At 72.5% G+C, this 115,343-nt stretch carries 91 protein-coding genes, 1 tRNA gene and 3 pseudogenes (1 of these 95 cut by a window edge); 56 read left to right on the top strand and 39 right to left on the bottom strand.

Annotated features, from left to right (window positions below; genetic code table 11):
* Nucleotide 1 precedes the first annotated feature (1 nt).
* The 6 genes from DEJ46_RS07510 to DEJ46_RS07485 form a co-directional block, all read right to left on the bottom strand.
* Nucleotides 2-526, bottom strand: coding sequence for a MaoC family dehydratase (locus tag DEJ46_RS07510; RefSeq protein ID WP_030320137.1), 525 nt, complete (start codon nucleotides 524-526; stop codon nucleotides 2-4).
* A gap of 4 nt (nucleotides 527-530) precedes the next feature.
* On the bottom strand, nucleotides 531-1,496 hold the full coding sequence (locus DEJ46_RS07505) for an HpcH/HpaI aldolase/citrate lyase family protein (protein ID WP_024759161.1): 966 nt from the start codon (nucleotides 1,494-1,496) through the stop codon (nucleotides 531-533).
* On the bottom strand, nucleotides 1,493-3,529 hold the full coding sequence (locus DEJ46_RS07500) for a protein meaA (protein WP_150264768.1): 2,037 nt from the start codon (nucleotides 3,527-3,529) through the stop codon (nucleotides 1,493-1,495). Before DEJ46_RS07500 ends, DEJ46_RS07505 begins: the two co-directional genes overlap by 4 nt.
* Nucleotides 3,530-3,543: 14 nt before the next feature.
* The gene (gene ccrA / locus DEJ46_RS07495; protein WP_150264767.1) at nucleotides 3,544-4,881 is read right to left on the bottom strand and encodes a crotonyl-CoA carboxylase/reductase; all 1,338 of its coding nucleotides are present in this window, start codon (nucleotides 4,879-4,881) and stop codon (nucleotides 3,544-3,546) included.
* Nucleotides 4,882-5,314: 433 nt separating this feature from the next.
* Nucleotides 5,315-6,133, bottom strand: a complete 819-nt coding sequence (locus DEJ46_RS07490) for a TetR family transcriptional regulator (protein ID WP_150264766.1) — start codon at nucleotides 6,131-6,133, stop codon at nucleotides 5,315-5,317.
* A gap of 115 nt (nucleotides 6,134-6,248) precedes the next feature.
* On the bottom strand, nucleotides 6,249-8,030 hold the full coding sequence (locus DEJ46_RS07485; RefSeq protein WP_150264765.1) for a 3-hydroxyacyl-CoA dehydrogenase family protein: 1,782 nt from the start codon (nucleotides 8,028-8,030) through the stop codon (nucleotides 6,249-6,251).
* Between the two features lie 337 nt (nucleotides 8,031-8,367).
* Between DEJ46_RS07485 and DEJ46_RS07480 the strand changes: the two genes are divergently transcribed.
* The gene (locus tag DEJ46_RS07480) at nucleotides 8,368-8,970 is read left to right on the top strand and encodes a HEAT repeat domain-containing protein (protein ID WP_150264764.1); all 603 of its coding nucleotides are present in this window, start codon (nucleotides 8,368-8,370) and stop codon (nucleotides 8,968-8,970) included.
* 78 nt (nucleotides 8,971-9,048) lie between these two features.
* Here the strand turns inward: DEJ46_RS07480 and DEJ46_RS07475 are convergent, their stop codons facing one another.
* On the bottom strand, nucleotides 9,049-9,495 hold the full coding sequence (locus DEJ46_RS07475; protein ID WP_150264763.1) for a RidA family protein: 447 nt from the start codon (nucleotides 9,493-9,495) through the stop codon (nucleotides 9,049-9,051).
* Nucleotides 9,496-9,889: 394 nt separating this feature from the next.
* Here DEJ46_RS07475 and DEJ46_RS07470 point away from each other — a divergent pair, with 394 nt between their 5' ends.
* Nucleotides 9,890-10,414 (top strand): MFS transporter, encoded by a 525-nt coding sequence (locus DEJ46_RS07470; protein ID WP_150264762.1) that lies wholly within the window; start codon nucleotides 9,890-9,892, stop codon nucleotides 10,412-10,414.
* Between the two features lie 54 nt (nucleotides 10,415-10,468).
* Here the strand turns inward: DEJ46_RS07470 and DEJ46_RS07465 are convergent, their stop codons facing one another.
* Both DEJ46_RS07465 and DEJ46_RS07460 read right to left on the bottom strand, forming a co-directional pair.
* Nucleotides 10,469-12,157, bottom strand: coding sequence for an alpha/beta hydrolase (locus DEJ46_RS07465; protein WP_223834554.1), 1,689 nt, complete (start codon nucleotides 12,155-12,157; stop codon nucleotides 10,469-10,471).
* A 103-nt stretch (nucleotides 12,158-12,260) separates the two neighbouring features.
* Nucleotides 12,261-13,295 (bottom strand): Rv2578c family radical SAM protein, encoded by a 1,035-nt coding sequence (locus DEJ46_RS07460; RefSeq protein ID WP_150264761.1) that lies wholly within the window; start codon nucleotides 13,293-13,295, stop codon nucleotides 12,261-12,263.
* Between the two features lie 158 nt (nucleotides 13,296-13,453).
* Between DEJ46_RS07460 and DEJ46_RS07455 the strand changes: the two genes are divergently transcribed.
* Nucleotides 13,454-13,897 carry an SRPBCC family protein gene (locus DEJ46_RS07455; RefSeq protein ID WP_055640569.1) on the top strand — a complete coding sequence of 148 codons (444 nt, stop codon included), beginning with the start codon at nucleotides 13,454-13,456 and terminating at the stop codon, nucleotides 13,895-13,897.
* Between the two features lie 239 nt (nucleotides 13,898-14,136).
* The gene (locus tag DEJ46_RS07450; RefSeq protein ID WP_150264760.1) at nucleotides 14,137-16,629 is read left to right on the top strand and encodes an MFS transporter; all 2,493 of its coding nucleotides are present in this window, start codon (nucleotides 14,137-14,139) and stop codon (nucleotides 16,627-16,629) included.
* A gap of 86 nt (nucleotides 16,630-16,715) precedes the next feature.
* Here the strand turns inward: DEJ46_RS07450 and DEJ46_RS39055 are convergent, their stop codons facing one another.
* Nucleotides 16,716-19,898: a hypothetical protein gene (locus DEJ46_RS39055; protein WP_223834553.1), complete on the bottom strand. Its 3,183-nt coding sequence runs from the start codon at nucleotides 19,896-19,898 to the stop codon at nucleotides 16,716-16,718.
* Nucleotides 19,899-20,461: 563 nt separating this feature from the next.
* Here DEJ46_RS39055 and DEJ46_RS07440 point away from each other — a divergent pair.
* Nucleotides 20,462-28,492, top strand: a complete 8,031-nt coding sequence (locus DEJ46_RS07440; RefSeq protein WP_150264759.1) for a polymorphic toxin-type HINT domain-containing protein — start codon at nucleotides 20,462-20,464, stop codon at nucleotides 28,490-28,492.
* Nucleotides 28,492-28,734, top strand: coding sequence for a hypothetical protein (locus DEJ46_RS07435; RefSeq protein WP_150264758.1), 243 nt, complete (start codon nucleotides 28,492-28,494; stop codon nucleotides 28,732-28,734). Before DEJ46_RS07440 ends, DEJ46_RS07435 begins: the two co-directional genes overlap by 1 nt.
* Nucleotides 28,735-29,288: 554 nt before the next feature.
* Here the strand turns inward: DEJ46_RS07435 and DEJ46_RS07425 are convergent.
* Complete coding sequence (locus DEJ46_RS07425) at nucleotides 29,289-30,467, bottom strand: hypothetical protein (RefSeq protein ID WP_190622488.1); 1,179 nt, start codon at nucleotides 30,465-30,467, stop codon at nucleotides 29,289-29,291.
* A 177-nt stretch (nucleotides 30,468-30,644) separates the two neighbouring features.
* On the opposite strand from DEJ46_RS07425, the gene DEJ46_RS07420 reads away from it, so the two are divergent.
* The 5 genes from DEJ46_RS07420 (at nucleotide 30,645) to DEJ46_RS07400 (ending at nucleotide 37,736) form a co-directional block, all read left to right on the top strand.
* Nucleotides 30,645-32,471 carry a hypothetical protein gene (locus tag DEJ46_RS07420; protein WP_150264755.1) on the top strand — a complete coding sequence of 609 codons (1,827 nt, stop codon included), beginning with the start codon at nucleotides 30,645-30,647 and terminating at the stop codon, nucleotides 32,469-32,471.
* Between the two features lie 107 nt (nucleotides 32,472-32,578).
* A complete protein-coding gene (locus tag DEJ46_RS07415) occupies nucleotides 32,579-33,412 on the top strand; it encodes a M55 family metallopeptidase (protein WP_150264754.1) in 834 nt (277 codons plus the stop codon).
* On the top strand, nucleotides 33,405-34,739 hold the full coding sequence (locus DEJ46_RS07410) for a M20/M25/M40 family metallo-hydrolase (protein ID WP_150264752.1): 1,335 nt from the start codon (nucleotides 33,405-33,407) through the stop codon (nucleotides 34,737-34,739). The genes DEJ46_RS07415 and DEJ46_RS07410 overlap by 8 nt, the downstream gene beginning before the upstream one ends.
* 25 nt (nucleotides 34,740-34,764) lie before the next feature.
* The gene (locus DEJ46_RS07405) at nucleotides 34,765-36,786 is read left to right on the top strand and encodes a prolyl oligopeptidase family serine peptidase (protein WP_150264750.1); all 2,022 of its coding nucleotides are present in this window, start codon (nucleotides 34,765-34,767) and stop codon (nucleotides 36,784-36,786) included.
* The gene (locus DEJ46_RS07400) at nucleotides 36,783-37,736 is read left to right on the top strand and encodes an LD-carboxypeptidase (protein ID WP_150264749.1); all 954 of its coding nucleotides are present in this window, start codon (nucleotides 36,783-36,785) and stop codon (nucleotides 37,734-37,736) included. Before DEJ46_RS07405 ends, DEJ46_RS07400 begins: the two co-directional genes overlap by 4 nt.
* Before the next feature lie 100 nt (nucleotides 37,737-37,836).
* Here DEJ46_RS07400 and DEJ46_RS07395 read toward each other — a convergent pair whose 3' ends face one another.
* Both DEJ46_RS07395 and DEJ46_RS07390 read right to left on the bottom strand, forming a co-directional pair.
* Nucleotides 37,837-38,925 carry an adenosine deaminase gene (locus tag DEJ46_RS07395; RefSeq protein ID WP_150264748.1) on the bottom strand — a complete coding sequence of 363 codons (1,089 nt, stop codon included), beginning with the start codon at nucleotides 38,923-38,925 and terminating at the stop codon, nucleotides 37,837-37,839.
* 188 nt (nucleotides 38,926-39,113) lie between these two features.
* Nucleotides 39,114-39,860 carry a GntR family transcriptional regulator gene (locus DEJ46_RS07390; RefSeq protein WP_150264747.1) on the bottom strand — a complete coding sequence of 249 codons (747 nt, stop codon included), beginning with the start codon at nucleotides 39,858-39,860 and terminating at the stop codon, nucleotides 39,114-39,116.
* A 214-nt stretch (nucleotides 39,861-40,074) separates the two neighbouring features.
* On the opposite strand from DEJ46_RS07390, the gene DEJ46_RS07385 reads away from it, so the two are divergent.
* Nucleotides 40,075-40,329: a LapA family protein gene (locus tag DEJ46_RS07385; RefSeq protein WP_150264746.1), complete on the top strand. Its 255-nt coding sequence runs from the start codon at nucleotides 40,075-40,077 to the stop codon at nucleotides 40,327-40,329.
* Complete coding sequence (locus DEJ46_RS07380) at nucleotides 40,326-40,676, top strand: hypothetical protein (protein ID WP_150264745.1); 351 nt, start codon at nucleotides 40,326-40,328, stop codon at nucleotides 40,674-40,676. The genes DEJ46_RS07385 and DEJ46_RS07380 overlap by 4 nt, the downstream gene beginning before the upstream one ends.
* Here DEJ46_RS07380 and DEJ46_RS07375 read toward each other — a convergent pair.
* Nucleotides 40,612-41,883: an MFS transporter gene (locus tag DEJ46_RS07375; RefSeq protein WP_150264744.1), complete on the bottom strand. Its 1,272-nt coding sequence runs from the start codon at nucleotides 41,881-41,883 to the stop codon at nucleotides 40,612-40,614. The two genes, DEJ46_RS07380 and DEJ46_RS07375, sit on opposite strands and share 65 nt — an antisense overlap.
* Before the next feature lie 34 nt (nucleotides 41,884-41,917).
* On the opposite strand from DEJ46_RS07375, the gene DEJ46_RS07370 reads away from it, so the two are divergent.
* The gene (locus DEJ46_RS07370; RefSeq protein ID WP_150264743.1) at nucleotides 41,918-42,502 is read left to right on the top strand and encodes a CGNR zinc finger domain-containing protein; all 585 of its coding nucleotides are present in this window, start codon (nucleotides 41,918-41,920) and stop codon (nucleotides 42,500-42,502) included.
* A 154-nt stretch (nucleotides 42,503-42,656) separates the two neighbouring features.
* A complete protein-coding gene (locus DEJ46_RS07365) occupies nucleotides 42,657-43,994 on the top strand; it encodes a hypothetical protein (protein WP_150264742.1) in 1,338 nt (445 codons plus the stop codon).
* A gap of 124 nt (nucleotides 43,995-44,118) precedes the next feature.
* Here the strand turns inward: DEJ46_RS07365 and DEJ46_RS07360 are convergent, their stop codons facing one another.
* Nucleotides 44,119-44,670: a GNAT family N-acetyltransferase gene (locus DEJ46_RS07360; RefSeq protein ID WP_150264741.1), complete on the bottom strand. Its 552-nt coding sequence runs from the start codon at nucleotides 44,668-44,670 to the stop codon at nucleotides 44,119-44,121.
* Nucleotides 44,671-44,754: 84 nt separating this feature from the next.
* On the opposite strand from DEJ46_RS07360, the gene DEJ46_RS07355 reads away from it, so the two are divergent.
* Nucleotides 44,755-45,354 (top strand): GNAT family N-acetyltransferase, encoded by a 600-nt coding sequence (locus DEJ46_RS07355; RefSeq protein ID WP_150264740.1) that lies wholly within the window; start codon nucleotides 44,755-44,757, stop codon nucleotides 45,352-45,354.
* A gap of 87 nt (nucleotides 45,355-45,441) precedes the next feature.
* On the opposite strand, the pseudogene DEJ46_RS07350 reads toward DEJ46_RS07355, so the two are convergent.
* The 6 genes and pseudogenes from DEJ46_RS07350 to DEJ46_RS07325 all read right to left on the bottom strand — a co-directional run.
* Nucleotides 45,442-45,759, bottom strand: a pseudogene (locus DEJ46_RS07350) (transposase); the annotation flags it as partial.
* A gap of 289 nt (nucleotides 45,760-46,048) precedes the next feature.
* On the bottom strand, nucleotides 46,049-47,677 hold the full coding sequence (locus tag DEJ46_RS07345; protein WP_150264739.1) for a trypsin-like serine protease: 1,629 nt from the start codon (nucleotides 47,675-47,677) through the stop codon (nucleotides 46,049-46,051).
* A 131-nt stretch (nucleotides 47,678-47,808) separates the two neighbouring features.
* On the bottom strand, nucleotides 47,809-48,309 hold the full coding sequence (locus DEJ46_RS07340; RefSeq protein ID WP_150264738.1) for a hypothetical protein: 501 nt from the start codon (nucleotides 48,307-48,309) through the stop codon (nucleotides 47,809-47,811).
* 132 nt (nucleotides 48,310-48,441) lie between these two features.
* Entirely contained in the window at nucleotides 48,442-48,840 is a 399-nt protein-coding gene (locus DEJ46_RS07335) for a hypothetical protein (protein WP_223834552.1), read from the bottom strand.
* Nucleotides 48,837-52,364: an ALF repeat-containing protein gene (locus DEJ46_RS07330; protein WP_150264737.1), complete on the bottom strand. Its 3,528-nt coding sequence runs from the start codon at nucleotides 52,362-52,364 to the stop codon at nucleotides 48,837-48,839. The genes DEJ46_RS07335 and DEJ46_RS07330 overlap by 4 nt, the downstream gene beginning before the upstream one ends.
* Before the next feature lie 737 nt (nucleotides 52,365-53,101).
* On the bottom strand, nucleotides 53,102-54,097 hold the full coding sequence (locus tag DEJ46_RS07325; RefSeq protein WP_150264736.1) for a helix-turn-helix domain-containing protein: 996 nt from the start codon (nucleotides 54,095-54,097) through the stop codon (nucleotides 53,102-53,104).
* A gap of 81 nt (nucleotides 54,098-54,178) precedes the next feature.
* Here DEJ46_RS07325 and DEJ46_RS07320 point away from each other — a divergent pair, with 81 nt between their 5' ends.
* The 3 genes from DEJ46_RS07320 to DEJ46_RS07315 all read left to right on the top strand — a co-directional run bounded on the left by DEJ46_RS07320 (nucleotide 54,179) and on the right by DEJ46_RS07315 (nucleotide 56,895).
* Nucleotides 54,179-54,475 (top strand): hypothetical protein, encoded by a 297-nt coding sequence (locus DEJ46_RS07320; protein ID WP_150264735.1) that lies wholly within the window; start codon nucleotides 54,179-54,181, stop codon nucleotides 54,473-54,475.
* 212 nt (nucleotides 54,476-54,687) lie between these two features.
* A complete protein-coding gene (locus DEJ46_RS39050) occupies nucleotides 54,688-54,831 on the top strand; it encodes a hypothetical protein (protein ID WP_190622486.1) in 144 nt (47 codons plus the stop codon).
* 78 nt (nucleotides 54,832-54,909) lie between these two features.
* Nucleotides 54,910-56,895, top strand: a complete 1,986-nt coding sequence (locus DEJ46_RS07315) for a DUF5107 domain-containing protein (RefSeq protein ID WP_150264734.1) — start codon at nucleotides 54,910-54,912, stop codon at nucleotides 56,893-56,895.
* A gap of 361 nt (nucleotides 56,896-57,256) precedes the next feature.
* On the opposite strand, the gene DEJ46_RS07305 is transcribed toward DEJ46_RS07315, so the two are convergent.
* Both DEJ46_RS07305 and DEJ46_RS07300 read right to left on the bottom strand, forming a co-directional pair.
* Nucleotides 57,257-58,093: a methyltransferase domain-containing protein gene (locus DEJ46_RS07305; RefSeq protein ID WP_150264732.1), complete on the bottom strand. Its 837-nt coding sequence runs from the start codon at nucleotides 58,091-58,093 to the stop codon at nucleotides 57,257-57,259.
* Between the two features lie 90 nt (nucleotides 58,094-58,183).
* Complete coding sequence (locus tag DEJ46_RS07300) at nucleotides 58,184-58,789, bottom strand: GNAT family N-acetyltransferase (protein WP_150264731.1); 606 nt, start codon at nucleotides 58,787-58,789, stop codon at nucleotides 58,184-58,186.
* Nucleotides 58,790-58,950: 161 nt separating this feature from the next.
* On the opposite strand from DEJ46_RS07300, the gene DEJ46_RS07295 reads away from it, so the two are divergent.
* The 3 genes from DEJ46_RS07295 (at nucleotide 58,951) to DEJ46_RS07285 (ending at nucleotide 62,786) form a co-directional block, all read left to right on the top strand.
* Entirely contained in the window at nucleotides 58,951-60,210 is a 1,260-nt protein-coding gene (locus DEJ46_RS07295) for a sulfite oxidase (protein WP_150264730.1), read from the top strand.
* Nucleotides 60,211-60,358: 148 nt separating this feature from the next.
* Nucleotides 60,359-61,594, top strand: a complete 1,236-nt coding sequence (locus DEJ46_RS07290) for an aminotransferase class I/II-fold pyridoxal phosphate-dependent enzyme (RefSeq protein ID WP_150264729.1) — start codon at nucleotides 60,359-60,361, stop codon at nucleotides 61,592-61,594.
* Nucleotides 61,595-61,679: 85 nt separating this feature from the next.
* On the top strand, nucleotides 61,680-62,786 hold the full coding sequence (locus DEJ46_RS07285) for an MBL fold metallo-hydrolase (RefSeq protein ID WP_150264728.1): 1,107 nt from the start codon (nucleotides 61,680-61,682) through the stop codon (nucleotides 62,784-62,786).
* A 120-nt stretch (nucleotides 62,787-62,906) separates the two neighbouring features.
* On the opposite strand, the pseudogene DEJ46_RS07280 reads toward DEJ46_RS07285, so the two are convergent.
* Together DEJ46_RS07280 and DEJ46_RS07275 are read right to left on the bottom strand one after the other, a co-directional pair.
* Nucleotides 62,907-63,512 (bottom strand): annotated as a pseudogene (locus DEJ46_RS07280) (DedA family protein); the annotation flags it as partial.
* A gap of 29 nt (nucleotides 63,513-63,541) precedes the next feature.
* On the bottom strand, nucleotides 63,542-64,321 hold the full coding sequence (locus tag DEJ46_RS07275) for an MBL fold metallo-hydrolase (protein ID WP_150264726.1): 780 nt from the start codon (nucleotides 64,319-64,321) through the stop codon (nucleotides 63,542-63,544).
* A gap of 149 nt (nucleotides 64,322-64,470) precedes the next feature.
* Between DEJ46_RS07275 and DEJ46_RS07270 the strand changes: the two genes are divergently transcribed.
* From DEJ46_RS07270 to DEJ46_RS07250, 6 genes are all read left to right on the top strand, one after another.
* A complete protein-coding gene (locus DEJ46_RS07270) occupies nucleotides 64,471-64,875 on the top strand; it encodes a recombinase family protein (RefSeq protein ID WP_150264725.1) in 405 nt (134 codons plus the stop codon).
* Nucleotides 64,876-65,086: 211 nt separating this feature from the next.
* Complete coding sequence (locus DEJ46_RS07265; protein ID WP_150274204.1) at nucleotides 65,087-67,207, top strand: phage holin family protein; 2,121 nt, start codon at nucleotides 65,087-65,089, stop codon at nucleotides 67,205-67,207.
* Between the two features lie 65 nt (nucleotides 67,208-67,272).
* Entirely contained in the window at nucleotides 67,273-68,697 is a 1,425-nt protein-coding gene (locus tag DEJ46_RS07260) for an amino acid permease (protein WP_150264724.1), read from the top strand.
* Nucleotides 68,698-68,807: 110 nt separating this feature from the next.
* Nucleotides 68,808-69,197, top strand: a complete 390-nt coding sequence (locus DEJ46_RS07255; RefSeq protein ID WP_223834550.1) for a hypothetical protein — start codon at nucleotides 68,808-68,810, stop codon at nucleotides 69,195-69,197.
* A gap of 56 nt (nucleotides 69,198-69,253) precedes the next feature.
* Nucleotides 69,254-69,406, top strand: a complete 153-nt coding sequence (locus DEJ46_RS39045; RefSeq protein ID WP_190622484.1) for a hypothetical protein — start codon at nucleotides 69,254-69,256, stop codon at nucleotides 69,404-69,406.
* 80 nt (nucleotides 69,407-69,486) lie between these two features.
* Entirely contained in the window at nucleotides 69,487-71,355 is a 1,869-nt protein-coding gene (locus DEJ46_RS07250) for an alpha/beta hydrolase (protein WP_150264722.1), read from the top strand.
* Between the two features lie 40 nt (nucleotides 71,356-71,395).
* Here the strand turns inward: DEJ46_RS07250 and DEJ46_RS07245 are convergent, their stop codons facing one another.
* On the bottom strand, nucleotides 71,396-71,935 hold the full coding sequence (locus DEJ46_RS07245) for an IclR family transcriptional regulator C-terminal domain-containing protein (protein WP_317852171.1): 540 nt from the start codon (nucleotides 71,933-71,935) through the stop codon (nucleotides 71,396-71,398).
* Nucleotides 71,892-72,029, bottom strand: a pseudogene (locus DEJ46_RS40715) (hypothetical protein); the annotation flags it as partial. The gene DEJ46_RS07245 and the pseudogene DEJ46_RS40715, both read right to left, overlap by 44 nt.
* A 289-nt stretch (nucleotides 72,030-72,318) precedes the next feature.
* On the opposite strand from DEJ46_RS40715, the gene DEJ46_RS07240 reads away from it, so the two are divergent.
* Nucleotides 72,319-72,741 (top strand): hypothetical protein, encoded by a 423-nt coding sequence (locus DEJ46_RS07240; RefSeq protein ID WP_150264720.1) that lies wholly within the window; start codon nucleotides 72,319-72,321, stop codon nucleotides 72,739-72,741.
* Here the strand turns inward: DEJ46_RS07240 and DEJ46_RS07235 are convergent.
* On the bottom strand, nucleotides 72,731-73,549 hold the full coding sequence (locus DEJ46_RS07235) for a helix-turn-helix domain-containing protein (RefSeq protein ID WP_150264719.1): 819 nt from the start codon (nucleotides 73,547-73,549) through the stop codon (nucleotides 72,731-72,733). The genes DEJ46_RS07240 and DEJ46_RS07235 overlap by 11 nt on opposite strands.
* 90 nt (nucleotides 73,550-73,639) lie before the next feature.
* Between DEJ46_RS07235 and DEJ46_RS07230 the strand changes: the two genes are divergently transcribed.
* A complete protein-coding gene (locus DEJ46_RS07230) occupies nucleotides 73,640-73,945 on the top strand; it encodes a 4a-hydroxytetrahydrobiopterin dehydratase (RefSeq protein ID WP_150264718.1) in 306 nt (101 codons plus the stop codon).
* Between the two features lie 60 nt (nucleotides 73,946-74,005).
* Nucleotides 74,006-74,740, top strand: coding sequence for a class I SAM-dependent methyltransferase (locus DEJ46_RS07225; protein WP_150274203.1), 735 nt, complete (start codon nucleotides 74,006-74,008; stop codon nucleotides 74,738-74,740).
* Here the strand turns inward: DEJ46_RS07225 and DEJ46_RS07220 are convergent.
* Complete coding sequence (locus DEJ46_RS07220) at nucleotides 74,707-75,219, bottom strand: hypothetical protein (RefSeq protein ID WP_150264717.1); 513 nt, start codon at nucleotides 75,217-75,219, stop codon at nucleotides 74,707-74,709. The two genes, DEJ46_RS07225 and DEJ46_RS07220, sit on opposite strands and share 34 nt — an antisense overlap.
* Nucleotides 75,220-75,258: 39 nt before the next feature.
* Here DEJ46_RS07220 and DEJ46_RS07215 point away from each other — a divergent pair, with 39 nt between their 5' ends.
* Nucleotides 75,259-76,209, top strand: a complete 951-nt coding sequence (locus DEJ46_RS07215; protein ID WP_150264716.1) for a helix-turn-helix transcriptional regulator — start codon at nucleotides 75,259-75,261, stop codon at nucleotides 76,207-76,209.
* A 43-nt stretch (nucleotides 76,210-76,252) separates the two neighbouring features.
* On the opposite strand, the gene DEJ46_RS07210 is transcribed toward DEJ46_RS07215, so the two are convergent.
* Nucleotides 76,253-77,140 carry an NmrA family transcriptional regulator gene (locus DEJ46_RS07210; RefSeq protein ID WP_150264715.1) on the bottom strand — a complete coding sequence of 296 codons (888 nt, stop codon included), beginning with the start codon at nucleotides 77,138-77,140 and terminating at the stop codon, nucleotides 76,253-76,255.
* Between the two features lie 95 nt (nucleotides 77,141-77,235).
* Here DEJ46_RS07210 and DEJ46_RS07205 point away from each other — a divergent pair, with 95 nt between their 5' ends.
* Together DEJ46_RS07205 and DEJ46_RS07200 are read left to right on the top strand one after the other, a co-directional pair.
* Nucleotides 77,236-78,168, top strand: coding sequence for an AraC family transcriptional regulator (locus DEJ46_RS07205; protein WP_150264714.1), 933 nt, complete (start codon nucleotides 77,236-77,238; stop codon nucleotides 78,166-78,168).
* A 92-nt stretch (nucleotides 78,169-78,260) separates the two neighbouring features.
* Nucleotides 78,261-79,262, top strand: coding sequence for a class I SAM-dependent methyltransferase (locus DEJ46_RS07200; protein ID WP_150264713.1), 1,002 nt, complete (start codon nucleotides 78,261-78,263; stop codon nucleotides 79,260-79,262).
* Nucleotides 79,263-79,281: 19 nt separating this feature from the next.
* Here DEJ46_RS07200 and DEJ46_RS07195 read toward each other — a convergent pair whose 3' ends face one another.
* The 7 genes from DEJ46_RS07195 to DEJ46_RS07165 form a co-directional block, all read right to left on the bottom strand.
* Nucleotides 79,282-79,731 (bottom strand): RICIN domain-containing protein, encoded by a 450-nt coding sequence (locus DEJ46_RS07195; RefSeq protein WP_411757727.1) that lies wholly within the window; start codon nucleotides 79,729-79,731, stop codon nucleotides 79,282-79,284.
* 46 nt (nucleotides 79,732-79,777) lie between these two features.
* Nucleotides 79,778-80,572: an aldo/keto reductase gene (locus tag DEJ46_RS07190; protein ID WP_150274201.1), complete on the bottom strand. Its 795-nt coding sequence runs from the start codon at nucleotides 80,570-80,572 to the stop codon at nucleotides 79,778-79,780.
* A gap of 98 nt (nucleotides 80,573-80,670) precedes the next feature.
* Nucleotides 80,671-81,429, bottom strand: coding sequence for an ABC transporter ATP-binding protein (locus DEJ46_RS07185; RefSeq protein WP_150264711.1), 759 nt, complete (start codon nucleotides 81,427-81,429; stop codon nucleotides 80,671-80,673).
* The gene (locus tag DEJ46_RS07180) at nucleotides 81,426-84,302 is read right to left on the bottom strand and encodes an ABC transporter permease subunit (RefSeq protein WP_150264710.1); all 2,877 of its coding nucleotides are present in this window, start codon (nucleotides 84,300-84,302) and stop codon (nucleotides 81,426-81,428) included. Before DEJ46_RS07180 ends, DEJ46_RS07185 begins: the two co-directional genes overlap by 4 nt.
* Nucleotides 84,303-84,314: 12 nt before the next feature.
* Nucleotides 84,315-85,583, bottom strand: coding sequence for an ABC transporter substrate-binding protein (locus DEJ46_RS07175; RefSeq protein WP_150264709.1), 1,269 nt, complete (start codon nucleotides 85,581-85,583; stop codon nucleotides 84,315-84,317).
* Nucleotides 85,584-85,696: 113 nt separating this feature from the next.
* Entirely contained in the window at nucleotides 85,697-87,526 is a 1,830-nt protein-coding gene (locus DEJ46_RS07170) for an AMP-dependent synthetase/ligase (RefSeq protein ID WP_150264708.1), read from the bottom strand.
* 363 nt (nucleotides 87,527-87,889) lie between these two features.
* Complete coding sequence (locus tag DEJ46_RS07165; RefSeq protein ID WP_150264707.1) at nucleotides 87,890-88,783, bottom strand: LysR substrate-binding domain-containing protein; 894 nt, start codon at nucleotides 88,781-88,783, stop codon at nucleotides 87,890-87,892.
* 123 nt (nucleotides 88,784-88,906) lie between these two features.
* On the opposite strand from DEJ46_RS07165, the gene DEJ46_RS07160 reads away from it, so the two are divergent.
* From DEJ46_RS07160 to DEJ46_RS07150, 3 genes are read left to right on the top strand one after another with little or no spacing between them, the layout of a single operon-like run.
* Nucleotides 88,907-90,088 carry a bile acid:sodium symporter family protein gene (locus tag DEJ46_RS07160; RefSeq protein WP_223834549.1) on the top strand — a complete coding sequence of 394 codons (1,182 nt, stop codon included), beginning with the start codon at nucleotides 88,907-88,909 and terminating at the stop codon, nucleotides 90,086-90,088.
* A 25-nt stretch (nucleotides 90,089-90,113) separates the two neighbouring features.
* Entirely contained in the window at nucleotides 90,114-90,635 is a 522-nt protein-coding gene (locus DEJ46_RS07155) for an isochorismatase family protein (protein WP_150264706.1), read from the top strand.
* A complete protein-coding gene (locus DEJ46_RS07150) occupies nucleotides 90,632-91,015 on the top strand; it encodes a (2Fe-2S) ferredoxin domain-containing protein (protein ID WP_150264705.1) in 384 nt (127 codons plus the stop codon). The genes DEJ46_RS07155 and DEJ46_RS07150 overlap by 4 nt, the downstream gene beginning before the upstream one ends.
* 9 nt (nucleotides 91,016-91,024) lie before the next feature.
* Here DEJ46_RS07150 and fdhD read toward each other — a convergent pair whose 3' ends face one another.
* Nucleotides 91,025-91,852, bottom strand: a complete 828-nt coding sequence (gene fdhD, locus DEJ46_RS07145) for a formate dehydrogenase accessory sulfurtransferase FdhD (protein ID WP_150264704.1) — start codon at nucleotides 91,850-91,852, stop codon at nucleotides 91,025-91,027.
* Between the two features lie 235 nt (nucleotides 91,853-92,087).
* Here fdhD and DEJ46_RS07140 point away from each other — a divergent pair, with 235 nt between their 5' ends.
* From DEJ46_RS07140 to DEJ46_RS07050, 19 genes are all read left to right on the top strand, one after another.
* Nucleotides 92,088-93,047 carry a beta-ketoacyl-ACP synthase III gene (locus DEJ46_RS07140; protein WP_150264703.1) on the top strand — a complete coding sequence of 320 codons (960 nt, stop codon included), beginning with the start codon at nucleotides 92,088-92,090 and terminating at the stop codon, nucleotides 93,045-93,047.
* Nucleotides 93,048-93,302: 255 nt separating this feature from the next.
* Nucleotides 93,303-93,863: a hypothetical protein gene (locus tag DEJ46_RS07135; RefSeq protein ID WP_150264702.1), complete on the top strand. Its 561-nt coding sequence runs from the start codon at nucleotides 93,303-93,305 to the stop codon at nucleotides 93,861-93,863.
* 104 nt (nucleotides 93,864-93,967) lie between these two features.
* Complete coding sequence (locus DEJ46_RS07130; protein WP_150264701.1) at nucleotides 93,968-94,627, top strand: class F sortase; 660 nt, start codon at nucleotides 93,968-93,970, stop codon at nucleotides 94,625-94,627.
* A 179-nt stretch (nucleotides 94,628-94,806) separates the two neighbouring features.
* Nucleotides 94,807-95,988 (top strand): ROK family transcriptional regulator, encoded by a 1,182-nt coding sequence (locus DEJ46_RS07125; RefSeq protein ID WP_150264700.1) that lies wholly within the window; start codon nucleotides 94,807-94,809, stop codon nucleotides 95,986-95,988.
* A gap of 330 nt (nucleotides 95,989-96,318) precedes the next feature.
* Nucleotides 96,319-97,803: a sugar ABC transporter ATP-binding protein gene (locus DEJ46_RS07120; RefSeq protein WP_190622481.1), complete on the top strand. Its 1,485-nt coding sequence runs from the start codon at nucleotides 96,319-96,321 to the stop codon at nucleotides 97,801-97,803.
* The gene (locus DEJ46_RS07115) at nucleotides 97,800-98,801 is read left to right on the top strand and encodes an ABC transporter permease (protein ID WP_150264698.1); all 1,002 of its coding nucleotides are present in this window, start codon (nucleotides 97,800-97,802) and stop codon (nucleotides 98,799-98,801) included. Before DEJ46_RS07120 ends, DEJ46_RS07115 begins: the two co-directional genes overlap by 4 nt.
* Before the next feature lie 126 nt (nucleotides 98,802-98,927).
* Nucleotides 98,928-99,971 (top strand): substrate-binding domain-containing protein, encoded by a 1,044-nt coding sequence (locus DEJ46_RS07110; RefSeq protein ID WP_150264697.1) that lies wholly within the window; start codon nucleotides 98,928-98,930, stop codon nucleotides 99,969-99,971.
* A gap of 77 nt (nucleotides 99,972-100,048) precedes the next feature.
* Nucleotides 100,049-101,275 carry a Gfo/Idh/MocA family protein gene (locus DEJ46_RS07105; RefSeq protein WP_150264696.1) on the top strand — a complete coding sequence of 409 codons (1,227 nt, stop codon included), beginning with the start codon at nucleotides 100,049-100,051 and terminating at the stop codon, nucleotides 101,273-101,275.
* 13 nt (nucleotides 101,276-101,288) lie between these two features.
* The gene (locus DEJ46_RS07100) at nucleotides 101,289-102,293 is read left to right on the top strand and encodes a sugar phosphate isomerase/epimerase family protein (protein WP_150264695.1); all 1,005 of its coding nucleotides are present in this window, start codon (nucleotides 101,289-101,291) and stop codon (nucleotides 102,291-102,293) included.
* Between the two features lie 91 nt (nucleotides 102,294-102,384).
* On the top strand, nucleotides 102,385-106,152 hold the full coding sequence (locus tag DEJ46_RS07095; protein ID WP_150264694.1) for a ThuA domain-containing protein: 3,768 nt from the start codon (nucleotides 102,385-102,387) through the stop codon (nucleotides 106,150-106,152).
* Between the two features lie 117 nt (nucleotides 106,153-106,269).
* Nucleotides 106,270-107,487: an inositol-3-phosphate synthase gene (locus DEJ46_RS07090; protein ID WP_223834548.1), complete on the top strand. Its 1,218-nt coding sequence runs from the start codon at nucleotides 106,270-106,272 to the stop codon at nucleotides 107,485-107,487.
* Nucleotides 107,484-108,482, top strand: coding sequence for an SCO3242 family prenyltransferase (locus DEJ46_RS07085; RefSeq protein WP_411757726.1), 999 nt, complete (start codon nucleotides 107,484-107,486; stop codon nucleotides 108,480-108,482). The genes DEJ46_RS07090 and DEJ46_RS07085 overlap by 4 nt, the downstream gene beginning before the upstream one ends.
* Before the next feature lie 7 nt (nucleotides 108,483-108,489).
* Complete coding sequence (locus DEJ46_RS07080; protein WP_150264693.1) at nucleotides 108,490-109,398, top strand: sugar phosphate isomerase/epimerase family protein; 909 nt, start codon at nucleotides 108,490-108,492, stop codon at nucleotides 109,396-109,398.
* Nucleotides 109,392-109,958 carry an EboA domain-containing protein gene (locus tag DEJ46_RS07075; protein ID WP_150264692.1) on the top strand — a complete coding sequence of 189 codons (567 nt, stop codon included), beginning with the start codon at nucleotides 109,392-109,394 and terminating at the stop codon, nucleotides 109,956-109,958. Before DEJ46_RS07080 ends, DEJ46_RS07075 begins: the two co-directional genes overlap by 7 nt.
* Nucleotides 109,958-110,806: a TatD family hydrolase gene (locus DEJ46_RS07070; RefSeq protein ID WP_150264691.1), complete on the top strand. Its 849-nt coding sequence runs from the start codon at nucleotides 109,958-109,960 to the stop codon at nucleotides 110,804-110,806. Before DEJ46_RS07075 ends, DEJ46_RS07070 begins: the two co-directional genes overlap by 1 nt.
* A 10-nt stretch (nucleotides 110,807-110,816) precedes the next feature.
* Complete coding sequence (gene eboE, locus DEJ46_RS07065; protein WP_150264690.1) at nucleotides 110,817-112,016, top strand: metabolite traffic protein EboE; 1,200 nt, start codon at nucleotides 110,817-110,819, stop codon at nucleotides 112,014-112,016.
* 25 nt (nucleotides 112,017-112,041) lie between these two features.
* Nucleotides 112,042-113,439 carry a nucleotide pyrophosphatase/phosphodiesterase family protein gene (locus tag DEJ46_RS07060; RefSeq protein ID WP_150264689.1) on the top strand — a complete coding sequence of 466 codons (1,398 nt, stop codon included), beginning with the start codon at nucleotides 112,042-112,044 and terminating at the stop codon, nucleotides 113,437-113,439.
* Between the two features lie 72 nt (nucleotides 113,440-113,511).
* The gene (locus DEJ46_RS07055; RefSeq protein WP_150264688.1) at nucleotides 113,512-114,588 is read left to right on the top strand and encodes a sugar phosphate isomerase/epimerase family protein; all 1,077 of its coding nucleotides are present in this window, start codon (nucleotides 113,512-113,514) and stop codon (nucleotides 114,586-114,588) included.
* A gap of 225 nt (nucleotides 114,589-114,813) precedes the next feature.
* Nucleotides 114,814-114,898, top strand: a tRNA-Leu gene (locus DEJ46_RS07050).
* Nucleotides 114,899-115,109: 211 nt separating this feature from the next.
* Here DEJ46_RS07050 and DEJ46_RS07045 read toward each other — a convergent pair.
* Nucleotides 115,110-115,343, bottom strand: the 3' portion of a protein-coding gene (locus DEJ46_RS07045; RefSeq protein ID WP_150264687.1) for a phospholipase D family protein. The gene runs 2,445 nt beyond the window's last position; the window shows 234 of its 2,679 coding nt (coding positions 2,446-2,679); the start codon falls outside the window, past its right edge; its stop codon occupies nucleotides 115,110-115,112.

The raw sequence follows: 115,343 nt of genomic DNA, 5'->3' as shown, positions 1-115,343 counted from the left end.
GCTACTTCTCCGTCTTCTTGGCGGGCTCGATCAGCTCGGGGCGGCCGGGCTGCTCGCCGCCGCGCTCCTTGATGTACGTCTCGGTGGGCACCATCACCTTGCGGCGGAAGACGCACACGAGGGTGCCGTCCTGCTTGTAGCCCTTGGTCTCGACGTAGACGATGCCGCGGTCGTTCTTCGACTTCGACGGGGTCTTGTCCAGGACCGTCGTCTCGCCGTAGATCGTGTCCCCGTGGAAGGTCGGCGCCACGTGCCGCAGCGACTCGATCTCCAGGTTGGCGATGGCCTTGCCGGAGACGTCCGGCACGGACATGCCGAGCAGCAGCGAGTAGATGTAGTTGCCGACGACGACGTTCTTGCCGAAGTCCGTCGTGTTCTCGGCGTAATTCACATCCATGTGCAGCGGATGGTGGTTCATCGTCAGCAGACAGAAGAGATGGTCGTCGTACTCGGTGACCGTCTTTCCGGGCCAGTGCTTGTAGACGGCACCGACTTCGAACTCTTCGTAGGTACGGCCGAACTGCATGGTGCTACGCCTCCGGGATCTCGAACTTGCTGGTGCGCTGCATGCCGGCGGCGCGGCCCTTGCCGGAGATGACCAGGGCCATCTTGCGGGAGGCCTCGTCGATCATCTCGTCGCCGAGCATCGCGGAGCCCTTCTTCCCGCCGGCCTCGGACGTGTAGTAGTCGTACGCGTCGAGGATGAGCTCGGCGTGGTCGAAGTCCTCCTGCGCGGGCGAGAAGATCTCGTTCGCGGCGGCGACCTGGTCCGGGTGCAGCACCCACTTGCCGTCGAAGCCCAGGGCGGCGGCGCGCTGCGCGACGGCCTTGTAGCCCTCCGGGTTGCGGATCTGGAGGTAGGGGCCGTCGATCGCCTGGAGGTTGTTGGCGCGGGCGGCCATCAGGATGCTCATCAGGATGTGGTGGTAGGCGTCCGCCGGGTAGCCCGGCGGCTGCTCGCCCACGACCAGCGACTTCATGTTGATGGAGGCCATGAAGTCGGCCGGGCCGAAGATGATCGTCTCGACGCGCTGGGAGGCCTGCGCGATCGCGTTGACGTTGACGAGGCCCTGGGCGTTCTCGATCTGCGCCTCGATGCCGATCTTGCCGACCTCGAAGCCCATCGTCTTCTCGATCTGCGTGAGCAGCAGGTCGAGCGCCACGATCTGCTGGGCGTCCTGGACCTTCGGCAGCATGATGCAGTCGAGGTTCTGGCCGGCGCCCTCGACGACCGTGACGACGTCGCGGTACGTCCAGTGGGTCGTCCAGTCGTTGACGCGCACGACGCGGGTCTTGCCGGTCCAGTCGCCCTCGTTGAGGAACTTCACGATGGTGTGGCGGGCCTCGGGCTTGGCCAGCGGCGCGCAGGCGTCCTCCAGGTCGAGGAAGACCTGGTCGGCGGCGAGGCCCTGGGCCTTCTCCAGGAACCGCGGGTTGGAGCCGGGGACCGCGAGGCAGGAGCGACGCGGACGCAGACGGTTCACGGGGCTGGTCATGCGGGGACCTCCGTACTTTCAAGGGGGCTGAGCTTGTTCGCTTGCCGGATCTCGTCGACGATACGGCCGATGATCTCCGTGATGCCGAAGTCCTTCGGTGTGAAGACGGCGGCGACACCCGCACGCTTCAGATCTGCGGCGTCGGCGTTCGGGATGATCCCGCCGACGATGACCGGCACGTCGGTCGCGCCCGCCTCGCGGAGGCGGTCGAGGACGTCCGGGACCAGCTCGGCGTGCGAGCCGGACAGGATCGACAGGCCCACGCAGTGCACGTCCTCGGCGAGGGCCGCGTTGACGATCTGCTCGGGGGTCAGCCGGATGCCCTGGTAGACCACCTCGAAACCGGCGTCACGGGCGCGCACGGCGATCTGCTCGGCGCCGTTGGAGTGCCCGTCCAGGCCCGGCTTGCCGACGAGCAGCCGCAGCCGCCCGGCGCCGAGGTCCTCGGCGGTCCGCGCCACCTTCTCCCGCACGAGAGCCAGCGGCGTGCCCGCCTCCGCCGTCACCGCGACCGGGGCCGAGGAGACGCCGGTCGGCGCCCGGAACTCGCCGAAGACCTCGCGCAGGGCCTCGGTCCACTCACCGGTGGTGACCCCGGCGCGGGCGCACTCGAGGGTGGCCTCCATGAGGTTGCCGGTGCCCTTGGCGGCCTCCTTGAGGCGCTCGAGGGCCTTGCAGGGGCGCGGGTGGTTGAACGGCGGCTGGTAGCGGTTGTCCCGCCAGGTCTTCAGCGAGCCGACCACCCGCGCCTCGACGGCCGGGTCGACCGTCATGATCGCGGTGTCCAGGTCGGCGGTGAGGGGGTTCTCCTCCGTCGACTGGAAGATGTTGACGCCGATGATCTTCTCGTCGCCGGCCTCGATCCGGGCGCGCCGCTCGGCGTGCGAGGAGACGAGCTGCGACTTGAGGTAGCCGGACTCGACGGCGGCCATCGCGCCGCCCATCTCCTGGATCCGCTCGATCTCGGCCAGGCACTCCTCGACGAGCGAGTCGACCTTGGCCTCGATGACGTGCGAGCCGGCGAAGATGTCCTCGTACTCCAGCAGGTCGGACTCGTGGGCCAGCACCTGCTGGATGCGGAGCGACCACTGCTGGTCCCAGGGCCGGGGCAGACCGAGCGCCTCGTTCCAGGCGGGGAGCTGCACGGCCCGGGCGCGGGCGTCCTTGGAGAGCGTGACGGCCAGCATCTCCAGGACGATCCGCTGGACGTTGTTCTCCGGCTGGGCCTCGGTCAGACCGAGCGAGTTGACCTGCACGCCGTAGCGGAACCGGCGCTGCTTCTCGTTCTCGATGCCGTAGCGCTCGTGGGTGATCTTGTCCCAGATGCGGCCGAAGGCGCGCATCTTGCACATCTCCTCGATGAAGCGGACGCCCGCGTTCACGAAGAAGGAGATACGGGCGACGACCTCGCCGAAGCGGTCCTCCGGGACCTGACCCGAGTCGCGGACCGAGTCGAGCACCGCGATCGCGGTGGACATCGCGTACGAGATCTCCTGGACCGGAGTGGCTCCCGCCTCCTGCAGGTGGTAGCTGCAGATGTTGATCGGGTTCCACTTCGGGATGTTGTTGACCGTGTACGCGATCATGTCCGTCGTGAGGCGGAGGGAGGGGCCGGGCGGGAAGACGTGCGTCCCGCGCGACAGGTACTCCTTCACGATGTCGTTCTGGGTGGTGCCCTGGAGCTTGGTGATGTCCGCACCCTGCTCCTCGGCGGCCACCTGGTAGAGCGCCAGGAGCCACATCGCCGTGGCGTTGATGGTCATCGAGGTGTTCATCTGCTCCAGCGGGATGTCCTGGAACAGCCGTCGCATGTCACCGAGGTGCGAGACGGGGACGCCGACCCGGCCGACCTCGCCGCGGGCGAGGATGTGGTCGGGGTCGTAGCCCGTCTGCGTCGGCAGGTCGAACGCGACCGAGAGGCCGGTCTGACCCTTGGCGAGGTTGCGCCGGTACAGCTCGTTGGACGCCTCGGCGGTCGAGTGACCGGCGTAGGTCCGCATGAGCCACGGCCGGTCCTTCTGGCGCTCAGTCATCTATGGTCCCGGTGTCAGATGTTACGGAAGCGGTTGATGGCGTCGATGTGCTTCTCGCGCAGCTCCGGGTTGCTGACGCCCAGGCCCTCCTGCGGCGCGAGCGCGAGGACGCCGACCTTGCCCTGGTGCAGGTTCCGGTGGACGTCGTAGGCGGCCTGGCCGGTCTCCTCCAGGGAGTAGACCTTCGACAGGGTCGGGTGGATCTTGCCCTTGGCGATCAGGCGGTTGGCCTCCCACGCCTCGCGGTAGTTGGCGAAGTGCGAGCCGATGATCCGCTTGAGCGACATCCACAGGTAGCGGTTGTCGTACTCGTGCATGTAGCCCGAGGTGGAGGCGCAGGTGGTGATGGTGCCGCCCTTGCGGGTGACGTACACGGAGGCGCCGAAGGTCTCACGGCCCGGGTGCTCGAAGACGATGTCGATGTCCTCGCCGCCGGTGAGCTCGCGGATCTTCGAGCCGAACCGCTTCCACTCCTTCGGGTCCTGGGTGTGCTCGTCCTTCCAGAACTTGTAGCCCTCGGCGTTGCGGTCGATGACCGCGTCGGCGCCCATCGCGCGGCAGATGTCGGCCTTCTCCGGGGAGGAGACGACACAGATCGGGTTGGCGCCGCCGGCGAGGGCGAACTGCGTGGCGTACGAGCCGAGTCCGCCGCTCGCGCCCCAGATGAGGACGTTGTCGCCCTGCTTCATGCCGGCGCCGTTGCGGGAGACCAGCTGGCGGTACGCGGTGGAGTTGACGAGGCCCGGGGAGGCCGCCTCCTCCCAGCTGAGGTGGCCGGGCTTCGGCATCAGCTGGTTCGACTTGACGAGGGCGATCTCGGCCAGGCCGCCGAAGTTGGTCTCGAAGCCCCAGATGCGCTGCTCGGGGTCGAGCATCGTGTCGTTGTGGCCGTCGGAGGACTCCAGCTCGACCGAGAGGCAGTGGGCGACGACCTCGTCGCCGGGCTTCCACGAGTTCACGCCGGGGCCGGTGCGCAGCACGACGCCCGCGAGGTCGGAGCCGATGACGTGGTACGGCAGGTCGTGGCGCTTGCTGAGGTCGCTGAGGCGGCCGTAGCGCTCCAGGAAGCCGAAGGTCGACACCGGCTCGAAGATCGAGGTCCAGACCGAGTTGTAGTTGACCGAGGAGGCCATGACGGCGACCAGGGCCTCGCCCGGGCCGAGCTCGGGCAGGGGCACGTCGTCGAGGTGCAGCGACTTGCGCGGGTCCTTGTCACGGCTGGCGAGCCCCGCGAACATCTCGGCCTCGTCCTTGTGGACGGTGATGCCCCGGTACGACTCGGGGAGCGGGATGTTCGCGAAGTCGGCGGACGTGGCGTCCTTCGACTGGATCGCGGCCAGGATTTCCTTCACGGGTTGCCTCCGGCGGTGAGCGTCCTGAGGGAGGGACGCCTGGGGGTTACGGCGGGAAGTGCTGCTGCTGTGGAGGTGTGCCGTCGGTTCGGCTCAGGTGGTGCGGTGGCGCGGCGCTGGTGGCGCGAGGGTGCCTGTGACGCAGGCGTCCGGGCGCACGAGCCGTCGGCTTGTGGGGACAGCCGGCGAACGAGGTGTTCTCTGCTCGCCGGCCGCCCGGACAACATCAACGTATGACACGCCGTGCCACCGCACAAGGCACTGCGTGCCAACAATTTCACTCAGATGCAATCCGCCCGTCACGGATGAGCGATGATCGATCGAAATCCGCCCTGAACTGGGACGATACGAAGAAGGCCGCCCCCGGAAACCGGGAGCGGCCTGCTTGCTGGAGCGGTGCCGAGGGGCTCGCGAGCGTCCCTCGGGGCATTTCTCAGGGGCTCTTGAGCGCCTGCTGGATCGTGCGCATGACCTCGTCGAGCGGGGCGTCCGTGCGGGCCACGGCGACCACCACGTCACCGGTGGTGGAGGCCCTGGCGGCCGGCGCCTGCTCGGTCTGCGGGGACGGGGCCGGCCGGCCCGCGCCTATGCCGCTGCCGAACGTGTCCCGGACGATCGCGAAGGCGTGGTCCAGCTGGGCCTCGACATCGCCCTGGCCGCCCGCCCGCAGCCAGCGGCGCAGTACGTGGTTGTGCGCGGTGACGACCGCCGAGGCGGCCACCTCCGCGAGCAGCGGGTCGTCGTTGCCGTCGTGGTGGTCGCGCTCGTCGAAGTGGCCCAGGAGGTAGCGGGTGAAGAGCCGCTCGTAGCGGGCCACCGAGGCGATCTCGCGCTCCCGCAGGGTCGGCACCTCACGGGTCAGCCGGTAGCGCTCCACGGAGACCGCGGGGGAGCCCGCGTACATCTTCATGACTTCCTTGATGCCCCGGCACACGGTGTCGAGCGGGTGCTCGTGCGGCGGAGCGGCGTTCAGCACCGCCTCCGCCCTCACCAGCGTGTCGTCGTGGTCCGGGAAGATCGCCTCTTCCTTGGAGCGGAAGTGGCGGAAGAAGGTCCGCCGGGCGACCCCGGCCGTGGCCGCGATCTCGTCCACGGTCGTCGCCTCGTACCCCTTGGTGGCGAAGAGCTCCATCGCCGCCGTGGCCAGCTCCCGGCGCATCTTGAGCCGCTGGGCGGCGGCACGGGTGCCCGCCGCGCTCTCCGGAGCGTCGGACGGGGACGTGGCACGGGGTGTCTTCGCGGCCTTGGGCATGGTCCGAACGTACTGCATCGGAGTGGGAGTGTGCCCAGGTGGGGGCGGGGAGCCCCCCGGGGCACCGAGGGTGCCCGGGGAGCTCAGCAGGCCGCCCCAGCCCGCGGTGGGCTGCTCAGCGGCGGGCATATTCGCGGAAGCCGCGTCCCGTCTTGCGGCCGAGGCAGCCGGCGGCCACCAGGTGCTCCAGGAGCGGGGCCGGGGCGAGGCCCGGGTCGCGGAACTCGCGGTGCAGCACCTGCTCGATCGCGAGCGAGACGTCGAGGCCGACCACGTCGAGCAGCTCGAACGGGCCCATCGGGTAGCCGCCGCCCAGCTTCATCGCGGCGTCGATGTCGTCGAGGGTCGCGTAGTGCTCCTGGACCATCTTGATCGCGTTGTTGAGGTACGGGAAGAGCAGCGCGTTCACGATGAAGCCGGCGCGGTCGCCGCAGTCCACCGGGTGCTTGCGGATCTTCGCGGTGACCTCGCGGACGGTCGCGTGGACGTCGTCGGCCGTCAGGACCGTACGGACGATCTCGACCAGCTTCATCGCGGGCGCCGGGTTGAAGAAGTGCATCCCGATGACGTCCTGCGGGCGCGAGGTGGCCCGGGCACAGGCCACGACCGGCAGCGAGGAGGTGGTGGTGGCGAGCACCGCGCCCGGCTTGCAGATCTTGTCGAGCCGCGCGAACAGCTCCTGCTTGATCTCCAGGTCCTCGGCGACCGCCTCGACGGCCAGGTCGACCTCGGCGAAGGCGTCCAGCGTGCCCGCCGCGGTGATCAGGGCCAGCGTCGTGTCACGGGCCTCGCCGGTCATCCGGCCCTTGTCGACGGAGCGGGCCAGGGACTTGGCGATCCGGGCCTTGGCCGTGTCCGCCTTCTCCTGCGAGCGGGCCGCGAGGACGACCTCGTACCCGGCCTTCGCGAAGACCTCGGCGATGCCGGAGGCCATGGTGCCCGAGCCGGCGACGCCGACCGAGCGGACCTCGCGGGCGGCGCCGGCGTCGGCGGAGGTCAGCGGGGTGAGCGCGTCGCGCACGACCTCGCCGGAGCCCGGCGCCTCGTACGTGTAGAAGCCGCGGCCCGCCTTGCGGCCGGTCAGGCCCGCCTCGCTGAGCTGCTTGAGGATCGGGGCGGGGGCGTGCAGCCGGTCGTGCGAGGAGGCGTACATGGCCTCGAGGACCGTACGGGCCGTGTCGACGCCGATCAGGTCGAGCAGCGCCAGCGGGCCCATCGGCAGGCCGCAGCCCAGCTTCATCGCCGCGTCGATGTCCTCGCGGGACGCGTACTTGGCCTCGTACATGGCGGCGGCCTGGTTCAGGTAGCCGAAGAGCAGCCCGTCCGCGATGAAACCGGCCCGGTCGCCGACCGCCACCGGCTCCTTGCCGAGGTCCTGTGCGAGCCGGGTGACGGCGTCGACGGCCCGCGGGTCGGTCAGCACGGAGGAGACCACCTCGACCAGCTTCATCGCCTGCACGGGGGTGAAGAAGTGCAGGCCGAGCACGCGCTCGGGGTGGGCCGAGTCGGCGGCGAGCCGGGTGACGGAGAGCGCGTTGGTGCCGGTGGCCAGGATCGCGTCCGGGCGGACGATCCCGTCGAGCGCCCGGAAGACCTCCTGCTTCGCCTCGTACGACTCGGGCACGACCTCGATCACGAGGTCGGCCTCGGCGGCCGCCTGGAGGTCGGAGAAGGTGCGGAAGCGGGCCAGGACGTCCTGCCGCTCCTCCTCGGTGATCCGCTCGCGGGTCACGGCGCGGGCGGTGGAGGCCTCCAGGGCGGCGACGGCCCGGGCGGCGGCGGTGTCGTCGATGTCGATGCCGATGACCTCGCGGCCGGCCCGGGCGAGGACGTCGGCGATGCCGGTGCCCATGGTGCCGAGACCGACGACGGCGATGGTGGAGAGAGGGGTGTCCATCAGGGGACTCCAGGGAGGAAGAGTGACGACTGAGGGCAGTGCGCGCGCGAGAGGAAAAGGGCGCGGGAAAGACCGGGGGCGAGGCCCTGGAAGGAAGGGCGATGCCCTGAGGAAAAGAAGGCGACGGACTCTGTCCCGGAGTCGCATCGAACTGCCGAACCGACGAAACTCCCCCATGGTCTTCGACATGGGGGTACCCCCAACAACGGCTGCGTCACCAGGCCGTTGTGAGGAGCGGGGGGTGACCCGCTCACCTGAGACTAACCGGCCGGTAACGAGCGCGCCAGTCCCGGCAAGTTGGGAAAGTGTGATCTGGATCGCGGATAGGCTCGGATTCATGGAAAGCGCCGAGGATCCGGAATTCTGCTCGATGATCGATCGATTGCGGGACGAGATCGAGAATGACGCCGGAGAAGTCCCGGCGGCATTCGGAGAACTCGCCGGAACCGACGACCCGGAAGAACTCCACCGGGTCCTCACCGCGCCCGGACAGCCGCTCTGGGCCCGAGAGATCGCCGCCTTCAAGCTCGGACTCGCGGGCGACCCGCGTGCCTTCGAGGCGCTCGTCCTCCTCCTCAACCACCGTGACGCCGAGCGCTGCGTCACCGCCGCCCACGCCCTGCTCCGGCTCGGCGACCCGCGGACCGCCCGCGCGGCCGCCGCCCTCGCCACCAACGAACTCCGCGTCGCCTACGCCCTCCTGCCGGTACGGCTGCTCGCGCAACTCCGCGCCCCCGAGTCCGTACCGGCCCTGATCGCCGTCCTCCAGCGGCGGCTGCCGGCCGACGACCCCCACTGGAGGGTCGGCCTCGCCTGCGTCGAGGGCCTCGGCGCCCTCGGTGACCCCCGGGCCCGCCCCGCCCTGGAGGCCGCGCTCCCGCACCCCCGGCTCGGCCGCGCCGCCGGGGACTCGCTGACCCGGCTCGGCTCTCAGGCCTGAGGGCCGCGGGCGTCCGCGGGCCGCGGACGTCCAGGGAATGGGGCGTCCAGGGGATGGGGCGTCCGAGAGGCGTGGGCGTCAGCGAAGCAGGCGGAGCTCCGCGCCGGAGCCGCCGGCCGTCGGCTCGGCGACGAGGGCGAAGGCCTCGATCTCCACGAGGAGTTCCGGCCGGACCAGCGCCGACACCTGCATCGCCGAGCTCGCCGGGAGCGGCGCCCCCGCGAAATAGGCGTCCCGGGCGTCCCGTACCGCCGGCAGGTGTGCCACGTCCGTGACGAAGTAGGTCAGCTTCACCACGTCCCCGAAGCCGGCGCCGGCGGCGGCCAGGCAGCGCTCCAGATTGGCGAACACCTGGTGCGCCTGGGCCACCGCGTCGCCCTCCCCGACCACCGCGCCGGAGGCGTCCAGCGCGCACTGCCCGGATATCGCGACGAACCGGCCCGTCCCCCAGACGACGTGGCTGTACTGCGGACTGGGCGCGAGTCCGTCGGGCGCGGGGACGTGAGTGAGGTGCGGGTTGCTCATGTCCCACATCCTCGCGCACGCCACTGACAGTGCCCCGCACCCCCGTTGCCAGGTGCTCCCGAGGACATCTTCGGCCGCCGCCGCATCTTCGTCGGCGGCCTGCTGCTCTTCGTGGCGTCGTGCGTGCTGATCGCCCTGGCGGAGAGCGGTGGGACGGTCATCGCCGGCCGTGCCGTCCAGGGCGCGGCCGGCGCGACGATCCTGGCCTGCGGACTGAGTCTGCGTACGGTCCCGGAGTCCTCCGACCCTTCGCGTTCCCGCTCCGTCGACCTGGCCGGGACCGCGCTGATCCCCGCCGTCCTCGTGCCGTTCGTCTTCGCCGTGGCCGAGGGCGCGGACTGGGGACGGCTCAGCGCGCCGACTCCACCTCTGCTTCCTGGTCTCGGCCGCGGCCGTGGTCGCCTTCGTCGCCGTCGAGAAGCGGGTGCGGGCGCCGCTGCTCGACCTGGCGCTGCTGGGCAACAGGTTCCTCGTCGGGTCGAGTGTCGCGATCATCGTGGAGGCCGGTTGCATCAACGCGCTCATGTACGTGTGCGGTCTCTCCTTCCAGAACCCCGACGGCCTGGGCATGACCCCCCCCTCGAAGCGGGGGGCGACCCTGCCGGCGGCGGCCGGAATCGTGGTCACCGCGCCTTTGATCACGCGGTTCGTCGACCGTCTCGGCGCCGCGCGTAGGGTCATCGCGGCGGGGTTCGGGATCGCGACCGTCGCCTTCGCCGTGTTCGCCTTCGTCGAGGCGTCCTGGGGCTATGCCGCGTTCGTCGTGCCGATGGTCGTCCTGCCCCTCCTGGTCGGCCGCATCCACCCCGCCGGCCCGCCCACCACCGCCCACTACGCCGCGGCGGCCGCGGCCGCCTCCCACACCGTCCCCACCCGGCCCGTCACGACGAGAACGGACGGGGCGGACGGCACCCACTGACCGTGCCCGCGTCCCCAGGGGCGCGGGCACGGCCGGCCGGGCAGCGGGGCGTCGTCAGCGGACGTGGCCGAGGAGGCCGTGCAGGGTGACGGCGGTCGCCTCCGGGCGCAGGGCGCCGACCCGCTTGCCCGAGGCCGCGTCCGTCCCGGCCTCCGTCCCGGCCTCCTTCGCTGCGTCCTTCCTGGCGTCCTTCCCGGCTTCCTTCCCGGTCTTCTTCCCGGCCGGGGCCAGGGGTTCGGGCTCCGGCAGTGCCTCGCAGACCGCGTCGACCTCGGACCCGTCCTCGGCGCGCGGGACCGTGCCGGTGGCGAGATAGGCGGCGAGGTGGTCGTCGAGGCAGTCGTTGCCGCCGAGCGTCACCCCGTGGTTCCCGCCGCCCTCCTCGACGACCAGGCTGGAGCCGCGCATCAGCCGGTGCAGTGCCATGGCGCCCTCGTACGGGGTCGCCGCGTCCTCCGTGGCCTGGAGGATGAGCACCGGCGGGAGCTCGTCGTTGGTGACGTCAGGCGGGGTCAGGGACGGCACGGGCCAGAAGGCGCAGGGAGCGTTGTACCAGGCGTTGTTCCAGGTCGAGAACGGTGCCTTCGCGTGGACGTCCCAGTTGTCCTTGCGCCAGACGTTCCAGTCGCGGGGCCAGGCCGCGTCCCGGCACTGCACGCTCGTGTAGACCGAGTAGCCGTTGTCGGCGGAGGCGTCGGCCTCACCGTACTTCTCGTACGCCTCCGTCAGGCCCGTCGCGTCGCCGTCGTTGACGTAGGCCGAGAAGGCGCCCGCGAGACGGGGCCAGTAGCCGTTGTAGTACCCGCCGGGCAGGAAGGTGTCCTCCAGCTCGCCCGGTCCGACCTTCCCGCCGGCCGGGGCCTCGCGCAGCGCGTCGCGCATCCGGTACCAGGCGGCCTCGACCGCGGCCGGGTCGGTGCCCAGCTTGTAGACCGCGTCCTGTCGGGCCACCCACGCCATGAAGTCCTTGTGACGGGTGTCGAAGGCGTAGTCCTGCGCGATGTTGTCCTCGTACCAGACCCCGTGCGGATTGACGACGGAGTCGAGCGCCATGCGCCGCACCCGGTCCGGGTACAGCCGTGCGTAGACCGCGCCCAGGTAGGTGCCGTACGAGTAGCCGAGGTAGTTGACCTTCGGTGCGCCGAGTGCGTCCCGGATCGCGTCGAGGTCCCGGGCGGTGCTCACGGTGTCGATGTACGGAAGGACGTCGGCGTACTTCTCGCCGCAGGCCTCGGCGAAGCCCCGGGCCCGCTCGACCGCCACCCGCTCGGCTTCGGCGCCGCGCGGCACCGAGTCGGGGCGGACCGGCGCGAAGTGGCCGGGCCGGCAGTCGAGCGCGGGCTCGCTGCGCCCGACCCCGCGCGGGTCAAAGCCGATCACGTCGTACTCGGCGGCCACCTTCGGGGGCAGTGAGGCCGCCACGTACCCCGCCATCGTGCGTCCGCTGCCGCCCGGCCCGCCGGGGTTCACGAGCAGCGGCCCCTGGAAGGTCTTCGCGGTGTGCGGGACCCGGGTCAGCGCGAGCGTGATGCTCCGGCCGGCCGGGTCGTCGTGGTTGAGCGGCACCTTCAGGGTGGCGCACTGGAGTTTCGGGTACGCCTGTGTGGCGCAGCCGGTCCAGGCGAGCCGGGGCAGCGGTCGGGGGGCCGGTTCACCGGCGTCGGCGGGGGCGGCGGGCAGGACGGTGACCGTCCCGGCGACCAGCGCTCCTGCGGCGATCAGCATTCCTGCGCGTGGGGTCATAGGGCGTCCGTGCCCCGAACGGGCCGCGGGAGGACCTTTTTCGCCGAGAGTTGACCCGAACAGAGGAGGATCCGACGGCGTGTCAGGTGAACCGGTCCGATGATCAGAGCAGTGTGAGCTGTTCGGGAACGGCCGCGAGCGCCGGCTCCTCCGGGACCGCGATCCGGCGGGGCGCGGCGCCCCGGTGGGCGGGTCCAATGCCGAACTCGGCGGCCAGTTCGTGGACCTGACGGGTGATCCGGCGCTGATACCAGGTCGGCGCGTAGGCCCCGTCCGCGTACATCCGCTCGTACCGCCGCACCAGCTCCGGGTGGTGCTGCCGCAGCCACGTCATGAACCACTCGCGGGCGCCCGGCCGCAGGTGCAGGACGAGCGGCGTGACCGAACTCGCCCCGGCCTCGGCGATCGCGCGGACCGTCGCGCGCAGCTGCTCGGGCCGGTCGCCGAGGAAGGGGACGACGGGGGCCATCAGGACCCCGCAGTCGATGCCGTGCTCGCCGAGGGTGCGGACCACGTCGAGTCTGCGCTCGGGGGACGGGGTGCCGGGTTCGATCGTCCGCCACAGCTCCCGGTCGGTGAAGCCGACCGAGACGGAGATGCCGACCTCGGTGACCTGGGCGGCCTGGGCGAGGAGCTCCAGGTCGCGCAGGATCAGGGTGCCCTTGGTGAGGATCGAGAAGGGGTTGGCGCGGTCGCGCAGTGCGGTGAGGATGCCGGGCATCAGGCGGTAGCGGCCCTCCGCCCGCTGGTAGCAGTCGACGTTGGTGCCCATGGCGATGTGAGCGCCCTGCCAGCGGGCGGAGCCGAGCTGGCGGGCCAGCACCTCCGGCGCGTTGATCTTGACGACGATCTGGGAGTCGAAGCCGAGCCCGGTGTCGAGGTCCAGATAGCTGTGGGTCTTGCGGGCGAAGCAGTACACACACGCATGCGTGCAGCCCCGGTACGGGTTGACCGTCCACTCGAACGGCATCCGGGAGGCGCCGGGCACCCGGTTGAGGACCGAGCGGGCCCGCACCTCGTGGAAGGTGATGCCCCGGAACTCCGGGGTGTCGAACGTCCGCGTGGTCACCGCGTCCGTACCGAACAGACCGATGTCGGCGGGCGCGGCCGGCCCGTCGCCCAGATTGTCCCAGCGCACGGACGCCTCCTCGGTTGCTCTGCCTCGCCTCTGACCCCACCCCGCACCCAGAATAGAACACCTGTTCCCTTGATCACCGCAACCCGGATTTCGTGCCCCGGAGCCCTCGTGGTTCGCTAGGCCCACACCCCCGAGGAACCACAAGCTGGAGGAAGTCAATGGCGCAGGTCGAGGCCACGACGGAACGAATCATCGCCGCGGACGCGGAGACGGTGTTCGACGCGCTGGCGGACTACAGCGGCACGCGCGCGAAGGTGCTCCCCGAGCACTTCAGCGAGTACGAGGTGCGCGAGGGCGGCGACGGCGAGGGCACCCTCGTCCACTGGAAGCTCCAGGCCACCAGCAAGCGCGTCCGCGACTGCCTTCTGGAGGTCACCGAGCCCACCGACGGGCAGCTCGTCGAGAAGGACCGCAACTCGTCCATGGTCACCACCTGGACCGTCACCCCCGCCGGTGAGGGCAAGTCGCGCGCCGTCGTCACCTCCGTCTGGAACGGCGCCGGCGGCGTCGGAGGCTTCTTCGAGCGGACCTTCGCCCCCAAGGGCCTGGCCCGGATCTACGACGCCCTGCTCGCCAAGCTGGCGGACGAGGTCGAGAAGTAACGCTCCCGGCGTTCACCGATTCGAGTGGTTCACCCGCGCCCCCGTACCGGAGCCCCCGCGCACCGAGGGGGCGCGGGCCTCCTCGTAAACGCGCTGATGAGCGACTCAAGTGCGCCGTACCGCAGGGCCGTTCGCCGCCCGGGACGCCACTGACCTCCCGTACCGCCCGACTTGCTCCCGCTTCGCACCCAATGCGAAGAATGGCGCGGCGCAGACGCCGTGTCGAGGGGAGCAGGTACGTGGGTGCGATCACCGTCGTGAAGGCCACCAGGGGCGCGGAGGGCGCGGACCCGCTCGCCGCGGACGGCCCGCCCGTCGGCCTCGCGCCGCCACCCGGCCCCGGACCCGCCCCCCTCGACCCCCGCCGCGTCCGGCTCGTCTTCTGCGGCCTCATGCTCGCACTGCTCCTCGCCGCGCTCGAGCAGATGATCGTGGCCACCGCCCTGCCGAAGATCGTCGGCGAACTGCAAGGCCTGGACCGGATGTCCTGGGCCATCACCGCCTATCTGCTGACCTCCACCATCGGCCTGCCGATCTACGGGAAACTCGGCGACCTCCTCGGCCGCAAGAGCGTCTTCCTCTTCGCCATCGTCGTCTTCGTCATCGGCTCCGGCCTGGCCGGCTGGTCCCGGAGCATGGACGAGCTCATCGCCTTCCGCGCGATCCAGGGCGCCGGCGCCGGCGGCCTGATGATCGGCGTCCAGGCGATCATCGCCGACATCGTCCCCGCCCGGGAACGCGGCCGGTACATGGGCCTGATCGGCGCCGCCTTCGGCCTCGCCTCCGTCGCCGGACCCCTGCTCGGCGGCTTCTTCACCGACCACGTCTCCTGGCGCTGGTGCTTCTACTTCAACGTCCCCTTCGGGCTCGTCACCCTCGCCGTCGTCGCCGTCGTCCTCAAACTGCCCAGGCCCACGGCACGCGCGCGCTTCGACGTCCTCGGCGCACTCCTCCTCGCCGCCGCCTCCACCTGCCTGGTCCTGCTGACCAGTTGGGGCGGTACCGAGTACGCCTGGGACTCGCGGGTCGTCCTCGCCCTCGCCTGCGGCGCCGCCGGAACGACCCTGCTCTTCCTGGTCGTCGAGCACTTCGCGCCCGAACCCCTCATCCCGCTCCGGCTCTTCCGCGACTCCGTCTTCACCGTCACCGCCCTCGTCGGGGCCGTCGTCGGCATCGCGCTCTTCGGCGCTGCCAGCTACCTCCCCAGCTTCCTGCAGATGGTCGAGGGCGCCACCGCCACCGAGTCCGGCCTCCTGATGCTGCCGTTCATGGGCGGCATCGTCATCGCCTCGGTCGTCTCCGGTCAGCTGATCACCCGCACCGGCCACTACAAGATCTACCCGGTGGTCGGCGGAGCCGTCTCCGTCCTCGGCATGTGGCTGCTCTCCCGGATGGACACCGAGACCCCGCGCCTCCAGCACAGCCTCTGGCAGGCCGTCCTCGGCACCGGCATCGGCCTGGTCATGCCGGTCCTCGTGCTCGCCGTGCAGAACTCCGTGCGCCCCGCCGACCTCGGCACCGCCACCAGCGCCCACAACTACTTCCGCCAGATCGGCGGCAGCGTCGGCGCGGCGGTCTTCGGCACCCTCTTCGCCTCACGGCTCGACGACGCCCTCGGCGACCGGCTGGCCGGGGTCCTCGCGCAGGGAGCCCCGGTGTCCCTGCCACCGGCCGAATCCATCACCCCGCAGACGGTGCACACCCTGCCGCCCGCCCTGCGCGACGCCTACATCCAGGCGTACGCGGACGCGATGCCGCGCATCTTCCTCTACCTCGTGCCGGTCCTCGTGCTCGGCCTCGTCCTCGCCTTCTTCCTCAAGGAGAAACCGCTGGTGTCCCACCACAGCCCCGCCACCGAGGCCATCGAGACCACCGACTTCGGCGGCGCCCAGGCGGTCCCGCACGCCCGGCACGCCGCCCCTACTCCTTCCCGCCCCGTCTCTTCCCGCCCCGCCCAGGAAGGGCCCGCCCGCTCCGGTGTCCCGGTCTGCGGCACCGTCCAGCACCACGACGGCAGCCGCGTGCCCCGGGCCGCACTCACCCTCATCGACGTGCAGGGCCGCCAGGTCGGGCGCGGCGCGAGCGGCGAGGACGGGCGGTACGCGCTGAGCGTGCCCGACCGGGGCTCGTACGTCCTCATCGCGGCGGCCGGCGGACACCAGCCCCAGGCGGTCTCCGTCACCGTCGGCGACCGGCCCGTGGAGCTCGACGTCGTCCTCGGCGGCGCCGGGCGGCTCGCGGGCAGCGTCGTCACCGCCGACGGGACCCCCGTCCGGGACGCCGCCGTCACCCTCACCGACGTACGCGGCGAGGTCGTCGCCTCCACCCGCAGCGGACGCGAGGGCGGGTACGTCATCACCGAACTCGTCGCCGGCGAGTACACGCTCGCCGCCAGTGCCCCCGCCTTCCGGCCCGCCGCGCTCCCGGTCAGCGTCCAGTCCTCCCGCGAGACCCGTCAGGACATCGAACTGGCCGGCGGAGCGGTCCTGCGCGGCACCGTACGGGCCGGGGGCGGACGCCCCGTCGAGGACGCCCGCGTCACCCTCCTCGACGCCGCCGGCAACGTCATGGACACCCTCACCACCGGGGCCGACGGCACCTTCCGCTTCGTGGACCTGTCCTCCGGCGAGTACACCGTCATCGCGGCCGGGTACCCGCCCGTCGCCACCGTCCTCCAGATGGCCGGCGGGGGCCGCACCGAGCGCGACCTCCAGCTCGGGCACCAGGACTGACGGCTCGTTCCCGCCAACGGCCCGAGCCCCGGCCGCCTGCTGCGAGGCAGGCGGCCGGGGCTCGGGATCAGTGGACGGGGGCGGGGTCAGCCCAAGGCGCGGATGGCCCGCCAGTCGACGCCCAGGACCGTCCTGACCGGGGCGTTGGTGTTGGTGGTGGACGGGTAGTACAGCTTGACGTTGCCGGTGTCACCGAAGCGGGCCCAGATGTCGGGCACGCCGTCCTTGTTGACATCGGGGATGCCGATCGCGGTCGAGACGTTGGTCTCGGTCCATGTCGTGCCGAACGCGACGTCGCCGTTGAGCGAGTTGGCCGCCACCTTGATCGAATTCAGGTCGATGCTGCCGGCGCCGCTCGTACCGGGCTTGCCGTGGCGGACGTACATGTTGCCGTTGTCCAGGTTGCGCCACAGCAGGTCGGGCGTGGTGTCCTTGTTCATGTCCGCGATGTTGACGATGTCTCGGCGGGCCCATGCGGTGCCCTCCATCAGCGTCGCGGTCTGGAAGGTGGCGCCGGTGTAGCCGGACAGCACCCAGAACTGCGGCCCGGCCCGCAGGGTCAGATCGGGCAGCTTGTCGCCGGTGATGTCGCCGATCGCCTTCAGCTGCGTCCAGGTGGACGGCGCGGGAGCGTTGGCCGGCAGGCGGATCTCGATCCGCTCGTCGACGTTGAAGCTGCCGTAACCGTCACCCGGGTAGAGCCAGAACTTCTTGTCCGGGGTGACCGCGAACATGTCGGTCGAGCCGTCGCCCGGGTACGTGTCGTTGTAGTGCGCGATCAGTGAGGCGGTGCCCGCGGCGTCGATCCAGTGGTTCGGCGGGTCGACCTTCTTGTCCTTGGTCACGTACGAGGCGTCGAGGCAGCTGAACAGTTCACCGCCGGTGTCGGGGACCGCCGGGTCGGCGGGGGCACCCACGCAGTTCTTCAGCTTGCCGTCCGGGTAGAGCACCAGCAGGTCGGCGATGTCGTCGCCACCGGTGTCCATCGGACCGTCGGCCCGGTCGCGCGGCGGCAGGTAGAAGGAGTAGTCGCCCTTGAGGCTCTGATTGCCGTTGACGTCGTAGGCGTAGACGTACAGGGCGGTCGGACCCGCGTGCCGGGGCCGGACGCCGGTGAGGGTGATCTTGCCGTTCGTGGGAGGCGGCGTCTCGACGAGGGCCTCGCCCTCGAAGGCGTACTTGAACTTGGTCGCGCCGGTGGCACTGAAGGTGAAGTCACCGGGGGTGCCGTACTTGACCTTGGCCCAGGTCTTGCCGTCGGGCGTGGCCTCGGTGAACACGGTGCTGGTGATGTCCGGCTGCGGCGGCGCGGTCGGATCCACGGTGAGCCGGCACGGCTCCGTGCCGTTCGGGAAGAACGAGGAGACCTCCGACGCGTCCTCGGCGCGAACGTCCCAGGAGAAGAGGGTGTTGGTCTGGAGGTCCTTCAGCAGCGGGTTGTCGGCCTGGATGACCATCTGGCCGTAGCCGGTGGAGTCCGCGGTGGCGACGTACTCGGTCTTGGTGGCCGCACCGGACTTCCAGAATCGGAACCGCAGCTTGGGAATGGTCTTGTCCGGGTCGTAGCCCTTGGCCTTCAGGGTGATGGTGGTCCGGCCGATGGTGACGCTGTTGGTCGGTCCGGGCACACACGCGCCGCCCGGGGAGGACGTGCCGTTGGTCGGCTGGGACGGGGCGGTGTTGAAGTCGCCCTCCACCACGGCGGAGGTCGCGAGGAACTTGCGCCAGGTCTGGGTGTCGCCCTCGCTGGTGGCCCGCATGCCGAAGGTCAGGGTCTCGGCTCCGGCGTCCGCGCTCTTCTGGACGCCCGCCAGCACGTTGAACGCCTCGTACGCGTCCGGGCAGCCGGTCGAGGACCAGCCGTGGGCGAAGGACTGCCAGTCCAGCTTCGTCGACCAGCTCGGCTGCGCGTTCCACGTCGTACCGGACGAGATGGAGCCGGTCTGCCAGAACTGGAACTCCCGCGCGGTGCAGGACCAGGAGTGGTTGTTCTTGACCTTGAAGGTGGCCCGGGTGAACTTCGCGCCCTTGTAGCTGCTCGAGAACTTCATCCGCCAGAAGGAGCGGCCGAGACCGCCGGTGTCGCTCTCGTAGCCGACGCGGGCGTCGGAGGTGCCGGACGAGAAGTTCGTGCCGTTCCAGAAGCTGGAGGTCGGGTACTTCTTGTACGCGGTCGTCCAGGCGGCCCAGCCGCTGTTGAGCGGCGGGTCGATGAAGACCGGGTACTTCGTGTCCTGGTGGGCGAGGAGGCCGGTCCGGCCCAGGCCCAGGTTCAGGGTGGCCGTACCGGTGCCGTCGCCGTCGAGCACGACCGGCAGCTGCGCGGAGCGCGCGCCCGGCTCGATGCCCGTCAGACCCGACAGCTTCAGCACGTCGGCGGGGCCGGCGACCGAGGTGCGCTGGGGGGTGCCCGGCTTGAGCTCGGGGTCCCGGCCGCTGGAGTCCCAGGCGAAGGGGGTCGGGATGGTGCCGACCTCCGCGCCCGACTTGTCCAGCACCTGGATCCGGTTGGCCTTCGCGTCCTGCCGGAAGACCGCGGTCTTCGACCGCAGGCCGTACGAGACGGTCGCGAGGTCCTTGTTCTGCGCGGCCTCGCGGTTCTTGACGATCAGAAGCTGACCGAAGCCGCCCTCCTCACGCGCCACGAGGAGCAGGTCGACGCCGGGAAACACCTCGGAGTAGAGGGCCCGCGGGCCGTCGAGCACCGGCTTCGGCAGGGCGCCGGGCCAGGTGTAGGCGATGGTGTGGCCGTCGAGGTCGACCTCGGCGAGGACGGACGCGTCGCCCGCACTCTCGGCGAGCGGCACCCGGGCGTACGAGCGGTCGGCGCGGGCTTCGGCGGAGGTGCCCCCGGAGAAGCGGACCGGCACGGCCGGGTTGGCCGGACGGACGGTCAGATCGCCGGCGTCCTTCGTCCGGTGCAGGGTGTTGTCGATCGGTGCCCACTTGCCCTGGGCGTTCTTCGCTCGCTGGGGCAGCGCGTGGATCTGGGTGCGCAGCTGGCCGTTCGGCAGCGCCCAGATCAGCTCGGTGGCCGTGGTCGCCGTTTCGACGAGCACCTTCTTGCCGGTGCGCTTGGCCTCGGCCGCAGCGGTGGCCTCGTCCTTCGGCCCGGTCGAGGCCTGCTTGGCGTCCGTGCGGGGGGATTTGGGGGCGCTGGGGGAGCTGGTGGTCGTAGGCGTGCTCGGCTGCCACCAGGGCAGGAGCGCGGCGGTGAGTGCGGCCAGGACGAGGCCGAGGGTGAGTGTCAGCCGTGTGCGCGTGCGCACGAACGGGCTGAGAAGACGAGGCGGCGCGGGCACGGCGGTCTACTCCCGTGGGACCAGAGGGATTTTCGGACAGCGCAGACAGCCCCGACGGACCGTCCGCGGGGCACAAGGCGCGCACACGATCACACGTCCCACACGAGAGGTCCATTTCTGAGGAATTTATGAAGATGTTATTTGACCTGTGGTAATGGCTTGACGGTCTGCCACTTGGTCCTGATTCAGGTCGCTTTGATGGTGTTTTAGGTCGTGAATGCGCCCAGTGTCTGATCTATCGCGAAGGTGGACAGTGTGAGCTTCTGTTTGCGGGTGCACCGTGGCGAATCTCACTGTCGAATCGCTTCGACCGCTTGGCCGATCTTGTCAATGGAGCGCACATGACACAGAGTGCGCACGCACGCGCCTGATCCAGGCGCGTGCTCTTTGGTGTTTCCGCACCTCCTCCGTTGTCTTGTTCGTTGGGTGGGAGTCGACGCGTGATGCGTGCTTCAGAACCACTGTCATGGGTGGGGCGGAATCGCCTAGCCCTGACAGAGTCACAACGACGGCGCCGTCGGCGAAGCCGCATGGCGACCGTCCTTCTTTTGTCATCGGTATTGACGGTGACGAGTCTGGGCTCGCAGGCCCTGGCCGTTCCCGGCGACGGGATGAGCCGCGAGCAGACGACCTCCGAGGTCGACCTGCCGGACATTCCCGAGAGCACCGCGCTCGCCGACGACGCCAGTGCCGAGAAGGCGCTGAGCCTCGGGGACGAGCAGCAGGTCGTCCCCTACGCGCCGGAGAACGTCGCGGCGTGGGCGGAGGACGCCGGCAAGGCGCCGCTGACCGCGCAGACCCAGCCGGGCACCATGGTCCCGGTGGTGAACGAGACCACGTCGGCCGGTCTGCCGGTCGCGGTCGGCGTGCCGGTCGGTCAGGACCCGACAGCGATCGACGGTGACTGGCGGGTCGCCGTCAAGTCGACCACCACGTCGGAGGAGACCGGCGTCCCCGGCATGATCCTCGAGGTCGTCCCGCCGGCGGACGCCGATCCGGCCGCGCAGGTCACGCTCGAGGTCGACACCACCGGCTTCGCCGACCGCTACGGCCCCCAGGCCGCCGAGCGCTTCGGCCTGGTCCTCCTGCCGAACTGCGTCATCGACTCCCCGGACTCGGGCGACTGCGCCCCGGACTCCGGCACGGAGACCATGTCCGGCACCAACGAGGTCGCCGACGACATCGAGCGGCTGCGTTCCACGGTCAAGGAGGTGCCGGCCGCCAAGGCCCCCACCAAGGTCAAGCTCAAGAAGGCCGCGCCCACCCGCAAGATCCTCTCCGGATCGGTGCCGGTCGCGAACCTGCTGGAGGACGGCGTCGCCCGCTCGTCCGTCTCCGGCGCCTCGGCCCAGCAGGTCGCCGCCCTCCCGGCCGTCGACACCTCCGGCCGCCAGGTCGTCGGCGCGATGGACACCGGCGCCTCGGCGACCGGCGACTTCACCGCCTCGCCGCTGCTGTCCGCCGGCTCCTGGGCCGCGGGCTCGTCCAACGGCGCCTTCACCTACGGCTACCAGGTGCAGGTCCCGGAGGCCGCCGGCGGTCTGACCCCGAAGGTCAGCCTGGGCTACTCGTCGCAGACGGTCGACGGCCGTACCTCGGCGTCGAACAACCAGGCCTCCTGGATCGGTGACGGCTGGGACTACAACCCGGGCTCCATCAGCCGGACGTACGTCAACTGCCGCCAGGACTCCAAGAAGGCCGGGGCGAACAACTCGACCCACAAGACCGCAGACCTGTGCTGGGGCTCGGAGAACGCCACCCTGTCGCTGGGCGGCATGACCACCGAGCTGGTGTGGGACGAGGCCAAGGACAAGTGGTTCAGCGCCAACGGTGACGGCTCGAAGATCGAGCGGTTCAAGGACACGTCCAAGGACCCCCGTTCGGAGATGAAGGACGCCGACGGCGAGTACTGGGTCGTCACCACCAAGGACGGCACGAAGTACCACTTCGGCCTGAACAAGCTCCCGGGCTGGTCGGACAACGGCACCGCCACCGACGACCCGTACACCAACTCCGTGCTCGCGGTGCCGGTCTACGGCAACCACGCGGGCGAGCCCTGCTACAAGGGCTCGACGACGGCCGACTGGAAGTCCTCCGCCTGCAACCAGGCCTGGCAGTGGAACCTCGACTACGTCGAGGACGTCCACGGCAACGCCATGTCGCTGTGGTGGGAGCGCGAGAAGAACTACTACGCGAAGAACTTCTACTTCAAGGGCCCGGTCGAGTACCACCGCGGCGGCTACCTGAAGCGCATCGACTACGGCCAGCGCAAGGACAGCGTCTTCAGCGCCGAGGCCCCGGCCCGCGTGCGGTTCGACGTCGCCGAGCGCTGCTTCGACGAGGGCACGCTGACCTGTAGCGATGCCAACTTCACGTCGAGCGACCCGGGCAAGTACCGCATCTGGTACGACACCCCCGCCGACCTGCGCTGCCAGGCGGTCACCTCGACGGACAAGAAGAAGTGCTGGAACGCCGGCCCGACCTTCTGGTCCACCAAGCGTCTGGACAAGATCACCACCTCGGCCCAGCGCCGCACGGACACCACCGCGCGCCAGGACGTCGACAAGTACCAGCTCAAGCAGAGCTTCCCCGTCCTCAAGACCGGCCCGAACACGGCCCTGTGGCTGGAGTCCATCCAGCGCACCGGCTACGCCCGCAAGGGCTCGACGGACGCCGCGGTCACGCTCAACCCGATCCGGTTCGAGTCCAACGAGGAGGAGATGCCGAACCGCGTCCTCCTGCGGAAGACGGCCGGGGAGGAGAAGGGCGACCCGATCGACCCGCGCCCCGGCTTCGCCCGGCTGCGCATCGGCCGCGTCATCAACGAGTACGGCGGCGAGACCGTCGTCACCTACAAGGTGCCGACCTGGGGCGACGCGGCGGACGGCTGCGCCAGCAGGACGGGCCTGCCCGGCAAGACGGACACGGCCGCTCTGAAGGCCAACACGCGTCTGTGCTACCCGATGTTCTGGCACCCGGACGCCGAGGTCGAGGACATCGACTGGTTCCACAAGTACGTGGTCGACTCCATCGAGGAGCTGCCGAACGTCGACGGCTCGCACTCCACGCGGACGTCGTACGACTACAAGAACGCCGGCTGGAAGCTCGCCGAGGCGGAGTTCAGCAAGAAGTCCACGCGCACGTACTCGCAGTTCGCGGGCTTCGAGCAGACGTCCGTCGTCACGGGCGAGCGGAAGGTCGCCGCCGACACCGGTGAGGGTTCCACCCCGGGCGAGGACACGCCGGGCACGGAGGGACCGAAGACCAAGGCGGTCACCCGCTTCTACCGGGGCATGGGCGACACCGTCCCGATGAAGAACCTCGCGGGCGCCACGCTCACCCACGACGGTGCCACGGTCTACGACCGCGAGGCCTTCGCCGGCCGAATAGCCGAGGAGTTCAGCTACTCCGACGCGACCGACGCCGACAGCGACTGGCTCACCCGCAGTCTCACCGTCCCCGAGGCCACCGAGCTGGCCAGCCGCACCCGCGGCGACGGCCTCGACCCGCTGAAGGCGTGGCGCGTCACCGAGCCCGAGGAGATCGCGTACACGAAGTCGTCGGGCACGGGTGACGACACCCGGACCCTGCGGAGCGTCCGTACCAAGACGACGTTCGACAGCGTCCACGGTCTGCCCACGCAGGTGGAGTCGTTCGGCGACGCCGACCCCACCAAGACCGGCGACGAGTCCTGCACCAAGCTCGAGTACCTGCACAACACGACCAGGAACATCATCGGTCTGACCAAGCAGGTCCTCGTGTCGCCGACGGCGTGTGCCGACGCCAACTGGGCCGATCTCACGACTCTGAGCAGCGGGGGGCGCACTTCGTACGACAACACGGCGTACGGCACGGCGCTCGCCGACACCACCCGTGGTCTGGCGACCGGGACGTGGTCCCTGAACGGGGACGGCACCGGCTGGCGGACCGGCGGCTCCGTCGTCTTCGACTCCCTCGGTCGCGTCACCAAGCAGATCGACCCGGACAGCAGGGAATCCACGACCACCTTCGACCCGCCGACGGGGCAGGTCTTCAAGGTCACCGAGACGAATCCTCTGGGCCACACCCAGGTCCAGGAGGTGGAGCCGGGCCGCGGGGTCGCGGTGAAGACGACCGATGCCAACGGCCACGTCAGCGAGGCGACCTTCGACCCGCTGGGCCGCCTCGCCGAGGCGTGGTCTCCCGGCCGGACCCCGTCGCCGAACGCGGTCCCCGACTTCAGGGCCGAGTACGTGACTCCGGGCGACCAGCCCGACCCGAACGACCCGAACGGCGGAAAGCTCCGCAAGCCCCCGTACATCACGACCTACAGCCGTGGCTACGAGAACCGGGTCGAGAAGTCCGTCACGATCTACGACGGTCTCGGCCGCGAGCGCCAGTCACAGGAAGAGGCGGACGGCGGCGGCCGTCTGATCACCGACACGCTGTACAACAGCGCCGGTGAGATCTACCAGACCAACAACGCCTACCTCAACGAGGACGCCCCCAGCGGCGAGCTGTTCACCCCGCGCGCCGACACCACGGTCCCGAACATCACCCGCTACAAGTACGACGGTCTCGGCCGTGTGCTCGAGGAGATGCCGGTTCTCAAGGTGAAGTCGGGCACCTCCACCGAGGCCATCTCGGAAGAGGTGCCCGAGAAGGCGACCCGCTACGAGTACGGAGCCGACTGGTCGAAGGTGATCCACCCCCAGGGCGCCTCGACCTACAAGGTCTACACCGACGCCCTCGGCCGCACCGTCCGCACGGACACCACCAACCCGGCGGCGCCCCTCGGCTACACGTCGACGCGCTACACGTACGACAGCCGTGGTCAGCTGACCAAGGCGACGCCCTCGGCCGACGAGAACCACCCGTGGTCGTGGACGTTCGACAAGCGCGGCCGACTGGAGACCGCGACCGACCCGGACACGGGCACCACGCGGACGACGTACGACCACCGCGACCGACCGCTGACGACGACCAACGCGCGGGGTATCACGACCTGGAACGCGTACGACGAGCTGTCCCGGCCCAAGGAGCAGCGCCTGGGCGGTTCCACGGGCACGCTGCTCGCCCAGTTCTCGTACGACACCGTCGCGGGCGGCAAGGGCATGCCCGCCTCCGTCACCCGGTACACCGACGGTCTGGCGTACACGCAGAAGGTCGACGGCTACACGTCGGACTACCAGCCGACCTCGACGACGCTCTCACTGCCCTCGTCGCTGGCCGGCACGTGGGGCATCCCCGCGGAGTACCGGTACGACTACAAGTACTCCGACACCGGCATGCTGGAGGAGGCGAACCTTCCCAAGGCCGGCAAGTTCGACGCGGAGAAGCTGGTCATCCGCTACAACAAGGAGGGCAACCCGCTCTCGGTCTCCGGCAAGGACTGGTACGGCTCGGAGACCGTCTACTCGCCCTACGGCCAGGTCATGCGCTCTACCCTGGGCGCTGTGCCGTACCGGGTCTGGGCGCAGAACTCGTATGACGAGTCCACCGGTGAGCTGCAGAACCAGATGGTCTACCGGGAGCAGGCCGGGGCCGGTCCGGTCTCGGGCAACCTGGTCTCGAAGCGCGAGTACTCCTACGACCCGGCCGGCAACGTCACGGGTATCCGTGAGCACGCCACCGGGATCGAGGAGCGCCAGTGCTTCACGTACGACCCGCTGGGTCAGCTGAAGAACGCCTGGACCTCGAAGGACCAGGAGAACTGCACCGGTCCGAAGAACTCGGACGGCACGCTCAACGTCGCCGCGGGCACGGACATCTCCGGCTACTGGCAGGAGTACGAGTACGACCTCCTCGGCAACCGCACCAAGCTGGTCGAGAAGGACCTGACCGGCGCCACGGCCAAGGACGCGACCACCACGTACCAGTACGGTGTGGGCGCGGCCAAGAGCCAGCCGCACACGCTCACCAAGGTCTCGAAGACCTACACCACCCCCGCGGGTGCGCAGGTCAAGGCCGAGGCCGAGCGTCTCTACGAGCTGACGGGTGAGACGAAGTCCGTCACCTCGATCGACAACGGTGACAAGCAGACGCTGACCTGGACTCCGGACGGCAAGGTCGACCGGATCACCGGTGCGGGCACCGGCGGCAAGACCCCCTACGTGGGCCTGGCCGACAAGTGCCTCGACCTCAAGAGCGGTCTCGCGCTCGCGGCGCAGCCGGTCCAGCTCTACAGCTGCAACACCACTCTGGCGCAGAGCTGGAAGTTCACGCCCACCCCGAGCACCCCGGCGACTCCGCAGACCGACCCCAACCGGGGCACGCTGTCGGTGTACGACGACTGGTGCCTCCAGCCGGCCGCCAACACGGCCGGGTCCGCACTGCAGATCCAGAAGTGCGCCGGCACCGCCGCGGCGGCGACGGCGCAGGAGCTGAAGCGCAACGCCGTCGGCCAGCTGACGCACGTCGCGTCCAACCTGTGCCTGGCTGTACAGGGTGGCAGCTCGGCCAACGCCACGGCGATCGTCCTGGCCACGTGCGACGGAGCCTCCGCCGCGCAGCTCTGGGCGCCGCAGAACGACACCCGTCACATCTACGGCCCCGGTGGCGACCGTCTGCTCACCATCAAGGGCAAGACGGCCACCCTGAACCTGGGTGACACGGAGGTCACCGTCCAGCAGGGCGGCGCCCTGGTCAACTCGCAGCGCACCTACAACACCCCCGCCGGCGCGGTCATGCGCTACGCCAACGGCACGGCTGCGGACCAACTGGTCGCCCTGACCACGGACCACCAGGGTTCCACCTACACCGAGGTGTTGCTCGGTGGCGCGATGGACGTCCGGATCCGCAAGCAGGACGCGTTCGGCAACCAGCGGGGTGCCGGCACGTCCGGCGTCAACCTGCAGACGCACACCGGATTCCTCGGCAAGACCAGGGACGACTCCTCCGGCTACACGCTGCTCGGCGCCCGTCTCTACGACCCGCTGGTCGGACGCTTCCTGTCCGCCGACCCGCAGATGGACCTGAACGACCCACTGCAGGCCAACGGGTACATCTACGCGCACAACAACCCGGTCACCCACGCGGACCCGACCGGTCTGGCGATCACCCTGACCGCTTCGGAGAAGGCGGCGGCCCTTGCGGGCGCGGGCCTGTCCGCGGCGCAGGTCGCGCAGGCGCAGGCCACCATGGGCAAGTCCTTGACCTCGGTGATCCTCGCCGCGGCATGGAGCGTTCTGAGCGACTTCATCGGCCTCAGTGACGCCATGGCCTGCTTCGGCGGTGACATGTGGTCCTGCGGCAGCATGATCATCGGGGCGATCCCGTGGACCAAGCTGGGCAAGATCCCCTCCGTCCTGAGGGCGGTCGACCGCACGATCAACGCCATCCAGGCGTTCAAGAAGGCGAAGGCTGCCGCGGAGGCGGTCCTCAAGGCCGCCAAGGCGGCCGAGGCAGCGGCTCTGAGAGCCAAGAAGGCCGCCATCGAGAAGGCAAAGAAGGAGGCCGCGCAACGGGCCAAGAAGAAGGCAGCCGAGGCCGCGAAACGGAAGGCCGACGCTGCCGCGGCCGCCAAGAAGAAGACCGGCAACCCGGTCCAGAAGCGGGCTCAGGCCAAGGCGGCCCCGAAGTCCTCGTCCGTGGCCGGTGGCGGCAAGGGCGGCAGCAAGGGCGGCAGTGGCAAGAGTGGTGGTGGCGCCAAGGTCAGCACGTCGAAGCCCGGTGGCTCGTCGGGTGGCTCGTCCCGCAGCAACGGCGGCTCCAGCGGCGGTTCCTGCAAGACGGCGGACAACAGCTTCGTGCCCGGCACGAAGGTCTTGATGGTCGACGGCTCCGCCAAGTCCATCGAGGACGTCAGGACGGGTGACAAGATCGTCGCCACCGACCCGAAGACCGGGGAGACCCGGATCGAGACGGTCACGGCGGAGATCAAGGGCGAGGGCCTCAAGCGCCTAGTCAAGGTCACCATCGACACCGACGGCTCGAAGGGCCCGAAGACGGCCGAGGTCACCGCGACCGACGGTCACCCCTTCTGGGTCCCCGAACTGGGCGAGTGGATCGACGCCACGGACCTGAAGGCACGCCAGTGGCTTCAGACGAGCGCGGGCACGTACGTCCAGATCACGTCGATCACACGCTGGACGGCCCAGGACGCGACGGTTCACAACCTGACGGTCTCGGACACCCACACGTACCATGTGCTGGCGGGTGCCATGCCGGTGCTCGTGCACAATTGCGGCACCGAGACGCTGGGCGACAACACCTATTCGTGGGAGCACGAGGGAACGGACAGCCTGTTCGAGGCAGAGGTCGACCAGAATGGAACAATGACGATGCTTGCTGGGGTGGCAAGGAATAGCCCCGTGAGAGGTTTCGAATTGTTCAACAGGGCGCTCGCTCATTTTGGTGATCGAGTCACGTCCATCAATGGCAACCTCATTGAAGAGAATAGGGCCACCTTCAATACGCTTACGGCTGGAGGTATGTCGCCAGAAGAGGCAATCCTCCAAACGTGGACAGGGAAGCTGGCTACGAGGAGCGGCTTTGGCGTGCTGGAATCCCTGACGCTTATCGGTGAGCCTGGGAACTATTCCAAAGTCGAGCCGATCTTTACGAGATCCCGGAGAAGGTGATGATGTCTCTGGAAGAATGGGTCGCGGAAGCGCGTCGAATGCAGCGAGAAGGGGCGTCGATTATCGAAATCGCCGACTCTCTCCGGGCGTTCGGCGAGAATGGTGGCAGGAAAATCAACGCGGCATCTGCTCTCGGTAAAGAATACGGCTGGTCCGTGAAGCAGAAGCTCGAATTGTTGAGCTGGACCGAAGGTGGTGTCACGGATGAAGAGCTGATCGCATTCGTTCCGTGGCCCAACTAGGGTGCAGGTTCCTGTCGATCCTGGAAGCGTGAGTTCGAAGGCCCCGCCGGTATTCGGCGATTTCTAGGGGGCGTCGCAACACGTGGTCGTGTTGATCAGGCCACGAGCAGTTCATGCAGGCGCTCGGCTGGGTTTTCCAGCCGAGCGTTTTGCGTGGGCGTCCGTTGAGCGGGCCGGCAACAGCGTCGAGATCCGCGCGGGTGTTGAAGGTTCTGAGAGCTCGTAACACGATCATGAGTTGTGCTTCTTGAGGCGTCTCCAGCCGATGAGGCTGCGGGCGAGGGAGACGACGGCGCCGTGGAGTTCGGTGCGGCGTCGGTTCTCGTTCACAACTGCTCGACCGAACCCAAGGCCCAGGCCACTGATGTGCGGCGGACCATAGGCGACGATGAGACGCGAGTGGCGACGATCATGACGCTCCGCGATGAAGGGTGGTGGGGCGGGGTCACCCTGGCCCCGCCACCCTCGAAGCAGTTCGGGAGCCCCGATCGAGACATCGGTCGGGGCTCCACCTCTTTTTCCTGTCGGCGGTTCTTCCGTATCAGAAGTGGTCCTCAGGAGGTGATCGTCGCCTTGCGCAGCGCGCTGATGCAGCTGCCGATCGCCTCCTGGAGGGCTTCGAGGCGCTGGAGCATGTCGGCCTCGTAGATGTCCTCCTCCATCACCTCGTCCAGCGTCAGCTCCTCGAAGACCTTCGTCGCCTTCTGCAGGCTGTTGTAGAACTTGGTGCGCCGCTCCTGGACCCGCAGCGTCGGGTCCTCCTCGACGGCCCGGGCGACCAGGCCCTTCACCGCGTCGTACGCCTCACCGGCCCACTCGCCGGCCTCCTCGGAGTCGTCGAGCTCGTCGATGAGCGACAGGTGGCGCTCGGCCTCCGCGCGCAGCTCGGCGGGTGCCGCCACCGTCTGGCCGGCCGGGGTCTTGATCTGGCCGTTCTCGACGATCTGCCGCACGTACCCGATGCGGTCGGCCGCCTTCGCCTCGCTCGCCACCGCCTTCTTCAGGTCGTCGGTGCGGGCGATCGCGCGGGCCATCTCCGTCTGGAGCGCCGGGTCCTCCTTCATCCGGTCGAGCAGCGCCCCGCGCGCCGCCTCGGCCGTCCCCGGGTCGGCGAGGATCGCGGCCCGCAGCGCCGTCGGGTTCTCGGCGACCTCCAGGGCCTTCGTCGGCCGGATGCCCTCCGCCTCGGCCGCCGCGCTGATCGCCTGGCCGCGCACGGAGGACGCGCTGTTGCGGGAGGTGTAGTACGAGAGCCAGACGTCCGCGTCGGGCAGCTCGACGTCCTCGCCGGGCACCAGGACCTCGAACTGCGGGACCAGGCCGTCGTCGGCTGCCATGTCCCAGGCCTTGTAGTAGCGCATGACCCGGTCGGGCGAGCATCCCGCGAGCGCGGCGAAGGCCTTCGCAGAGACCTTCGCGGCCGCCGTGCCCTCGGCGGGCTGGCCGCCGGGGCGCACGCTCCGAGCGACCTTGAGCGCGAAGGCCCAGCCGCCGGTGCGTGCGTAGATCCCGAAGTCCTGGGCGTCACGGACGACGACGGGGTCGTGCGCGTCGGGCGACACCGGCTCCGGCTCCTCATCCTGGACCTCGGCGTCATCCTGGACCTCGGCCTCGGCCTCGGGGGACTCCGGCTCCGGGGCCTCCGGCACCCAGAACTCGGGCTCCGAGATCGCCTCGGGGGCGGCCTCGCGCTCGTCGGCGGACGTGTCGGACGGGGTGATGGCGATGGTCACCGAGTGCTCTCCGGAAGGTCGGTACGACAACTGCGGCCGACAGCCTATACGCACATGTTGACGATATTTCGCCCTATTCGAGCCATCGTCGAGGCGCCTGCTAATTCGATGGCGGGTCGGGAGGCCCGGAGGGCAGCATGCTCCCATGACCTACGGAATCGAGCTCCACCCCGCGCGGTGAGCGCCCCGCACGAGCGCCCGACGCTCGCCCCCGGCTTCTCCGACTCCTCCCTCTCCGCCCCCTCCCTCTTCGCGTACGCCCGGGACCTCCGGCTCGCGGAACCCGGAGTGCCCCTGCCCAAGGGCGGGTATCCGCTGCCCGACACCGGGCGCCCACCGAGGACACCACGCGTCGGCCGCACGCATGCCGAGGCCCGGATCGCCGTGACCGACGTCCTCGTCTCGCTGCTCGCGGACGCGGACGAGGAGCGGGCGGCCGCAGAGGCCCAGCGCGCGCTCGCCGCGACGGGGGTCCGCGACCGCACCGTCTGCTCCGCGGCGGCCGCTCTCCCACCACCCGACGATCCGAGCGACCGGGCCCGCGCCAGGGCGCTCGGCCGGCGCCTGACCCGCGACGGGACCACCACGCTCACCGTGGCCGCCGGCCTCGGCATCCTCGCCCGCCTCGGCGAGGCCGAGGACGTGCCCTGCCTCCGCACCCTCGGCCTTCTCCAAGGACTCGACCAGGAGACCGTCACCGCGCTCACCCCCCTGGACCCGCGGGCCGCCGCGTTCGTGTGGCTGATCCACCGCGTCCGAGGGGCCGAGCTGCGCGCCCTCGTCGGCGCACTCGACCGCGGGGACACCGACGCCGTACGCGACCGGCTCCTGGACATCCCGACCGGGCCCCGGGGCCTCGGGCCCGAGACCGCCCGGCACGTCGCCGAGGCCATCGGTCTGGTGGACCTCCTCCGGCGGGAGCCTGACCGTCCCGGGCTGCTCGCACAGACGGTCCGTGTGCTGGTCCGGATGACCAGTCGCCAGAACTATCCGGCCGAGATCCTTCGGTACGGAGAGGCCGTCGACCTGTACGAGACGGTGGCCGGCCTCGCCCACCGGCTGCCCCGCGAGCTCGGCCACCGGGCCGATCTGGTCTCTCTCGCTCTCGACCTGCACAGCGGCGCCGGCCACCTCCTCGCCTGGCCGGAGGGGCGGCGCGAGGAACTCTTCCACGCCCTCCTGGCGGTGGCGAGGTGGCAGGGCGACGCGCCCGCCGAACCGGCGGACCGGCGGCGCGCCGACTGGATCCGCCGCACGGTGCGGCGGCTCCGTACCGCAGGCCGGCTCCGTACCGACGACGCGGCGAAGCCCTCCGGCGCTCCTCGGCTGCGGATCGAGGTCGCCGTCGCCGATCCCGCCGAGCCGGAGGTCGTCGAGACACGCTTCCTGATCGACGGACGGCCCCTCGTCCCCGAGGCCTTCGGCCAGGGTCCCGGCGAGCCGCCCGAGCAGCTGCTCGACAGGGGCTCCCTGCGGGCCACGCCCGAGCCGCGCGAGGTGAGGCTCGCCGAGGCCTACTGCACCGAGGGCTGCTGCGGCGCGCTGTACGTCACCGTGCGGCGCGACGGCGACCACGTCGTCTGGGACGGCTGGCGGCGGCCGGCCGCGCCGCTCGGGCTGCCGGAGCTCCCCGCGTACCGCTTCGACGCCGTCGCGTACGACGCCGAGATCGCGTACGCGGAACACGACCAGGGCTGGGCCTGGCCGGCCCGCCGTACGGCCCGGCTGATCACGGCGGGCCTGCGCGACCGGCCGGAGACGTTCACCCGGTGGGGGCTCGTGCAGGGATGGATCTCCACGGCTTTCGACGCGCCGGACACGACCGTGGTCACCTTCACGGGTCCGCTCCTGGCCGCCGACGGAACGCCCGAAGCGGAGGGGGAACAGCGGCAGTTCCTGTGGTACCTCCCGGACGACGGGACACCGCCCCAGGAACAGGCGGCCGCCGCCCTGCGCCGCCTGGCCGAGGCCGATCCCCGGGGGTATCCGGAACTCCGCGGATGATCCGTACCGCCGTCCCGGTGACCTTCGGCGGGCCGCCATTGGTCCACTCCAACGGCGTTTATCCACAGGGGTGGTAGGGCTGCCGGGCGGCGCGTACGGTGCCAGACATGAAGATCCTCATCAGCGCCGACATGGAAGGCGCGACCGGTGTGACCTGGCCCGCCGACGTACTGCCCGGTACGCCCCAGTGGGAGCGCTGCCGTGCGATGTTCACCTCCGACGTGAACGCGGCCGTGCTGGGCTTCTTCGACGGCGGCGCCGACGAGGTGCTGATCAACGAAGCGCACTCGACCATGCGGAACCTCCTCCTGGAGCGGCTCGACGAGCGGGCCGAGATGCTCACCGGCCGGCACAAGGCGCTGTCGATGGTCGAGGGCGTGCAGCACGGGGACGTCGACGGGATCGCGTTCGTCGGGTACCACACGGGCGCCGGCGCGGCGGGCGTCCTCGCGCACACCTATCTGGCGAACTCCATCACGGGCGTGTGGCTGAACGGCGAGCGGGCGAGCGAGGGCGTGCTCAACGCCCACGTCGTCGCGGAGTACGGCGTCCCGGTCGTCCTCGTCACCGGCGACGACCTGACCTGCGAGGACGCCCTCGGGTACGCGCCGGAGGCCCGCAAGGTCGCGGTCAAGGACCACGTCTCGCGGTACGCGGCCGTGTGCCGGACCCCGGCGAGGACCGCCGCCGACATCAGAGCGGCCGCGAAGGACGCGACCTCCCTCGCGGTCCGGCACGAGCCCGTCCGCGGCGGACCGTTCACCGTGGAGGTGGAGTTCGACGCCGACCACCTGGGAGCCGCCGCCACGGTGGTTCCCGGCGTGGCGCGGAGCGGAGAGCGGCGCGTCTCCTACACGGGAGAGACGATGTACGAGGCAATTCGCACGTTCAAGGCGGTCACGACCATCGTCTCGGCCGCGGTGGAGGAGCAGTATGGCTGAGGAGGTCCGGGGCCCGGACACGACGGCGCTCGACGAGGTGGTCACGTTCACCTCCGAGCTCATCCGCATCGACACCACCAACCACGGCGGCGGCGACTGCCGCGAGCGTCCCGCCGCCGAGTACGTCGCCGAGCGGCTCGCCGCCGCCGGCATCGAACCCACCCTCCTGGAGCGCACCCCCGGCCGCACCAACGTCGTGGCGCGCATCCCGGGCACCGACCCCTCGGCCGACGCGCTCCTCGTCCACGGCCACCTCGACGTGGTCCCCGCCGACCCGGCCGAATGGACCGTGCACCCCTTCTCCGGGGAGGTCCGCGACGGAGTCGTGTGGGGGCGCGGCGCCGTCGACATGAAGAACATGGACGCGATGGTCCTGGCCGTCGTCCGCTCCTGGGCCCGCCAGGGCGTCAGGCCGCGCCGCGACATCGTCCTCGCGTACACCGCCGACGAGGAAGCCAGCGCCGAGGACGGCTCCGGCTTCCTGGCCGACCGGCACGCCGCGCTCTTCGACGGCTGCACGGAGGGCATCAGCGAGTCCGGGGCGTTCAGCTTCCACCCGCAGCCCGGCACGACGATCTACCCGATCGCGGCGGGGGAGCGGGGCACCGCCTGGCTCAAGCTGACCGCCCACGGCCGGGCCGGCCACGGCTCCAAGGTCAACACGGCCAACGCCGTCACCCGCCTCGCCTCCGCCGTCGCCCGGATCGGCGCGCACACCTGGCCGGTCCGTCTCACCACCACCGTCCGCGCCGCCCTGACCGAACTCGCCGGGCTGTACGGCATCGACGTCGACACCGGCGCCCCCGACCTCGACGTCGACCTTCTCCTCGACAAGCTCGGTCCCGCCGCCGCGCTCGTCGAGCCGACCGTCCGCAACAGCGCCAACCCGACGATGCTGAAGGCCGGTTACAAGGTCAACGTCATCCCGGGCCAGGCCGTCGCGTACATCGACGGACGGACGCTGCCCGGCGGCGAGGAGGAGTTCGCCGCGACCATGGACGCGCTCACCGGGCCCGACGTGGACTGGGAGCACCACCACCGCGAGGTGTCCCTGGAGGCCCCGGTCGACTCGCCGACCTTCGCGAAGCTCCGGGCCGCCGTCGAGCGCTTCGACCCGGCCGGACACGTCGTGCCCTTCACCATGTCCGGCGGCACCGACGCCAAGCAGTTCTCGCGGCTCGGCATCACCGGCTACGGTTTCTCGCCGCTCAGGCTGCCACCCGAGCTCGACTACGGGGCGCTCTTCCACGGCGTCGACGAACGCGTCCCGGTCGACGCCCTGCACTTCGGCGTCCGGGTGCTCGACCACTATCTGAAGACCGCGTAGGACCGTGACAGGGGGAGGAGTCCAGATGGCCACCACGGAGACGAGGCACACGACCACGGCCGCCCACGGCGGCTGGCCGTCGCCCGTCGACGCCGCGCTCACCGCCGCCCACGACGGCCGGCCCGAGTACGTGCGATCCGTCGGCGACGAACTGTGGTGGACCGCGCCGCGCCCCGCCGAGGGCGGCAGACGCGCCCTCGTCCGGCGGCGCGCCGACGGCACCGAGGAGAGCCTCCTCCCCGTCCCGTGGAACGTCCGCAGCCGCGTCGTCGAGTACGGCGGGCAGCCCTGGGCCGCGACCGCGCGGCCCACCGGCGGACCCCTCGTGGTCTTCAGCCACTTCCCCGACCAGCGGCTGTACGCGTACGAGCCGGAGGCCGGAGCGGACTCCCCGCCCCGGCCGCTCACCCCCGTCTCGGGCGTCGGCGGCGGAGCGCGCTGGGTGGATCCGGTGATCCACCCGGACCGGGGCGAGGTGTGGGCCGTCCTGGAGGAGTTCACCGGGCCCGCGCCGACCGATGTGCGCAGGGTCCTCGCCGCCGTGCCGCTGGACGGATCGGCCGCCGAGGACCGCGGCGCCGTGCGCGAACTCTCCGACGGGCGGCACCGGTTCGTCACGGGACCCCGGCTCTCCCCGGACGGGCGCCGGGTGGCCTGGATCGCCTGGGACCACCCCCGCATGCCCTGGGACGGCACCGAGGTCCAGCTCGCCGACGTCGCCCCCGACGGCACCTTCCACGGCGCCAGGACCGTCGCAGGCGGCCCCGCCGAGTCGATCCCCCAGGTCGCCTGGGACACGGCCGGACGCCTGCTCTTCGCGAGCGACCGCACCGGCTGGTGGAACCTCTACCGGGCGGAGCCCACCGCCGACGGAGGCCTCCGCGAACCGGTCCCGCTCCACCCCCGCGACGAGGAGTTCGCCGGACCGCTCTGGAAGATCGGACTGAACTGGTTCACGCCCCTGGACAACGGTCTGATCGCCGTCGTCCACGGCAAGGGCACCACCGCCCTCGGGATACTCGACCCCGACCGCGGCACCCTCGTCGACGTCCCGGGACCCTGGACCGAATGGGCCGCCACCCTCGCCGCGCACGGCACCCGCGTCGTCGGGGTCGCCGCGGGACCGCGCAGCGGATACGAGCTCGTCGAGCTCGACACCCGAACCGGCCGCACCCGCGTCGTCGGCGCCGCGCACACGGACGCCGTCGACCCCGCGTACTACCCCGAGCCGCGGGTCCGCACCTTCACCGGCCCCGGCGGGCGCGAGATCCACGCGCAGGTGTACCCGCCGCATCACCCCTTGATCACCGGACCCGCCGACGAACTGCCGCCCTACGTGATCTGGGCCCACGGCGGGCCCACCGGCCACGCCCCGCTCGTCCTCGACCTGGAGATCGCCTACTTCACCTCGCGCGGGATCGGCGTCGCCGAGGTCAACTACGGCGGCTCGACCGGCTACGGCCGGGAGTACCGGGAGCGGCTGCGCGAGCAGTGGGGCGTCGTCGACGTCGAGGACTGCGCGGCCGTCGCCGCGGCCCTCGCCGCCGAGGGCACCGCCGATCCCGCCCGGCTCGCGGTGCGCGGCGGCAGCGCGGGCGGCTGGACGGCCGCCGCCTCCCTCGCCGGCACCGACGTGTACGCCTGCGGCACGATCATCTACCCCATCCTCGACCTGCGGGGCTGGGCCACCGACGAGACCCACGACTTCGAGTCCCGGTACCTCGACGGCCTCGTCGGCCCCCTCGGCGAGGTCCCCGACCGCTACGAGGAACGCTCACCGATCGAGCACGTCGACCGGATCACGACCCCCTTCCTGCTGCTCCAAGGGCTCGACGACGTCATCTGCCCGCCCGTGCAGGCCGAGCGCTTCCTCGCCCGGATGGCCGGCCGCGGCGTCCCCCACGCCTACCTGGCCTTCGAGGGAGAAGGGCACGGCTTCCGCAGGGCCGACACGATGACCCGGGCCCTGGAGGCCGAACTCGCCCTGTACACCCGGACCTTCGGTGTCACCCGCACCGACGTCCCCGACCTGGAGCTCCGCTCATGACCGCGCCGGACCCGCTCGCCGCCACCCCACCCCTGAACCGGGCCGCGCGCCTCCGGCCCGGGGCGCGGGTCGCCGTCGTCGCCCCCAGCGGACCCGTGCCCGAGGAGCGGCTCCGGGCCGGGCTCGACATCCTGCGGAGCTGGGACCTGGACCCGGTGGTCGCCCCGCACGTCCTGGACACCCACCCCGCCCTCGGCTATCTCGCCGGCGCGGACCGGGCCCGGGCCCGCGACCTGACGGAGGCCTGGTGCGACCCCTCGGTCTCCGCCGTGATCTGCGCGCGCGGCGGCTACGGGGTCCAGCGCATGGTGGACCTCGTCGACTGGCCGGCCGTCCGGGCCGCCGGGCCCAAGGCGTTCGTCGGCTACAGCGACGTCACCGCCCTGCACGAGGCGTTCGCCGTCCGGACGGGGACCGCCACGCTCCACGGACCGATGGTCGCCGCCGCCACCTTCCTCGCCGACCCGCGCACCCAGGAGTCGCTGCGGGCCACCCTCTTCGAGCCGGACACGGTACGGACGCTCGGCCTGGAGACCGCGCGGCCGCTGGTCCCCGGCCGCGCCCGGGGCATCACGCTCGGCGGCTGCGTCAGCCTGCTCGCCGCCGACCTCGCCACTCCGCACGCCAGACCCTCGGCACGCGGCGGGCTGCTGCTCCTGGAGGACGTCGGGGAGGAGCCGTACCGCCTCGACCGGACGCTCACCCAGCTGCTGCGTTCCGGCTGGCTGGACGGCGTCGCGGGTGTCGCCCTGGGCTCGTGGGAGGAGTGCGGCCCGTACGAGGACGTGAGGGCGGTGCTCCTCGACCGGCTGGGCGGCCTCGGCGTACCCGTGGTGGAGGAGCTGGGCTTCGGCCACAGCGCGACGGCGCTGACCGTGCCCCTCGGGGTCCCCGGACTGCTCGACGCGGAGGCGGGCACCCTGACCCTGGACGTACCGGCCCTGCGCTGAGCTGCCATGAGCGCCACGACGTCGCACCCGACGGGACGGGAAGCGGCCGGCGCCCCCGCGAGAACGCGGGGGCGCCGGGTGCGCTGGGGGCCTGACGCGGTCAGAGCGCGGCGTATCCCGGGCGGACGACCTCGTCGATCAGTCGCTGCCGCTCCGGCAGCGGCAGGAAGGCGGCGTCCAGAGCGGCGACCGTGAACTCCTCGAACACCTCGGGGCCGTAGCCGAAGGCGTCCACCATGTGCTGGAACTCCTCACTCATGGTGGTGCCGGAGACCAGGCGGTTGTCGGTGTTGAGCGTGATCCGGAAGCCGAGGCGGCGCAGCTCGTCGATCGGGTGCGAGGCGTAGTCCTTGGCGGCGCCCGTCTGGAGGTTGGAGGTCGGGCAGACCTCCAGGGCGATGCGGTTGTCCCGGACGTACGCGGCGAGCGGGCCCAGGGTGCCGTCCTCCGCGATGTCGTCCGTGATCCGCACGCCGTGGCCGATCCGCTCCGTGCCGCAGACCTGCACGGCTTCGTGGATCGACTCCGCGCCGACGGCCTCGCCCGCGTGGATCGTGAAGTGGCAGTTCTCCCGCTTCAGGTGCTGGAAGGCGGGGAGGTGGCGGGCCGGCGGGTTGCCGATCTCGCCGCCGGCTATGTCGAAGCCCGCCACGCCGTTCTCCCGGTGGGCGACCGTGAGCCGCGCTATCTCCAGGGAACGGTCCGTGTGCCGCATGCCGGTGAGGAGCGTACGGACGGTGATCCGGCCGCCGGCGCGACGCTCGCCCTCGCGGAAGCCGTCGTTGACCGCCTCGACGACCTCGTCGAGGGTCAGCCCGCCCTCCAGGTGCTGCTCGGGGGCGTAGCGGATCTCGGCGTAGACGACACCGTCCGCCGCCAGGTCCTCGGCGCACTCGGCCGCGATGCGCGTCAGCGCCTCGCGGGTCTGCATCACCGCGCAGGTGTGGGCGAAGGTCTCCAGGTACCGCTCCAGCGATCCGGAGTCGGCGGCGTCCCGGAACCAGACCGCGAGCTCGGCCGGGTCCTCGGTCGGCAGCGCGGTGTAGCCGTGCTCCCGCGCCAGCTCGACGATCGTCGCGGGGCGCAGCCCGCCGTCGAGGTGGTCGTGCAGGACGGCCTTGGGGGCCCGGCGGATCCACTCGGAGACGGTGGCGGCGACAGGCGTGGCTGGGTTGTCAGACAAGTGCATGGCGGGGAAGTGTACGCCACGGCCGGGGGGTGTGCGGCGACGGCTGTGGTGAGCTGCCTCGGTACGGGCCCGGGGCGCGGGCTTGGGGCGCGGTTTCGTGCCGGGCCGGGCCGGGCTCCGGGCCGTGCGGGGCCCGCGCCCGCACGGCCCGCGTTACGTACCGCTTCACGTGCGGCTTTGCGTACCGCTCAGTGCGACTGGAGCACCGGCAGGGCGGGGGTGCCCGTCGGCAGCATGTGCTTGGCGGCCAGGACCGGGGTCTCCCCGACCCGTACGACCTGCGTGACCAGGACGGCCGGGGTGTCCGCCGGGCGGCCCAGCTGGTCCCCGCGCCGCCGTCCGAGCAGCGTCGCCGTGATGCCGCTGTGCGCGCTCAGCGCGGTCTCGCGCGAGGCGCCGAGGAGGACCGCGAGCATCGAGGAGGATGCCGCTTCCGTGGCGCGCAGCGCGCGGGCGAACTGGGGGTGCACCCGGTCGAGCACGTCGTCGGCGGCCGCCCACTCGTGGCTCAGGGCCGCCGCCGTACCCTCCCCGGTCAGCACGGACTCCCAGAACCGCAGCTCGGCACGGGCCGGGGCGAGCAGGTGCTGCGTCGTGAAGTCGGTGGGCTCCTCCACCGTCCTCAGCAGCGCCCGCACGCGCAGCGGACCCCCCGCGCCGATCAGCTCCTCCAGTGGCTGGACGTGCTCGAAACCCCGGCGCGGCGGACGGTCGTTGACGGTCCGGCCGACCCCGCGGCGCACGGTCAGCAGCCCGTCCTCCTGGAGCAGCAGCAGCGCCTCGCGCAGGGCCGGCCGGCTCACGCCCAGTTCGGCGGCGAGCTTCGGTTCGGAGGGGAGTGTCGAGCCCGGCGGGTAGGTGCCGTCGTGGACGGCGTCCGCGATCCGCTCGTACAGCGCCACGACCGGTCGACGCCGCTGTCCGCTGACCGCCACGGCCGCCTCCTCGTGTGGTTCCCGCCGGTGTTCCCCTCGGTGTCCGGGACCACCGTAGTCGGCCCACGTTGTCTGACAAGTCACCCGTACGGCTCTTCCCACCGTCCCGGTAAGGCCCCGCTCACCCCATTCTGGTCCCACGGCTCGTCCCGCGGCACGGGCCGGGCACGACCGACGGGCACGACCGACGGCACGACGGAGGAGAGGGCCGGGCATGAGTCCCAAGGACACGGCAGGGGGGTCCCGCACCGGCGGTACGTCCCGGTTCAGCGGAGCCTTCACCCCGGGCCGGATCGCGATGACGGTGGTCGCGGTCCTCACGCTGGTCTTCATCTTCGAGAACACCCGGGAGGTCAGGATCCGGATCCTGATTCCCGAGGTGTCCATGCCGCTCTACCTGGCTCTCCTCGCGACCGCCGTCCTCGGCGCCGGCTGCGGCTACTACGCCGCGGCCCGGAGGCAGAAGTGAGGCGGGCCGCCGTCGTGGGCGCGACCGCCGTCATCGCGCTCGCGGCCGTCGCCGTCTCCTCGGCCGAGGAACCCGCCGTGCCGGGCGACGAGACCGGACAGCGGTCGATGCCGGACCTGCTGGGCGTCCCGCTGTGGCGCGTGTTCACCCGGCTCGACCGCCGGACCCGCCTGGACGTCCACGACGCGAGCGGACGCGACCGGCGGGTGCTGTGGCCGCCGAACTGGCGGGTGTGCACGCAGTACCCGGCGGCCGGCACGGACCTCGACCGGCGGACCGCGGTCACCATCGGGGTCGTACGGAAGGGCGAGACCTGCCCGCCCCGCGTCCGGACCGCCCGCCGCTGACCTCACGCGAGCTGCCTCGGTGGGCGTCGCGTCCGGTCAGGAGGTAGAGCAGGGCTGCCGCCGCCTGCACGAGCGCGATGCCGGTCAGGTACCCGCGTGCGGTGCCGGCCGTGGCCGCTCCGGCGAGAGCGGCACCGGCAGCGGCGGCGGACATCTTCAGCCCGGCCCCGATGGTGAACACCTGCGTACGCCATCGGGCGGGGGAATGGTCGGCGCGGAGGCGGAGGGTCACGGTCAGGACAAGCCCGTCGAACGCGCCGGCCACGGTGAAGCAGACCGCCGCCACGGGGAGGGAGGGGGCGCCGGCCGCGGCGGCGAGCCCGGCGGCCGTACCGAGCAGTCCGACGACGGCCAGTCGCTGCGGTGCGACGGTGGGGCGCAGCCGGGCGAGGCCGAGCGTCCCGGCCAGGGCGCCGGCCGCGAACGCGGTCATCAGCAGACCGCCGGCCCCCGCGCTGCCCAGATGGGCGGCGAGCAGGACGCCGGTCGTGGTCAGGGCGCCGACACCGGTGAAGGCCAGGCAGGTGGCAGCGGTGATGGCGCGCAGTTCGGGTTCCCGCCACACCGTCCTCAGGCCGTCGGCCAGATCCCGGTGAAGTCGTGTCGGCGGCACCGGCGCGTCCTCGGCGCCGGGGCGCAGCGGGAGCAGTGCCGTCAGGGCGCAGGCGCATGCCGCAGCCGCCGACAGGACGAGCATCGCCGCCGCCGGGGAGACGGCCGAGGCGAGGACCCCGGCGGTGCCGGGGCCGGCGACGGCGGCGGCGTTGTAGACCACGGCGTCCCAGGAGTAGGCGCGGTCCCGCTCCCCGCCGGCCGGCAGCAGCCGCGCTACGAGACTGGAGAGCCCGCCGGAGACGACCGGCCCGCAACAGCCCCCGGCCGCCGCGACGACGAGGACCAGGGCGAGGGGGAGTCGTCCGGCGCTTAAGGACAACGCCGCGATCGCCAGGGCGAAGCCGCCGAGCGCACCGCAGTAGAAGAGCCGGGGCCGACGTGCGCGTTCCGCCATGGCGCCCGCCAGGGGAGCCGCGAGGACATGAGGGGCCGTCCAGGCCGTCAGGACGAACGCCCCCTGAGCCGCGCTGCCCGTGCGGGCCACGGCCAGCATGACCACGGCCACGGCCGTGCCCTCGTCGGCCAGCCGCGCGAAGAACGCGGTCACCAGGTAGCGCGGCACTCCCCACCGTTCACGCGATCGTTGCTGCATCCGACCCCCGACCCCCCACCGGTAACGTCTTATTATGAAAAGACGTTACCGTCCGAGTCGTGGAACAGGGAGCGCAGACGTGAGAACGCAGGGTTTCCAGGCCGCCCAGCGCCTGATCGACCTCGCCAACGCCGTACGAACCCACCCCGACCTGCCCCGCGACGTGGCGGTGCCGCTCCTGGCGAGCCACGGCGAGAGCCCGCAGGACTTGACCGAGACGGCACTCTCCGACGCGGACCTGCGAAAGCTGAGGGACGCCGCCCTGAAGATGACCGGCGTCCTCACCGAGACCGGCACCGACCGGGCGGCCGCCGCGCTCAACGCGACCCTGGCCGACCATGCCGCCGCCCCCCGGCTGTCCCGGCACGACGGCCATGCCTGGCACCTGCACGTCGACCGTCACGACGCCGGATGGGCCGACTGGTTCCTGGCCTCCAGCGCCCTCGCCCTCGCCCAGATCCTCACCGAGCACGGCCGCGCCACCTGGGGCGAATGCGCGGCCCCAGGCTGCCGCACGCTCTACCTCGGCACCGGCCCCGGCAGCCCCCGCCGCTACTGCTCCACCACCTGCGCCTCACGCGTCCGCGTCGCCGAACACCGCCGCCGCAAGCAGGCCTGACCGTCCGCCGCCGATTTCGCCCCTCGGAAACGCTCCCCTCCGAACGTACGCCGTCACGCCATGCGGCCGATGCGGCGGCGTTGGAACTGACGAATGATCATCCCGTATGTTGACCAGGTTTGTTGAGTGACGATCGGGGGACCGGGTGATGGGAATGAAGTTCCGAGTGCTTGTGGGTGCGGCGACGGCGTTCGCCGCGCTGTCGCTCACGGCGTGCGGCGGTTCGTCCGGCGGTGGGGCGAACGGATCGAAGAGTGATGCGGCCCAGGGCGCGGCGGAGGACGCGGGGCAGGGAGCGGCACCCACGGCCGCACCGAAGGAGCCCGTACCTGCGGCGTTCGACAATACGAAGGGCTGGGAGACCAAGGACGACGAACACGAGTTGTCCGGGCCCGTCATCTCCGAAGAGGCCGGACTGGTTCTGCTGCGCTGGCACGAACGAGGCGGCAAGACCGCGCGCGTGGTGGCCAAGGATGCGAAGACCGGCCAGGTGCGCTGGAGCACCAAGCCGCTGGTCCGTCCGGAAGAGCCCAAGAGCGGGCGGCCCGTCGACTCCCAGGTCTTGCTGGCGCGCGGCGGCACCAAGGAGTACGCCGTTCTCGCGGTCACCGGCGTCGAGGGTGGTGACGGTGTCAACATCGCGAGCCCGGTCACGCGTCTCGCGGTGTACGACATCGCCTCCTCGGGCGACGCGGCGGAACCTCTCCGGCAGATCTCTGTCCCGGGGACGGCGACCGGCCTCACTGCGCAGCGGGAACTGGGCGTCGTCACAGTGGTATCGGACCAGGGTGTGTCGCTCGTGGACGTAGCCTCCGGCCGGGTCATCACGTACGACGGGGACCACCCCGCGCTGAAGTCGCCCAAGCCGTGCCGGCAGCTGACCGGCACCTGCGACAGCAGGCGGGTGACGGTGGCCGGGCAGACGCCCGCGGGCCCGCTGGTCCAGGGCTATGGCGCCTTCTGGGCCGGCGGCTGGTTCAGCGGCGATGTGGTGCCTGCCGACGCCGTGCCCGAGCACGGCGGGCGCACGGTCGAGGCCTCCAGCCTGCCGAACGGGGACGCCCTGGCATCCTGGCCCGACAAGGAGGGCAGTGCGGAGACCAACGTCTACGCGGTGCACGACGGAAAGACCGGCAAGGTACGTGCCTCCGTCGCATGCGCGAACGAGAGAGACTCCGCCGTCACGCCCACCGTGTCGGGTGATGGCCGCTATGTGCTGGCCGGACGCGTGGTGATCGACCTCCAGGCGGGGAAGGGCCACTGCTTCGAGCAGACAAGCACCCGCAAGGCGATCACCGTCTCGACGGTGGACAAGGACGGCACCGCCCACGGCGAAACCGCCGAGTCGCCCGCCGCCATCGACCTCTCCTCGGGCAAGGCGTCCCCGCTGCCGGAGGGAACTCTGCTGCCCGACGTCATCGGAGCCGACGTCGCCGTCTTCGGTACGACGACCGCGGGCGGGGAGAGCATCCTCGTCTACCCCCGCCGGTGATGCGGGACGCAACGCACTGCACGGCGTAGTGACATGACCGACAGGACACGTCCTGAGGACATGTCCTGTCGGTCATGTCGGGCTCACGGCGCTCCGGGATCCGGCCTGATCGGCAAGGCACCCCCTAGCGGCGCAGGGCGCGAGCCTCTTCGCGGCGCGTCCTGTACAGCACACAGCGGCGCAGTGGCCCCTCGGGCACGCTCGGGTCGTCGAAGTCGTCGGCCGGGTCGTGCGTCATGCCGATCCGGCGCATCACCGCCTGGGAACGAAGGTTGTGGACCGTCGTCGTCGCGATGATCTCCGACAGACCGAGGGTCTCGAAGCCGAAGGCCCGGCAGGCCAGGGCGGCCTCGGTCGCATAACCGTGGCCCCACGCCGAACGGGTCAGCCGCCACCCGATGTCCACGCCCGTGAACGGCATGCTCCCGTCCACCTCGTCCAGGCCGGCGCGGCCGAGGAACTCGCCGGTCTCCCGCGATTCCAGCGCCCACCAACCGAAACCGCGCGCGTCGAACTCGGCCTGCATGAGCTTCACCACCGCATCGCTCTGCTCCCGGGTCAGCAACTCTCCCAGGTACCGGCGGACTTCGGGGTCCGCGTTCATCGCCGCCCATGGTTCGAGATCGGACTCCTGCCAGCGGCGGAGCAGAAGACGACCGGTACGGAGTTCGGGCATGCGGTCAAGTCAACGCGATCGGGCCCGGGGTGTCGATCGGTTATGCCCCGGCGGCGGCCCTGCCGTGCGTTCTAACCTTGCTCCATGCCCGACGATCTTGGCCGTTTCCTCACCGCCGGGCCCCGTGTGGGCCTGCGCCCCTTCTCGCCGGACGACGCCGAGGAGTTCACCGCACGTGCCCGCGAGAGCAGGGAACTCCACCGGCCCTGGCTGTTCCCGCCGTGCACCCCCGAGGCGTACGCCGCCTACGCCGGAGTGCTGATCGAGGACCCGGCGCGCGCCGGATTCCTGGTGTGCGAGCACGCCGAAGGGGTGCCCGGCGGGCGGATCGCCGGCTTCGTCAACATCAACAACATCGTCCGCGGCGCCTTCCGCAGCGGCGCCCTCGGCTACGGCGCCTTCGCGCACGCCGCCGGCCGCGGACTGTTCTCGGAGGCCCTCGGGCTGGTCCTGGCGTACGCCTTCGGGCCCCTGGAGCTGCACCGCCTCGAGGCGAACATCCAGCCCGGCAACACCGCCTCCCGTGCGCTCGTCAGCCGCGCGGGCTTCCGCCTGGAGGGCTTCTCGCCCGCGATGCTGTTCATCGACGGAGCCTGGAGGGACCACGAGCGCTGGGCGATCACCGCTCCGGAGTCCTCGGAGGGGTCGTCGGTGCGGTCGCCGTTCTCGCTGTCGGCGCCGTAGTACTGAGCCCCCATCGCTGCTTCTCCCCTTGCCCTGTTCACCCTGGTCGCGGTCAGCAGGGCATGCGGAGCCGACAGCACGGGCTGGTCGTATCCATTCTCCGATCGCGGCGATCAGCACGGTGGCTTCGAAGCGGACGGCGGGTTTGTCGAACCGGGTGGCGACCGCACGGTTGCGCTTGAGCCTGTTGATCCCGCACTCGACCGCGTGCCGGGCCTTGTGGTCCTCGCGGTCGAAGGCCGGAGGCCGCCCGCCGGCCTTCCCTCGCCGTTTGCGGTCGGCGGCCTGGTCGGCAGGTTCCGGGATCGTGCAGCGGATTCCGCGCTTTCGCAGGCAGGCCCGGTTGGCGCGGGGCGAGTACGTCTTGTCGCCCCGCACCCGCAGCGGCCGGACACGGGGACGGCCCGTCTGCCACGGCCCGTATTGGGCCGGGATGGCCGGGGCGCTCTGGACGCCGTCGAGGGGCTGGCAGCGATCGAGGAGCGGGTGCTGACGCGCAGGGTGTAGCCCTGGCCGCGCCGTACGGTCACTCCCCGGTCGAGCGCGGCGCGCTCGGCGGGCTCCAGCTCGGTGGTCCGGCGGACGTTCGGCAGACCATCGCTCCCGGCGTCACCACCGACCACACGCCATCCATGCGCGAAGGGGGCGCCCCGTGGCACTCATGGTGCCGGGGGCGCCCCCTTCCGCGGCAGGGTCAGCCGGTGTAGGTGGCGGTGATGGCGAGGTTGCCGGGGGCTGCGGGGATCCCCGCGAGGGGTGCCGGCGCCGGGGTGGTCCAGGTGCGGTCGGTGTGTCGGGTGGTGTGGAGGAGCTTGCCGTCGGTGGTGGTGACGGCGAGCTGGAGTTCGCCGTTGACGGCGGCAGCGGAGACGGCCTTGGTGGTCACCGTGCCCAGGACGCCCTTGAGGTCGCCCCAGCCGGCCCAGGTTCCGTTGAAGTTGCGGATGGTGTGGTACTGGCGGGTGCCGTTGTCGGTGGTGATGACGAGGTGGGTCTCGTCGCCGGTGCCGGCCATGCCGAGGGAGGTGACCGGTCCGGTGGCGCCGACGGCCTGGGCGACATCGCCCCAGCCGAGCCAGGTCCCGGTGGTCTGGCGGATGGTGTGGTACGGCTTGCCGCCGCTGACGATGCCGACCTGGAGCTCGCCGCGGACGCTGGCCGTCGCCGCCGCGGTCACGCCGGTGAGGGAGCCGTTGATCTGGCGGAAGGGGGTCCAGCTGCCCGCGCCGTTGCGGACGGTGTGGAAGGCCTTGCCGTCGGCGACGGCGACGACGTGGAGGTCGTGGCCGATGGAGACGGCGGAGACCTGGGTGAGGTTGCCGAGGGTGTTGGCCGCGGCGAACACGTTCCCGAAGGCGCTCCAGGTGCCGTCCGGCTTGCGGACGGTGTGGAAGAGTCCGCCGCTGGTGCTGATGGCCAGTACGTGGGTGTCGCCGTTGATGCCGGCGGCGGCGGTGCTGCGGATCCCGCCCAGGTCGCCGACCTTGCCCTGGAGGTCGGTGTATCCGGTCCAGGAGCCGTCGGACAGCCGGACGGCCTGGTAGAGGCCGGTGCCGGCCTGCACGAGGGCCTTGGTCTGCCAGCCCGGCGTCGTGGCCCGGACCCCGTCGATCCACTCGCGCAGCCCGTCGGTACGGGCCGCGATGGCGCCGGTCCGGGTTTCCGCGGGGTCGCTGCCCAGGCAGCCGCCCTGCCAGGACCGGCTGTTGACGCCGACGAGTTCACCGGCCGCGTTCAGGAGCGGCCCGCCGGTGTCGCCCTTGCAGACGGCGTCGGTGCCCTTGCCCGCGATGGTCAGGGTGGTGGCGTCGGAGGCGCTCAGGGTGAACGCTCCGGTGTGGGCCTTGCCCGGCGCCCACTCGGTCTTCGTCCGGCCGAGGCCGACGGCGGTCAGATCGGCGTCCGCAGCCGGAGCGGCGCCCGCCGTCGTGATGCCCGCGGGGCCGGTGGCGGGGGTCTTGAGGCGGGCCAGGACGACGTCCCGGTCGTCGCGCGGGACCAGCGCGTCGACCTCGATCCGCTTGCCGTCGCCGAGGGTCACGGTGGACTTCAGCGCGGGCGCACCGGCCGGCAGGGGCGTACCGGGCGTCGCGGCGAAGCAGCTGGCGGCGGTGAGGACCCACGAGGAGTCGACGAGGGAGCCGGTGCACCCGCGGCCGGTCGCCTCGTCGCCGATGTTCAGCTTGACGACGGAGGTGTGCTGGCCGGCCGCGGCCTCCGGGCCGGAGACGGCGTGGGCGGCGGGGACGAGGCCCGCGGCGACGGCGGTCGTGGTGACGAGCAGACCCGAGATGCGAGCGGTGCCCGGACGGAGTGCAGACATGTGCGGTTTCCTTCAGGAACGGGATTCGGTGAGCGAATGCGCCGGAGTTCGGTCGTGCGTGGACGGGACCGGTGGTCCGCCGGTGACACGGGGCACGACGGGGCTCGGAAGAGCCCCGCGGGCGGTGCGGTCTACTTGGAGACCCGGATCTCGACCAGGACGTGCTCCCGGCCGTCCACGGACTCGCCGACTCCTTCCCAGGTCTTGGCGGGAATGTCGTACTCGACGCGGTCGTCCTCGGCGGTCATGGCCAGGTGGGTGTTGCCGGAGTCGTCGGTCCGCACCCCGTGCACCGACGGGATCTCCAGGGTCAGGTAGCCCTCGTCGGCGGTGACCTTGAAGCACACGTCGGCCCGGTCTCGGGCGAGGAACCTGAGGAGGTTCGCCTCGCTCGCGCAGTCGGCGAGCACGATGTGGCCGTCGCCCCGCTTCAGGACGATGCCCTGATCGGCCAGGATCTTGTCGGCGTCGGGGTAGTTGTAGTCCTCGATGGCGTACCCGGGTCCCGTCTCGGCGACGGGCTCGCTGCCGGGGGCGGTGGCGGGCTGGCCGGCGGCCACCACGGCCCACGCCAGCGCACCGGCCGCGGTCGCGGTTCCCAGAGTGCGGGTCCATGCCTTGCGTGAAGTCATCACAGTGCTGAATTTCCTCGAAGTCGGAGTCGATGGGGGCGGGGAGGGTTCTCCACCGCCCCTTCTGATCAAAGCTGCTTGAGTGGAAGGGAGTTGGCTGTCGAGTCGAGGTGCGGAGGCGGTGCGCGGCCCCTACGGCGCAGCCGCTCGGGTGAGCCTCAGGGACGGCGGCCCGTCCGGGTCCGGGCGGAACTCCACCGCGTTCCCCCCGCTCGGGTAGAGCTGGATGCCGGCGATCGGGCCCAGCCCGCTGCTGTCGACCGACAGGTAGACGAAGTCGCTGCCCGCCCGGTCGCCGAACCACTCCCACCGGCCGCTGAAGTCGGCGGGGTCGGAGGATCCGTCCGTCACCACGTCCACGGCGGAGAACGTTCCGTCGGAGTCGAGCCGCAGCTCGGCGCCCGCCCCGTCGTTGCGGTACACGCCGGGCAGCTCATCGGGGTCGACGGAGCCCGTGCACCCCGAGACGAGCGACACGACGGCGGCGAGGAGGGTGACGAGCCGGCCCGTACCCGCCCTGCCGGGGATCACGGACCCAGCGTGACGTCGAACTCGATGACCTGGGTCTTGGGCGACATCGGACCGGAGTCGCCGACGATCCTGTCGATGAGCGAACCGACGTTGTTGCTCCACCAGTCCGTGTAGCCGATGACCGGGGGGTGGGTCGCGGACTCGATGTCCGACTCGTTGTAGGCGGAGTACCGCCACACGACGGAGCCGTCCGCGTTCTTCCGGATGGGCGTCATCCGGACCTGGTGGGAGCCCAGGAACGTGTACGCGAGGTTGCCCGTGAGACCGGCCGTGGAGAGCGTTCCATAGTCCTGGAGGTACTTCCACGCACCGTCGAACCCGCCGAGGGAGTAGTCGTACTTGAGGGTGTGGCCGAGCTCGTAGTTGCCCGCACGCGTGCGGTCGGCGAAGAAGGCGAGCGCCTCCCGGGTGTGCTGGTGCTCACGGTAGATGCGGGTGAAGTCGTCGTTCGGGCCGAAGCACTGCGACGTGGGGCCCGAGCCGGTGAGCCAGTGCCAGCCCAGTTCCCACGGCGTGGTGCTGTTGCCGGACTCGACGGGGCGGCCGAACGGCGTCAGGCAGCTCTCGGCTCCCTGGGGCAGGCCGTTCGTGCCCGGCGTGATGGGCGTCTTCGCGTTGTCCAGCGCCTTCTGGATCGCCTCCTGCCGCGCGGCCTCCAGGACGAGGTCCTTCGCCTGCAGTGCCGACTGCGCGGCTTCGGCGGCGCTCGCTCCTGCCGCGAGTGCCGACTGGCGGGCCGCCGCGGCCGATGCCGCGGCGTTCGCGGCGTGGGCGGCGGCCTCGGTGGCGGACCGCACGGCGCGGGTCGCCGCGCTCCGGGCCACGCTGCTCGCCTGCCGTGCCGCGGCGGCTGCCTGCCGCGCGGTCTCGGCGGAGCGGGCGGCCTCGGCCGCGGACCCCTCGGCGGCTTCGGCGTTCTTGCGCGCCTCCTCGGCGGACAGCTTCGCGGCCGCGGCGTACCCCTTGGCGAGCGCGGCCCACTCGGTCGCCTTCTGGGCGGCGTCGCGGGCGAGGGCGGCCGCCTCGGAGGCCCGTGCCGCGTTCTCCTGTGCCTCCTGGGCCGTCTTGGCGGCGCCCGCGATCATCGCCCGGACCGCGCTGATGTGCGTGGCGTGGTCGTGGTCGATGCGCGCGAACTCGTACTGCGTGGTGGCGATGAACTGGCGCAGCATGTGCGTGTCGCCCTCGAGGGCGATCTCGGCGGCCGCCTTGACGTAGGGACCCCCGTTCGCCAGCAGCGTGGTGGCCGCCACCTCGTCGTCCTCCCGGACGGCCTTGGCGCGCTCGACGTGCAGGAAGGTGTGCAGGGCCTGGGCGGTGCCCGCCTCCAGAGCGGCGACGGCCGCACGCCGTACCGCGGTACCGGTGGTCTCGTCGGCCAGGACCGTGGTCACCTCGACCCGGTTGTCCTCCTTCGCCGCCACGATCGCCCCGGTCTCCAGGAACGTCCTGACCTTCGCGTGGTCCTCGGTCTTGAGGACGTCCACCGCGGCCAGCGCCACGTTCTTCGTGGAGATCGCGGCCATGGCCACCACGTTCTCGATGTTGTCCTGCTGCAGGGCGATGAGCCGGTCGGCGTCGATCCAGTGGACGACGTCCTCGTCCGAGCCGGCCAGCGCGAACTCCGCGGCCTGCCGGGTCCATGTGCCCGACCGGTCGACGAGCTGGATCGCGGCCCGGCGCCCGGCCGCCACGGCCTCAGCGGTCCTGCCTCCCGCCAGCGCGGACTCCGCGGAGGCGATGAGCGCGAGCAGTTCCGCGGACAGCCGCGCTTCCTGCGTCCGCTCCCGGTCGTACCGTGCGAGCTGGTCCGTCTCCGCGGCCGCCGCCAGCTTCGCCTGCTCGATCGCCTCGGCGGTCTCCTCGGCCAGCCGGGCGGTCTCGGCCTCGCGGGCCGCCTGCTCCACCTCGCGTGCCTTGTCGACCGCGGCGGCGGCCTTGTTCGCCGCCTCGACGGCCGCGTTCGCGGCCTCCGTCGACCGGTTGGCGTAGTCGACGGCCTGGCCTGCGTGGTTCGCCGCGTCCAGAGCCCGCGCGGCCGCCTTCTCGGCGTGATCGGCGGCGCTTTCGGCCGCTTCGCGCGCCACGTGGGCGGCGGCGGCCGCCTGCCCGGCCAGTGACCGGGACTTGGCCGCGGCCTGCGTCGCCCGGGCGGCGGCGGCCTCCGCCACGGCGGCTTCCCGCTGTGCGATGGCGGCCTCGGACTTCGCGGCGCCGGAGGCCAGTGCCGCGTCGGCCGACGCCCTGGCGGCCGCTGCCGCGTTGAGGGCCGATCCGGCGGCGGCCGCGCCCGCGGCGTCGGCGGCTTCCGCGGCCACGGCCGCCATGCCCGCCTTCTGGGCCACCGTGCGGACGTACTGCACCATGGCCGTCGCGGCCCGCGCCGCCGTCCGGGCGGCCTCCGCCATCGAGGCGTCCTTCGAGGCGCCGATCGCCGCGTGGTACGCCTGGGCGGCGGCGCGTCCCGCCGCCGCGGCCGCGGCGGCCGCGGCCTGCGCGGCGACCACGCAGCGCTGAGAGGCGGCCTGCGCGGTCCGCGAGGCCGACACCGCGGTCGACGCGGCGGCAGCGGCTCCCCTGGCGGCCCGAGCCGCCTTGTTCGCGGCGGCGGCGGAGCGCTCGACGTCGTGTCCGGCGGCTTCGGCCTCGGCCTTCGCCTCCAGCGCCGCCTTCTTCGCGTTCTCCGCCGACTTGACCGCCTGCTCGGACAGCTCGACGGCCTCGTCCGACTTCCGGCCGGCGCGCTGCCCTTCCGCCTCGACGACCTTGACGAGCTGCTGGATCGTCGCCGTCTCCTCGTCACGGGCCCGGGCGATGTACTGGCCCGTCTCCAGGAACCATCGGATGGCCCGCGGCGTCCCGTCCTCCAGCGCCCGCTGCGCGTACAGCCGCACCTGCGGCGACGCGGTCACGAGGATGGACGTCACCCGTACCCGCTCGTCCTCTTCCTGAGCGGTGAACTGTCCGCCGCTCAGGAAGGCGCGGAGCGCGAAGTCGGACCCGGCGTCCAGCGCGGCGGAGCCCTCCCGCTTCACGGCACGGGCACCGCGCGCCATGACCGTGGTCACGGCCACCCTGAGGTCCTCGCGCACCGCGCTCTGGAAGCCGTCCACGAGGTACGCCTCCACCGCCCCCGTGCCGCCGGACAGCGCCACGCCGATGCTCTCGCGGGTCGCCCTGCCCGCCATCACCAGCGATTGCGTGAGCGTGAACCGGTTGTCCTCGGCCCGGGCCACGGGCAGCTTCTCGGCGAGGAACGTCGTCACGTCCGCGGCGCTCCCCACCAGGGCCGCGGCAGCCGCGGTGCGGACGGCGCGGCCGCCCGTCCGGTACGCCCAGACGACCCGGCCCCGCTCGGTGTCCGGCAGACCGGAGCCCGCGGGCAGGGGGGCGGCTCCGGCCCCGTCCGCCGCATACGCGGGGCGGGTGAGCACGGTGCACTCCGGGAGTGCGCAAGCTGCTGCCACCCCCGCGAAGGCGGCGAGTATCCGGCGTCTGCTGAACTGTCGTGAACGCTGAGCCATCACGACTCCCTTCTCCTGCGGTGTGATCCCTGCCAGGACGTGCTCCCGGCCCGACGGACCCTCGTGGTCGGCGGCCGCACCGGTACGTCGCGTCGGACTCCGGATACGAGTCCCACGACGCGGTGTCCTGCGGCGTGCCCGCCGGGTCACGCTTCGCTCCCTGGCGGCGATCACCACTTTCGGCGTGCGGACAGCACCGGGGGAAGGTGGTTGGGATGGCCGGAAGCGTCCCTGGCCCGATCGGGCCGGACGGGCTTCCCGCCGTACGCTCACGAGCCCTGGGCCGGCCGCATGCGCGTCAACGGGCAGGAGGAACCCGCGCAGTCGGGAACGCCGGGCGGGATGCGTCGACGGCCGGCCGCGGAGCGCGACACACCGGGATGCCTCTCACCGCCGTGCCGCGCAAGGAGTCATGGGCCGCAGGGCCGGAGGGCGGCTACTGGACCGGAGTCGGCTACTGGACCGGAGTCGGCTACCGGACCGGAGGTCGGCCGTCGGCCTGGACGCTTGCGGCCCAGGCCCCTTCAGGCCAGCGGGCCCGGCTTCCGCGGACGGTGCGACGCGGAAAGACTGGAGTGCGCCCGGTGGCGCCGACGACACGGCACACCACCGGACCCGCACTCCACGAACCGCTCTCTCAGCCGCACCCTTCCGGGATCACTATGCCTGTTCACCCCGCAGCGGACCGCCCGCCGCACTCGACGGCCGGCCGAGGCGATCCGTCCGGCCGGGCGGACTCAGCCCTCTTGCGCGGGCAGCCATCCGTGCTGCACCGCCCGGACACCCGCCTCGAACCGGCTGCGCGCGCCGAGGCGTTCCATGAGGTCGCTGGCGATCCGCCGGGCCGTACGCGTTGACACCCCGAGCCGCTTGCCGATCGTCTCGTCCGTGTGCCCCTCGGAGAGCAGGGAGATGAGGGCGGCCTCCTGCGCACTCAGGCCGTGGACATCACGGACCGGGGCCTCCCCGAGCGGGTGCGCCGCGGCCCACACGCTCTCGTACAGCGCGCACAGCGCGGTCAGCGTTCCCTGCCCGGTCAGCACGACGGCACCGCCCGCGGTGTTCTCACTGCTCACAGGGATCACCGCGGTCGATCGGTCCACGATGATCAGACGGGTGGCGAGCGAAGCCGCGGTGCGGACCTCTCCGCCCAGGGAGGCCGTCCAGCGCGCGTACTCCACGGTCGGCCGGTGGTGGCGGACGCTGTCCAGGTACACGACCCTGGTCCGCACCCCGCGCCCCAGCAACTCGGCGTCCAGGGGGCGCGACGCGGCAATGTTCTCTTCCGTCTGCGGGCCTCCAGGTGCGAAGGTCATGACTTCGTGGCGGACCTCACGAGTCAGCCGCGCGAGGCGGTCCCGGATCTGGTCCAGGCCGATCAGCTGCTCGACTCCCGGGCTGGCGCCGGCCGGCCGCAGGTCGGCGTACTCGGAGATCAACTGGGCGGCCGCCGCACGGGAGGCCTCGAGCCGCTGCTGCTGGGCGGTGATCTGGGCCTGCTGGCGGGCCATCAGGACTTCCATCCCAAGGTCGGGCGAGACCGCGCGCAGGCCGCCGTTGTCGGCCGAGGGCCGGACGAGTGCGAGCTCGCTGAGGACGTCGAGTCCGTCACGTACCTGCTGTTCCGTCGCGCCGACGCGGGCGGCCAGCGCCGCCACCCCGCCCCGCGGATCGGCCAGCATCGCCCGGTAGACGGCCTCGGCCATCGTGTCGAGACCCAGCGCAGACAGCATTGTGATTCCCCCCGGAAGTGCTCATCTCCCACACAAAAAGATCATCATATGCCCGCAGCGGGAGGGCAGAAGGAAGGGGTTATGTACCTCGTTCACGCGCACTTGCGACCGCCGGCCCAGGGCGGCGAACTCCCGCCCGACGTGCGCGCCCTCGTCTATGGGTGCGCCCGACCCGAGGACGGCGTGGAGCACGTCAGCGTGCACGGTGACCCGCCCTCGGCACCGGTCCTCGGCCTCTTCCTCCTGGCCGACTCGCTGGCCCGGGCGGAAGCGAACGCGGCGGCCGTCTGCGCCCGGCTGCTGGAGGGCCGCCCCGAGTTGTCGGGCTGGACCCTTCTGCGCGCGGAAGCCCCGCTCATCGTCATCGACGGACAGTGAAAGCCGCCCCCGCGCCAGGTGGACACAAACGGCCGCTGCCGTTTCCGTCCACGCGCCGGCCCTTCCACCCCCGCGGGCCTGCGGCGACAGTGGTTCTCGCCGGAACGGAGACCACTCCCGAAGGCACCGGACCGGAAAGCGCCACCGCGGGGCGCGACCGATACCGGACCCACCTCCGACCTACCATCGACGCTCAGGAACGGAAGAACCCCATGTCTCGCATGCGCATCGCCCAGGCCGCCGCGGTCCTCGTCCTCACCCTCGCCGCCCCGCTGTACGCCGCCTCGACGGCGGCTGCCGCGCCCGCCCCGTCCGCCCCCACCGCCACGGCTCAGGGCAACATGGGTTGGCAGTAGGACCCAGGCGCCCCGGGCGTCCGGTCGTAGGTGAGCGAACCCCTGGTCAGGACAGGCCCCGGCGTGTTCCATGGGTGGATGACGACCGTACGACGTGCCGTACTGACGCTGCCCGCGGCCCCGTTGGGCCCGGACAGCCCCCTGCCCGCCCTGCGGACCCACCACGGGACCCACGCGGTCGACGAACAGACCCTCGCGGAACTGCCGCGCGACATGGCCCGGGGCATCGGACGCGCGCCCCTGCGCAGTCTGCTGCCCGCCCCCGTGCGGGACGGCTACGGGCGCGAACGCACCCCCACCGACCTCGACGCGATCGTGATCGAGAACGACCGGCTCCGGGCCACCGTGCTCCCGGGGCTCGGCGGTCGCGTCCACTCCCTGCACCACAAACCCAGTGGACGCGAACTCCTCTACCGCAACCCGGTGTTCCAGCCGGCGGCCTTCGCCCTCAACGGCGCCTGGTTCTCCGGCGGCATCGAGTGGAACATCGGAGCCACCGGCCACACCACCCTCTCCTGCTCGCCCCTGCACGCGGCCGTCGTCCGCGCCCCCGACGGGGGCCAGATGCTCCGGCTGTGGGAGTGGGAGCGCCTGCGGGACCTGCCCTTCCAGGTCGACCTCTGGCTCCCGGAGGGCTCCGACTTCCTTCATGTCGGCGTCCGCGTCCGCAACCCCCACGAGCGGCCCGCCGCCGTCTACTGGTGGTCCAACACCGCCGTACCGGAGACCCGCCGCGTCATCGCGCCCGCCGACGCCGCATGGCACCACGGTGACGAACGCTCGCTGCGCCGGCTGCCCTTCCCCGTCACCGAGAGCGGTGGCGGCACCGACCGCTCGTACCCCCTGAACGGGGACCACGCGGCCGACTGGTTCTACGACCTGCCCGACGGACAGCGCCGCTGGATCGCCGCCCTGGACGCCGACGGCACCGGCCTCGTCCAGACCTCCACCGATCCGCTGCGCGGCCGCAAGCTCTTCCTGTGGGGCCGCGAACGCGGCGGCCGGCGCTGGCAGGAGTGGCTCACCGAGCCCGGCACCCCCGGCTACGCCGAGATCCAGGCCGGCCTCGCGCGCACCCAGCTGGAGCACCTGGAGCTGCCCGGCGGCGAGGAGTTCAGCTGGCTGGAGGCGTACGGACCGCTCACCGCCGATCCCGGCGCGGCACTCGGCGACGACTGGGACACGGCCCGCGAGGCCGTCGAGAACGGCCTCGCCGAAGCGCTCCCGCGCGCCGGGGTCGACGCGGCCTGCACGGCCTGGCGCGAGCAGGCCGCCGACTCCGAGCCGGAGACCGTCCTCGCCGTCGGCTCCGGCTGGGGAGCCCTCGAAGTCCTGCGCGGAAATCACGAGTTGCCCGGCACCCCCTTCCCCGAGTCGACGCTCGGGCCCGAGCAGGAGCCCTGGCGCGCACTCCTGGACACCGGGGTCCTGCCGGCCCCCGAGAAGGGCGCCGCGCCCGGCGCGCCGCTGGTCTCGGCGCCCTGGCGGGACATGCTGGAGACCGCCCCGGCCGACCCGTCCACCGAGTACCACCTCGGCATCGCCCAGTGGCACGCCGGAGACCGCGCCCAGGCGGTACGGAGCTGGGAACGGGGACTGCGCGAGGCCACCGTCCGCTGGCCGCTGCTCCACTGCCTCGCCGTCGCCGACCGGGAGGACGGGCACCCGGCCCGCGCCGCCGAACGGTTCGCCGAGGCCTTCAACGACCATGCCGAGCACGCCGACCGGGCCGAACACGCCGACCGGGCCGCCGAGGACGAGGCGGGGAGCGCCGCGCTCGGCCGCGAGGCGGTCACCGCGCTGCTCGCCGCCGGACGCACGGGCCGGGCGCGCGAGGTGTGGACGCGGCTTCCCGAGGAGGCGCGGGGGAGGGGCGCCTTCCGGCTCCTGGAGGCGCGCCTGCTCCTCGCCGAGGGCAGGACGGACGAGGCCCGCGCCGTCTTCGACGCGGGCTTCGAGGTCGCGGACCTGCGCGAGGGCGCCGAGATCCTCGGTGAGGTCTGGGCGGAGCTCACCGACGAACCACTGCCGTACGCCTATGAGTTCAGGATGCGGCCGAGCTGACGGACGATCGGCGGCGTCCCGGAGGGGGAGTCCCGGAGGGGTCCCCGCCGGGCCGTCGCTCCCTATCCTGGGGGTGGCGGCGGAAGGACGGGGGTCCGTAGGTGGCAGCATGGGCGACGGCCGAGTGCCGGTGCGGACATCCGCGCTTCCGCCATGGGGAGCCGCGGTTCTCCGGCCGCTGCGGCGCCTGCCTCTGCGAGGCGTTCGCCATGCCGCCGCCGGAGCCGGGCTTCCTGGACACCGAACCGGCGCGGCCCGAGCCGGACCGCACGCCGCATCCGAGCTGCCCCCTCCAGGACCCGGAATGCATCGGGTTCCATGACAACCTGTACTGACCTGCCGTAACGACTCTGCCGAGTGGTCAGGACACCCGGCACAGGATCTCGCCGTGCGGGACCATGAACCAGGCGTCCTCCCGCTCGCCCCACTCCCGCCAGGCCTCCCCGATCGCCGCCAGCTCGGCGTCCGTCGCGTGGCCGCCCTTCACGGCCAGCTCGGCGTAGACGGAGCCGGTCGTCCGGTCCGCCCACAGGCCGCTCCACCAGGCGCGCTCCTCGGGGGTGGCGAAGCACCAGGTCGCCGCGGTCGTCGTGACGTCGGTGAAGCCCGCCTCCCGGGCCCAGGAGAACAGCCGCCGCCCGGCGTCCGGTTCGCCGCCGTTCGCCCGTGCGACCCGGTGGTACAGGTCCAGCCACCCGTCCAGCGCGGGGCGTTCGGGGAACCAGGCGAAGGCTCCGTAGTCGCTGTCGCGGGCCGCGACGACCCCGCCCGGCCTGCACACCCGCCGCATCTCGCGCAGGGCCTGGACGGGGTCGCCGACGTGCTGCAGCACCTGGTGGGCGTGGACGACGTCGAAGGAGTCGTCGGGGAAGTCCAGGGCGTGGACGTCCGCCTCGGCGAACTCGACGTTGTCCAGGCCGCGTTCAGCGGCGACCGCGCGTGCCTTCTCCAGGACGCCCTCGGCGGCGTCGACGGCGGTCACCCGGCCGGGCGCCACCAGCGCGGCCAGATCGGCCGTGATCGTGCCCGGGCCGCAGCCCACGTCCAGGACGTCGAGCCCCGCCCGCAGCTCGGGCAGCAGGTAGGCGGCGGAATTGGCGGCGGTCCGCCAGGTGTGCGAACGCAGGACGGACTCGTGGTGGCCGTGGGTGTAGACGGCGGTCTCGTGGGCCGCCGACGGGGTGGGGGCATGCGTCATGGAAGCGACTCCCTCGGTGTGGGTGCGTGCCTTCACCGTACGCACTCCCGCCGAATGGTGAGACCCGCGTCTTGGGATGTGGACACCGGCTCAGTCCAACAGCGCCCGCCGGTAACGGAGTTCCTCCAGCTCCCGGCCGCCCGTGACCTCGCGGACGGCCGCGCCGTCCGGTCGCCAGCCGGCCGCCTCGTAGAAGCGGCGGCCCCGTGTGTTCCCGGCGAACACCCACAGCGAGGCGGTCCGGAAACCGGCCGTCACGAGCACCTCCGTGGACGCGGCGAGCAGCGCCCGCCCGACACCCGTGCCCCACACCTCCGGCAGGGCGTACAGCGCCGCCAGTTCGGCGGTGGAGGCGGGGTCGAGAGCGAGGGACGCACCGGACGCCCCCGGCTCGCCGGCCGCACCGGCCTCCGCCGGCTCCCCGGGCTCCTCGTCCGGCCAGGCCCTGAGACAGGAGAAGGCCACGACCCGCCCGTCGGCCTCCGTCGCCAGGAGCACCGTGGGCCGGTCGGGCGCCGACAGGCGCTCGTGCCACACGGACGCCCGCTCCTCCGGGTCCAGCGAGGCCAGATACGGCCCGGGGAGCAGATCGCGGTAGGCGGCCCGCCAGGACAGGACGTGCACGGAAGCGACGGCCGCCGCGTCCCCGGGAACCGCCTCGCGTATCGATGTCGTCGCGCCGTTCGATGTCGTCATGCCGCATTCTCGGTCGGGGAGACCGAGCGGCGCTCCCGCATTTCCGGGGCCCGCTCCGAGCTGACGGATCGCTGTGTGACAGCACCGTCAACGGACCGTTCCAGCCCCCTCTCCGCCTCTAGGATCGGCCCGCCGCCGCCCGGTGGCGCCGCCCGCCCCACATGTCGAGGAGTCCCGTGCCGCCGTATCCGCCCGCGCCCGACCGCCGCTCCCTGCTGAAGCTGCTCGCGGCGGCCCCCGCGGCCTCCGCCCTCGGCGGACTCGCGGCCGCCGCCCCCGCGCACGCAACCACGGCCCCCGCATCCCCGCACGCAACCACGGCCTCCGCATCCGTGTCCGCGCCCGGCATCGTCAAGTCCCTCCCGCCCGAGTGGTTCACCGTCCGGGGCGCCAGCGCCGAGGCGCGGTCCGACGCCTTCGCGGACACCGGTCTCCTCACCCCCGCCGACCGCTTCTTCGTCCGCAACCACACCTCCACGCCCGTCCTCGACGCCGCCGACTGGCGCCTCACGCTCTGGGGCGACGGACTCCACGCCCGCAGCCCCGTCCACTTCACCTACGGGCAGCTGCGCGACCTGCCCTCCGTCACCCGAACGGCCCTGATCGAGTGCGCCGGAAACGGCCGCAGTCTCTACACGAGCCAGCAGGGCGAGCCCGTCACGGGCACCTCCTGGACCCTCGGCGCCGTCGGCGCGGCCCGCTGGCGCGGCGTCCGCCTCTCCGACGTGCTGCGACGCGCCGGGATCGCCCGGGACGCCATCGCCCTCCAGCCGCGCGGCCTCGACGACCCGTACGTCTCCGGCGGCGTCGACCACGGCCGGGTCCGCCGCCCGCTGCCGGTCGCCAAGGCCTTCGAGGACGTCCTCCTCGCGTACGAGATGAACGGCGAACCCCTCCCGTACGACCACGGCCACCCGGTCCGGCTCGTCGTGCCCTCCTGGGTCGGCATCGCCTCGATCAAGTGGCTCGGCGACATCGAGGTCTCCACCCGCCCGCTGACCTCACCCTGGTCCACGGACTGGTACCGCCTCTTCGGCCCCGCCCACCCGTCCGGCGGCAGCGCCCCCATCGGCGTCCAGACGATCAAGTCCGCGTACGAACTCCCCTTCGGCGCCACCCTGGAGGCCGGCCGCGTCCACCGGCTCACCGGGCGCGCCTGGTCCGCCCACGCGCCCGTCCGCTCGGTGGAGGTCTCCACCGACGGCGGGACGCACTGGCGGCGTGCCCGGCTCCTCGACACCCCGAGGCGGGACGGCTGGGTCCGCTGGACCGTGCCGTGGCGCCCCCACCGCACCGGGCCGGTCACCCTCCTGTCCCGTACGACCGACGCCGCCGGCAACACCCAGCCCGAGCGGGCCGTCCACAACACCCAGGGCTATCTCTTCGGTGCGGTCGTACGCCACCCGGTCACCGTCGCCTGAGCCGGCCCGGTCCACCGGCCGCTGCGCCCCGCCCCGCCCCGCCCCGGCACCCGAAGCGCCTCCTGGAGCGGCGAAACCGCCCGGATCTTCGTATAAAGGGCTCGGGGTGCCGTTCCCGGTGCCCCCGTGCGCTCAGGAGGTACGGGACATGCACCACACGGCTCCGGAAGGCCGAGGCCAGGTGCGCTACGGCCCTCCCGCGCCCGACGCGGGCCTGCCCGTCCTCCCCGGGCTCGCCGCCCTCCTCGCCGCCGCGGCCGGACGCGCCGCCCCCGAACCGCCCGGCGGCGGCCCCGTCCTGCGGGAGGCGGCGGCCGGCTACTGGTGGCGCCGCGGCCTGCGGACGCACGCCGAGGACGTCGTCGCGGCCCCCGGCGCCCCCGCCCTCCTCCTCGCCCTGATCGCCGCGCACGGCGGAGACCTCCTGCTGCCCCGCCCCTGCCCCGCCTGGTGGGCCCCGCAGGCCCGCCTCCTCGGCCGCCCCGCCTACCACGTACCGACCCCCGCCGAATGCGGCGGCGTCCCCGACCCGTACGCCCTCCTGGAGACCGTCAGGAGAGTGCGGGCCGAGGGCGGCGACCCCCGCGTCCTGCTGCTCTCCGTCGCCGACGACCCCACCGCCACCGTCGCCCCGCCCGAGATCGTCCGCGAGGCCTGCGAGGCCGCCGTCGCCGAGGGCCTCCACGTCATCAGCGACGAGACCTGGCGCGACACCCTCCACCACCCGCACGACACCGTGCTCCTCAGCCCCGCCGAGATGTGCCCGGACGACGTGACCGTCCTCGCCGACCTCGGCGGCGCCCCCCTCACCCCGGCCGCCTGGCCCTGCGCCGTCGCCCGCTTCCCGCCCACCGACCCGTCCCGCGCCGACCGCTGGACCGACCGCAGGGCCCGCGCCCTCGACGTCCTCACCGCCCTCGGCGCCGTCGTCCCCGGCCCCGTCGCCCCCGCCGCCGCGCACGCCCTCGACGAACCCGAGGACGTGACCGTACCGGCCCGGCGCGCCGCCACCGTCCACGGCCGGCTCGCCGCCGCCGCGCACCGCACGGCCCTCGCCGCCGGGGCCCTCTCCCGGCCCCCACAGGCGGGACGCCATCTCTACGTGGACCTCGGCAGGTTGAGGTCCGGACTCGCCGCCCGCGGCGTCACCGACTCCCTGGAGCTGGAGAGCCACCTGACCGCGCGGCTCGGCGCCCCGGTCCCCGGCGGGCACCGCTTCGGGGACGAACTCGGCGCCCTGCGCGTCCGGTTCGGCACCGAGATGTTCCTCGGCACCACCGAGGAGGAGCGCGCCGAGACCCTGGGCTCCCGGAACCCCGAGGAACTCCCTCATGTGACAAGCTCGTTGACGGACTTCGGAGGAGCCCTGGAGGAGCTCCGATGAACCGCCCCGCACGCCCGCTCCAGCCCGCACGCCCCGCCCACCCCGCCCACCCCGTACGAGCCGCGACGCAGGACGGAGCCCGCAGATGACCGAACGGACGGCACGCCCCGCCCAGGCCGCCCAGGCCCCGTACCCCGCCGCCCCCGCTCAGCCCCCCGCGTCGGCCCAGCCGCCCGCCACGGCCCCCGTCACGGCCCCCTCCCCGGCCCCTGCCCCGGCGCCCGCCCCCGTGCTCCAGCCGGTCGGCCGGCTGCGCGCGGACTGGCCCCGGACCTTCGTCGACCGGCTCACCGCCCCCCTCCCCGGCGTCCGCGCCCTGGCGCGGCTGGCCCGCGAGGGCGCCGTCCGCCCCCGCCCCGAAGGCCTCCGCGACATCCCCCTGCTCCCCTTCGAGCCGGGACCGCTGCCGCCCGCCGGTCCCGGCACCCTCGCCGTCACCTGGGCGGGTCACGCCAGTTGGATCCTGCGCCTCGGCGGACTCACCGTCCTCACCGACCCCGTCTGGTCCCGCCGGATCTTCGGCACCCCGGCCCGGCTCACCCCGGTCGGCGTCCGCTGGGAGGACCTGCCGCCCGTCGACGCCGTCGTCATCAGCCACAACCACTTCGACCACCTCGACGCCCCCACCCTCCGCCGACTGCCCCGGCACACCCCGGTGTTCGTCCCCGCCGGGCTCGGACGCTGGTTCGCCCGCAGGGGGTTCGGCCGCGTGACCGAGCTCGACTGGTGGGAGGCGGCCGAACTCGACGGAGTGCGCTTCGACTTCGTCCCCGCCCACCACTGGTCCAAGCGGACCCTCCTGGACACCTGCCGCTCCCTGTGGGGCGGCTGGGTGCTCACCGACCCCTCGGGGCGTCGCGTCCACTTCGCGGGGGACACCGGGTACGGCCACTGGTTCGCCGAGATCGGCCGCCGCTTCCCCGCCATCGACCTGTCCCTGCTCCCGATCGGGGCCTACGACCCCCGCTGGTGGCTCAGGGACGTCCACACGGACCCGGAGGAGGCCGTCCGTGCCCACCAGGACCTGGGAGCACGGCGGATGGCCCCCATGCACTGGGCCACCTTCGTCCTCTCCTCCGAACCCGTCCTGGAACCCCTCACCCGCGTCAGGGCCGCCTGGGAGAAGGCGGGACTGCCCCGCGAGGACCTGTGGGACCTCCCCGTCGGCGGCTCACGGGTGCTCACGCCCTGAGGCGCCCGGGGCGTCTGAGGCACCCGAGGCGCCAGACGGCCCCGCCGCCCGGCCGGAAGCCCCCCGGCCGGAAGCCCCCCGGCCCGAAGACCCCTGCCCCGAAGACCCCTGCCCCGAAGGCCCCCGCCCGGACGACCCCCGCACCCGCCGCCACAGCGCCGGCAGCGCGCTGATCAGCACCGTCAGACCCACCGCCGCCACGACCCCCTGCCACGGCTCAGGGAAGAGCGAACCGCCCAGGATGCCGATCAGCTGGTACGTCGCCGCCCACGCGAGGCACGCCGCCATGTCCCCCCGCGCGAACCGCCGCAGCGGCATCTCCGCGAGCAGACACGCCAGCATCACCGGGATCCGCCCCGCAGGCACCAGCCGCGACAGCACGAGCACCGACACCTGATGGGTGTCCAGCCGCGCCTGGGCCTGCGCGAGCCGCTCCGGCGTCACCCGGCCCCGCAGCGCGGCCAGCCACCGCGAGCCGTTGCGGGACCGGACCCCGCGCTGCCCGAACCAGTACAGCGCCAGGTCCCCCAGGAACGCGGCGAACGCCGCCACCAGGAAGACGAAGAGCAGCGCCAGCGGCGAGCTCTGGTGGAAGGCGACCACGGCCGCCGAACTCACGATGGCGCCCGTCGGCACGATCGGCACCAGCGCGCCCAGCGCCACGAGCAGGAACAGCGAGGGATAGCCGACCGCCTGCTGCGTCGACTCGGGCGGCAGCTCGCGCACCGCCCCGGCGACCCGGACCAGACCGTCGATCACCTGGCGACCTCCGGCCGCACCCGCTCGCCGTGGGCGAGCAGATGCACCGCCACCTTCGGGGCGAGCCGGGCGGCATGGCGGACGAACTCGTCCCCCGGCGCGTGGAACTCGTGCGGCCGGACCCCGTCGAGCCCGATCGGCCAGAACGTGCCGTAGTGCACCGGCACCGCGGCCGCCGGCGAGAGCGCGGCGAGCGCCTCGGCCGCCCGGCCCGCGTCGAGGTGCCCGTGTCCGAGGTAGGGACCCCAGCCGCCGACCGGCAGCAGCGCCACGTCCACCGGGCCCACCGCCTCCGCCATCCCGTCGAAGAGCCCGGTGTCCCCGGCGAAGTACGTCCGCGCCTCGCCCTCGACGACGTACCCGAGGGCGGGGGAGCGGTGCGGCCCGACCGGCAGCCGGCGCCCGTCGTGGAGCGCCGGGACGGCCCGTACCGTCACGCCCTCGACCGTCACCGTGTCGCCCGGCTCCACCTCGGTCACCCGCAGTCCGTTCCCGTCGAGCCTGCGCAGTCCCGGTACGGCGGCGGGCGCCCCGCGCGGTACGAGGATCCGTGTCCCGGGCGCGAGCCGGGCCAGCGAGGGCACGTGCAGATGGTCGGCGTGCAGATGCGAGACGAGCACGGCCTCGGCGCGGGTGGCCTCGGGCGGCGGCGGGGCGCCGCGCCGCCGCCGCAGGTGTGCGAGCCGCCGCGCGAACAGCGGGTCGGTGAGGAAGCGGACCCCGGAGTCCTCGACCGTGCAGGTCGCGTGACCCCACCAGGTGACCTCCACCGGCATGCCGCCTTCCGTTTCAGCCTGTCGTCCCGGGGGCTCCGGCCGCCGCGCCCCGATGTCCGCGACCGTTCCGTACCTCCGTAACGAGGGTAAATGTCCGGAGCGTGCTCCGGAGGATGTTCGGCGGTGCCGTTCCCCAGTAGGGTCGGTCCATGGACGACGTTCGGGTGGCGGCGATCGCCAGCCTCACCCCGCTCGAAGAGCTGGACAGCGACCCCTTCCTGGTGGACACGCGAGGCCAGCACGAGCTGTGCGCCCGCTGGGCCGTCGACAAGGGGTACGTGCTCGCCCGCCGACTCCTCTTCTACGGCATCCGTCCCGACCACGCGGCCCTGTGGCAGGACGTGGAGGACGGCGAGGTCGACCTCTTCGTCGCCGCCAACGAGCGGGTCCTCGCCCGCGCGTTGACCTCGGTGTCCGGCTTCCGCGCCGAGTGCGAGCGCCGCGGGGTGCGGGTCGAGACCGCCGGCCTCGACGAACCGGCGTACGACACGGCGGCCAAGGCCGGAGTGCACCGGCGGCTCTCCATGCCCACCGCCGGGTACGACGGCTCCTGACCCACGGGACGTTCCGCGCCCCACCCGGTCCGGCCTGACACAGGACCGGGTCCGACCTGACACACCCGGGCCGTCCGCCGTCACCCGTTTTCCGCCTTGACCGTGGGCGTTGTGCCACGCTTGAGGCAGGAAACGGGCGAAAGGTGAACCGGGCGTGGGAGACGGGCGATGGGGTGGCGCCGGGCGCTGGCGGACCGCAGGCAGCGCGGTGATGCGGATGATCGTGGTCTGGGCGGTGTCCACCCTCACCATGCTCGCTCTCGCCGGACTCCTCCCCGACTTCGAGCTCCAGTCCGCCGACGGCGACAGCATGACGCGGACGGCCGTCACCGCCGCCACCGCCGCGGGCGTCTTCGGTCTGCTCGGCGCGCTCGTGTGGCCGGTGGTCGTCCGCGCCCTCCTCCTCGTCCCGGCGCTCGTCCTCGGTCTGCTCGTCTTCTTCCTCAACGGCTCACTGCTGCTCGTCGCGCTCTGGCTGATCCCCGACGGGCGCGGCGCCGCCGACCCCGAGACCGCCGTCGCGGTCGCCGCCGTCATGTCCGCCGTCGCCTCCGCGACCGCCACGGCCCTCGCCGTCCGCGACGACGACGCCTACCGCCGCCGCCTCTACCGCCTCACCGGCCGCACCCGGCCCCGCGACCCCGAGGACTCGCCGGAGGCCGCCCCCGGCACCGTCTTCCTCCAGCTCGACGGCGTCGGCCACCACGTCCTGCGCACCGCCGTCGCCGACGGGCTCATGCCGACCGTCGCCGGCTGGCTCGACGCCGGCCACCACCTCACCCCCTGGCGGACCGACTGGTCCAGCCAGACCGGCGCCAGCCAGCTCGGCATCCTGCACGGCTCCAACGAGGACGTGCCCGCCTTCCGCTGGTACGAGAAGGACACCGGCCGGCTCATGGTCTCGAACCGCCCCGCGAGCGCCGTCGAGCTCCAGCGGCGGGCCGTGCGCCGCACCGGGGACGGCGGGCTGCTCACCCTCGACGGCGCCTCCCGCGGCAACCTCTTCAGCGGCGGCGCGGACCAGCTCGCCCTGGTCCTGTCGATGGCCGCGCGGCGCGGCAGCCGCAACCGCTCCCGGGCCGGCTACTTCGCGTACTTCTCCGACCCGGCCAACGCCGTCCGCACCGCCGGCTCGCTCGTCGCCGAGTGCGTCCGCGAGGTCTGCCAGTCGACCCGGGCGCTGCTGCGCCGCGAGACCCCGAGGGTCTCGCGCGGCGGCACGTACCCCTTCGTCCGCGCCTTCGCGACGGTCGTCGAGCGGGACGTGGTGGTCGCCGCCGTGATGGGGGACATGCTGGCCGGGCGGACCGCGGTCTACGCCGACCTCGTCGCGTACGACGAGGTGGCCCACCACTCCGGGCCGCACGGGCGGGACACCGACCAGGTCCTGCGCCGCCTCGACCGCGCGATCGCGCTGATCGCGACCGTGGCCGAGCACGCGCCGCGCCCGTACCGGATCGTGCTCCTCTCCGACCACGGGCAGAGCCCGGGCGAGACCTTCGAGTCGGCGTACGGCCTCTCCCTCAAGGAGCTCGTACGGGCCGGGTGCGGGCTGCCGGTGCCGCGCCGCGTCGGGCGCACCCCCAGCGGTTCCGAGGCGCGCGACGCGGCCAGGGACGCGCTGCGCAGCGCCCTGCACCGGCCGCTGGACGAGACCGGCGAGACCGCGCGCGAACTGCCCGCCAAGCCCTCCGAGCCGGTGGTCCTCGCCTCGGGCAACCTCGGGCTGATCTCCTTCCCCGACGTGCCGCACCGGATGACCCGCGAGGAGATCGACCGGCGCCACCCGGCGCTGCTGCGGACCCTCGCCCACCACCCGGGCATCGGCTTCGTGCTCGTGGCGAGCGCCGAGCACGGCTCGCTCGTCCTCGCCCGGGACGGCGTGGAAGTGCCGGTCGCCGAGCTCGCCGACGAGGGGCCGCTGGCCGTCTTCGGCCGGGGCGCGGCGGACGCCGTGCGCCGCACGGACGGCTTCCCGCACGTCGCGGACGTCATGGTCAACTCGATGTACGACCCGGCGACCGGCACCGTACACGCCTTCGAGGAGCAGATCGGCTCGCACGGCGGACTCGGCGGCGAGCAGTCGCACCCCTTCCTGCTGTCGCCGCCGGAGCTGTCGCCGCCGGTCGGCGCGGGGGAGGAGCTGGTCGGCGCGGAGCGGATCCACCGGGTGCTGCGCCGCTGGCTGCGCGAGTCCTCGGGCCCGCAGGTGCCGCTGGGGATCTCCCCGCCCGTGGGGACTTCCCCGCCCGTGGAGATTTCCCCGCCCACGAGCCGATCGGAATCACATCTTCCGGTTGATGGTGGGGTCGTGCAGGACAAAAACCGCTGATTTGGACGCTTGTTCGTCGTTACCGGACGATGTCCGCGCTTGTACGACGGAAGGCGCACCACCCCATGAGCACGGCCACAACTCCACAGACCGGAACCGACCCGGGCACCGACACCGCCCCGGCTCCCGGCAGCCCGACCGCGAGCCCGAGCCCGAGCAGGCACGCCCGGCGCTTCGGACTCCCCGTCGCGACAGCCCTCGTCATGGGCAACATCATCGGCGGCGGCATCTTCCTGCTGCCCGCCTCCGTCGCCCCCTACGGCACGATCAGCCTCGTCGCCTTCGGCATCCTCACCCTCGGCGCGATCGCCCTCGCCCTCGTCTTCGGCCGCCTCGCCCGGCGCCTCCCGATGACCGGCGGACCGTACGTCTACGCCCGCGAGGCCTTCGGCGACTTCGCCGGATTCCTCGCGGCCTGGTCGTACTGGATCACCACCTGGGTCTCCAACGCCGCCCTCGCGGTCGCCGCCGTCGGCTACCTCGACGTCCTGGTCCCCGTCCACGAGTCGAAGGCCGCCACCATCGCCGCCGCGCTCACCCTCCAGTGGCTCCCGGCCCTCGCCAACCTCGCCGGCACCCGGTACGTCGGCGCCGTGCAGCTCATCGCGACCGTCCTCAAGTTCGTCCCCCTGCTGTTCGTCGCCGTCGGCGGACTGTTCTTCTTCGACAGCGCCAACCTCGGCCCCTTCCGGGCGAGCGAGGGAAGCGCCCTCGGCGCGGTCTCGGCCTCCGCCGCGATCCTGCTCTTCAGCTACCTCGGCGTCGAGTCCGCCGCCGTCAGCGCCGGAGAGGTCCGCGACCCCCGCCGCAACGTCGGCCGCGCCACCATCCTCGGCACCCTCGGCGCCGCCGCGATCTACCTCCTCGGCACGCTCTCCGTCTTCGGCACCGTCCCCCACGACCGGCTCGTCGACTCCTCCGCACCCTTCTCGGACGCCGTGAACGTCATGTTCGGCGGCTCCTGGGGCGGCACCGCCATCGCCTGCATGGCGCTGGTCTCGATGGTCGGCGCGCTCAACGGCTGGACGCTGCTCAGCGCCCAGACCCCCTACGCGGCGGCCCGCGACGGACTCTTCCCGAAGGCCTTCGCCCACAAGCGGCGCGGCGTCCCCACGGTCGGCGTCGCGGTGACCGTCGTCCTCGCCTCCTCGCTCACCGTCTACAACTACACGGCCGGTACGCAGGGCGTCTTCGAGATCCTCGTCCTCGTCACCACCTTCACCGCCACCGTCCCGTACCTCCTCTCCACAGCCGCCCAGACCCACTTCCTGCTCTCCGGACAGGCCGACCGGGTCCACCGCCCCCGGCTCGTCCGTGACGCCGTCCTCGCCCTCGCCGCCTTCGGCTTCTCCCTCTGGCTCGTCGCCGGCTCCGGATACGCCGCCGTCTACCAGGGAGTCCTGTTCCTCTTCGCCGGGGTCCTGGTCCACGCCTGGATGTCGGCCCGCAAGCGGCGCGCCGCCGCCGTGGAGGCCGAGCCCGCGCCGTGACCGCCGGTGCGGTGAATCCGGGGGCCAGGACGTAGGCCGCCCGGGCGGATCTCGGGCCCGGAGCGCCGCGCGCGGACCCGGGCGGGGCAGTACGGATCACCGTGAGCCCCGTGCCCGAGCCGACCGCGACGCCCGCCACCCCGGCGGGCCGCCGGACGCGCCCCGTGCCGGGCGGACCGCGGTGCGTCGCGCTCCTCCTGATCCTCGTCGCGCTCCTCGGCGCGGGCGCGGCCAACGCCCTCACCGGCGCCGTCGAGCTCCGTCCCGCGACCTCTGCCCCCGCCCCGGCGCCGGCCCCCGACCAGGGCGGCGAGACGTTCGACCCCGCGGCGGCGGAGGCCGGGCTCCCCGGCCGGGCCAGGCGCCACCGCACGCGGGTCAGGCCGACCCCCGCGCGCCGCCGCCCCCGTACCGCCCGCCGGCGCTCCCGTGGCGCCGCCCCCGCTCCCGTACCCTCCCCGCGTGGCGACGCGCTCCGGTGCGTGGTGATGCGCTGCTGAGAGGCCCGCACCTCCCGGCAGCCCCCTACATCACCCCCCCCGCGAGGAGTTCCGCCATGCCCGTCGACCCGTACGCCGTCCTCCAGGCCCTGCTGCGCGCCGAGGCCTCCCGCGCCCAGCGCGCCGACCACCGCTCCGCCGAACCGGCCGAACCGGCACCCGCCCCGGTGACCGAGCCGCCCGCCCCCCGGGAGGACCGCACCCGCTGAACGCCCGGACGCGGACCGACGCGGGCCCCCGGCGGAAATACGATTTGCGGACGGGTGTACGGACGTACGAGGCTGATCCGATGACCTCGACCGACCGGAACACCAGCCCCGATCGGTCCGCCGGACCCGCGTCCGGCCCGGGCCCCGACCCCGCGACAACCACCGGCACCGACGCCCTCACCGGCCCCCGCGCCGCCGCCGGTCCCGACGCCCCTGCCGGCTCCCGCGCCGCCGCCCGGCTCCTCGCCTTCGCGCGGCGCCCCTACTGGGACAGACCCGACCCCGCGTACCGCATCCGCCGCTGGCCCGACCTCACGGCACTCTGCTTAGCCACCGTCTTCTTCTGGTCCAGCCTCACGCCCTCCCTCGTGCCCCGGCCCTGGTATCTCCAGGGCATCGTCGGCGGCATCACCGCCGCCATCGGCTACGCCCTCGGCTCCACCCTCGCCTGGCTCTTCCGGGCCCTCGTGCGCCGCCGCCCCGCCGAGCGGACCCGCACCCGCTGCTGGCAGGCGTACTGGCTGCTCAGCCCGGTCCTCGCCGTCTGGCTCATCTCCGAGAGCGCCCGGATGCAGCGTCAGCTCCGGGTCCTGCAAGACCTCCCGCCCACGCTCACCTGGCACACGCCGATGATCGCGCTGATCGCCCTCGGCCTCCTCCTCGCGGCGCTCCTCGTCGCCCGCTCCGTCCGGCTCGGAGCCGTCACCCTGATCCGGCTCCTCGGCCGGCTCCTGCCGCGCCCCGTCGCCTTCGCCGTCGGCGCGGCCCTCTCCGCCCTCGTCGTCCTCGTCGGCGTCCGCGACGTCGTCTTCGACCGGGGCGTCGTCGACCTCGCCGACCGGATCGCCGAGGCCACCAACGGCGGCACCAAGGACGGCATCCGGCGCCCCGCCTCCCGCCACGTCACCGGCGGCCCCGGCTCCCTCGTCCCCTGGCAGGACCTCGGCTACCAGGGCCGCAACTTCACCGGCTCCACACCCACCCGCTCCGCCCTCACCGCCTGGACCGGCCGGCCCGCCCGCGACCCGGTCCGTGTCTACGTACCCTCCGCGCTGCCCGCCGCCTTCACCGACGACCCGCCCTTCGCCGCCCAGGCCCGTCTCGCCGTCCGCGAACTCGAACGGACCGGCGCCTTCGACCGCGCCGTCCTCGCCGTCGCCGGGACCACCGGCACCGGCTGGATCGACCCGAACGTCGCCGAGGCCCTGGAGTACATGTACGGCGGCGACACCGCGATCGTCGCCGTCCAGTACTCGTACCTCCCGAGCTGGGTCTCCTTCCTCGTCGACAAGGAGAAGGCCGGACAGGCCACCCGGGCCCTCCTCGAGGCCGTCCGCGCCCGCCTCGGCAGCCTCCCCGCCGACCGGCGGCCGAAGCTCGTCGTCACCGGCGAGAGCCTCGGCGCCTACGCCGTCGAAGCCTCCTTCGGCACCGCCGACGCGCTCCTCGCCGGAACCGACGGCGCCCTCCTGATGGGCCCGCCCCACTTCTCGCCGATCTCCCGGGAGATCCGCCGCGACCGCGACCCGGGCAGCCCCGTCTGGCGCCCCGAGTACCGCGGCGGCGCCCACATCCGCTTCGCCCAGTTCCCCCGCACCGACCTCGAACGCCCCGCCGCCGACTGGCAACGCCCGCGCGCGGTCTACCTGCAGAACGCCTCCGACCCCGTCGTCTGGTGGTCGCCCGAACTGCTCCTCGACCGCCCCGAATGGCTCGACGAACCGCTCGGCCCCGACGTCACTCCCGAGATCAGCTGGTTCCCCTTCGTCGCCTTCTGGCAGACCTCCGTCGACATGACCGTCTCCTACGGCGTCGACGCCCCGCACGGTCACCGGTACGGGGCCGGCGCCGTCGACGGCTGGGCGGCGGTCCTGCCGCCACCCGACTGGACCGCCGCCGACACGACCCGCCTGCGCGCCTTCATCGGCCACCGCAAGGCCGCGTACTGAGCAGCCCGCAGCCCGCAGCCCGAGCCCCGGACCGCCGCGCTCAGGTCAGCACCGCGAACGCCGGTGCCCTCAGCGCCCGTTCGAGCCGCTCCCGCAGCAGCTCCGCCGTCGACGCGAGCCGCGCGCGCTCACCCGCCGGCAGCGAGAAGCCGACCGCCGAGTGGACCCCGCCCACCGTGATCGGCACCGCCGCGCACACCGCGCCGAGGAGGCACTCCTCCCGTTCGAGCACCGGCGCCCCCCGCCGGACCCCGGCCAGCCGGGTCAGGAGGGCCTCCTCGTCCCGGACCGTGCGTGGGGTCAGTGCGGCCACCGGCCGCCGGGCCAGATGGGCGCGCCGGGCCTCCGGTGGCAGCTGCGCGAGCAGGCACTGGCCGAGCGCGTGGGCGTGCGCGGTCGTCCGGAAGTCCGCCCACTCCTCGACGGCCCGGTGCTCCGCGCTCCCCGCCGGCGGGCCCGAGCCGGAACGTCCCGTGCTCGCGCCGCAGATAGCCGTCGTGCACCAGGGTCCGCAGAAGGTGGTACGTGGTCGGCAGCGGCGGCCGGGCCTCCCGCGAGAGCCGCTTGGCGGTGATCTCACCGTGCTCGGCGACCGTCTCGAGCAGGACGAGCGCACGGCGTACGGAACTTATGAGCGTGGGAGCGGGCGTGGAGCTGGGCTTCGAGGGGGCCATGGGTCCAGTCTTCCGAGCACCCACCCCCTTCGAACCCCCGTTGGTCGAAGCCTTGTTCGATCGGCTCGTACGGACCTGGCGGACCGTCACTTTCCTCCCGCACCCGCACCCGCACCCACACCCGCACCCGCACCCCGCACCCGCCCGCACCGCCCGCATTACCTCCCAGGTAATCGACCCCTACGCGGCCGCCCGGCATGCTCATGAACACCGGAACCCGGGCGGCGCACTCCGCTCGGGCTCCGGACCCGCCACCAGCCCCGAACGTCCCCATGGAGGGTGATCCGCCATGTCCCAGGCCCTGCTGAACGGTCTCGCCCGCACCACCCGGCCGCAGACCGCGGTGCGCCGCTTCCTCGGCCTCGACGCCCTCGTCACCGGCGCCAACGGCCTCGCCTACCTCACGGCCTCCGGGCCGCTCGGCGAGCTCCTCGGCATCGACGCGGCCCTGCTGCTCGAACTCGGCATCTTCCTCACCGCGTACGCCGGGGGCGTCGCCTGGCTCGCGAGCCGCCCGCAGCCCCCGGCCCTCGGCGTCAAGCTCGTCATCGACCTCAACGCCCTCTGGGCCGTCCTGAGCGTCGTCGCCCTCTTCGCCTGGCTGGAGCCGACCACCGCCGGCCTGCTGTGGACGCCGGTGCAGGCGGCCACCGTCGCCGGGTTCGCCCTGCTCCAGTGGACCGCCCTGCGCGCCGTGACCGCTACTCGCTGACCGCCGCCGCCAGGGACCGGAGGTACGCGACCGTCTCCGCGTCGGCCGGGAGCAGCGTCTCGATGGCCAGCTCGGCGACGGTCACGTCCATCGGCGTGTTGAACGTCGAGATCGACGACACGAACGACAGGATCCGTCCGTCGTGCTCGATCCGCATCGGCAGCGCGATGTACGGATACGGCTCCGTGCCGGGCGCGCTCTCCTCCTCCGCGCCCGGCGGCAGCGGATACGCCGCCACCTCCTCGTACAGCGCGCGCAGCGCCTCCGACCGGGCCAGCGCGATCTGCCGCTCCATCTGGGCCAGCAGATGCCCCCGCCACTCCCGAAGGTTCCGGATCCGCGGCGCGAGGCCCTCCGGGTGGAGGGTGAGCCGCATCGCGTTCAGCGGCGGGGCGATCAGATGATCCGGCAGTCCGTCGAGCAGCAGCCCGATGCCCCGGTTGGCCGCCACCACCGTGTACGAGCCGTCCACCACGAACGCCGGATACGGCTCGTACCCCTGCAACAGCCGCTCGATGCCCTCCCGCAGCACGTCCAGGTGCGGGGCGCCGAGCGGCGACTCCGTGTACCGGGGTGCGTAACCGGCTGCCAGCAGCAGCGCGTTCCGCTCCCGCACCGGCACGTCCAGGTGCTCGGCCAGCCTGAGCACCATCTCCTCGCTCGGCCGGGAACGGCCCGTCTCCACGAAGGAGATGTGCCGCGCCGAGGAGTCGGCACGCAGCGCGAGCTCCAGCTGACTCATCCGCCGCTGCTCACGCCATCCGCGCAGCAGCGGCCCTACCCCCGTGTCGCTCACGACAGTCGTCATGGCCAGACGGTATCCCAGTGGGGGACCCGGGTAGCTTCCCCGGGGGACCCGTCCCGCACCGCGCACCACCCGACCGGAGGGAGCACCACCGTGCCCACACAGCCACTGTCGCAGAAGGAGATCGAGGACCGACTGCGGGAGCTCCCCGGATGGTCCGTCGAGAGCGACCACCTCATCCGCACCTACCGGCTCGGCGACCACTTCGCCGCGACCGCCCTCGTCGTGCACGTGGCCCAGATCCAGCAGGAGCTCGACCACCACTCCGACCTGACCCTCGGCTACAACACCGTGGCCGTGTCCGTGAACACCCACTCCGTCGGCGGGGCCGTCACGGAGCTGGACTTCAGGCTCGCCGAGCGCGTGGAGGGGATCGCGCCGGGCCACGGCGCCAACTGAACAGCCGTTCCCGCCCGTTCCCCCGCGCCCCTACGTAAGATCATCCGCATGGCGGACACCATGCTCGACTACGAGGCCGAGGCGGCGCACTACGACCGGACCCGCGGCGGCGTGCCCCGCGCCGAGGCCGCGGCCGAGGCCGTGCTGCGCCTCGTGCCGCCCGGCGCGCGCACGCTCCTCGACCTCGCCTGCGGCACCGGCCTCGTCACCGAGCGCCTCACCAGGACCGGCCTGCGGGTGTACGGGGCCGACGCCGCCCACGCGATGCTCAAGGCGGCCACCAAACGCCTGCCGGGCCGGACGGTCCGCGCCGACGCCCGGCGACTGCCCCTGCCCGACGCCTCCCTGGACGCGGTCTCCGCCGTCTGGCTGCTGCACCTCGTCCCCTTCGCCCCCGAGATCGTCGCCGAAGCGGCCCGCGTCCTGCGCCCCGGCGGCGTCCTGATCGCCACCGTCGACAAGGACGCGGCCCACGACGTCGGCAGCGACATCGACGACATCCTCCGCCCCCACCGCTCGGAGACCGTCGCCGGCGACCGCTCGGACCTGATCACCCGTCACGCCGCCGCCCACGGCCTCGGCGCCGCCCCCGGCACCCACTTCGAGGGCCACGGACAGGGCCGCACCCCGGGCGACACCGTACGGAGACTGCGCAGCGGCTACTTCGCCTCCTGGTACACCGGCGACCCGGCCACCACCGAGGCGCTCGCCGCCGCCCTGGAGGCCCTCCCGGAGCAGGACCGCCCCCGGGACGACCCGCGCTACCGGCTGGCCCGCTTCGTCAGGCGCGGCTGAACACTCCCGTTACCCGTCGTGCCGGAGGGCAGCACGTCCGCGAGATAGCCCGACAGGTCCGGTGCGTCCGGGGTCAGCATGTGGCGTATCCAGGAGTCGCGTTCGTGCCCGACCGGGGCGAGCTCCCACACGCAGCCGATCCACGAGCGGTCCACCCGGACGAAGTGCGTCGGGTCGGTGTCGGGGCAGTCGAGGGCGGCCTGGCCGGCGGCGGCGCCGCCGAAGTGGAGCACGTTGTCCCACACCCAGCTGTACGCGTTGAGGTACGCGCCGGTGTCGTCGCCCCGGTGCAGCACCACGAAGCCCGCCGCGGCCGTGCCGTCCGGCGGCGGCAGAAGCTCCGGAAGCAGTGCGTACGCCGCCTTCTCGACCTCCGGTTCGATGCCCGCCGGATCGGAGGTGACGTGGTAGCGCTTGAGCTGCCGCCCGGCGATCTCGACCGGCGGCAGCGCGAGGAGGTACTTCTCTGCGAAAGCCATGGCTGGACTGTAGGAGGACTTCACTGACACCTTGTGTCAGTGAAGTCCAGCCGGCTCCTCTCGATCCTTCTGCTGCTCCGCACCCGGGGCCGGATGACCGCCGCCGAGCTCGCCGCGGAGCTGGAGGTCTCCGTCCGCACCGTCTACCGCGACGTCGAGTCGCTGCACCTCGCCGGGGTGCCGCTCTACGGTGACGCCGGACACCGCGGCGGCTACCGACTTCTCGCCGGGCACCGCTCCGGCCTCACCGACCTGTACACCCGCGAGGCCGAGGCGCTCGTCCTCGCCGGCATGCCCGGCGCCGCCGAAGGGCTGGGCCTCGGAGCGCACTTCACCGACGCCCGGCTGAAACTGCGCGCGGGCCTCCCGGCGCCGCTGCGCGAGCACGTCGACCGGCTGCGGGCCCGCTTCCACATCGACGCCCCCGGCTGGTACGACGAGGGCCACGAGGCGCCGTTCCTGCCCCAGGTCGCCGACGCGGTCCGCACCGGCCGTGTCCTGGAGCTCCGCTACCGGCGCTGGACGGCGCCGACCGACGTCGACCGGCGCCTCGAACCGTACGGCCTCGTCCTCAAGGCCGGCCGCTGGTACCTGGTCGCGGGGCCCGGCCCCCGCACCTACCGCGTCGACCAGATCCTCGACCTCACCGTCACCGACGAGGAGGCCACCGTCCCGGAGGGTTTCGACCTCGCCGGGCACTGGCGCGCGAGCCAGGCCGACTTCCACGCCCGACTGCACCGGGGCGAGGCACTGGTCCGCGTCTCCGCGGCCGGCGCGGCCCGGCTGACCGGCGCCGCCGCCCGGGCGCTCGCCGCGACCGGCACCCCGGAGCCGGACGGCTGGACCCGGGCCACCCTCCCCGTCGAGTCGACCGACCACGCCCACGACACCTTCCTCGCGCTCGGCACCGACGTGGAGGTGCTGGCCCCCGCGGAGCTCCGCACCCGCATCGCGGAGACCGTACGGACGCTCGCCCGGCGGTACACCTGAGGCGGCCTCAGGAGTGCCCCCCACTTCGGGCCGCCGCGCCGGCTCAGGCGTCGGCGGCGCCGCCCCAGGTCTCCGCCGCGAACCCGGCGAACGAGCGCGGCTCGCGGCCCAGGACCCGCTTCACGCCGTCGGTCGCCGAGGCGTTGTGGCCGTCGAGGAGCGTCGCGAACAGGTCCGCGAGCCACTCTGCCTCCGGGGCCGGCAGACCGACGTCCGTGAGGAGCCCGGCGTACTCCGCCGCCGGCATCGCCTCGTAGACCACCGGGCGACCCGAGACGCGTGAGATCTCCGCCGCGACCTCCGCGAAGGACACCGGCCGCGGACCCGTCACCTCGTGCACCCGCCCCGCGTGCCCGTCCGCCGTCAGGGTCTCGACGATCACGTCCGCCAGGTCGTCCGCGTCGACGAACGGCTCCAGAGTGTCACCCGCGGGGAAGACCAGCACCCCCTCCGCGACCCCCTCCGCGAGCAGCCCCTCGGAGAAGTTCTGCGCGAAGAACGAGGCCCGCACGACGGTCATCTCGACCCCGCCGGCCGCCTCCCGCAGCGCCTGCTCCGCGACGAGCGCCGTGGGCTCCCCGCGCCCGGACAGCACCGTCAGCCGCCGCACCCCGTGCTCCGCGGCCAGGCGGCCGAAGGTCCGCATCGCCTCCACCGCGCCGGGGGCGGCGAGATCCGGGTAGTAGGCCACGTACGCGGCGTCCGCGCCCCGCAGCGCCGGACCCCAGGTCTCCGGAGCCTCCCAGTCGAAGGGGACCGCTCCGGTGCGGGAGCCGGCGCGGACCGTCAGCCCGCGCGCCGCGAGCCGCTCGGCCACCCGCCGCCCGGTCTTGCCGGTGGCGCTCGTCACGAGGACCGTCCGCAGGCCCGCCGAGGCCTGAACGCCGTTCCCGCTCTGCGTGTTCTGCGTGTTCTGCGTGTTCGTCGTCATGGCTCAAGACTCCCGCCCACGGCTCCCACCGCCCATGCTCCGCAGTCTCAGGACCCTACGCGTGCGTCTCACCCGGCCGCCTACTCTTACGACTCATGGACGCACTCGCCGGACTCCTCGACGGACCCCGCGCCCGGGGCGCCTTCCTGCTCCGCATGATCATGGAGCCGCCGTGGTCCGTACGCATCGAGGACAGTGCGCCGATCTGCCTGATGTGTGTCACCGAGGGCGAGGCCTGGATCGTCCCCGACAGCGGCGAACCCGTCCTCCTGCGACCCGGCGACATCGCCATCGCCCGCGGCCCGGAGCCGTACACCGTCGCCGACACCCCCGACGCCCCGCCGCGCGCCGTGATCGGCCCCGACGGCACCTGCACCACCCTCTCCGGGGAGCCGCTCTCCGAGACCATGCGGCTCGGCGTCCGCACCTGGGGCAACGCCCCCGACGGCGGCACGACGCTCCTCGTCGGCACGTACCGGTGGGACGGCGAGGTCGGCCGCCGGCTGCTCGACGCCCTGCCAGGGCTGCTGCACCTGCCCGCGGAGGAGTGGAACTGCCCTCTCACGCCCTTCCTCGGCGAGGAGATAACCCGCGACGAACCCGGTCAGACCGCCGTCCTCGACCGGGTCCTCGACCTGATGCTCATCACCGGCGTCCGCGCCTGGTTCTCCCGGCCGGGCGCCGAGGCCCCCGCCTGGTACCGCGCCATGGGCGACCCGGTCGTCGGCCGGGCGCTCCGGCTCCTCCAGAACGACCCCGCCCACCCCTGGACCGTCGCCTCGCTCGCCGCGAAGTCGGGTGTCTCCCGGGCCGCGCTCGCCCGCCGCTTCGCCGAGCTCGTCGGCGAGACCCCGATGGCGTACCTCACGGACTGGCGGCTCACGCTCGCCGCCGACCTGCTGCGGGAGACGGACGCCACTGTCGAGTCGGTCGCCCGGCAGGTCGGCTACAGCACCGCCTTCGCCCTGAGCGCCGCCTTCAAGCGGGTGCGCGGGCTCAGCCCGCAGGAGCACCGCGCCCGGAGCTGAGCGGGCCGGCCGGCCGGCGCCACGAGAGGGAATCCTTTGCCGGACCGGCAACATTTCTCGCGTATCCCGCCGCCTCGCCCCACCCTGGAACCATGAGCCAGCACCACGCATCGCACCAGGGCCACGACCACGGGTCGAACCAGTCGAACCAGCCGAGCCACGACCACGGGCCGAGCCACGACCATGGAGAGCATCAGGGCCACGGTCAGAACCACGGCCACGGAACGGGCCACCACCACGACAGCACCCACACCCACCCCGACTGGAGCGAGATGGCCCTGCTCCTGGAGCGGCAGGCCGAGATCGCCAGCCCCGCCTACACGGAGGCCGCTGTCTGGCTCGGCACGCTCGTCCCGGTTCACGGCGTGCGGCGCGTGCTCGACATCGGCAGCGGCCCGGGTGTCGTCACCAGCCTGCTCGCGGAGTCCTTCCCGGTCGCCGAGACGGTCGCCGTCGACGGCAGCCCCGAGCTCCTCGAGCGGGCCCGTGACCGTGCGGAGGCCCGTGGCCTCGGCTCCCGCGTCTCGACCCTCCACGCCGAACTCCCCGAGGCCATCGGCAGCCTCGGCGAGGCCGACCTCGTCTGGGCGGGCAACTCCCTGCACCACATCGGCGACCAGCGCGCCGCACTCGCGGAGTTCGCGGGCCTCCTGCGCCCCGGCGGCCTGATCGCGCTCGTCGAGGGCGGCCTGCCCACCCGCCACCTGCCCTGGCACATCGGCATCGGCCGGCCGGGCCTCGAAGCCCGCCTCGACGCCGCCCACGCCTACTGGTTCGGCGAGATGCGCGCCGAACTCCCCGGCTCCGTCGACGAGCCGGACGACTGGCGGGCGCTCCTCGCGGGCGCCGGCCTCACCCCCGCCGGCACCCGCACCTTCCTCACGGACGTCCCCGCGCCCGTCTCCCCGGTCGTCCGGGAGCTGGCCGTCTCGCACTACCAGCGGCTCCGCGAGGGCTTCGGCGACCGGATCGACGCGGACGACCGCAAGACGCTCGACCGCCTCCTCGACCCGGCCGACGAGAAGTCCCTGCACCACCGCACGGACCTCTTCCACCTGACGGCCCGGACCGTCCACACCGCCCGCAAGGGCTGACGGCCCGGGCGCGTATACCTCAGGACACCGGCTCCAACTGCCACCACTGGGAAGGGGAGTCGGAGTCCTCCCACTGCCGTACGGACGCGCCGGGCTCGCGCGAGCCGTCCGCCACCTCCAGGTACAGCCCGCTGACGAAGCTCACGAGCGCCACCGTGCCCGGCGACTGGAGGTCCTGCTCGATGATCCACTCCTGCGCGCCGAAGTTGTTCGGCTTCCACTGCTGGATCAGCGCGCCGTTCTCCGTGGACGCGTTCATGACGTCGAGCCGCTTGCCGCTGGCCGCGTTGACCAGGTGGTAGAGGCCGCCGCCGTTCGGCACGGACGTGATGTGCCAATGCTGCCCGGCGGCGCCGTCCTCGACCCCCTGGTGCATCTTGGCGCCACTGCGGCCCGACCCCCCGGGCACCTCCAGGAGCAGCCCGCTCGCCACGTTCCGTACCCGGTAGAGGCCTTCCTCGACGGGCATCGGGGCACCACTCACGGTGCGTTCCCCCTCTCTCGCACGGCCGCGCTCACGCTCCGACGTGGAACTCCGCCGGGTCCGGCCCGATACGGCGGTTCTCGTCGAGCGCGGCGATCGCCGCCAGGTCCTCCGGGTCGAGCGTGAAGTCGAAGACGTCGATGTTCTCGCGGATGCGCGAGGGGGTCACCGACTTCGGGATCACCACGTTCCCCAGCTGGAGGTGCCAGCGCAGCACCACCTGGGCCGGCGTCCGCCCGTGCTTCCGCGCGATCGCCAGGATCGCCGGAACCTCCAGGATCCCCTTGCCCTGGCCGAGCGGCGACCACGCCTCCGTCGCGATGCCGTGCCGGGCGTGCGCCTCGCGCGAGGCCGCCTGCTGGAGCTGCGGGTGCAGCTCGATCTGGTTGACGGCGGGCACGACGGACGTCTCGCCGATCAGCCGGTCCAGGTGCTCGGGAAGGAAGTTCGAGACGCCGATCGCCCGCGCCCGCCCGTCCGCGTGGATCTTCTCGAAGGCCCGGTACGTGTCGACGTACGCGTCCTTCGACGGCAGCGGCCAGTGGATCAGGTACAGGTCGACGTGGTCGAGGCCCAGTTTCTCCAGCGAGGCGTCGAAGGCACGCATCGTCGCGTCGTAACCCTGGTCGCTGTTCCACAGCTTGGTGGTGACGAACAGCTCCTCGCGCGGGATCCCCGAGGCGGCCACGGCCTGCCCGGTGCCCCGCTCGTTCTGGTAGATCGCGGCCGTGTCGATCGAGCGGTAGCCGGCCTCCAGCGCGGTGGCCACGGCCGTCGCCGCCTCGTCGTCCGGCACCTGCCACACGCCGAAGCCCAGCTGCGGCATCGGCACGCCGTTGTTCAGGGTGAGGGAAGGAACCTTGCTGTCCGTGCTCACGTGCGGTCGTTCCTAACGTCGTCGGATTACTCCCTGGGGCAACGATCTCAGCCCCCGTCGCATTCCGCCGGACGGGCGCCCGAGCCGAGGTACGCCTCCCGCACGGCCGGGTCGGCCCGGACCTCGGCGGCCGTCCCCTCGGCCAGGACGCGCCCGAGGTCCAGGACCACGACACGCGAGCACAGCTCCATCACGAAGGCCACGTTGTGCTCGACGAGCAGCACCGCGCAGTTCTCCTCCTCGGCCATGTGACGGACGACGGCGGCGAGCAGGCGGCGCTCCTCGGCGGTCGTCCCGGAGGCGGGTTCGTCGAGGAGGAGCACCCGGGGCGGGTCGGCCAGGGCCCGGGCGAGCTCGACCATGCGGGCCTGCCCGACCGGCAGCGCGCCCGCGTACGCGTCGGTGAGCGCGTCGAGCCCGCACTCCCGGAGCACGGCGGCGGCCCGCTCGCGGTGGCGGCGCGTCCCCGGCCGCAGCCCGCTCCGCCAGTCCTGGGCCACCACCAGATTGTCGGCCACCGTCAGCTGCCCGAAGAGCTGCTGGCGCTGGAAGGTGCGGCGGACGCCGTGGCGGGCCCGCCACACGGGGGAGCGGCGGGTGATGTCCTCGCCCGCGAAGGTGACGCTTCCGGCGTCGGGCCGCCGGATCCCGGACAGGACGTCGAACAGCGTGGTCTTCCCGGCGCCGTTCGGTCCGATGAGTCCGCAGACCTCCCCGGGCCGTACGGCGAGCGTCACGTCCCGCAGGGCGTGGACGCCGCCGAAGCGGACGTCGATCCCGCCGGCGTGGAGCAGCGCACTCGTCATCGGCGGACTCCCGTCCCCAGATAGGCCTCGGCGAGCCGGTCCGTGTCCACCTCGGAGCGTGGCCCGGACCAGGCGATCTCGCCCTGCGAGAGGTACGCGACGGTGTCGGCGACACCGAGCACCTCGGCCGCCTTCTCCTCGACGAGGAGCAGCGCCGTGCCGCTCGCCCGCAGCTCGGTGAGGAGGCGGAAGACCTCGTCCACGACGCGGGGCGCGAGTCCGAGGGACGGCTCGTCGGCGACGAGGACGGCGGGCGGGCGCTGGAGGAGCGGGGCGAGCGCCAGGATCTGCTGCTCGCCCCCGGACAGGGAGCCCGCGGCGACGGAGCGTCGGGACGCGAGCGCGGGGAAACGCGCGTACACGGCGTCCCGGTCCTCGGGCGCGGGCAGTTGCAGCGCCAGGTTCTCCTCGATGGAGAGCCCGGCGAAGATCCCCCGCCCCTCGGGCGCGAGCCGCACCCCGCGCCTGGCCCGCCGGACGGTGTCGTCCCCGGTGGCGTCCAGACCCCCCACGCGTACGTGCCCTGCGGACGGCCGGAGCAGCCCGGCGGCCACCCGGCACAGGGTCGACTTGCCCGCCCCGTTGGGCCCGAGCAGCACGAGCACCTCCCCGCCGCGGACCTCCAGGTCGACGCCGTGCACCACCGCCGCGCCTCCGTATCCGGCCCGCACGCCGCGCAACGCGAGCGCGGGTGGCTCGGAGCCGGGCCTTCGTACCGGCTCGCGCGGCTCCCGGCGAACGGCCGTGGCTCCGGCGGGAACCGGGTCGGGAACCGGGTCGGCCACCGGGTCGGGAACCGGGTCGGCCACCGGGTCGGGAACCGGGTCGGCCACCGGATCGGCCACCGGATCGGCCACCGAATCGGGCGCCCGCGCCGGCGCCTGCTCGGGTACGGGAACCGCCATCGGCACCTGCGCCTGTACCTGCACCGGCGGGGCGTCCCCCCGCCCCCGTACGGCCGCCGCCCGCGCCGCCCGCGCCGCCCGCCGTGAGGGCAGCGCCGCGCAGTACCCGTCCGGGTCGTTCGCGAGCGCCAGGCCCGCCAGGCCGAAGAGGATCACCGGCAGGTGCGCGGACTCCGTCACATAGGTCGCGAGGAGGTGCGGGACCACCGCGAAGCCCAGCCCCGCCACCACCGCGAACTGCGGGCGCCGCACCCCCGCCGCGACCACGACCGCCAGCCACACCAGCCCCGTCATCGCCGTGAAGTCCGTCGCCGTGATCCGGGTGTTGTACGAGGCGTACAGCACGCCCCCGAAGCCCGCGAGGCCCGCCGACACCGTGAAGACGAGGAGCTTCGTGCGGACGACCGACACCCCCGAGGCCGCGGCTGCCTCCGGCGCCGAGCGGACCGCGAGCACCGCCCGGCCCCAGCGGGAGCCGCGCAGCCAGGTGAGCAGCCACACGACCGCCCCGGACAGCAGGACGAGCGCGACCCCCAGCGCCCGGTCGTCGCCGAGGTCCAGCGGGCCGAGGACGGGGCGCGGGACCTCCCAGCCCGTGTCCCCGTTGCGCAGCCACCCCACCTGGAACAGCACCTGGTCCGCAAGGAACGCGAGGGCCAGCGTGGCGAGCGCAAGCGACCGGCCGCCGAGCCGCAGCGCGGGCAGCGCGACCACCGCACCGAGCAGCGCCGCCGCCGCCGTACCGACCGCGGCCGCGGCCACGAAAGGCCAGCCGTGACTCATCAACAGCCCCGCCACCAGCGCCGCTCCCGTCACGAACGTCGCCTGGGCGAGCGACACCATGGCCCCGAGCCCTGTGACCACCGTGAACGACATGAAGACCAGCCCGATCGCGAGGCCCTGCGCGAGGATCCCCGACCAGAACGGCGTGGTGACCGTGTAGAAGGCCGTCGCGAGGAGCGCGCCCGCCACGACCCACGCACCCCACCGGCGGCACCGTCCCTTCCCCGCGAGGTAGTCGACCGGCGGCGGATCGGCGGCGGCCGTGCCCGCCGCGCGCCGCCGCCGCGCGAGGACGACGAGTCCGCCGAAGAGGATGAGGAACGGCACCGCCGTCCGGAAGCCGGTGATGTCCTCGGCGAACGACGCGTACCCCGCCACCAGGTTCTGCAGCACCCCGAGCCCGAGCCCGCCCGCGAACGCGAGCGGCACCGAGAGGAAGCGCCCGAGCACCGCCGCGGTCGCGGAGACGAACAGGAAGAGCGTGTAGTCGTGGGCGGAGAGACCGAGGAGCGGGGTCGCGAGCACCCCGGCGAGGCCCGCGAGACCCGACGACAGCATCCACGCGATCGAGGACAGCCGGTCCGCGCTGACGCCCCGCAGCTCCGTCAGCGAGCGGTTGTCGACGGCAGCCCGCAGTTGCAGCCCGAGCCGGGTGTGCCGCATCAGCACCCACAGCCCGGCCGCCACCACGGCCGTCGCGACCCAGGTGATCAGCTGGTCGGAGTCGATGCCGACGCCGTCGAGCGGCTGCCACGACACCGCCGGGCTCGGCCCGACCCCGGGCAGCCCGAACTGGTTCTCGGCCGGCTGGACCGGGGCGCCGGCCCGCTGCAGGAGCTCGACCACCCACAGCCCGGCCGCCGGCAGGGCGACCAGCAGGCCGATCGTGGCCACGATCTGCGCCGTCTCCCCGACCCGGGCCAGCTTGCGGAACATCAGCCGGTCCAGGCCCCAGCCGAGCGAGGGCGCGACGACGCAGACGAGCAGCAGCGCCGTCGGCACGGCGGGCCAGCCGAAGCCGGAGTGGAGCTCGTAGAAGGCGAGCGCGCACAGGTAGGCGGTGGCGCCGTGCGCGAAGTTGAAGAGTCCGGAGGCGGAGTACGAGAGCACGAGGCCGGTCGCGAGCAGCGCGTACAGCGCGCCCGAGACCAGCCCGCTCAGCACGAAGCCCAGCAGGTCACCCACGGCGAGGCGCCCCTAGCCGAAGGGGATCGCCGGATAGCACTTGAACGGCACCGCCACCTCGTAGCGTCCGTTCTTCAGCCGGACGAGCGCCCCGCAGCCGAAGCTCTCCTTCTGCCCCTTGGGCTCGGCGCGGTCGCCGACGAGGGTGCCGGTGTCGGAGAAGCCGCTCGCGGCCTTCTGGAAGGACTCGACGGTCAGCTCCTTGCCCGCCTTCGCGGCGATGGACAGGAAGAGGTCGGCCGACATGTAGCCGGTCATCATGTGCATGTTGAGGGGCAGATCCTTGCCGCCGGCCGCCTTCTTGATGTCCGCCTTGAACTGCGTCATCGCGGGGCTGTCCGCCTCGAACGGCTGGAACTGCAGCAGCACGTGCACCCCGTCGAGCGCCTGCCGCGTCGCGTCCTTCGCGAGCAGCCCGGGGTCGTAGTCGGTCGGGTCGGTGAGGACGCCCTTGTAGCCGGACCGCTTGAGCGCGGTGAACAGGCCGATGTTGTAAGGGGTCTGCATCACCGAGACGACGACGTCGGGCGCGGAGCCGCCGGGGCCCGACCGGAGGATCTCCTTGGTGTACGCCGACCAGTCGCTCGGCATGGAGGTCGCGGGCACCGAGGGCTTGGCGTAGGCGAGGGTGAAGCCGGCCGCCCTGAAGCCCTGGGTGAAGGTACGGATGCCGAACTTGCCCGCGTCGTTGTCGCCGGCGATCAGCGCGACCGACTTGCCGCGGGCGCCGCCGAGGACGGTGGCGAGCCCCTCGGGCCAGGTCTGGTTGAGGGTGCCGCCCGGGGTCGGGACGAGGCAGCCGTTGAAGCCGTAGATGTACTTCGGACCGCAGAACGAGGGGAGCGTGCCCCAGCCGACGGTGGGCACCTTCCGGCCGTTGAGGAAGTCGGCTCCGGCGAAGGTGACCGAGCTCATGGGGGAGACGGCGAAGACCTTGTCCTGCTGGACGAGCTTGCGGGCCGCCGCCAGGTTCCTGGCCGGGTCCTGGCCGTCGTCCTCGGCGCCCAGGTAGTCGATCCTGCGGCCGTTGACACCGCCCTCGGCGTTGGCCCGGTCGTAGCGCGCCTTGGCGCCGAGATCGGTGTCCTTCTTGGAGTAGCCGCTCGCGGTGGTCATGGAGACGATGCCGCCGACCTTGATCGCGTCGGCGGTGACTCCGCGTACGGAGGATCCCGGGGAGCCGGGCTTTTCCGAAGTCCCACCGGTGGAGGCCGAGTTGCAGGCCGTGGCGAGGAGCAGGGCCGCTGATGCGGCGGCGAGGGTGCGGATCGGTCGCAGCACGTTCGGTCGTCCCTCCGTCGGGTGACCGCATTCTGTGACCGAGCTGATGAACCGTCAATAACTGACGCAACGTCAATTGATGATGCGTCAGAACTTCCCGCCGGGCGCCCCCGTCACCCGTACAGCGCCTCGACCTCCGCCGCGTACGCCCGCTCGATCGCCTTCCGCTTCAGCTTCAGCGAAGGAGTCAGCAGCCCGTGCTCCTCGCTGAACGGATGCGCCAGGATCCGGAACGTACGGATCGACTCCGCCTGCGACACCAGCGTGTTGGCCGCCACCACACCCCGCCGGATCTCCGTCTCCAGCGACGGATCGCGCACCAGCTCGGCCGGCGACAGGGGCGGCCGCCCCTGCATCGCGAGCCAGTGCTCCACCGCCTCCTGATCGATCGTCACCAATGCGGCGATGTACGGCCGGTCGTTGCCCACGACGATGCACTGCGCGATCAGCGGATGCGCCCGCACCCGCTCCTCCAGACCCGACGGCGCGACGCTCTTGCCGCCCGAGGTCACCAGGATGTCCTTCTTCCGCCCCGTGATCGTCAGATAGCCGTCCTCGTCGAGCGACCCCAGATCACCCGTCGCGAGCCAGCCGTCGTTGAGGACGGCGGCAGTCGACCGCGGATCGTTGAGATAGCCCGAGAACACCTGCCCGCCGTGCAGCCACACCTCACCGTCCTCCGCGATGTGCACCGTCGTCCCCGGCACCGGCTGCCCCACCGTGCCGTACCGCGTCCGCTCCGGCGGATTCGCGGTGGCCGCGGCCGACGACTCGGTCAGCCCGTACCCCTCGAAGACCGTGATCCCGGCGCCCGCGAAGAACAGGCCCAGCCGGCGGTCCATCGCCGAACCGCCCGACATCGCGTGCCGCATCCGCCCGCCCAGCGCGGCACGGACCTTCCCGTACACCGTCCTCTCGAAGAACTGGTGCTGCACCCGCAGCGCGGCGGACGGCCCCGGGCCCGTGCCGAACGCCTTGTGCTCCAGCGCCTCCGCGTGCGCGACCGCCACCTCCACCGCCTTGTCGAAGGGCGCCGCCCGCCCGTCGCGCTCCGCCCTGCGCCGGGCCGCGTGGAAGACCTTCTCGAAGACGTACGGGACGGCCAGGACGAAACTCGGCCGGAACGCCGCCAGGTCCGGCAGCAGCTCCGCGGCCGCCATCACCGGCTGGTGCCCCAGCTTCACCCCCGCCCGGACCGCCGCCACCTCCACCATCCGCCCGAAGACGTGCGCCAGCGGCAGGAACAGCAGGGTCGACGCCTGCTCCCCGGGCCGGGACCGGAAGACCGGGTCCCAGCGGCCCGTCAGCATGTCCGACTCGAACATGAAGTTCGCGTGGGTGATCACACAGCCCTTCGGTCTGCCCGTCGTCCCCGAGGTGTAGATGACCGTGGCCACCGACTCGGGCGTCACCGCCCGCCGGTGCCGCTGCACGACGTCCTCGTCGATCTCCACGCCCGCCGCCGTCAGCTCGGCCACGGCCCCCGCACCCGCGTCCAGCTGCCACAGACGCTGGAGCCGGGGGAGCCGGTCGATCACCGACCCGATCGTCATCGCATGGTCCTCGTGCTCCACCACACACGCCGTGACCTCGGCGTCGTGCAGCATCCAGAAGACCTGGTCGGCGGAGGACGTCGGATAGATCGGCACGGGCTGCGCGCCCAGCGTCCACAACGCGAAGTCGAAGAGCGTCCACTCGTACCGCGTACGGGACATGATCGCGACCCGGTCGCCGAACCGCACCCCCTGCGCGATCAGCCCCTTCGCGAGACCGAGGACCTCGTCCCGGAACCGCGCCGCCGTCACGTCCCGCCACTCCCCGTCCCGGCCCTTGCGGCCGAACGCGACCCGGTCCGGGTCGGCGAGGGCGTGCTCGAACACGGCGTCCGCCAGACCGCCGACCTGAGGCGCCGCCGCGACGGGCGGCACGGTGAACTCGCGCACTGGCCTGCTCCTCCCTAGGGCCTGTCCGGCGGATCAGGGTCGGGTTGGCTGAAAGGGACCGCTGTCGCGCTCCGTACGGCGCGGGTGACGGTACCCCACCCGCCTGCCCGGCGGGAGGGCCTTCACCAAGCCGGGACAATCCGCGTTCCCACAGGTCAGCATGGGTGGGGAGACCAAGTGGGGCGTACGGCGGGTGTGTTGCAGACCGACCGGTACGTCCACCCCGCGCGAATCTCCACGGAATCTGTACCCCCTGCTCACGAGCGGCCGGTACGAACGCGACGTGGCCGGTCCGTACGGGCTCCCGCGACCCTTCCCCCGGCCCGGTCGGGACCCGTGCAACGGCCCGTCCCGCGCCCCGGATCAGCGTGGCCGGTGCAGGCGGTCGCCGCCCGCCAGGATCGCCTCCGCCAGCGCGTCCGCCGCCTCCTGCGTCGCCCCGCCCCGCCGCCCCCGCAGCAGTACGAAACCGACCTCGCCCAGCTCCGGAAGCCCCGCCCGGGCCGGCACCGGGACGAGCCCCTCCGGCACCAGGCCCCGCGTGTGCGCCATCACCCCCAGCCCCGCCCGAGCCGCCGCGACGTTCGCGCTCAGACTGGAGCTCGTACACGCGATCCGCCACGCCCGGCCCTGCGCCTGCAAAGCCTCCAGCGCCCGCGCCCGCGTGATGCCCGGCGGCGGGAACAGGATGAGCGGCACCGGCCGGTCAGGCTCCACCCGCAGCCCCGGCGCCCCGATCCAGATCAGCGAGTCCTGCCAGACGAGCCGCCCCTCGCCGCCCTCACCCCCCTCGCGGCCCCCGCCCCCGTCACCGCGCCGCTTCGCCAGGATCAGATCCAGCCGGCCGGCTGCCAACCGCGCCTGCAGCGTCCCCGACAGTTCGACCGTCAGCTCCAGGTCGACCTCGGGGTGCTCGCGCCGGAAGGACTCCAGGATCTCCGGCAGCCGCGTCGTCACGAAGTCCTCCGACGCCCCGAACCGCAGCCGCCCCCGCAACCGCGTCCCGCCGAACCACGCCGCCGCTCGCTCGTGCGCCTGGAGGATCGCGCGCGCGAAGCCGAGCATGGCCTCACCGTCCTCCGTCAGCTCCACACTGTGCGTGTCCCGCGAGAAGAGAGGCCGCCCCGTCGCCTCCTCCAGGCGCCGGACGTGCTGGCTGACCGTCGACTGCCGCACCCCCAGCCGCCGCGCGGCCTGCGTGAAGCTCAGCGTCTGGGCCACGGCGAGAAACGTGCGCAACTGCGTCGGTTCGTACACAGGACGACGGTAACCCCGCTCATCACAGATCGCGATGACAGTCAGAGCGCTGTACGGGATTCCCGATCACCACCCGCTGGACCAGGATGGAAGCGCACCCCGTACTCCACAGAGCTGAAGCCCATGAGCCGCCGCACCCCCCTCCGCATCCCCGCGCCCCGCCTGCCGTCCCGGCTCCCGGTCGACGCGTTCGTCCTGGCACTGCTCGGCACCGTCGGCCTCGCCGCGCTGCTGCCCGCGTCCGGGGCCGCCGCCACCGTCGCGGAGGGCGCGTCCACCGGAGCCGTGGCGCTGCTCTTCTTCCTCTACGGCGCCCGGCTCTCCACCCGCGAGGCGCTCGACGGCCTCCGGCACTGGCGCCTCCACCTCACGGTCCTCGCCTGCACCTTCCTGCTCTTCCCGCTCCTCGGACTCGCCGCGCGGGGCCTCGTACCCACCGTGCTCACCCCGCAGCTCTACGGCGGACTGCTCTTCCTCTGCCTCGTGCCCTCCACCATCCAGTCCTCCATCGCCTTCACCTCCATCGCCCGCGGGAACGTCCCCGCCGCGATCTGCGCCGGTTCCTTCTCCTCCCTCGCCGGCATCGTCCTGACCCCCCTCCTCGCGGCCCTCCTCCTCGGCGGCAGCACCGGCGCCCTCTCCGCCGACTCCCTCCTCAAGATCGTCCTCCAGCTCCTCGTGCCCTTCCTCGCCGGACAGCTCCTGCGAACCTGGGGGAACAAGAGGAGCCGCGCGCAGCGCCTCAGGCAGGGTGGCGGTGGGCGACGGGCGGGCGGATTCCTCGTCCGCCACAAGAAGACCCTCGGCCGCGTCGACCGCGGCTCGATCCTCCTCGTCGTCTACACCGCCTTCAGCCAGGGCATGGTCGCCGGCGTCTGGCAGCTCGTGACCCCGGCCCGCCTCGGCCTGCTCCTCGCCGTCGAGGCCGTCCTGCTCGCCGCGATGCTGACCCTGACCTGGTACGGGGCGAAGCGGCTCGGCTTCGACCGGGCCGACCGCGTCGCCATCCAGTTCGCCGGCTCCAAGAAGAGCCTCGCGGCCGGCCTGCCCATGGCCAGCGTCCTCTTCGGCGCACACGCCTCGCTCGCCGTGCTCCCGCTGATGCTCTTCCACCAGATGCAGCTGATGGTCTGCGCCGTCATCGCCAAGCGCCGCTCCCACGACCCGCAGGAGCACGACCCGCAGGAGCACGACCTTCACGAGCACGATCCGCACGAGAACGACCCGCAGGAGCCGCTCCCGGCCACCACCGCCCCGCACCCCGCCCCCGTCGGCCGGATCACACCCCCAGCCGCACCACGATGATCATCCGGGCCGCTACGGTGCTCCCATGCCCTCACTCGATCCCGGCCGCACCGCGCTCGTCCTCGTCGACCTGATGGAACGCATCGTCGCGCTGCCCCTCGCCCCGCGCCCCGGCACCGACGTCCTCGCCGCCGCGGCCCGGCTCGCCGACACCTTCCGGGCCGCCGGAGCACCCGTCGTCCACATCCGCGTCGAACGGCCGAACGTCCCCACCCAGCCGCCCGGCAGCGAGCTCGTCCCCGACCTCGTCCACGCCGGCGACCATGTCGTCGTCAAGCGCACCATCGGCGGATTCCACGACACGGGACTCCACGCACTGCTCAGCGGAGCCGGCGCCACGACCCTCGTCCTCGGCGGCATCGCCACCAACCTCGGCGTCGAGTCCACCGCCCGCGCCGCCGGCGACCTCGGCTACGACCTCGTCTTCGCCGAGGACGCCATGACCGCCCTCACCGCCGACGAACACCGCGCCTCCGTCGAGCTCGACTTCCCGCGCCTCGGCACCGTCGCCCCGGTCTCGGCGATCACCCTGGACGGCCCCGCGTGACACCAGTCCCGATACGGTACGGGGCCCGCCCCTGCTCCCTGGTCGTCTGCCGAGGCTGCTGCTGCGGCGACGCCCGCAAGAACCCCGGCACCGACCACGCCGCCCAGCTCGCCCGGCTCCGCGAGGCCGCCGCGGCCTCCGGCGGCCGACTGGCCGTCCGTACGAGCGACTGCCTCGGCCCCTGCGCCCAGGCCAACATCATCGTCGTCCAGCCCTCCACCGAGGGCCGCAGGCGCGGCGGCCGCGCCGCCTGGATCGGCTTCAGCCTCGACGACGACTGCCTCGACGACATCCTCGCCTGGACCGAGGCCGGCGGCCCCGGCATCGCGAAGCCCCCGGCCACCCTGGCCCTCCAGATGATCGACCCGCCGAAGAACTGACGGCCCTCCCTACAGGGCGATCCGGTGCTCGCCCGCGTACACGTTCATGTCCGGCCCCCGCAGGAACCCGACCAGCGTCAGCCCCGTCTCGGCGGCCAGGTCCACCGCGAGCGAGGACGGCGCCGACACCGCCGCGAGCACCGGGATCCCCGCCATCACCGCCTTCTGCGCCAGCTCGAACGACGCCCGCCCCGACACCAGCAGCACCGCCCGCTCCAACGGCAGCAGCCCCTCCCGCAGCGCCCGCCCCACCAGCTTGTCCACGGCGTTGTGCCGGCCCACGTCCTCCCGCACGTCGAGCAGCTCACCGTCCTCCGTGAACAGCGCCGCCGCGTGCAGCCCGCCCGTCGAGTCGAAGACCCGCTGCGCCGCCCGCAACCGCTCCGGCAGCACGGACAGCAGCGCCGGCGCGAGCCGTACGGGAGGCGAGTCGGCGATCGGGAAGCGCGCCGTCGTGCGCACCGCGTCCAGGCTGGCCTTCCCGCACAGCCCGCACGAGGACGTCGTGTAGACGTTCCGCTCCAGCGAGATGTCCGGGACGGCCACGCCCGGCGCCAGCTGCACGTCCACCACGTTGTACGTGTTCCGGCCGTCGTCCGTCGCACCGGCGCAGTACACGATGTTCCGGACGTCCGAGGCCGCCGCGAGGACACCCTCGCTCACGAGGAAGCCCGCCGCCAGCGCGAAGTCGTCCCCAGGGGTGCGCATGGTGATGGCGATCGGCCGGCCGTTCAGCCGGATCTCCAGCGGCTCCTCGGCCACCAGGGTGTCGGGCCGCGTGTTCACCGCCCCGTCGCGGATCCGCATGACACGCCGCCGCTCGGTGACCCGTCCCATCGTGATCGCACTCGATTCTCTCGCGTGGAAGGCCGTGCGGCCGCGAAAACGCGACGAAAACGGCCCTGGCGGGGCCATTCTCCGTCACCGGGGGCCCCTGCCCCACCTCGGCCCTTGTCATGGTCGGCCAAGCGGTACGGGTGAATGTTGGTGGTTTACGTCACCTGTTACCCATCAGTCGCTGGCAAGACTGGGGGATCCTGCCGGACGAACGAACCACCGAGGGGGTCCCGGTATGACGGGCACTCGCATCGCCGCGCTTGGGCACTACCAGCCCGCGAAGGTGCTCACCAACCACGACCTCGCGGAACTGGTCGACACCGACGACGCGTGGATCACCAGCCGGGTCGGCATCCGCACCCGGCACGTCGCCGGACCCGACGAGCCCGTCGACGAGCTCGCCGCCCACGCCGCAGGCAAGGCCCTGGCCGCCGCCGGGCTCGCCCCGGACGACATCGACCTCGTCCTCGTCGCCACCTCCACCGCGATCGACCGCTCGCCCAACACGGCGGCCCGCGTCGCCGCCCGCCTCGGCATGAAGTCGTCGCCCGCGACCATGGACCTGAACGTGGTCTGCGCGGGCTTCACCCACGCCCTGGCCACCGCCGACCACGCCGTACGGGCCGGGGGCGCCCGACGCGTCCTGGTCATCGGCGCCGACAAGATGACCGAGGTGTGCGACTGGACGGACCGCACCACCTGCGTCCTCGTCGGCGACGGCGCGGGCGCCGCGATCGTCGAGGCCGTGGACGACGCCGAGGCCCGGGACACGCCCGGCATCGGCCCCGTCCTGTGGGGATCCGTCCCCGAGATGGGCAACGCCGTCCGGATCGAGGGCACCCCGCCGGTCTTCGCCCAGGAGGGCCAGTCCGTCTACCGCTGGGCCACCCAGCAGCTCCCCGCACTCGCCCGGAAGACCTGCGAGCGTTCCGGCATCGCCCCCGAGGAGCTCGCGGGCGTGGTCCTGCACCAGGCCAACCTGCGGATCATCGAACCGCTCGCGGCGAAGATCGGCGCCGTCAACGCGATCGTCGCCCGCGACGTCGTCGACTCCGGCAACACCTCCGCCGCCTCGATCCCGCTGGCCCTGGCCAAGCTCGTCGAGCGCGGCGAACTGCCCTCCGGCGCCCCGGTGCTGCTCTTCGGCTTCGGCGGCAACCTGTCGTACGCGGGACAGGTCATCCGGGTCCCGTAAGGCGGAACGCGCGGCCCCGGCCCCTGCCTGGGGCCCGTGCCGGGGCCGAGCGGTGGACCGGCCGGGGCCGTGCCGGCGTCGAGCCGGGGCCGTACCCGGGACCCCTGCCCCCGCGCGGACGGTCGTGCCCCGTTCGGCGGAGCCCGGTGGCGGCGCGCCGGGGGCGCACCTAGCTTCGATCGCGATGAGGGTCGTGCAGCACCCGGGCGCGGAATCGCTCCGCCCCAGCACCCTCGCGTGATCGGGAGGACCGTCATGCGCGCGATACGTACCGCGTCCGCCGCCCTGCTCTGCGCCGCGGCCCTGGGGCTCGCGGCGGCGCCGACGGCCCTGGCGGAGGAGAACGAACCGAACATCACATCGTTCGGGTTCTCCGTGACGCCCGCGACGGTCGCCCCCGGCGGCACCGTCACCCTCACCTCCGACGGCTGCGAAGTGCCGTCCGTGACCGTCACCTCCGGCGTCTTCGACACGGTGACCCTCAGCGAGGGCCGCTCGGGCACCGCCACGATCGACTTCGACGCCAAGGCCGGCGCCCGCTACGACATCACCTTCGACTGCAAGGGCGAGCGCGGCACCGCGAGCCTCACCATCGCCGCGTCCGGCGGCCCGGCCCACGACACGGGGAACGTCAAGGGACCCGACACGTCCCCCGGCGCCCACAAGGGCGTGAAGGCCGGGTACGGCTCCGAGGCCGGTGCCGCCGACGAAGGACTCGGCGCCACCGAACTCGTCACGGGTGTCGTGCTGATCGCCGGAGCGCTCGGCGCCGCCGTCGTCCTGACCCGCCGCCGCGGCGCCGGCGGCAGCCTCTGACGGCAGCCGCCGCCAGGGGCCCGAGACTGCCCCTCCACCCCGGCGTGACGAGGGCCGGGGCGGAGGGGCGCCAACACCTCACGCGGAAACGGAGAAGTACGGCGGTGCAGGGGTCGAACCGAACGGGGACGCGTGGCGCCTGGGGCGTCATAGCCGTCGTCCTCCTGATCGGCGTGCACCTCGTGCGCGGCGGCGCGGAGGAGCTCCGCGCCGAAGGCCCCCCGCAGCCCCTCGCCGTCGCCGCCCCCGACGGGACCCTGGCCGCCGGCACGGGACCCGCCGCCCCCGACTCCGTACCCGATCCGCTGCCGGCCTCCCCGCCCGTCCGGGTCCGCGTCCCGGCCGTCCGGGTCGACGCGCCCGTCACGGAGGTCGGCCTCGACGCGGACGGCTGGATCGAGGCCCCACCACCCGAGGACGACCACCTCACCGGCTGGTTCACCGGCGCGGTCACCCCCGGCGAACGCGGCACAGCCGTCGTCGTCGGCCATGTCGACACCCCCAGCGGCCGGGCCGTCTTCTACGACCTCGGCGCCCTCGGCAAGGGCCACCGCGTGGAGATCGTCCGCCGCGACGGCCGGACCGCGGTCTTCGCCGTGTACGGGGTCGAGGTCGTCCCCAAGGAAGGCTTCCCCGCCGAACGGGTCTACGGCGACTCCGGTCTACCCGAGCTGCGGCTCATCACCTGCGGCGGCACCTTCACCCAGGAGAACGGCTACGAGGGCAACGTGGTGGTCTCGGCCCGCCTCGTCGAGGTCCACTGACCACCGAAGCCACAACCCCACACCCCCTTCCTCCCGCCACACCCTCCCTTTGTCCTCGCTCTGGAAAAAGTCTGCCCGGAATCCTGCGCAACTTCTTCCCACCCCGGAACCCCACTGCTACGTTCCTGCCGAAAGCCCGAAGGAGAGCGTGCGACGAGAGGGAGGGGCGCGTGAGACGCATGACGGCACGACCCGCCAACAAGCACCAGGCACGACTCCTCCGCCTGCTGCGCGACGGAGGCCCCAACTCCCGCGCCCAGCTGGGCGATCAGATCGACCTCTCCCGATCCAAGCTCGCCGTCGAGGTCGACCGCCTCCTGGAGACCGGACTCGTCGTCGCCGACGGCCTCGCCGCCTCCCGGGGCGGCCGCCGCTCCCACAACATCCGCCTCGCACCCGAACTCCGCTTCCTCGGCATCGACATCGGCGCCACCTCCGTCGATGTCGCCGTCACCAACGCCGAGTTGGAGGTGCTCGGACACCTCAACCACCCCATGGACGTCCGCGACGGACCCGTCGCCGTCTTCGAACAGGCCCTGTCGATGGCGGCGAAGCTCCGCGACACGGGCCTCGCCGAAGGCTTCGACGGCGCCGGGATCGGCGTCCCCGGACCCGTCCGCTTCCCCGAAGGCATCCCGGTCGCCCCGCCGATCATGCCCGGCTGGGACGGCTTCCCCGTCAGGGAGGCCCTCAGCCAGGAACTCGGCTGCCCCGTCATGGTCGACAACGACGTGAACCTCATGGCCATGGGGGAACAGCACGCGGGCGTCGCCCGCTCCGTCGGCGACTTCCTCTGCATCAAGATCGGCACCGGCATCGGCTGCGGCATCGTCGTCGGCGGCGAGGTCTACCGCGGTACGACGGGCAGCGCCGGCGACATCGGCCACATCCAGGTCGACCCCGACGGCCGCCCCTGCGCCTGCGGCAACACGGGCTGCCTGGAAGCCCACTTCAGCGGCGCCGCCCTGGCCCGCGACGCCGAGGACGCGGCGCGCGGCGGCAGGTCGGAGGAGCTCGCGGCCCGCCTCACGGCGGCCGGCCGGCTCACCGCGGTCGACGTCGCCGCGGCCGCCGCCGCCGGCGACGCCGCCTCACTCGCCCTCATCCGCGAGGGCGGCAACCGGGTCGGGCAGGTCATCGCCGGACTCGTCAGCTTCTTCAACCCCGGTCTGGTGGTGATCGGCGGCGGCGTCACCGGCCTCGGTCACAACCTCCTCGCCAGTGTCCGCACCCAGGTCTACCGGCAGTCCCTGCCCCTGGCCACCAACAACCTCCCCATCGTCCTCGGAGAGCTCGGCCAGACCGCCGGAGTGACCGGCGCGGCCCGCCTCATCAGCGACCACCTCTTCTCCCCGGCGTAGAGCGACCACCACTCTCCCGCCGTAACCGGCAGCCGTAGCTCGCCGGCGCAGTCGCTGGGTGGTGTGTAGGCATACGTTCCGCAAGGGCTGGGGGTACCTCCCAGGCGAAGCTCTGGGGGAGGGCGGGCACAAACCACCCACCGAGCCGCACCCGCCCACCCACCTCAGCCCCCACGCACCGCAGCCCCCACGCACCGCAGCCCCCACCCACCTCAGCCCCCACTCGCCCAGGCGCCACCCGCACCCGCCGAGGGGACCTCCGCCATGCCCCAAGAACACACCGCGCCCCAACAACACACGGCGCCCCCACAACAACCACCCCTGCTCACCATGTCCGGCATCACCAAGTCCTTCCCCGGCGTCCGCGCCCTCGACGGCGTCGACCTGGAAGTCACCCCCGGCGAGGTCCACTGCCTCCTCGGCCAGAACGGCGCCGGCAAATCCACCCTCATCAAGGTCCTCGCCGGCGCCCACCAGCCCGACGCCGGCCGCATCACCTGGAACGGCGAACCCGTCCGGCTCCGCACCCCCAGCGCCGCCGTCCGCCTCGGCATCGCCACCATCTACCAGGAACTCGACCTCGTCGAAGGCCTCACCGTCGCCGAGAACATCCACCTCGGCCACGAACCCGCCACCGCCGGCTTCGTCAAGAGCCGCACCGCACGCACCGCCACCACCGCCCTCCTCACCCGCCTCGGCCACCCCGAGATCGACCCGGCCCGCCACGTCCGCGAACTCTCCGCCGCCCAAAGGCAGATCGTCTCGATGGCCCGCGCCCTCTCCCACGACGTCCGCCTCATCGTCATGGACGAACCCTCCGCCGCCCTCGACCCCGACGAGGTCGCCAACCTCTTCCGCATCGTCGCCGACCTCACCGCCGCCGGCGTCGCCGTCGTCTACATCTCCCACCGCCTGGAGGAGATCCGCCGCATCGGCGACCGCGTCACCGTCCTCAAGGACGGCCGGGCCGTCGCCCGCGGACTGCCCGCCACCACCCCCACCCGCGACGTCGTCGCCCTCATGACCGGCAGGGACCTCCCGTACGTCTTCCCCGACCGACCCGCGCACCCACCCACCACCCCACCTGTCCTCCAGGTCCAAGGCCTCACCAGACACGGCGAGTTCGAGGCCATCGACCTGGAACTCCGCCCCGGGGAGATCGTCGGCCTCGCCGGCCTCGTCGGCTCAGGCCGCTCCGAGATCCTGGAGACCGTCTACGGAGCACGGCGACCCACAGCGGGACGCGTCCTCGTCGACGGCCGGCCCCTGCGGCCCGGCAGCGTCCCCGCCGCCGTCCGCGCCGGACTCGGCCTCGCACCCGAGGAACGCAAGGCCCAAGGCCTGCTCCTCCTCGAATCCGTCACCAGCAACGTCTCCGTCTCCACCCTCGCCCGCTTCTCCCGCGCAGGCTGGCTCGACCGCGCCGCGGAACGCCACGCCGCCCGCGCCGCCACCCGCACCCTCTCCCTCCGCCCCGACCGGCCCGCGGCCCCCGTCCGCACCCTCTCCGGCGGCAACCAGCAGAAAGCCGTCCTCGCCCGCTGGCTGCTCCGAGGCTGCCGCGTCCTCCTCCTCGACGAACCCACCCGCGGTGTCGACGTCGGCGCCCGCGCCGAGCTCTACGCCGTCATCCGCCGCCTCGCCGACGAAGGCCTCGCCGTCCTCCTCGTCTCCAGCGAGGTCCCCGAGGTCCTCGGCCTCGCCGACCGCGTCCTGGTCCTCCGCGAAGGCCGCGTCGTCCACACGGCACCCGCCTGCGACCTCGACGAACACCGCGTACTCGACCTCGTGATGGAAGGGAGCCCGACCGCATGACCCTCACCACCCCGGCCAAGGCCCCGGCCGAGGACAGCCGTTGGCGGGCACTCGGCATCAGGGCCGACGTCCGCAACCTGTCCCTGCTCGGCGTCCTCGCCGTCCTGGTGACCGTCGGCGGCCTCACCCGGCCCGCCGAGTTCCTCGCCACCTCCAACCTCCAACTCGTCCTGACCCAGGCCTCCGTCATCGGCGTCGTCACCGTCGGCATGACCTTCGTCATCACGAGCGGCGGCATCGACCTGTCCGTCGGCGCGATCGTCGCCCTCGCCTCCGTCTGGGCCACCACCCTCGCCACCCAGGAGTTCGGCTTCGCCGGCATCCTCTTCACGGCCGTCGCCGTCGGAGTCGGCTGCGGACTCGTGAACGGCGTCCTCATCGCGTACGGCGGAATGGTCCCCTTCATCGCCACCCTGGCCATGCTCGCCTCGGCCCGCGGCCTCGCCCTCCAGATCACCGACGGCCGCACCCAGATCGTCACCGTCGACGCCGTCCTCGACCTCGGCGTCCCCGACGCCTACGTCCTCGGCATCCCGCCGCTCGTCCTCGTCTTCGCCGCCGTCACCGCCGCCGGCTGGCTGCTCCTCAACCGCACCACCTTCGGCCGCCGCACCGTCGCCGTCGGCGGCAACCCGGAGGCCGCCCGCCTCGCCGGCATCGACGTCCGCCGCCAGCGCCTCCTCCTCTACGTGCTCTCCGGACTGTGCTGCGGCATCGCCGCGTTCCTGCTGATCGTTCTCGCAGGCTCCGGCCAGAACACCAACGGCAACCTGTACGAGCTCGACGCCATCGCCGCCGCCATCATCGGCGGCACCCTCCTCAGCGGCGGCCGCGGCACCATCGTCGGCTCCGTCCTCGGCGTCCTCGTCTTCACCACCATCACCAACATCTTCGCCCTGAACAACCTGCAGAGCGACGTCCAGCAGATCGCCAAGGGCGCCATCATCGTCGCCGCCGTCCTCGTCCAACGCCGCTCGGCCCGCGACAGCGACACCTGACCCCCACCCGGCACCCACTTCCACCTCGCCCCCCGCACTCCACCTCCCCGCCCGGCCCCCCACCTCCCCACGCGCACTCACTCCATCCCCCTCGCGCAACCCGCCCTCCAGAAGGGATCCACCGCCATGCCCGAAACCAGCCGCAGACACCTCCTCCTCGGCGGAGCGGCCGTCTCCGCCGGAGCCCTCCTCACCGCCTGCACGAGCAACGAACCCAAGAACCAGACCCCCGCCGCAGGCTCCGCCCCCGCCCCCGGCACCGACGACAAGCCCGGCACCCCCGTCACCATCGGCTTCGCCGGCCCCCAGGCCGACCATGGCTGGCTCAACGCCATCAACGACAACGCCCAGCAGCGCGCCAAGAAGTACGCCGACGTCACCCTCGAGATCACCGAAGGCTCCAACGAGACCGCCGCCCAGATCGGCCAGGTCCAGACCCTCATCAACAAGAAGGTCGACGTCCTCGTCATCCTCCCCGCCGACGGCAAGGCCCTCACCCAGGTCGGCCTCCAGGCCATGAACGCCGGCATCCCCGTCGTCAACCTCGACCGCGTCTTCGCCTCCCCGCAGGCCTACCGCTGCTGGATCGGCGGCGACAACTACGGCATGGGCCTCAACGCCGGCCGGTTCATCGGCGAACAGCTCAAGGACAAGCCGAACGCCACCGTGATCGAACTCGCCGGCATGGACAGCCTGGAACTCACCAGACAACGCACCCAAGGCTTCGACGACGCCCTCAAGAACTACCCCAACATCCGCAAGGTCGCCCGCCAGGCCGCCGACTTCACCGTCGAGTCCGGCCAAGCCAAGATGGCCCAACTCCTCCAGGCGCAACCGAAGTTCGACGCCCTCTGGAACCACGACGACGACCAGGGCGTCGGCGCGCTCCGCGCCATCGCCCAGGCCGGCCGCAAGGACTTCCTCATGGTCGGCGGCGCCGGAGCCAAGTCCGCCATGGACGCCATCAAAGCCGACGACGGCGTCCTCAAGGCCACCGTCCTCTACCCGCCCACCATGGCCGCCTCCGCCATCGACCTCGCCCGCGCCCTCGCCCAGAAGAAGGGCATCGGCGGCATGGCCGAACTCGAGATCCCCGCCTCCATCACCCTCTACTCGGCCGTCGTCACCAAGGACAACGTCGACGAATACCTGCCCACCGGCTTCAGCTGACCGGCCCGACCCGCCGGACACCCCGAGCCCACCCCGCGGGAGCGGCACACCGCCGCACCACGAAACGGAGGAACCGCATGGACACGACGGAGAGCGGCACCGCACCACCCGCCCTCGGCATCGGCATGGTCGGCTACGCCTTCATGGGCGCCGCCCACTCACAGGGCTGGCGCACCGCCGGACGCGCCTTCGACCTGCCCCTGCGCCCCGTCCTCGCCGCCGTCGCCGGACGCGACCCCGACGCCGTCAGGGCCGCCGCCCGCCGCCACGGCTGGGCCGCCGCCGAAACCGACTGGCGCGCCCTGATCGCCCGCGACGACGTCCAGCTCGTCGACATCTGCACCCCGGGCGACAGCCATGCGGAGATCGCCGTCGCCGCCCTCGAAGCCGGCAAACACGTCCTCTGCGAAAAACCCCTCGCCAACTCCGTCGCCGAGGCCGAAGCGATGGCAGCAGCCGCCGAAACCGCCGCCACCCGCGGCCAGATCGCCATGGTCGGCTTCAACTACCGCCGCGTCCCCGCACTCTCGTACGCACACACACTCATCGCCGAAGGACGCCTCGGCGAACTCCGGCACATCCGCGTCACCTACCTCCAGGACTGGCTCGTCGACCGCGCCTTCCCCCTGTCCTGGCGCCTGGAACGCGAACACGCCGGCTCCGGCGCCCTCGGCGACCTCGGCGCCCACGCCGTCGACCTCGCCCAGTACCTCGCGGGAGAACCACTCGTCGGAGTCTCGGCGCTCACCGAGACCTTCGTCCGCAAACGGCCCCTCCTCGCGGGCGCCGCAGCCGGCGGCCTCGCCGGGGGAGCAGGCTCGGAGACGTACGGCCCCGTCACCGTCGACGACGCCGCCCTCTTCACCGGCCGCCTCGCCTCCGGGGCACTCGCCTCCTTCGAAGCCACCCGCATGGCCGCCGGCCGCAAGAACGCACTCCGCCTGGAACTCAACGGCGAGAACGGCTCCCTCGCCTTCGACCTCGAGCGGCTCAACGAACTCTCCTTCCACGACCACACCGAGCCCGCCGCCACCGCCGGCTTCCGCCGCATCCTCGTGACCGAACCCGACCACCCGTACCTGGAGGGCTGGTGGCCACCCGGACACGGACTCGGCTACGAGCACACCTTCGCCCACCAGGCCCGCGACCTGGTCCTCGCCATCGCCGACGGCACCGCCCCCGCACCCTCCTTCGCCGACGGCCTCCAGGTCCAGCGCGTCCTGGCCGCCGTCGAGGACAGCGCACGGAACAACGCCGTCTACACCCCCGTACCCACACCCCCGCCCACCCCCGCACCGCGCTAGGAGGTACCCGACCGTGCCCCGACCCTTCACCCTCTTCACCGGCCAATGGGCCGACCTGCCCCTGGAAGAGGTCTGCCGGCTCGCCCGCGACTTCGGCTACGACGGCCTCGAACTGGCCTGCTGGGGCGACCACTTCGAAGTCGACAAAGCCCTCGCCGACCCCGCCTACGTCAAAGGCAGACGCGAACTGCTCGACACATACGGACTGAAGTGCTGGGCCATCTCCAACCACCTGGTGGGACAGGCCGTCTGCGACCACCCGATCGACGAACGCCACCAGGCGATCGTCCCCGCCCGCATCTGGGGCGACGGCGAAGCCGAAGGCGTACGACAGCGCGCGGCACGCGAACTCGCCGACACCGCACGAGCCGCCGCCGCCCTCGGCGTCGACACCGTCATCGGCTTCACCGGCTCCTCCATCTGGCACCTCGTGGCGATGTTCCCACCCGTACCCCCGCACATGATCGACCGCGGCTACGAGGACTTCGCCGAGCGCTGGAACCCCATACTCGACGTCTTCGACGCCGAAGGCGTGCGCTTCGCCCACGAAGTCCACCCCAGCGAGATCGCCTACGACTACTGGACCACCCAACGAGCCCTCGAAGCCGTCGACCGACGCCCCGCCTTCGGCCTCAACTTCGACCCCAGCCACTTCGTGTGGCAGGACCTCGACCCCGTCGGCTTCCTCTGGGACTTCCGCGACCGGATCTACCACGTCGACTGCAAGGAAGCCCGCAAACGACTCGACGGCCGCAACGGACGCCTCGGCTCCCACCTCCCCTGGGGCGACCCCCGGCGCGGCTGGGACTTCGTCTCCGCAGGACACGGCGACGTGCCCTGGGAGGACGTCTTCCGCATGCTCCGGTCGATCGGCTACGCCGGACCCGTCTCGGTCGAATGGGAGGACGCCGGCATGGACCGCCTCACCGGCGCCCCCGAAGCACTCACCCACCTCAAGCGGTACGACTTCGACCCGCCGGCCGCCTCCTTCGACGCGGCCTTCGGCAGCGGCGACTGACCGAACCGAACAGCACCCCCCTCACCACGTCACCCCACTCCACGTCACCCCACTCCACCCCGTACGACCGGCCCCCTCCCGGAGGACACTCGTGCACCGACAACGCCCCCGCACCAGGACCCCGCTCGCCGGAAAGACGCGCACCACCAAACCCCTGGCCCTGCTCACCAGCGGCCTCCTCGCCCTCGCCGGCCTCACCCTCGGCGCCCCCACCGGCCACGCCGCCGACACCGACCCCCGTACACCGACGGCACCGGCCTCCACCCCCGCCGCCAGTTCCTCCACCGCCGCCGAGGAATTCCAGCAGGTCACCCTCGCCAAAGGCGCCCCCGAAGTCGGCGAACCCATGTCCCTCGCCGTACTCCCCGACCGCAGCGTCCTCCACACCTCCCGCAACGGCGAACTCCGCCGCACCGACGCCGCCGGCAACACCACCGTCATCGGCACCGTCCCCGTCTACTCCCACGACGAAGAAGGCCTCCAAGGCATCGGCCTCGACCCGGACTTCGCCACCAACCGCGCCATCTACCTCTACTACGCCCCGCCCCTCACCACCCCCACCGGCGACGCCCCCAACGACGGCACACCCGCCGAACTCGCCCCGTACGACGGCGTCAACCGCCTCTCCCGCTTCACCCTGAAACCCGACCTCACCCTCGACAACACCAGCGAGAAGAAGGTCATCGACATCCCCGCCACCCGCGGCATCTGCTGCCACGTCGGCGGCGACATCGACTTCGACGCCCAGGGCAACCTCTACCTGTCGACCGGCGACGACTCCAACCCCTTCGCCTCCGACGGCTTCACCCCCATCGACGAACGCCCCCGCCGCAACCCCGCGTTCGACGCCCGCCGCACCTCCGGCAACACCAACGACCTCCGCGGCAAGATCCTCCGCATCAAGGTCGCCGACGACGGCACCTACACCGTCCCCGCCGGAAACCTCTTCGCCCCAGGCACCGAGAAGACCAGGCCCGAGATCTACGCCATGGGCTTCCGCAACCCCTTCCGCTTCAGCGTCGACAAGACCACCGGCATCCTCTACGTCGGCGACTACGGCCCCGACGCCGGCGCCGCCGACCCCGCCCGAGGCCCCGCCGGACAAGTCGAGTTCGCCCGCGTCACCAAGCCCGGCAACTTCGGCTGGCCCTTCTGCACCGGCGACAACGAACCGTACGTCGACTACGACTTCGCCACCGGCACCTCCGGCGCCACCTACGACTGCGCCGCCCTCAAGAACGACTCCCCGCACAACACCGGCCTCGTCGACCTGCCCCCCGCCGAACCCGCCTGGATCCCCTACAACGGCGGCTCCGTACCCGAGTTCGGCACCGGCTCCGAATCACCCATGGGCGGCCCCGTCTACCACTACGACCCCGCCAACACCTCCCCGGTGAAATTCCCCGAGACCTACGACGGAGACTTCTTCGCAGGCGAGTTCGGCCGCCGCTGGATCAAACGCATCGACCAGAACACCGACGGCACCGTCCAGTCCATCAACCCCGTGCCCTGGACCGGCACCCAGATCATGGACATGGCCTTCGGACCCGACGGAGCCCTCTATGTCCTCGACTACGGCACAGCCTGGTTCGGCGGCGACGACAACTCCGGCCTCTACCGCATCGAGAACGCCACCGGAGGCCGCTCACCCGTCGCCGAAGCGACCGCCAACAAGACCTCGGGCACAGCACCCCTCAAGGTCGCCTTCTCCTCCGCCGGAACCACCGACGCCGACGGCGACCCCCTCACCTACACCTGGGACTTCGGCGACGGCACCACCGCAACCACAGCCAACCCCACCCACACCTACCGCAAGAACGGCACCTACACCGCCACCGTCACAGCCCACGACACCACCGGCCGCACCGGATCCGCCTCCGCCCACATCGTCGTCGGCAACACCGCACCCAAGGTCGACCTCCAACTCCCCGCAGAAGGAGCCCTCTTCGCCTTCGGCGACGAAATCCCCTTCAAGGTGACCGTCACCGACCCCGAAGACACCACCAACGGCCCCATCGACTGCGCCAAGATCAAGGTCACCTACGTCCTCGGCCACGACAGTCACGGCCACCCCGTCACCTCGGCCAACGGCTGCACCGGCACCATCAAGACCTCCGCCGACGGCGGCCACGACGACGACGCCAACATCTTCGCCGTATTCACCGCCGAGTACACCGACGCAGGCGGCGGCGGACAAGCCGCCCTCACCGGCCGCGACCAGGCCAAACTCCAGCCCCGCCACCGCCAGGCCGAACACTTCGACAGCCAGAACGGCATCCGCACCTACGACAAGACCCAGGCCAACGGCGGCCGCACCGTCGGCGACATCGACAACGGCGACTGGATCGCCTTCACCCCCTACAACCTCACCGGCGCCACCAAACTGACCGCCCGCGTCTCCTCCGGCGGAGCCGGCGGCTACCTCGAAGTCCGCACCGGCTCACCCACCGGCCCCCTCCTCGGCTCCGCCCCCGTCCCCGTCACCGGCAGCTGGGAGACCTTCCAGAACATCGACGTACCCCTCCGCGCCGTACCCCGCAAGACCACCCCACTCCACCTCGTCTTCAAGGGAGGCACCGGCGCCCTCTACGACCTCGACGACTTCACCCTCTCCAGCACCCCCGTCGACCGCACCACCCGCCGCGTCCTCGTCTTCTCCAAGACCGCCGGCTTCCGCCACGACTCCATCCCCACCGGCATCACCGCCCTCAAGGAACTCGGCGCCGCCAACAACATCACCATCGACACCACCGAAGAACCACGCCAGTTCACCACCAACAACCTCGCCCGCTACGACGCCGTCGCCTTCCTCTCCACCACAGGCGACGTCCTCGACACCGACCAGCAGACCGCCTTCGAGAACTACATCTCCAACGGCGGCGGCTACCTCGGCATCCACGCCGCAGCCGACACCGAATACGACTGGACCTTCTACGGCGGCCTCGTCGGAGCCCACTTCCAGTCCCACCCCCAGATCCAGCCCGCCACCATCCGCACCGAAGACCACACCCACCCCGCCACCGCCCACCTCGACGGCCCCTGGCAGCGCACCGACGAGTGGTACAACTACCGCACCAACCCCCGCGGCCAGGCCCGCATCCTCGCCACCCTCGACGAAACCACCTACCAGGGCGGCACCATGAAGGGCGACCACCCCATCGCCTGGTGCCAGACCTACGGCGGCGGCCGCTCCTTCTACACCGGCGGCGGCCACACCAAGGAGTCGTACACCGAACCCGCCTTCCGGCAGCACCTCCTGGGCGGACTCCAGTACGCCACCGGCCAGATCAAGGCCGACTGCCGACCCCGGACCGGAAGCCGCAGCCTCTTCAACGGCGAAACCACCGAAGGCTGGAAGCAGGCCGGACCCGGCGCCTTCGACGTCACCGACGGCGAACTCCGCACCACCGGCGGCATGGGCCTCCTCTGGTACCAGGCCAAGGAGTTCCGCTCCTACTCCCTCACCCTCGACTGGAAACTCACCGGCGACGACAACTCCGGCATCTTCGTCGGCTTCCCCGCCAGCGACGACCCCTGGTCCGCCGTGAACAACGGCTACGAGATCCAGATCGACGCCACCGACACCGCCGACCGCACCACCGGAGCCGTCTACGGCTTCAAAACAGCCAACATCACCGCCCGCGACCAGGTACTCCGCCCACCCGGCCAATGGAACACCTACGAAATCCGCGTCCAGGGCGAACGCCTTCAGGTCTTCCTCAACGGCGTCAAGATCAACGACTTCACCAACACCGACCCCGCCCGCTCCCTCACCACCGGCCACATCGGCCTCCAGAACCACGGCGCCGGAGACCAGGCAGCCTTCCGCAACATCCAGATCAGGGAGCTCTCCTCCTGACAACCCCCTGACCACCCCCCGAACGACGGTGGGCGGGCGCCACCGCACCCCGCCCACCGTCCCCCACACAGATCACCCCGCTTTCACCCCCGCAGGACGAGCAGGGAGGCCGTCGACATGCCCACCGGACACCGCACGGGAATCTGGCTCATCGGCGCGAGAGGATCCGTCGCCACCACCACCGTGGCCGGCTGCGCCGCCCTCGTCGCAGGACTCCACCCACCCACCGGCATGGCCACCGAGACACCCGACCTCGCGGACACCGGCCTCCCACCCCTCGCCACACTCGTCTTCGGCGGACACGACACCACCGACTGCCCCCTCCCCAAACGAGCCGAACAGCTCACCACCGCCGGAGTCCTCCCGTACGGACTCGCCGACGCCGTCAGCCGCGAGCTCGAAGCCGCCGACCGCGAAATCCGCCCCGGCGGCCCCCTCCCGGGCGACACCCGCACCGACGAACAACTCGTCACCGCCTTCACCACCGACCTGACGGACTTCCGGGAACGCATTGGCCTGGACCGCGTCGTGGTCGTCAATGTGGCCTCCACGGAGCCGGCGTCGGGGGGCGTCGGGCTCCCACCCAGCTCCCTCTACGCCGCCGCAGCACTCCGCGCCGGCTGCCCGTACGTCAACTTCACGCCATCCACCGGAATCCGCCATCCCGCTCTCGCCGCACCGCTCGCGGCCGGCGGACTGCCCCACGCCGGCCGCGACGGAAAAACCGGACAGACACTCCTCCGGGCCGTCCTCGCCCCGATGTTCCTCCAGCGCGCCCTGACCGTACGCGCCTGGTCCGGCAGCAACCTCCTCGGCGGCGGCGACGGAGCCGCCCTCGCCGATCCGGCAGCAGCCGCGGCCAAGAACGCCGGCAAGGAACGCGTCCTCACCGACACCCTCGGCGCCACCGTCGAAGGACAGGTCCACATCGACGACGTCCCCGCCCTGGGGGAGTGGAAGACCGCCTGGGACCACATCGCCTTCGACGGCTTCCTCGGCACCCGCATGATCCTCCAGACCCTCTGGCAGGGCTGCGACTCCGCCCTCGCCGCCCCCCTCGTCCTGGACCTCGCCCGCCTCACCGCCCGCGCCCACGAGAAGGGCGTCACCGGCCCCCTCGACGACCTCGCCTTCTACTTCAAGGACCCAGAAGGCGCCCCACCCGCCTCCCTGGCGGCCCAGTACACCCGCCTCATCGCCTTCGCCCGAACCCTGCGCACCCCACCCGACCCCACCACCCCACCACCCGCCGAAGCCCCGACTCCCGCCGAACAGCCGGCGCGCACCGAAGCCCCGACTCCCGCCGAACAGCCGGCCCCCGGGGACCGGCAATGACCCCGACCGGCACCACCGTCATCACCGGCCGCGCACGCGCCTGGGCGGAACTGCTCCGCGTCTCGGCCCTGGCCTCCGTCCCCGGCGACGCCCTGGCAGGAGCGGCCACCGCAGGAACCCGCCCCGGACGCGGCACACTCTGGGCGATCGGCGCATCCCTCTGCCTGTACGAGGCGGGCATGGCCCTCAACGACTGGGCCGACCGCGACGAGGACGCCGCCGAACGCCCGCACCGCCCCCTGCCCTCCGGCCGCATCACCCCCACAGCCGCCCTCGCCGCCTCGGCCGCCATGACGGCGACCGGCCTCGGCCTCGCCTCCCGCGCCGGCCGCCCGGCCCTGGCGGTCGCCACCGCCCTCGCCACCACCGTCTGGGCCTACGACCTCGGCCTCAAACACACCCCGGCAGGCCCCGCCACCATGGCGACCGCCCGCGCCCTCGACCTCCTCCTCGGCGCCACGGCCACCACCCCCACACCGCGCCGCGCCTTCCGCTCACTCCCCTCCGCCGCCCTCCTCGGCGCCCACACCTACGCCGTCACCGCCGTCTCCCGCCACGAGACACACGGCGGCTCGACCCGCACCCCCCTCGCGGCCCTCGCCGTGACCCTGACGGTCGCCGGCACGCTGACGGCCCGCACCCCGCACTCCCCACCTCCCGGGCCCCCGCCCCCCGCCCCCGCCCCACCCTCCCCTTCCCGATCCCCGGCACCCACCCCAGGACCCACCCCGGCCGCCCTCACTCCAGCGGCCGTCCCCGCCTCGGCCCCCGCCTCGGCCCCCTCCTCGCCCTGGCCTACGCCCGCACGCCCGCCACGCTCCTCCTCCACGCCGCCCTCAACCCCTCCGCGGCGCTCACCGAGCGGGCCGTCGGTGGCGGGATACGGGCGACGATCCCGCTCCAGGCGGCGCTGGCCGCCCGCGCCGGAGCCACCGGCACGGCGCTCGGGCTGCTCGGCCTCGTCCCGCTCGCCCGCGCCCTCGCCCGGAAGGTGAGCCCCACATGACCACCGCCCCCCACCCCGGGCCAGGCCCCGCACCCGCCCCCGCACCCGGCCTCAGGCTCGGCTACGGCACCAACGGCCTGACCGACCTGAGGCTCGACGAGGCCCTCGGCCTCCTCGCCGACCTCGGCTACGACGGCGTGGGCCTGACCCTCGACCACATGCACCTCGACCCGCTGGCGCCCGGCCTGGCCGCCCGCACCGCCCGGGTCGGCCGTCGGCTGGCCTCCCTCGGACTCGGTGTCACCGTCGAGACCGGCGCCCGCTACGTCCTCGACCCGCGCCGCAAGCACGGCCCGTCGTTGCTCGACCCGGACCCCGAGGACCGGGCCGCCCGCACCCGGCTGCTGCTCCGGGCCGTCAGGGTCGCGGCCGACCTCGGCGCGCACGCCGTGCACTGCTTCAGCGGTACCGTCCGCGCGGACACCGCGCCCGACGAGGCCTGGAAGCGGCTCACCTCCTCCCTCAGCCCCGTCCTGGAAGCCGCGGACGCCGCCCGCGTCCCCCTCGCCGTCGAACCCGAACCGGGTCACCTCCTCGCCACCCTCGACGACTTCCACCACCTGCGCGGACTCCTCGGAGCACCCGCACCCTCCGTCCTGGGCCTCACCCTCGACATCGGCCACTGCCAGTGCCTCGAACCCCTCCCTCCCGCCGACTGCGTACGGGCCGCCGCCCCCTGGGTGCACCACGTCCAGATCGAGGACATGCGCCGCGGTGTCCACGAACACCTGCCGTTCGGCGATGGAGAGATCGACTTCCCACCCGTCCTCGCCGCTCTCGCCGACCTCACCGCCGCCGGCTATGCCGGACTCACCGTCGTCGAACTGCCCCGGCACTCCCACGCCGGCCCCGAACTCGCCCGCACCTCCCTCTCCTTCCTGCGGCAGGAGGCCCCGGCATGCTGACCGGCACCGCCCGCACCTGGCTGGAATCGGCCCTCACCGACGCCGCCGCCCGCACCCCCGACTGGGAGTCGCACTTCGTCACCGCCGGACGCCACTGCGGTCCCACTCACGCGGACTCCGCCCGCACCCTCCTCCTCCGGACGGCCGCCGCCGACCCCGCCACCCTCACCCGCCTGTACCACCACGGCGCCGCCGCCGAGCGACGCGCCGTCCTCCTGGCGCTGCCCTCCCTCGTCCCCGGCCCCGAGGCCGTCCCCCTCGTCGAGGACGCCCTGCGCACCCACGACACCACCCTCATCGCCGCAGCCCTCGGCCCCTACGCCGCCACCCACCTCACCCCCCACGCCTGGCGTCACGCCCTGCTGAAGTGCCTCTTCACGGGCGTCCCCGTCACCGCCGTCGCCGGCCTCGCCGAGCGTTCCGCCGGGGACACCGAGCTGGCCCGGATGCTCGCCGACCACGTCGCCGAGCTCACCGCCGCGAGCCGCCCCGTCCCCGCCGAGCTGCCCCGCGTCCTCGCCCTCACCGCCAACGCCACCGCACCCGTCGAGGAGTCCTGATGCGCGTCTTCGACCCCCACATCCACATGACCTCGCGCACCACGGACGACTACCAGGCGATGTACGACGCCGGAATCCGCGCTCTCGTCGAACCCTCCTTCTGGCTCGGCCAGCCCCGGACCTCGCCCGCCTCCTTCCTCGACTACTTCGACTCGCTTCTCGGCTGGGAACCCTTCCGCGCCGCCCAGTACGGCATCGCCCACCACTGCGCGCTCGCCCTCAACCCCAAGGAGGCCAACGACCCCCGCTGCACCCCCGTCCTCGACGCCCTGCCCCGCTACCTCGCCAAGGACGGCGTCGTCGCCGTCGGCGAGATCGGCTACGACTCCCTGACCCCGGCCGAGGACACCGCCCTCGCCGCCCAGCTCCAGCTGGCCGCCGACCACGGCCTGCCCGCCCTCGTCCACACACCCCACCGGGACAAGCTCACCGGCCTGCGCCGCACGATCGACGTCGTCCGCGAATCCGCGCTCGCCCCCGACCGTGTGCTCCTCGACCACCTCAACGAGACCACCGTCAAGGAGGCCGACGACAGCGGCGCCTGGCTCGGCTTCTCCGTCTACCCCGACACGAAGATGGACGTCGACCGGATGGTCACGATCCTCAGGAACCACGGGACCACCCGCGTCCTCGTGAACTCGGCAGCCGACTGGGGGAGGAGCGACCCCCTCAAGACCCGCGCGGTCGGGGACGCCATGCTCGCCGCCGGATTCACGGACGACGACGTCGACCGGGTCCTGTGGCGCAACCCCGTCGCCTTCTACGGACTCAGCGGGCGCCTCCGGCTCGACCTCCCCACCCCGCAGGACCTGCACGAGGGCAACTCCCTTCTCCGCGGCGGGGAATGAGGCACCCCGCATGCGCTTCCGGCATCCCGACGGATCCACCGTCCACCTCGCGTACTGCACGAACGTCCACCCGGCGGAGACCCTCGACGGCGTCCTCGCCCAGCTCCGCGACCACTGCGAGCCCGTTCGCCGCCTCCTCGGCCGCGACCGGATCGGCATCGGCCTCTGGCTCGCCCGCGACGCCGCCCACTCCCTGACCACCGACCCCGCGTCGCTCCGCGCCCTGCGCACCGAACTCGACCGCCGCGGCCTCGAAGTGGTCACCCTGAACGGCTTCCCCTACGAGGGGTTCGGCGCCGACGAGGTCAAACACCGGGTGTACCGGCCCGACTGGACCCGCCCCGAACGCCTCGCTCACACCACCGATCTCGCCCGCCTCCTCGCCGCGCTCCTCCCCGAGGACGCCGGCGAGGGCTCCGTCTCCACCCTGCCCCTCGCCTGGCGCACCCCCTTCGACGCCCGGGCCGCCGCCACCGCCCGCGCCGCCCTGACCACACTCGCCGCACGCCTCGACGCACTCGAGGAGCTCACCGGACGAAGCATCCGGATCGGCCTCGAACCGGAACCCGGCTGCACCGTCGAAACGGTCGCCGACGCCGTCACCGCGCTCACCGACGTGCCGCGCCACCGCATCGGCGTCTGTCTCGACACCTGCCACCTCGCGACCTCCTTCGAAGATCCGCGCACCGCCCTCGACGCGCTCACCACCGCCGGCATCACCGTCCCCAAGGCGCAGCTCTCCGCCGCGCTCCATGCCGAGCACCCGCACCTCCCCGAGGTCAGGGCCGCGCTCGGCGCCTTCGCCGAGCCCCGCTTCCTCCACCAGACCCGTACGAGGACGGCTGCCGGCCTGCGGGGAACCGACGACCTTCCCGAAGCCCTCGCCGCCCCCGAGGACGGTCACGCCCCCGGCCCAGGCGCCGGCCTTCCCGACGCGACGCCCTGGCGCGCCCACTTCCACGTCCCCCTCCATGCCCCGCCCGCGCCTCCTCTCACCTCCACGCTTCCCGTCCTCCAGGAGACCCTCGCCCTCCTCGTCGGCGGATCCCGCCCGCTCACCCGGCACCTGGAGGTCGAGACCTACACCTGGCAGGCCCTGCCGCCCGACCGGCGCCCCCGCACCAGGGCCCGGCTCGCGGAGGGCATCGCCGCCGAACTGACCCTGGCCCGCGACCTGCTGGCCGACCTCGGTCTCAAGGAACTGCCGTGAAGGAACCGTCCCTGAAGGAACCGTCATGAGCGACACAGCGCCACCCGCCACGCCCACTCCTCTCCTGGTGCTCGACGTCGTCGGCCTCACCCCGCGGCTCCTCCACCACATGCCCCACCTCACCGCCCTCGCCCGCGCGGGATCCCAGGCCCCGCTCTCCACCGTCCTGCCCGCCGTCACCTGCAGCGCCCAGACCACCTTCCTCACCGGCACCCTCCCCGCCGAACACGGCATCGTCGGCAACGGCTGGTACTTCCGCGAGCTAGGCGACGTCCTCCTCTGGCGTCAGCACAACGGCCTCGTCTCCGGAGACCGCCTCTGGGACGCGGCCCGCCGCGCCCACCCCGGCTACACCGTCGCCAACATCTGCTGGTGGTACGCGATGGGCGCCGACACCGACATCACCGTCACCCCCCGCCCCGTCTACTACGCCGACGGCCGCAAGGAACCCGACTGCTACACCCGGCCCCCGGCCCTCCACGACGAACTCACCGAGGAACTGGGCACCTTCCCCCTCTTCCACTTCTGGGGTCCGGGCGCCGACCTCGTCTCCAGCCGGTGGATCATCGACGCCACCCGCCACATCCTCCGCACCCGCCGCCCCGACCTCGCCCTCTGCTACCTCCCGCACCTCGACTACGACCTTCAGCGCCACGGCCCCGACGACCCGCGCTCCTTCCGGGCCGCCGCGGCCCTCGACACCGCCCTCGCCCCGCTCCTCGCCGACGCCCGCGCCGAAGGGCGCACGGTCGTCGCCCTCTCCGAGTACGGCATCACCCGGGTGGACCGGCCCGTCGACATCAACCGCGCCCTGCGCCGCGCCGGGTTCCTGGAGGTCCACACCCAGGACGGCATGGAGTACCTGGACCCCATGACCTCCCGGGCCTTCGCCGTCGCCGACCACCAGATCGCGCACGTCTACGTCCGCCGCCCCGAGGACCTGCCGGCCGTCCGGGAAGCACTCACGGAGCTTCCCGGCGTCGAGAGCCTCCTCGACGACGAGGGGAAGAAGGAACACGGCCTCGACCACCCGCGCTCAGGGGAGCTCGTCGCCCTCGCCGAGCCCGACGCCTGGTTCACGTACTACTACTGGCTCGACGACGCCCGCGCGCCCGACTTCGCCCGGCTCGTCGAGATCCACCGGAAGCCCGGCTACGACCCCGCCGAACTCTTCATGGACCCGCTCGACCCGTACGTACGGCTCAAGGCGGCCAGGGAGATCGCCCGCAAGAAGCTCGGCATGCGCTACCGGCTCGCGGTCGTCCCCCTCGACCCCTCGCCTATTCGCGGCAGCCATGGCCGCCTCCCCACGAGCGAGGACGAAGGTCCGCTCATTCTGTGCTCCACCCCCCGCGCTGTGAGCGGCCGCGTCGCGGCCACCGATGTGAAGTCCCTGCTGCTCCGACTGGCCGGATTCGCCTGAGGCGCACATCGCCGACCGCCGAACTGCCTCCAGTGAATCAGCCCGCACCGACACCAGAGGAGTTATCCACAGATGAATCGCATTCGCCGTACGGAAGCCACCGACCCCGAGCTCTCCCGCCGGCTCAGCAGGCGCAACATGCTCGGCGTCGCCGCCGGCGCGACCGCCGCCGCCCTGCTGGGCGCGGCCGCCACCCCCGCCGCGGCGGCCGGGGCCACGTCGGCCGGATCGGCCACCGCCGATTCCCGCGGCGCGGGCCACGGCCGACCGGTCCTGCCGCCCGGCCGTCTCGGCATCCAGCTGTACTCCCTCCGCGACAAGATCGCGGCCCTCGGCTTCGCCGCCGTCTTCGCCGAGCTCCGGAGGTTCGGCTACGACGAGGTCGAGTACGCCGGCTACACCCAGGGCACCGGCGGCCCCCTCACGCTCGCCGAACTCAAGCGCCTCACCCGCGACCACGGGCTGCGCGGCATCGGCAGCCACGTCGGCTACTACGCGGACGACCCCGGCGCCTACACCTTCGCCCAGAACCTCGACCGGGTCCTCGACGACGCCGCGGCCCTCGGACTGCCCCACATAGGTACCGCCTCCGGGCCCTGGCGCTACGGAGCCACGGTCGACGGCTGGAAGCGCTGTGCCGAGGAGTTCAACCGGTTCGGTGCGGAGGCACGGAAGCGGGGCATGAAGTTCTATCAGCACAACCACTCGGAGGAGTTCTCCTTCGCCACCGACCGCCCCGACGTGCGGCTCTACGACGTCCTCCTCGCCGAGACCGACCCGGACCTCGTCCACCTGGAGATGGACGTCTTCTGGGCGTACGTGGGCCAGTACCGCTACTCGACGAGGCCGGACGGCACCCCCGCGCCCTTCGACCCGCTCGACTACGTCCTCGCGCAGCCCCACCGCTACCCGCTGTTCCACGTCAAGGACGGCGACCGCGACGACTCCGCCGTCCCGTACGGCTACCGCATGACCGACGTCGGGGACGGAGACATCGACTACCGGCGCTTCATCTCGGCGGTCAACCGCACCCGCCACGGCCGGCACGCCCACCACTGGCAGGCCGAGCGCGACAACCCGGTCGATTCGCTCGACTTCGCCCGCAGGTCCAGTGCCCACCTCCACTCCCTGCGCGAGAAGGGCCGCTGACCCACCCCTCGGGCCCCTCTCGAGGAGGGGCCCGAGACCGCGTCGCCACCGTGCGTGCGCATGAAGAAACGCACGGTGCGCATCATCGGACAATTCGGACTTGATCATGGTGGCTCCGGCTGCTCCACCCCGCTGACCACGGAAAACCCTGGTGAAGGGCACCTCAAACCCCTGGTAGAGTTATCTCTGTCGCCGCGGGGGAAACCCCGAAACGACAGACACCTAGTCCGGGTGGCGGAATGGCAGACGCGCTAGCTTGAGGTGCTAGTGCCCTTTATCGGGCGTGGGGGTTCAAGTCCCCCCTCGGACACTGAAGGAACGTTCGCGAGATCGTTTCCGAAGCATGCACGAGTGACCGGTCGAGTCGTACGACTCGCCGGTCATTCGTCGTTTCCAGGGCCTTTGGGTTTCCGGTCGAACGTCCGAAACGATCACCGAGTGGACGCGCTCGCCGCCGTGCTCGCCGAGTTGATGACGATCCCGGACGAGTGGACCCGCTTGATGTCCCTGCGGGGGATCCATCACGAGTCTTCTGCGAACAACCGCCCGACCAACTCCGGGTAGGCCATGCCCACGTCGGCCAGGATCTTCCTCAAGGCCTCGGGTGCGCCCGCCGGGAGCCGGGTCGTCCCGATGCGGCCGGGCACGGCGGAGAGGTCGCCACCGCTGAAACGTGATTCCGGTGTGGCCGGGGGTCGTATCGCGTAGGTGCGCCAGACCCGCGCCGGGGGGTTGAGGAGGACCAGGTGGGGGGC

Origin of the sequence: Streptomyces venezuelae, from assembly GCF_008642375.1 — a bacterium.
In the GTDB taxonomy this organism is placed as follows: domain Bacteria; phylum Actinomycetota; class Actinomycetes; order Streptomycetales; family Streptomycetaceae; genus Streptomyces; species Streptomyces venezuelae_G.
This window is presented reverse-complemented; position numbering and strand designations above follow the sequence as displayed.

Bases quoted from the DNA above. Each gene is read 5' to 3' on its own strand.
- DEJ46_RS07510 (WP_030320137.1), bottom strand. From the start codon at position 526: ATGCAGTTCGGCCGTACCTACGAAGAGTTCGAAGTCGGTGCCGTCTAC.
- DEJ46_RS07505 (WP_024759161.1), bottom strand. From the start codon at position 1,496: ATGACCAGCCCCGTGAACCGTCTGCGTCCGCGTCGCTCCTGCCTCGCG.
- DEJ46_RS07500 (WP_150264768.1), bottom strand. From the start codon at position 3,529: ATGACTGAGCGCCAGAAGGACCGGCCGTGGCTCATGCGGACCTACGCC.
- DEJ46_RS07490 (WP_150264766.1), bottom strand. From the start codon at position 6,133: ATGCCCAAGGCCGCGAAGACACCCCGTGCCACGTCCCCGTCCGACGCT.
- DEJ46_RS07485 (WP_150264765.1), bottom strand. From the start codon at position 8,030: ATGGACACCCCTCTCTCCACCATCGCCGTCGTCGGTCTCGGCACCATG.
- DEJ46_RS07480 (WP_150264764.1), top strand. From the start codon at position 8,368: ATGGAAAGCGCCGAGGATCCGGAATTCTGCTCGATGATCGATCGATTG.
- DEJ46_RS07475 (WP_150264763.1), bottom strand. From the start codon at position 9,495: ATGAGCAACCCGCACCTCACTCACGTCCCCGCGCCCGACGGACTCGCG.
- DEJ46_RS07465 (WP_223834554.1), bottom strand. From the start codon at position 12,157: ATGACCCCACGCGCAGGAATGCTGATCGCCGCAGGAGCGCTGGTCGCC.
- DEJ46_RS07455 (WP_055640569.1), top strand. From the start codon at position 13,454: ATGGCGCAGGTCGAGGCCACGACGGAACGAATCATCGCCGCGGACGCG.
- DEJ46_RS07440 (WP_150264759.1), top strand. From the start codon at position 20,462: ATGGCGACCGTCCTTCTTTTGTCATCGGTATTGACGGTGACGAGTCTG.
- DEJ46_RS07435 (WP_150264758.1), top strand. From the start codon at position 28,492: ATGATGTCTCTGGAAGAATGGGTCGCGGAAGCGCGTCGAATGCAGCGA.
- DEJ46_RS07415 (WP_150264754.1), top strand. From the start codon at position 32,579: ATGAAGATCCTCATCAGCGCCGACATGGAAGGCGCGACCGGTGTGACC.
- DEJ46_RS07410 (WP_150264752.1), top strand. From the start codon at position 33,405: ATGGCTGAGGAGGTCCGGGGCCCGGACACGACGGCGCTCGACGAGGTG.
- DEJ46_RS07405 (WP_150264750.1), top strand. From the start codon at position 34,765: ATGGCCACCACGGAGACGAGGCACACGACCACGGCCGCCCACGGCGGC.
- DEJ46_RS07400 (WP_150264749.1), top strand. From the start codon at position 36,783: ATGACCGCGCCGGACCCGCTCGCCGCCACCCCACCCCTGAACCGGGCC.
- DEJ46_RS07395 (WP_150264748.1), bottom strand. From the start codon at position 38,925: ATGCACTTGTCTGACAACCCAGCCACGCCTGTCGCCGCCACCGTCTCC.
- DEJ46_RS07385 (WP_150264746.1), top strand. From the start codon at position 40,075: ATGAGTCCCAAGGACACGGCAGGGGGGTCCCGCACCGGCGGTACGTCC.
- DEJ46_RS07375 (WP_150264744.1), bottom strand. From the start codon at position 41,883: ATGCAGCAACGATCGCGTGAACGGTGGGGAGTGCCGCGCTACCTGGTG.
- DEJ46_RS07370 (WP_150264743.1), top strand. From the start codon at position 41,918: ATGAAAAGACGTTACCGTCCGAGTCGTGGAACAGGGAGCGCAGACGTG.
- DEJ46_RS07365 (WP_150264742.1), top strand. From the start codon at position 42,657: ATGAAGTTCCGAGTGCTTGTGGGTGCGGCGACGGCGTTCGCCGCGCTG.
- DEJ46_RS07360 (WP_150264741.1), bottom strand. From the start codon at position 44,670: ATGCCCGAACTCCGTACCGGTCGTCTTCTGCTCCGCCGCTGGCAGGAG.
- DEJ46_RS07355 (WP_150264740.1), top strand. From the start codon at position 44,755: ATGCCCGACGATCTTGGCCGTTTCCTCACCGCCGGGCCCCGTGTGGGC.
- DEJ46_RS07345 (WP_150264739.1), bottom strand. From the start codon at position 47,677: ATGTCTGCACTCCGTCCGGGCACCGCTCGCATCTCGGGTCTGCTCGTC.
- DEJ46_RS07340 (WP_150264738.1), bottom strand. From the start codon at position 48,309: ATGACTTCACGCAAGGCATGGACCCGCACTCTGGGAACCGCGACCGCG.
- DEJ46_RS07330 (WP_150264737.1), bottom strand. From the start codon at position 52,364: ATGGCTCAGCGTTCACGACAGTTCAGCAGACGCCGGATACTCGCCGCC.
- DEJ46_RS07325 (WP_150264736.1), bottom strand. From the start codon at position 54,097: ATGCTGTCTGCGCTGGGTCTCGACACGATGGCCGAGGCCGTCTACCGG.
- DEJ46_RS07320 (WP_150264735.1), top strand. From the start codon at position 54,179: ATGTACCTCGTTCACGCGCACTTGCGACCGCCGGCCCAGGGCGGCGAA.
- DEJ46_RS39050 (WP_190622486.1), top strand. From the start codon at position 54,688: ATGTCTCGCATGCGCATCGCCCAGGCCGCCGCGGTCCTCGTCCTCACC.
- DEJ46_RS07315 (WP_150264734.1), top strand. From the start codon at position 54,910: ATGACGACCGTACGACGTGCCGTACTGACGCTGCCCGCGGCCCCGTTG.
- DEJ46_RS07305 (WP_150264732.1), bottom strand. From the start codon at position 58,093: ATGACGCATGCCCCCACCCCGTCGGCGGCCCACGAGACCGCCGTCTAC.
- DEJ46_RS07300 (WP_150264731.1), bottom strand. From the start codon at position 58,789: ATGACGACATCGAACGGCGCGACGACATCGATACGCGAGGCGGTTCCC.
- DEJ46_RS07295 (WP_150264730.1), top strand. From the start codon at position 58,951: ATGTCGAGGAGTCCCGTGCCGCCGTATCCGCCCGCGCCCGACCGCCGC.
- DEJ46_RS07290 (WP_150264729.1), top strand. From the start codon at position 60,359: ATGCACCACACGGCTCCGGAAGGCCGAGGCCAGGTGCGCTACGGCCCT.
- DEJ46_RS07285 (WP_150264728.1), top strand. From the start codon at position 61,680: ATGACCGAACGGACGGCACGCCCCGCCCAGGCCGCCCAGGCCCCGTAC.
- DEJ46_RS07275 (WP_150264726.1), bottom strand. From the start codon at position 64,321: ATGCCGGTGGAGGTCACCTGGTGGGGTCACGCGACCTGCACGGTCGAG.
- DEJ46_RS07270 (WP_150264725.1), top strand. From the start codon at position 64,471: ATGGACGACGTTCGGGTGGCGGCGATCGCCAGCCTCACCCCGCTCGAA.
- DEJ46_RS07265 (WP_150274204.1), top strand. From the start codon at position 65,087: ATGCGGATGATCGTGGTCTGGGCGGTGTCCACCCTCACCATGCTCGCT.
- DEJ46_RS07260 (WP_150264724.1), top strand. From the start codon at position 67,273: ATGAGCACGGCCACAACTCCACAGACCGGAACCGACCCGGGCACCGAC.
- DEJ46_RS39045 (WP_190622484.1), top strand. From the start codon at position 69,254: ATGCCCGTCGACCCGTACGCCGTCCTCCAGGCCCTGCTGCGCGCCGAG.
- DEJ46_RS07250 (WP_150264722.1), top strand. From the start codon at position 69,487: ATGACCTCGACCGACCGGAACACCAGCCCCGATCGGTCCGCCGGACCC.
- DEJ46_RS07240 (WP_150264720.1), top strand. From the start codon at position 72,319: ATGTCCCAGGCCCTGCTGAACGGTCTCGCCCGCACCACCCGGCCGCAG.
- DEJ46_RS07235 (WP_150264719.1), bottom strand. From the start codon at position 73,549: ATGACGACTGTCGTGAGCGACACGGGGGTAGGGCCGCTGCTGCGCGGA.
- DEJ46_RS07225 (WP_150274203.1), top strand. From the start codon at position 74,006: ATGCTCGACTACGAGGCCGAGGCGGCGCACTACGACCGGACCCGCGGC.
- DEJ46_RS07220 (WP_150264717.1), bottom strand. From the start codon at position 75,219: ATGGCTTTCGCAGAGAAGTACCTCCTCGCGCTGCCGCCGGTCGAGATC.
- DEJ46_RS07210 (WP_150264715.1), bottom strand. From the start codon at position 77,140: ATGACGACGAACACGCAGAACACGCAGAACACGCAGAGCGGGAACGGC.
- DEJ46_RS07205 (WP_150264714.1), top strand. From the start codon at position 77,236: ATGGACGCACTCGCCGGACTCCTCGACGGACCCCGCGCCCGGGGCGCC.
- DEJ46_RS07200 (WP_150264713.1), top strand. From the start codon at position 78,261: ATGAGCCAGCACCACGCATCGCACCAGGGCCACGACCACGGGTCGAAC.
- DEJ46_RS07195 (WP_411757727.1), bottom strand. From the start codon at position 79,731: ATGCCCGTCGAGGAAGGCCTCTACCGGGTACGGAACGTGGCGAGCGGG.
- DEJ46_RS07190 (WP_150274201.1), bottom strand. From the start codon at position 80,572: ATGCCGCAGCTGGGCTTCGGCGTGTGGCAGGTGCCGGACGACGAGGCG.
- DEJ46_RS07185 (WP_150264711.1), bottom strand. From the start codon at position 81,429: ATGACGAGTGCGCTGCTCCACGCCGGCGGGATCGACGTCCGCTTCGGC.
- DEJ46_RS07160 (WP_223834549.1), top strand. From the start codon at position 88,907: ATGAGCCGCCGCACCCCCCTCCGCATCCCCGCGCCCCGCCTGCCGTCC.
- DEJ46_RS07155 (WP_150264706.1), top strand. From the start codon at position 90,114: ATGCCCTCACTCGATCCCGGCCGCACCGCGCTCGTCCTCGTCGACCTG.
- fdhD (WP_150264704.1), bottom strand. From the start codon at position 91,852: ATGGGACGGGTCACCGAGCGGCGGCGTGTCATGCGGATCCGCGACGGG.
- DEJ46_RS07140 (WP_150264703.1), top strand. From the start codon at position 92,088: ATGACGGGCACTCGCATCGCCGCGCTTGGGCACTACCAGCCCGCGAAG.
- DEJ46_RS07135 (WP_150264702.1), top strand. From the start codon at position 93,303: ATGCGCGCGATACGTACCGCGTCCGCCGCCCTGCTCTGCGCCGCGGCC.
- DEJ46_RS07125 (WP_150264700.1), top strand. From the start codon at position 94,807: ATGACGGCACGACCCGCCAACAAGCACCAGGCACGACTCCTCCGCCTG.
- DEJ46_RS07120 (WP_190622481.1), top strand. From the start codon at position 96,319: ATGTCCGGCATCACCAAGTCCTTCCCCGGCGTCCGCGCCCTCGACGGC.
- DEJ46_RS07115 (WP_150264698.1), top strand. From the start codon at position 97,800: ATGACCCTCACCACCCCGGCCAAGGCCCCGGCCGAGGACAGCCGTTGG.
- DEJ46_RS07110 (WP_150264697.1), top strand. From the start codon at position 98,928: ATGCCCGAAACCAGCCGCAGACACCTCCTCCTCGGCGGAGCGGCCGTC.
- DEJ46_RS07105 (WP_150264696.1), top strand. From the start codon at position 100,049: ATGGACACGACGGAGAGCGGCACCGCACCACCCGCCCTCGGCATCGGC.
- DEJ46_RS07090 (WP_223834548.1), top strand. From the start codon at position 106,270: ATGCCCACCGGACACCGCACGGGAATCTGGCTCATCGGCGCGAGAGGA.
- DEJ46_RS07085 (WP_411757726.1), top strand. From the start codon at position 107,484: ATGACCCCGACCGGCACCACCGTCATCACCGGCCGCGCACGCGCCTGG.
- DEJ46_RS07080 (WP_150264693.1), top strand. From the start codon at position 108,490: ATGACCACCGCCCCCCACCCCGGGCCAGGCCCCGCACCCGCCCCCGCA.
- DEJ46_RS07075 (WP_150264692.1), top strand. From the start codon at position 109,392: ATGCTGACCGGCACCGCCCGCACCTGGCTGGAATCGGCCCTCACCGAC.
- DEJ46_RS07070 (WP_150264691.1), top strand. From the start codon at position 109,958: ATGCGCGTCTTCGACCCCCACATCCACATGACCTCGCGCACCACGGAC.
- eboE (WP_150264690.1), top strand. From the start codon at position 110,817: ATGCGCTTCCGGCATCCCGACGGATCCACCGTCCACCTCGCGTACTGC.
- DEJ46_RS07060 (WP_150264689.1), top strand. From the start codon at position 112,042: ATGAGCGACACAGCGCCACCCGCCACGCCCACTCCTCTCCTGGTGCTC.
- DEJ46_RS07055 (WP_150264688.1), top strand. From the start codon at position 113,512: ATGAATCGCATTCGCCGTACGGAAGCCACCGACCCCGAGCTCTCCCGC.